General features: G+C 65.8%; 124 protein-coding genes and 1 tRNA gene (1 of these 125 running past the window's edge). 54 read left to right on the top strand and 71 right to left on the bottom strand.

The features are described from left to right. Window positions 1–457: 457 nt before the first annotated feature. Window positions 458–622 carry a hypothetical protein gene (locus ACP16H_RS04125; protein ID WP_425070986.1) on the bottom strand — a complete coding sequence of 55 codons (165 nt, stop codon included), beginning with the start codon at window positions 620–622 and terminating at the stop codon, window positions 458–460. 46 nt (window positions 623–668) lie between these two features. Here ACP16H_RS04125 and ACP16H_RS04130 point away from each other — a divergent pair, with 46 nt between their 5' ends. Further along, complete coding sequence (locus ACP16H_RS04130; protein ID WP_425070987.1) at window positions 669–1562, top strand: GNAT family N-acetyltransferase; 894 nt, start codon at window positions 669–671, stop codon at window positions 1560–1562. 40 nt (window positions 1563–1602) lie between these two features. On the opposite strand, the gene ACP16H_RS04135 is transcribed toward ACP16H_RS04130, so the two are convergent. From ACP16H_RS04135 to ACP16H_RS04145, 3 genes are all read right to left on the bottom strand, one after another. Further along, window positions 1603–2565: a DUF3179 domain-containing protein gene (locus ACP16H_RS04135; protein ID WP_425070988.1), complete on the bottom strand. Its 963-nt coding sequence runs from the start codon at window positions 2563–2565 to the stop codon at window positions 1603–1605. Between the two features lie 166 nt (window positions 2566–2731). Next, window positions 2732–3295, bottom strand: a complete 564-nt coding sequence (locus tag ACP16H_RS04140; RefSeq protein WP_425070989.1) for a peptidylprolyl isomerase — start codon at window positions 3293–3295, stop codon at window positions 2732–2734. Beyond that, window positions 3285–3794 (bottom strand): peptidylprolyl isomerase, encoded by a 510-nt coding sequence (locus tag ACP16H_RS04145; protein WP_425070990.1) that lies wholly within the window; start codon window positions 3792–3794, stop codon window positions 3285–3287. Before ACP16H_RS04145 ends, ACP16H_RS04140 begins: the two co-directional genes overlap by 11 nt. A gap of 124 nt (window positions 3795–3918) precedes the next feature. On the opposite strand from ACP16H_RS04145, the gene ACP16H_RS04150 reads away from it, so the two are divergent. Then, window positions 3919–5133 carry a phosphoglycerate kinase gene (locus tag ACP16H_RS04150; protein WP_425070991.1) on the top strand — a complete coding sequence of 405 codons (1215 nt, stop codon included), beginning with the start codon at window positions 3919–3921 and terminating at the stop codon, window positions 5131–5133. Between the two features lie 350 nt (window positions 5134–5483). Here the strand turns inward: ACP16H_RS04150 and ACP16H_RS04155 are convergent, their stop codons facing one another. Beyond that, window positions 5484–5777 carry a hypothetical protein gene (locus tag ACP16H_RS04155; RefSeq protein ID WP_425070992.1) on the bottom strand — a complete coding sequence of 98 codons (294 nt, stop codon included), beginning with the start codon at window positions 5775–5777 and terminating at the stop codon, window positions 5484–5486. A gap of 76 nt (window positions 5778–5853) precedes the next feature. Next, window positions 5854–6315, bottom strand: a complete 462-nt coding sequence (locus ACP16H_RS04160; protein ID WP_425070993.1) for a LysR family transcriptional regulator — start codon at window positions 6313–6315, stop codon at window positions 5854–5856. Between the two features lie 39 nt (window positions 6316–6354). On the opposite strand from ACP16H_RS04160, the gene ACP16H_RS04165 reads away from it, so the two are divergent. Genes ACP16H_RS04165 through ACP16H_RS04175 form a run of 3 tightly spaced genes read left to right on the top strand, consistent with a single transcriptional unit; the run spans window position 6355 to window position 7672 of the window. Beyond that, window positions 6355–6723, top strand: a complete 369-nt coding sequence (locus ACP16H_RS04165; RefSeq protein ID WP_425070994.1) for a hypothetical protein — start codon at window positions 6355–6357, stop codon at window positions 6721–6723. Then, on the top strand, window positions 6720–7358 hold the full coding sequence (locus tag ACP16H_RS04170; RefSeq protein ID WP_425070995.1) for a hypothetical protein: 639 nt from the start codon (window positions 6720–6722) through the stop codon (window positions 7356–7358). Before ACP16H_RS04165 ends, ACP16H_RS04170 begins: the two co-directional genes overlap by 4 nt. Before the next feature lie 38 nt (window positions 7359–7396). Beyond that, window positions 7397–7672 (top strand): hypothetical protein, encoded by a 276-nt coding sequence (locus ACP16H_RS04175; RefSeq protein ID WP_425070996.1) that lies wholly within the window; start codon window positions 7397–7399, stop codon window positions 7670–7672. 84 nt (window positions 7673–7756) lie between these two features. Here the strand turns inward: ACP16H_RS04175 and ACP16H_RS04180 are convergent, their stop codons facing one another. Genes ACP16H_RS04180 through ACP16H_RS04195 form a run of 4 tightly spaced genes read right to left on the bottom strand, consistent with a single transcriptional unit; the run spans window position 7757 to window position 9471 of the window. Then, the gene (locus ACP16H_RS04180) at window positions 7757–7945 is read right to left on the bottom strand and encodes an anthrone oxygenase family protein (RefSeq protein ID WP_425070997.1); all 189 of its coding nucleotides are present in this window, start codon (window positions 7943–7945) and stop codon (window positions 7757–7759) included. A 33-nt stretch (window positions 7946–7978) separates the two neighbouring features. After that, a complete protein-coding gene (locus tag ACP16H_RS04185; RefSeq protein ID WP_425070998.1) occupies window positions 7979–8119 on the bottom strand; it encodes a hypothetical protein in 141 nt (46 codons plus the stop codon). A 60-nt stretch (window positions 8120–8179) separates the two neighbouring features. Next, window positions 8180–8596 carry a DUF4345 domain-containing protein gene (locus ACP16H_RS04190; RefSeq protein WP_425070999.1) on the bottom strand — a complete coding sequence of 139 codons (417 nt, stop codon included), beginning with the start codon at window positions 8594–8596 and terminating at the stop codon, window positions 8180–8182. A 47-nt stretch (window positions 8597–8643) separates the two neighbouring features. Then, window positions 8644–9471, bottom strand: coding sequence for an NAD(P)H-binding protein (locus ACP16H_RS04195; protein WP_425071000.1), 828 nt, complete (start codon window positions 9469–9471; stop codon window positions 8644–8646). 460 nt (window positions 9472–9931) lie between these two features. Between ACP16H_RS04195 and trpS the strand changes: the two genes are divergently transcribed. Continuing rightward, the gene (gene trpS / locus ACP16H_RS04200) at window positions 9932–10933 is read left to right on the top strand and encodes a tryptophan--tRNA ligase (RefSeq protein WP_425071129.1); all 1002 of its coding nucleotides are present in this window, start codon (window positions 9932–9934) and stop codon (window positions 10931–10933) included. Between the two features lie 94 nt (window positions 10934–11027). On the opposite strand, the gene ACP16H_RS04205 is transcribed toward trpS, so the two are convergent. Then, window positions 11028–12032 (bottom strand): AraC family transcriptional regulator, encoded by a 1005-nt coding sequence (locus ACP16H_RS04205; RefSeq protein WP_425071001.1) that lies wholly within the window; start codon window positions 12030–12032, stop codon window positions 11028–11030. 176 nt (window positions 12033–12208) lie between these two features. On the opposite strand from ACP16H_RS04205, the gene ACP16H_RS04210 reads away from it, so the two are divergent. From ACP16H_RS04210 to ACP16H_RS04245, 8 genes are all read left to right on the top strand, one after another. Further along, complete coding sequence (locus ACP16H_RS04210; RefSeq protein ID WP_425071002.1) at window positions 12209–13252, top strand: GlxA family transcriptional regulator; 1044 nt, start codon at window positions 12209–12211, stop codon at window positions 13250–13252. A gap of 92 nt (window positions 13253–13344) precedes the next feature. Continuing rightward, the gene (locus tag ACP16H_RS04215) at window positions 13345–13707 is read left to right on the top strand and encodes a glycine zipper family protein (RefSeq protein WP_425071003.1); all 363 of its coding nucleotides are present in this window, start codon (window positions 13345–13347) and stop codon (window positions 13705–13707) included. Between the two features lie 12 nt (window positions 13708–13719). Next, window positions 13720–13932 carry a hypothetical protein gene (locus ACP16H_RS04220; RefSeq protein ID WP_425071004.1) on the top strand — a complete coding sequence of 71 codons (213 nt, stop codon included), beginning with the start codon at window positions 13720–13722 and terminating at the stop codon, window positions 13930–13932. 63 nt (window positions 13933–13995) lie between these two features. Further along, on the top strand, window positions 13996–14838 hold the full coding sequence (locus tag ACP16H_RS04225; RefSeq protein ID WP_425071005.1) for an SDR family oxidoreductase: 843 nt from the start codon (window positions 13996–13998) through the stop codon (window positions 14836–14838). A 29-nt stretch (window positions 14839–14867) separates the two neighbouring features. Then, window positions 14868–15554: a hypothetical protein gene (locus ACP16H_RS04230; protein ID WP_425071006.1), complete on the top strand. Its 687-nt coding sequence runs from the start codon at window positions 14868–14870 to the stop codon at window positions 15552–15554. Between the two features lie 60 nt (window positions 15555–15614). Further along, entirely contained in the window at window positions 15615–16136 is a 522-nt protein-coding gene (locus ACP16H_RS04235) for a serine hydrolase domain-containing protein (protein WP_425071007.1), read from the top strand. Window positions 16137–16406: 270 nt separating this feature from the next. Further along, complete coding sequence (locus tag ACP16H_RS04240; RefSeq protein ID WP_425071008.1) at window positions 16407–17600, top strand: alpha/beta fold hydrolase; 1194 nt, start codon at window positions 16407–16409, stop codon at window positions 17598–17600. Between the two features lie 13 nt (window positions 17601–17613). Then, window positions 17614–18660 (top strand): serine hydrolase domain-containing protein, encoded by a 1047-nt coding sequence (locus ACP16H_RS04245; RefSeq protein ID WP_425071009.1) that lies wholly within the window; start codon window positions 17614–17616, stop codon window positions 18658–18660. A 129-nt stretch (window positions 18661–18789) separates the two neighbouring features. Here the strand turns inward: ACP16H_RS04245 and ACP16H_RS04250 are convergent, their stop codons facing one another. From ACP16H_RS04250 to ACP16H_RS04285, 8 genes are all read right to left on the bottom strand, one after another. Further along, window positions 18790–20376, bottom strand: a complete 1587-nt coding sequence (locus ACP16H_RS04250; RefSeq protein ID WP_425071010.1) for an ATP-binding cassette domain-containing protein — start codon at window positions 20374–20376, stop codon at window positions 18790–18792. A gap of 42 nt (window positions 20377–20418) precedes the next feature. Further along, the gene (locus tag ACP16H_RS04255; protein ID WP_425071011.1) at window positions 20419–20886 is read right to left on the bottom strand and encodes a VOC family protein; all 468 of its coding nucleotides are present in this window, start codon (window positions 20884–20886) and stop codon (window positions 20419–20421) included. 51 nt (window positions 20887–20937) lie between these two features. Next, window positions 20938–21615: a DUF4386 domain-containing protein gene (locus ACP16H_RS04260; protein WP_425071012.1), complete on the bottom strand. Its 678-nt coding sequence runs from the start codon at window positions 21613–21615 to the stop codon at window positions 20938–20940. Window positions 21616–21707: 92 nt separating this feature from the next. After that, window positions 21708–22604: an EamA family transporter gene (locus tag ACP16H_RS04265; RefSeq protein WP_425071013.1), complete on the bottom strand. Its 897-nt coding sequence runs from the start codon at window positions 22602–22604 to the stop codon at window positions 21708–21710. Between the two features lie 22 nt (window positions 22605–22626). After that, on the bottom strand, window positions 22627–22776 hold the full coding sequence (locus tag ACP16H_RS04270) for a hypothetical protein (RefSeq protein ID WP_425071014.1): 150 nt from the start codon (window positions 22774–22776) through the stop codon (window positions 22627–22629). Between the two features lie 11 nt (window positions 22777–22787). Next, window positions 22788–23426: a DsbA family oxidoreductase gene (locus tag ACP16H_RS04275; RefSeq protein WP_425071015.1), complete on the bottom strand. Its 639-nt coding sequence runs from the start codon at window positions 23424–23426 to the stop codon at window positions 22788–22790. Beyond that, the gene (gene wrbA / locus ACP16H_RS04280; protein ID WP_425071016.1) at window positions 23426–24049 is read right to left on the bottom strand and encodes an NAD(P)H:quinone oxidoreductase; all 624 of its coding nucleotides are present in this window, start codon (window positions 24047–24049) and stop codon (window positions 23426–23428) included. Before wrbA ends, ACP16H_RS04275 begins: the two co-directional genes overlap by 1 nt. A 106-nt stretch (window positions 24050–24155) precedes the next feature. Then, a complete protein-coding gene (locus ACP16H_RS04285; RefSeq protein WP_425071017.1) occupies window positions 24156–25043 on the bottom strand; it encodes a LysR substrate-binding domain-containing protein in 888 nt (295 codons plus the stop codon). Here ACP16H_RS04285 and ACP16H_RS04290 point away from each other — a divergent pair. Then, a complete protein-coding gene (locus ACP16H_RS04290) occupies window positions 25024–25470 on the top strand; it encodes a helix-turn-helix transcriptional regulator (protein WP_425071018.1) in 447 nt (148 codons plus the stop codon). The genes ACP16H_RS04285 and ACP16H_RS04290 overlap by 20 nt on opposite strands. Window positions 25471–25909: 439 nt before the next feature. On the opposite strand, the gene ACP16H_RS04295 is transcribed toward ACP16H_RS04290, so the two are convergent. From ACP16H_RS04295 to ACP16H_RS04315, 5 genes are all read right to left on the bottom strand, one after another. Further along, a complete protein-coding gene (locus tag ACP16H_RS04295; protein WP_425071019.1) occupies window positions 25910–26149 on the bottom strand; it encodes a hypothetical protein in 240 nt (79 codons plus the stop codon). 39 nt (window positions 26150–26188) lie between these two features. After that, window positions 26189–26578, bottom strand: a complete 390-nt coding sequence (locus tag ACP16H_RS04300; protein WP_425071020.1) for a hypothetical protein — start codon at window positions 26576–26578, stop codon at window positions 26189–26191. A gap of 72 nt (window positions 26579–26650) precedes the next feature. After that, complete coding sequence (locus tag ACP16H_RS04305) at window positions 26651–26815, bottom strand: hypothetical protein (protein WP_425071021.1); 165 nt, start codon at window positions 26813–26815, stop codon at window positions 26651–26653. A gap of 8 nt (window positions 26816–26823) precedes the next feature. Beyond that, window positions 26824–26964: a hypothetical protein gene (locus tag ACP16H_RS04310; protein ID WP_425071022.1), complete on the bottom strand. Its 141-nt coding sequence runs from the start codon at window positions 26962–26964 to the stop codon at window positions 26824–26826. 233 nt (window positions 26965–27197) lie between these two features. Further along, entirely contained in the window at window positions 27198–28217 is a 1020-nt protein-coding gene (locus ACP16H_RS04315; protein ID WP_425071023.1) for an alpha/beta hydrolase, read from the bottom strand. A gap of 182 nt (window positions 28218–28399) precedes the next feature. On the opposite strand from ACP16H_RS04315, the gene ACP16H_RS04320 reads away from it, so the two are divergent. After that, the gene (locus ACP16H_RS04320; RefSeq protein WP_425071024.1) at window positions 28400–28693 is read left to right on the top strand and encodes an FtsB family cell division protein; all 294 of its coding nucleotides are present in this window, start codon (window positions 28400–28402) and stop codon (window positions 28691–28693) included. Window positions 28694–28706: 13 nt separating this feature from the next. Here ACP16H_RS04320 and ACP16H_RS04325 read toward each other — a convergent pair whose 3' ends face one another. Then, on the bottom strand, window positions 28707–29099 hold the full coding sequence (locus ACP16H_RS04325) for a DUF6924 domain-containing protein (RefSeq protein ID WP_425071025.1): 393 nt from the start codon (window positions 29097–29099) through the stop codon (window positions 28707–28709). A 198-nt stretch (window positions 29100–29297) separates the two neighbouring features. Between ACP16H_RS04325 and pdhA the strand changes: the two genes are divergently transcribed. Genes pdhA through ACP16H_RS04355 form a run of 6 tightly spaced genes read left to right on the top strand, consistent with a single transcriptional unit; the run spans window position 29298 to window position 34781 of the window. Then, the gene (pdhA, locus tag ACP16H_RS04330) at window positions 29298–30317 is read left to right on the top strand and encodes a pyruvate dehydrogenase (acetyl-transferring) E1 component subunit alpha (protein ID WP_425071026.1); all 1020 of its coding nucleotides are present in this window, start codon (window positions 29298–29300) and stop codon (window positions 30315–30317) included. Further along, a complete protein-coding gene (locus ACP16H_RS04335) occupies window positions 30314–30898 on the top strand; it encodes a hypothetical protein (protein WP_425071027.1) in 585 nt (194 codons plus the stop codon). The genes pdhA and ACP16H_RS04335 overlap by 4 nt, the downstream gene beginning before the upstream one ends. A gap of 5 nt (window positions 30899–30903) precedes the next feature. Beyond that, window positions 30904–32292, top strand: coding sequence for a pyruvate dehydrogenase complex E1 component subunit beta (locus tag ACP16H_RS04340; protein WP_425071028.1), 1389 nt, complete (start codon window positions 30904–30906; stop codon window positions 32290–32292). A 10-nt stretch (window positions 32293–32302) separates the two neighbouring features. Then, complete coding sequence (locus ACP16H_RS04345; protein ID WP_425071029.1) at window positions 32303–32545, top strand: hypothetical protein; 243 nt, start codon at window positions 32303–32305, stop codon at window positions 32543–32545. A gap of 3 nt (window positions 32546–32548) precedes the next feature. Further along, the gene (locus tag ACP16H_RS04350) at window positions 32549–33874 is read left to right on the top strand and encodes a pyruvate dehydrogenase complex dihydrolipoamide acetyltransferase (RefSeq protein ID WP_425071030.1); all 1326 of its coding nucleotides are present in this window, start codon (window positions 32549–32551) and stop codon (window positions 33872–33874) included. A gap of 31 nt (window positions 33875–33905) precedes the next feature. Next, complete coding sequence (locus tag ACP16H_RS04355; RefSeq protein WP_425071031.1) at window positions 33906–34781, top strand: hypothetical protein; 876 nt, start codon at window positions 33906–33908, stop codon at window positions 34779–34781. An 83-nt stretch (window positions 34782–34864) separates the two neighbouring features. Here the strand turns inward: ACP16H_RS04355 and cysE are convergent, their stop codons facing one another. From cysE to ACP16H_RS04450, 19 genes are all read right to left on the bottom strand, one after another. Continuing rightward, window positions 34865–35683: a serine O-acetyltransferase gene (gene cysE / locus ACP16H_RS04360; protein WP_425071032.1), complete on the bottom strand. Its 819-nt coding sequence runs from the start codon at window positions 35681–35683 to the stop codon at window positions 34865–34867. Between the two features lie 100 nt (window positions 35684–35783). Beyond that, window positions 35784–36128, bottom strand: a complete 345-nt coding sequence (locus tag ACP16H_RS04365; RefSeq protein ID WP_425071033.1) for a hypothetical protein — start codon at window positions 36126–36128, stop codon at window positions 35784–35786. Further along, a complete protein-coding gene (locus ACP16H_RS04370; protein WP_425071034.1) occupies window positions 36125–40105 on the bottom strand; it encodes a baseplate multidomain protein megatron in 3981 nt (1326 codons plus the stop codon). The genes ACP16H_RS04365 and ACP16H_RS04370 overlap by 4 nt, the downstream gene beginning before the upstream one ends. 3 nt (window positions 40106–40108) lie before the next feature. Further along, complete coding sequence (locus ACP16H_RS04375; RefSeq protein WP_425071035.1) at window positions 40109–40540, bottom strand: peptidase; 432 nt, start codon at window positions 40538–40540, stop codon at window positions 40109–40111. Continuing rightward, window positions 40537–41421: a DUF2163 domain-containing protein gene (locus ACP16H_RS04380; protein WP_425071036.1), complete on the bottom strand. Its 885-nt coding sequence runs from the start codon at window positions 41419–41421 to the stop codon at window positions 40537–40539. The genes ACP16H_RS04375 and ACP16H_RS04380 overlap by 4 nt, the downstream gene beginning before the upstream one ends. Beyond that, complete coding sequence (locus ACP16H_RS04385; RefSeq protein ID WP_425071037.1) at window positions 41421–42053, bottom strand: phage distal tail protein, Rcc01695 family; 633 nt, start codon at window positions 42051–42053, stop codon at window positions 41421–41423. The genes ACP16H_RS04380 and ACP16H_RS04385 overlap by 1 nt, the downstream gene beginning before the upstream one ends. A gap of 12 nt (window positions 42054–42065) precedes the next feature. Next, on the bottom strand, window positions 42066–42725 hold the full coding sequence (locus ACP16H_RS04390; RefSeq protein ID WP_425071038.1) for a phage tail tape measure protein: 660 nt from the start codon (window positions 42723–42725) through the stop codon (window positions 42066–42068). Next, a complete protein-coding gene (locus ACP16H_RS04395; RefSeq protein ID WP_425071039.1) occupies window positions 42722–42916 on the bottom strand; it encodes a rcc01693 family protein in 195 nt (64 codons plus the stop codon). The genes ACP16H_RS04390 and ACP16H_RS04395 overlap by 4 nt, the downstream gene beginning before the upstream one ends. After that, on the bottom strand, window positions 42903–43235 hold the full coding sequence (locus ACP16H_RS04400; protein ID WP_425071040.1) for a gene transfer agent family protein: 333 nt from the start codon (window positions 43233–43235) through the stop codon (window positions 42903–42905). Before ACP16H_RS04400 ends, ACP16H_RS04395 begins: the two co-directional genes overlap by 14 nt. Next, window positions 43235–43657 carry a phage major tail protein, TP901-1 family gene (locus ACP16H_RS04405; RefSeq protein ID WP_425071041.1) on the bottom strand — a complete coding sequence of 141 codons (423 nt, stop codon included), beginning with the start codon at window positions 43655–43657 and terminating at the stop codon, window positions 43235–43237. Before ACP16H_RS04405 ends, ACP16H_RS04400 begins: the two co-directional genes overlap by 1 nt. A 48-nt stretch (window positions 43658–43705) precedes the next feature. After that, the gene (locus tag ACP16H_RS04410; protein WP_425071042.1) at window positions 43706–44122 is read right to left on the bottom strand and encodes a DUF3168 domain-containing protein; all 417 of its coding nucleotides are present in this window, start codon (window positions 44120–44122) and stop codon (window positions 43706–43708) included. Beyond that, window positions 44119–44448 carry a head-tail adaptor protein gene (locus ACP16H_RS04415; protein WP_425071043.1) on the bottom strand — a complete coding sequence of 110 codons (330 nt, stop codon included), beginning with the start codon at window positions 44446–44448 and terminating at the stop codon, window positions 44119–44121. The genes ACP16H_RS04410 and ACP16H_RS04415 overlap by 4 nt, the downstream gene beginning before the upstream one ends. 20 nt (window positions 44449–44468) lie before the next feature. Next, on the bottom strand, window positions 44469–45059 hold the full coding sequence (locus tag ACP16H_RS04420) for a head-tail connector protein (RefSeq protein ID WP_425071044.1): 591 nt from the start codon (window positions 45057–45059) through the stop codon (window positions 44469–44471). Window positions 45060–45233: 174 nt separating this feature from the next. After that, complete coding sequence (locus ACP16H_RS04425; protein ID WP_425071045.1) at window positions 45234–46415, bottom strand: phage major capsid protein; 1182 nt, start codon at window positions 46413–46415, stop codon at window positions 45234–45236. An 89-nt stretch (window positions 46416–46504) separates the two neighbouring features. Next, a complete protein-coding gene (locus ACP16H_RS04430) occupies window positions 46505–47056 on the bottom strand; it encodes an HK97 family phage prohead protease (protein ID WP_425071046.1) in 552 nt (183 codons plus the stop codon). 26 nt (window positions 47057–47082) lie between these two features. Next, window positions 47083–47310 (bottom strand): GTA head formation protein, RCAP_rcc01685 family, encoded by a 228-nt coding sequence (locus tag ACP16H_RS04435; protein ID WP_425071047.1) that lies wholly within the window; start codon window positions 47308–47310, stop codon window positions 47083–47085. Continuing rightward, window positions 47303–48499 (bottom strand): phage portal protein, encoded by a 1197-nt coding sequence (locus tag ACP16H_RS04440; RefSeq protein ID WP_425071048.1) that lies wholly within the window; start codon window positions 48497–48499, stop codon window positions 47303–47305. Before ACP16H_RS04440 ends, ACP16H_RS04435 begins: the two co-directional genes overlap by 8 nt. Window positions 48500–48756: 257 nt before the next feature. After that, window positions 48757–50091 carry a DNA-packaging protein gene (locus ACP16H_RS04445; RefSeq protein WP_425071049.1) on the bottom strand — a complete coding sequence of 445 codons (1335 nt, stop codon included), beginning with the start codon at window positions 50089–50091 and terminating at the stop codon, window positions 48757–48759. After that, the gene (locus ACP16H_RS04450) at window positions 50039–50392 is read right to left on the bottom strand and encodes a hypothetical protein (RefSeq protein ID WP_425071050.1); all 354 of its coding nucleotides are present in this window, start codon (window positions 50390–50392) and stop codon (window positions 50039–50041) included. Before ACP16H_RS04450 ends, ACP16H_RS04445 begins: the two co-directional genes overlap by 53 nt. Window positions 50393–50673: 281 nt before the next feature. Here ACP16H_RS04450 and ACP16H_RS04455 point away from each other — a divergent pair, with 281 nt between their 5' ends. The 6 genes from ACP16H_RS04455 to ACP16H_RS04480 all read left to right on the top strand — a co-directional run bounded on the left by ACP16H_RS04455 (window position 50674) and on the right by ACP16H_RS04480 (window position 55945). Continuing rightward, window positions 50674–51858, top strand: a complete 1185-nt coding sequence (locus tag ACP16H_RS04455; RefSeq protein WP_425071051.1) for a pyridoxal phosphate-dependent aminotransferase — start codon at window positions 50674–50676, stop codon at window positions 51856–51858. A 57-nt stretch (window positions 51859–51915) separates the two neighbouring features. Next, window positions 51916–52731: an isocitrate lyase/PEP mutase family protein gene (locus tag ACP16H_RS04460; protein WP_425071052.1), complete on the top strand. Its 816-nt coding sequence runs from the start codon at window positions 51916–51918 to the stop codon at window positions 52729–52731. Beyond that, complete coding sequence (locus ACP16H_RS04465) at window positions 52728–53078, top strand: TfoX/Sxy family protein (RefSeq protein ID WP_425071053.1); 351 nt, start codon at window positions 52728–52730, stop codon at window positions 53076–53078. The genes ACP16H_RS04460 and ACP16H_RS04465 overlap by 4 nt, the downstream gene beginning before the upstream one ends. Before the next feature lie 71 nt (window positions 53079–53149). Next, on the top strand, window positions 53150–55276 hold the full coding sequence (locus tag ACP16H_RS04470) for a methyl-accepting chemotaxis protein (protein ID WP_425071054.1): 2127 nt from the start codon (window positions 53150–53152) through the stop codon (window positions 55274–55276). Window positions 55277–55355: 79 nt separating this feature from the next. After that, complete coding sequence (locus ACP16H_RS04475; RefSeq protein ID WP_425071055.1) at window positions 55356–55526, top strand: YqaE/Pmp3 family membrane protein; 171 nt, start codon at window positions 55356–55358, stop codon at window positions 55524–55526. 11 nt (window positions 55527–55537) lie between these two features. Beyond that, window positions 55538–55945, top strand: a complete 408-nt coding sequence (locus ACP16H_RS04480; protein WP_425071056.1) for a DUF4112 domain-containing protein — start codon at window positions 55538–55540, stop codon at window positions 55943–55945. A 191-nt stretch (window positions 55946–56136) separates the two neighbouring features. On the opposite strand, the gene ndk is transcribed toward ACP16H_RS04480, so the two are convergent. After that, window positions 56137–56559 (bottom strand): nucleoside-diphosphate kinase, encoded by a 423-nt coding sequence (ndk, locus tag ACP16H_RS04485; RefSeq protein ID WP_425071057.1) that lies wholly within the window; start codon window positions 56557–56559, stop codon window positions 56137–56139. Window positions 56560–56772: 213 nt separating this feature from the next. Here ndk and ACP16H_RS04490 point away from each other — a divergent pair, with 213 nt between their 5' ends. From ACP16H_RS04490 to ACP16H_RS04505, 4 genes are all read left to right on the top strand, one after another. Then, window positions 56773–58617: an ABC-F family ATP-binding cassette domain-containing protein gene (locus ACP16H_RS04490; protein ID WP_425071058.1), complete on the top strand. Its 1845-nt coding sequence runs from the start codon at window positions 56773–56775 to the stop codon at window positions 58615–58617. Window positions 58618–58969: 352 nt separating this feature from the next. Continuing rightward, window positions 58970–59548 carry a J domain-containing protein gene (locus ACP16H_RS04495; RefSeq protein WP_425071059.1) on the top strand — a complete coding sequence of 193 codons (579 nt, stop codon included), beginning with the start codon at window positions 58970–58972 and terminating at the stop codon, window positions 59546–59548. 89 nt (window positions 59549–59637) lie between these two features. Then, entirely contained in the window at window positions 59638–60258 is a 621-nt protein-coding gene (locus ACP16H_RS04500; protein WP_425071060.1) for a MarC family protein, read from the top strand. A 57-nt stretch (window positions 60259–60315) separates the two neighbouring features. After that, on the top strand, window positions 60316–60897 hold the full coding sequence (locus ACP16H_RS04505) for a TIGR02281 family clan AA aspartic protease (RefSeq protein ID WP_425071061.1): 582 nt from the start codon (window positions 60316–60318) through the stop codon (window positions 60895–60897). A gap of 88 nt (window positions 60898–60985) precedes the next feature. Here ACP16H_RS04505 and ACP16H_RS04510 read toward each other — a convergent pair whose 3' ends face one another. Both ACP16H_RS04510 and ACP16H_RS04515 read right to left on the bottom strand, forming a co-directional pair. Next, complete coding sequence (locus tag ACP16H_RS04510; protein ID WP_425071062.1) at window positions 60986–61444, bottom strand: DNA polymerase III subunit chi; 459 nt, start codon at window positions 61442–61444, stop codon at window positions 60986–60988. A gap of 93 nt (window positions 61445–61537) precedes the next feature. Further along, window positions 61538–63040: a leucyl aminopeptidase gene (locus tag ACP16H_RS04515; RefSeq protein ID WP_425071063.1), complete on the bottom strand. Its 1503-nt coding sequence runs from the start codon at window positions 63038–63040 to the stop codon at window positions 61538–61540. 153 nt (window positions 63041–63193) lie between these two features. On the opposite strand from ACP16H_RS04515, the gene lptF reads away from it, so the two are divergent. The 6 genes from lptF (at window position 63194) to rsmA (ending at window position 70948) form a co-directional block, all read left to right on the top strand. Further along, window positions 63194–64324 (top strand): LPS export ABC transporter permease LptF, encoded by a 1131-nt coding sequence (lptF, locus tag ACP16H_RS04520; RefSeq protein ID WP_425071064.1) that lies wholly within the window; start codon window positions 63194–63196, stop codon window positions 64322–64324. Further along, entirely contained in the window at window positions 64321–65418 is a 1098-nt protein-coding gene (gene lptG / locus ACP16H_RS04525; RefSeq protein WP_425071065.1) for an LPS export ABC transporter permease LptG, read from the top strand. Before lptF ends, lptG begins: the two co-directional genes overlap by 4 nt. Before the next feature lie 11 nt (window positions 65419–65429). Then, window positions 65430–67640 carry an LPS-assembly protein LptD gene (locus ACP16H_RS04530; RefSeq protein WP_425071066.1) on the top strand — a complete coding sequence of 737 codons (2211 nt, stop codon included), beginning with the start codon at window positions 65430–65432 and terminating at the stop codon, window positions 67638–67640. After that, entirely contained in the window at window positions 67631–68860 is a 1230-nt protein-coding gene (locus tag ACP16H_RS04535) for a peptidylprolyl isomerase (protein ID WP_425071067.1), read from the top strand. The genes ACP16H_RS04530 and ACP16H_RS04535 overlap by 10 nt, the downstream gene beginning before the upstream one ends. After that, window positions 68857–69942 (top strand): 4-hydroxythreonine-4-phosphate dehydrogenase PdxA, encoded by a 1086-nt coding sequence (gene pdxA / locus ACP16H_RS04540; RefSeq protein WP_425071068.1) that lies wholly within the window; start codon window positions 68857–68859, stop codon window positions 69940–69942. Before ACP16H_RS04535 ends, pdxA begins: the two co-directional genes overlap by 4 nt. 166 nt (window positions 69943–70108) lie before the next feature. Continuing rightward, a complete protein-coding gene (gene rsmA / locus ACP16H_RS04545) occupies window positions 70109–70948 on the top strand; it encodes a 16S rRNA (adenine(1518)-N(6)/adenine(1519)-N(6))-dimethyltransferase RsmA (RefSeq protein ID WP_425071069.1) in 840 nt (279 codons plus the stop codon). A gap of 57 nt (window positions 70949–71005) precedes the next feature. Here the strand turns inward: rsmA and ACP16H_RS04550 are convergent, their stop codons facing one another. The 7 genes from ACP16H_RS04550 to ACP16H_RS04580 form a co-directional block, all read right to left on the bottom strand. Continuing rightward, window positions 71006–71827, bottom strand: a complete 822-nt coding sequence (locus ACP16H_RS04550) for a DUF4167 domain-containing protein (protein ID WP_425071070.1) — start codon at window positions 71825–71827, stop codon at window positions 71006–71008. 212 nt (window positions 71828–72039) lie between these two features. Beyond that, window positions 72040–72882, bottom strand: coding sequence for a peptide chain release factor N(5)-glutamine methyltransferase (prmC, locus tag ACP16H_RS04555; RefSeq protein ID WP_425071071.1), 843 nt, complete (start codon window positions 72880–72882; stop codon window positions 72040–72042). Continuing rightward, window positions 72879–73928, bottom strand: a complete 1050-nt coding sequence (gene prfA, locus ACP16H_RS04560; RefSeq protein ID WP_425071072.1) for a peptide chain release factor 1 — start codon at window positions 73926–73928, stop codon at window positions 72879–72881. Before prfA ends, prmC begins: the two co-directional genes overlap by 4 nt. 54 nt (window positions 73929–73982) lie before the next feature. Then, window positions 73983–74390, bottom strand: a complete 408-nt coding sequence (locus ACP16H_RS04565; RefSeq protein WP_425071073.1) for a DUF1499 domain-containing protein — start codon at window positions 74388–74390, stop codon at window positions 73983–73985. 147 nt (window positions 74391–74537) lie between these two features. Next, a complete protein-coding gene (speB, locus tag ACP16H_RS04570) occupies window positions 74538–75512 on the bottom strand; it encodes an agmatinase (protein ID WP_425071074.1) in 975 nt (324 codons plus the stop codon). Between the two features lie 67 nt (window positions 75513–75579). Next, window positions 75580–76743 (bottom strand): M20 aminoacylase family protein, encoded by a 1164-nt coding sequence (locus ACP16H_RS04575; protein ID WP_425071075.1) that lies wholly within the window; start codon window positions 76741–76743, stop codon window positions 75580–75582. Window positions 76744–76878: 135 nt separating this feature from the next. Then, on the bottom strand, window positions 76879–78030 hold the full coding sequence (locus ACP16H_RS04580; RefSeq protein ID WP_425071130.1) for an amidohydrolase: 1152 nt from the start codon (window positions 78028–78030) through the stop codon (window positions 76879–76881). A 59-nt stretch (window positions 78031–78089) separates the two neighbouring features. Here ACP16H_RS04580 and mazG point away from each other — a divergent pair, with 59 nt between their 5' ends. The 4 genes from mazG to ACP16H_RS04600 all read left to right on the top strand — a co-directional run bounded on the left by mazG (window position 78090) and on the right by ACP16H_RS04600 (window position 81351). Then, window positions 78090–78914 carry a nucleoside triphosphate pyrophosphohydrolase gene (mazG, locus tag ACP16H_RS04585; protein WP_425071076.1) on the top strand — a complete coding sequence of 275 codons (825 nt, stop codon included), beginning with the start codon at window positions 78090–78092 and terminating at the stop codon, window positions 78912–78914. A gap of 34 nt (window positions 78915–78948) precedes the next feature. After that, entirely contained in the window at window positions 78949–79485 is a 537-nt protein-coding gene (locus ACP16H_RS04590) for a hypothetical protein (protein WP_425071077.1), read from the top strand. A 130-nt stretch (window positions 79486–79615) separates the two neighbouring features. Beyond that, complete coding sequence (locus ACP16H_RS04595; RefSeq protein WP_425071078.1) at window positions 79616–80620, top strand: Fe(3+) ABC transporter substrate-binding protein; 1005 nt, start codon at window positions 79616–79618, stop codon at window positions 80618–80620. Window positions 80621–80760: 140 nt separating this feature from the next. After that, window positions 80761–81351 (top strand): DJ-1/PfpI family protein, encoded by a 591-nt coding sequence (locus ACP16H_RS04600; RefSeq protein WP_425071079.1) that lies wholly within the window; start codon window positions 80761–80763, stop codon window positions 81349–81351. A 132-nt stretch (window positions 81352–81483) separates the two neighbouring features. Here ACP16H_RS04600 and ACP16H_RS04605 read toward each other — a convergent pair whose 3' ends face one another. The 3 genes from ACP16H_RS04605 to fabD form a co-directional block, all read right to left on the bottom strand. Then, complete coding sequence (locus ACP16H_RS04605; protein ID WP_425071080.1) at window positions 81484–81717, bottom strand: acyl carrier protein; 234 nt, start codon at window positions 81715–81717, stop codon at window positions 81484–81486. A gap of 217 nt (window positions 81718–81934) precedes the next feature. Further along, complete coding sequence (fabG, locus tag ACP16H_RS04610) at window positions 81935–82672, bottom strand: 3-oxoacyl-ACP reductase FabG (RefSeq protein WP_425071081.1); 738 nt, start codon at window positions 82670–82672, stop codon at window positions 81935–81937. Window positions 82673–82742: 70 nt separating this feature from the next. Beyond that, window positions 82743–83684: an ACP S-malonyltransferase gene (gene fabD, locus ACP16H_RS04615; protein ID WP_425071082.1), complete on the bottom strand. Its 942-nt coding sequence runs from the start codon at window positions 83682–83684 to the stop codon at window positions 82743–82745. A gap of 153 nt (window positions 83685–83837) precedes the next feature. On the opposite strand from fabD, the gene ACP16H_RS04620 reads away from it, so the two are divergent. Then, entirely contained in the window at window positions 83838–85031 is a 1194-nt protein-coding gene (locus ACP16H_RS04620) for a cytochrome b/b6 domain-containing protein (protein WP_425071083.1), read from the top strand. A 3-nt stretch (window positions 85032–85034) separates the two neighbouring features. Here the strand turns inward: ACP16H_RS04620 and ACP16H_RS04625 are convergent, their stop codons facing one another. From ACP16H_RS04625 to ACP16H_RS04635, 3 genes are all read right to left on the bottom strand, one after another. Beyond that, window positions 85035–85673, bottom strand: coding sequence for a hypothetical protein (locus ACP16H_RS04625; protein ID WP_425071084.1), 639 nt, complete (start codon window positions 85671–85673; stop codon window positions 85035–85037). 143 nt (window positions 85674–85816) lie between these two features. Then, complete coding sequence (locus ACP16H_RS04630; RefSeq protein WP_425071085.1) at window positions 85817–86386, bottom strand: YceI family protein; 570 nt, start codon at window positions 86384–86386, stop codon at window positions 85817–85819. 108 nt (window positions 86387–86494) lie between these two features. After that, a complete protein-coding gene (locus ACP16H_RS04635; protein WP_425071086.1) occupies window positions 86495–86743 on the bottom strand; it encodes a hypothetical protein in 249 nt (82 codons plus the stop codon). A gap of 250 nt (window positions 86744–86993) precedes the next feature. Here ACP16H_RS04635 and rpsF point away from each other — a divergent pair, with 250 nt between their 5' ends. From rpsF to ACP16H_RS04655, 4 genes are all read left to right on the top strand, one after another. Then, window positions 86994–87356 carry a 30S ribosomal protein S6 gene (rpsF, locus tag ACP16H_RS04640; protein WP_425071087.1) on the top strand — a complete coding sequence of 121 codons (363 nt, stop codon included), beginning with the start codon at window positions 86994–86996 and terminating at the stop codon, window positions 87354–87356. 24 nt (window positions 87357–87380) lie between these two features. After that, window positions 87381–87608 carry a 30S ribosomal protein S18 gene (gene rpsR / locus ACP16H_RS04645; RefSeq protein WP_005982441.1) on the top strand — a complete coding sequence of 76 codons (228 nt, stop codon included), beginning with the start codon at window positions 87381–87383 and terminating at the stop codon, window positions 87606–87608. A gap of 13 nt (window positions 87609–87621) precedes the next feature. Continuing rightward, window positions 87622–88236, top strand: a complete 615-nt coding sequence (gene rplI / locus ACP16H_RS04650) for a 50S ribosomal protein L9 (RefSeq protein WP_425071088.1) — start codon at window positions 87622–87624, stop codon at window positions 88234–88236. 194 nt (window positions 88237–88430) lie between these two features. Further along, a complete protein-coding gene (locus ACP16H_RS04655) occupies window positions 88431–89780 on the top strand; it encodes a methyl-accepting chemotaxis protein (RefSeq protein WP_425071089.1) in 1350 nt (449 codons plus the stop codon). Between the two features lie 106 nt (window positions 89781–89886). Here the strand turns inward: ACP16H_RS04655 and tig are convergent, their stop codons facing one another. The 4 genes from tig to ACP16H_RS04675 all read right to left on the bottom strand — a co-directional run bounded on the left by tig (window position 89887) and on the right by ACP16H_RS04675 (window position 94991). Further along, the gene (gene tig / locus ACP16H_RS04660; RefSeq protein ID WP_425071090.1) at window positions 89887–91212 is read right to left on the bottom strand and encodes a trigger factor; all 1326 of its coding nucleotides are present in this window, start codon (window positions 91210–91212) and stop codon (window positions 89887–89889) included. 111 nt (window positions 91213–91323) lie between these two features. After that, complete coding sequence (locus ACP16H_RS04665; RefSeq protein WP_425071091.1) at window positions 91324–91761, bottom strand: hypothetical protein; 438 nt, start codon at window positions 91759–91761, stop codon at window positions 91324–91326. A 271-nt stretch (window positions 91762–92032) separates the two neighbouring features. Beyond that, window positions 92033–93817, bottom strand: a complete 1785-nt coding sequence (locus ACP16H_RS04670) for an EAL domain-containing protein (protein ID WP_425071092.1) — start codon at window positions 93815–93817, stop codon at window positions 92033–92035. A 277-nt stretch (window positions 93818–94094) separates the two neighbouring features. Beyond that, complete coding sequence (locus ACP16H_RS04675; RefSeq protein ID WP_425071093.1) at window positions 94095–94991, bottom strand: LysR family transcriptional regulator; 897 nt, start codon at window positions 94989–94991, stop codon at window positions 94095–94097. Window positions 94992–95092: 101 nt separating this feature from the next. On the opposite strand from ACP16H_RS04675, the gene ygiD reads away from it, so the two are divergent. Next, window positions 95093–95914 carry a 4,5-DOPA dioxygenase extradiol gene (gene ygiD, locus ACP16H_RS04680; RefSeq protein ID WP_425071094.1) on the top strand — a complete coding sequence of 274 codons (822 nt, stop codon included), beginning with the start codon at window positions 95093–95095 and terminating at the stop codon, window positions 95912–95914. A gap of 33 nt (window positions 95915–95947) precedes the next feature. Then, window positions 95948–96904 carry a glutathione S-transferase family protein gene (locus ACP16H_RS04685; RefSeq protein ID WP_425071095.1) on the top strand — a complete coding sequence of 319 codons (957 nt, stop codon included), beginning with the start codon at window positions 95948–95950 and terminating at the stop codon, window positions 96902–96904. A gap of 45 nt (window positions 96905–96949) precedes the next feature. On the opposite strand, the gene ACP16H_RS04690 is transcribed toward ACP16H_RS04685, so the two are convergent. From ACP16H_RS04690 to ACP16H_RS04705, 4 genes are all read right to left on the bottom strand, one after another. Beyond that, entirely contained in the window at window positions 96950–98485 is a 1536-nt protein-coding gene (locus ACP16H_RS04690) for a PhnE/PtxC family ABC transporter permease (RefSeq protein WP_425071096.1), read from the bottom strand. Further along, a complete protein-coding gene (locus ACP16H_RS04695; protein ID WP_425071097.1) occupies window positions 98475–99146 on the bottom strand; it encodes an ATP-binding cassette domain-containing protein in 672 nt (223 codons plus the stop codon). Before ACP16H_RS04695 ends, ACP16H_RS04690 begins: the two co-directional genes overlap by 11 nt. Further along, window positions 99143–99988 carry a putative selenate ABC transporter substrate-binding protein gene (locus tag ACP16H_RS04700; protein ID WP_425071131.1) on the bottom strand — a complete coding sequence of 282 codons (846 nt, stop codon included), beginning with the start codon at window positions 99986–99988 and terminating at the stop codon, window positions 99143–99145. Before ACP16H_RS04700 ends, ACP16H_RS04695 begins: the two co-directional genes overlap by 4 nt. Window positions 99989–100170: 182 nt before the next feature. Continuing rightward, window positions 100171–100255, bottom strand: a tRNA-Leu gene (locus ACP16H_RS04705). Window positions 100256–100416: 161 nt separating this feature from the next. Between ACP16H_RS04705 and ACP16H_RS04710 the strand changes: the two genes are divergently transcribed. Then, a complete protein-coding gene (locus ACP16H_RS04710; RefSeq protein WP_425071098.1) occupies window positions 100417–100914 on the top strand; it encodes a Hint domain-containing protein in 498 nt (165 codons plus the stop codon). Between the two features lie 162 nt (window positions 100915–101076). On the opposite strand, the gene ACP16H_RS04715 is transcribed toward ACP16H_RS04710, so the two are convergent. Continuing rightward, window positions 101077–101928 carry an NAD(P)H-hydrate dehydratase gene (locus ACP16H_RS04715; protein WP_425071099.1) on the bottom strand — a complete coding sequence of 284 codons (852 nt, stop codon included), beginning with the start codon at window positions 101926–101928 and terminating at the stop codon, window positions 101077–101079. A 20-nt stretch (window positions 101929–101948) separates the two neighbouring features. Then, the gene (locus ACP16H_RS04720; protein WP_425071100.1) at window positions 101949–102635 is read right to left on the bottom strand and encodes an NAD(P)H-hydrate epimerase; all 687 of its coding nucleotides are present in this window, start codon (window positions 102633–102635) and stop codon (window positions 101949–101951) included. 175 nt (window positions 102636–102810) lie between these two features. Between ACP16H_RS04720 and ACP16H_RS04725 the strand changes: the two genes are divergently transcribed. Both ACP16H_RS04725 and glnA read left to right on the top strand, forming a co-directional pair. Further along, a complete protein-coding gene (locus ACP16H_RS04725; protein ID WP_425071101.1) occupies window positions 102811–103149 on the top strand; it encodes a P-II family nitrogen regulator in 339 nt (112 codons plus the stop codon). 111 nt (window positions 103150–103260) lie between these two features. Then, on the top strand, window positions 103261–104670 hold the full coding sequence (gene glnA / locus ACP16H_RS04730; protein WP_425071102.1) for a type I glutamate--ammonia ligase: 1410 nt from the start codon (window positions 103261–103263) through the stop codon (window positions 104668–104670). Between the two features lie 471 nt (window positions 104671–105141). Here the strand turns inward: glnA and ACP16H_RS04735 are convergent, their stop codons facing one another. Continuing rightward, complete coding sequence (locus tag ACP16H_RS04735; protein WP_425071103.1) at window positions 105142–105990, bottom strand: hypothetical protein; 849 nt, start codon at window positions 105988–105990, stop codon at window positions 105142–105144. Window positions 105991–106431: 441 nt separating this feature from the next. On the opposite strand from ACP16H_RS04735, the gene ACP16H_RS04740 reads away from it, so the two are divergent. Then, window positions 106432–107145, top strand: a complete 714-nt coding sequence (locus tag ACP16H_RS04740) for a hypothetical protein (RefSeq protein ID WP_425071104.1) — start codon at window positions 106432–106434, stop codon at window positions 107143–107145. A gap of 102 nt (window positions 107146–107247) precedes the next feature. Continuing rightward, window positions 107248–107539 carry the 5' end (the start) of a lytic murein transglycosylase gene (locus tag ACP16H_RS04745; RefSeq protein WP_425071105.1) on the top strand. It continues 524 nt past the right edge of the window, so 292 of the gene's 816 nt are visible here — the first part of the coding sequence; its start codon is at window positions 107248–107250; its stop codon lies beyond the right edge, outside the window.

The following is a 107539-nucleotide window of genomic DNA, read 5'->3' on the forward strand; positions in this document are numbered from 1 at the left end:
CTCTGTCCGGCCGCGGGGGGGGGTGGGGTTCACCGGGTTTGCCCCCGGGCGGCGGGCGGCCCCCGGCGCGGGCTCCGCCCGCGCCTTTTTTCCTGCCTGAAATTCAAAGGAAAATCGCGGGTCCCGAGCCGTTAAAACCGCATTGTGTCGCTGATCCTCCGATTGGCCCGGTCCGCGCCCGGTGTCGCGTCGGACGCATATCGCCAAAGTCTCAAGATCCCGCGCCTCCGGTGGTCTTGCCTGCGCACCTTCGGTGATCTTGCCTGCGCACCTTCGGTGATCTTGCCTGCGCACCTTCGGTGCGACGGGGGCTCCGCCCCCAAGCCTCGATCCGTCCTGCGGACGGCTCGCCGCGCTCCGCGCGGATCGGCCTCCCCCGCGGTATTTCGGTCAAGATGAAGACGAGAACGCGCGCAGCCCGCGACTCTGGCAGGTCACGAAGCGGGCGCGGCTCGCATCAAAGCAGGGTCTGGATCAATGCAAGGCACAAGAACGGCAGCGACAGGACGCAGGCCAGCAGCAGCGCTGCCGCAGGCGTCGGGCGGGGGCGTGCGAGCGCCCGCGCAGAGGCACGGGACGCAGTGTGGCGGGGCGTGGCAGGACGCGGGAGATGTCTCTTCATGCGGTCATTAAGCCATTCACAAGTTTTCATCCGGTTAATATCCGCCATGACCGAATCCCTCGCCCTCCCCTTGCCCCAAAGCCCGGAGTTCGCCCGGTCCTGCGAGGTGATGGGCGTGCCCCTGCGCCTGTGCAAACGCGAATCCCGACGCAAGGTGACGCTGCTCTGGCAGGTGCAGTCCCGTCAGTTCGGCCCCTTGGGACGGGTCGACCTCGTCTCGCGCGGGCCGGTGGCGGAAGATACGGGAGAGCTGTCGGACTGGGCGCAGCGCTGGCGGCATTGGCACGACGGACGCCCGCTGATCCTGAACGCCGACGGCATCCCGGCAGAGGTTCTACGCGCGGGCGGCTTCTGGCCCCTGATGACTCCGGCGAGCCTCGGGGTGCTCGACCTGAGAGACGATACCGGCATGCGGGCCGCGATGCAGCAGAAGTGGCGCAATCGCCTGAACCGGGTGGAGCGGGAAGACATGACCATCTCGATCCGCCCCTTGAAACCGGACCACTGGCTGCTGGCGGCGGAGGCCGCGCAGGCGCGGGCGAAGGGGTATCGCGGCATGCCGCCGGGGGTGTCTGTGGCCTTTGCGGTGGCCAATCCCGGCGCCGCCCTTGTTTACGAGGCCCGCCACCGCGGCAAACCAGTCGCCGCCGCGCTGATGCTGCGGCACGGGCGCATGGCCACCTGGCAAATCGGACACAGCAACGACAGCGGACGCAGGCTCAACGCCATGAACCTGGTCCTGTGGGCGGCCATGCGCGACCTGCGCGACCGAGGGCACGACATGCTTGACCTCGGTATCCTCAACGCGCAGGACGCGCCCGGCCTCACGCATTTCAAGCTCGGCACCGGCGCCCGCATACACCGGCTGGGCGGCACCTGGCTGCATCTGGGGTGCCTCGCACCCATGGCGCGCTGGCTGCCGCAGCGGCTGTGCGCGTGACGGAGAGGCCCGATGCCCGATCACGGCTCCGGACCGCCGGTCAGCGCGCCAGCATCCACTCCCCTTCAGGCCAGAAGGCGTGAAAGGCAAAGGCGAACATGACGTCATGCGGCTGGTCCCGGCCGGCCGCGTCGCGCACCCGCACGCTACCGACGTCACGCCCCGCCGCGATGGTCTCCGCATCCAGCGCCGAGGCCTGCCCCGGCGTCCACTCCAGCACCACCCCGGCCTCGCGGATCACCCCCTCGGCGGCAAGGCGATCCATCGGCCAGGCCCGATCCCCAACCCGCACCACGCGCATCAAGGGCGGAATGCCATGCGGCGGCACCTCTCCGGAATACAGGAAGGGGCGATGCGACGTATCGTACCCCCGGTAGGGATTGCGGCCATAGGGCCTGTTCCACTCCGGCTCGTCCATGACCAACCCGTCGGGATTCCGCGCCTTGAACCCGGCGAAATCCTCCATCCAGGACGGCAGATGCGCCAGGCGGACGCCCGTCATCTCGCCCACGATGCCCTGCCCCAGGGCCTGCTGCCACCAGCTTTGCGTCTCTCGGTCGTACATCACCATGTCGGAATTGCGCAGCTTGCCCGAGACGCCAAAAGTGAGCATTTGACCCTCGACCCGGCGATCAAAAGCCAGCGCCGAGTTGCACAGCGGGCAGAAGGTCACCGCCACCGGCACGTCCCCCACCACGTCGTTCACGATCTCATGCCATGTGAGATAGCGGATCGGGTAGGCGCGCGGCACCTCGCCCGCGATCTCCAGCGCGATCACCGGCTCGCGATCCTCGATCCGCGTCTCCTGCGCCACCGGGATGAAGCGCGGGTCCGACAGCGCCGGAATCCCGTCCTTCGGCGGCCCGCCCGAGATGATCTCGACCCAGTTCGTCACGCTCGACGTGGAAAAATCCGTCTCCGGCCATTCGTGCTTCCAAAAGGCAGGGTCCGCCCTCGCCGCTCCGCACAACAGCCCAAAACACAGCGCCAAGGTCAGTCGCATGTCGTTCCCCCCACGTTTGGTTGCCACGACTGTGCCAAACAGGACCCGACTTGCCCAGTGCCCACCCCCAAGAGTCTTCGAACGAAGACTCTTGGCGACAGAAGAGCTTTCGTCGAAAGCTCTTCCCCAAAAACGAACCGGGCCCCCGCAAGGGAGCCCGATCAGATCACTCTGTCACGGTGACCTTGACCATGTGGTCGGGCTGTCCCGCCACCGCACCGGAGCGCGGATCGCCACGCTTGATGCTGTCGACCACGTCCATCCCGTCCGTCACCGTGCCCACCACCGTGTATTGCCCGTTCAGGAAATAGCCGGCGTCGAACATGATGAAGAACTGCGAATTGCCGCTGTCCGGCGACTGCGAGCGGGCCATGCCCACCACGCCGCGATCGAACGGCAGGTCCGAGAACTCCGCCGGCAGATCGGGACGGTCCGACCCACCCATGCCCGCACGGCGCATGTCGAATCCGTCCTTCGTCATGTTGCCAAAGGCCACGTCGCCGGTCTGCGCCATGAAGCCGTTGATCACCCGGTGAAAGACGACGCCGTCATAGGCGCCCTCCTTTGCCAGCGTGGTGATCTGCTCCACGTGCTTCGGCGCCACGTCTTCCAGCAGGTCGATGGTGATGGTGCCCTTCGAGCCACCTTCACCAGCGACCTCGATCTGTAGCCCGGTGGCAAAGGCGGGCGAGGCCATCAGCCCCAGCGCCAATACGACATTACGCAACATCGGCGGCCACCTTGACGGAGATCATCCGGTCCGGGTTCGCAGGCGGCTCGCCGCGCGTGATCGCGTCGACATGCTCCATGCCCTCGATGACCTGACCGTAGACCGTGTACTGGCCATTCAGGAAATCGTTGTCCTTGAAGTTGATGAAGAACTGCGAGTTGGCCGAGTTCGGATTCTGCGACCGGGCCGCCCCCAGCGAGCCGCGCGCATGCGGGATGCGCGAGAATTCCGCCGGCAGGTCCGGCAGCTCGGAGCCACCCGTGCCGGCGCGGCGCGGGTTGTAGTCCTTCTCCATGTTGGCGTGCTCCACGTCGCCGGTCTGCGCCATGAAACCGTCGATCACGCGATGAAAGGCCACGTTGTCATAGGCACCGGCGCGCGCCAGTTCCTTCATGCGCTCGCAGTGCTTCGGTGCCACGTCGGGCATCAGCGCGATGGTGACGGTGCCACCCTTCAGTTCCATCAGGATGGTGTTTTCGGGATCCTTGATCTCGGCCATGGGGTCCACTCCTTGTCCACATTGGGCGTTGATGTATCGCGCCACGACGGCAAAGCCAAGCAGGCGTTGACCTCCGGCGCGGTTGAGGGCAACACGGGGACAACTGGGATATGGGAGTGAAGACATGGCCTGGAAGACCCTCGACGACATGGACCTCGACGGCAAACGGGTGCTGACCCGCGTCGACATCAACGTTCCCGTCGAAGACGGCAAGGTGACCGATGCCACCCGGATCGAGCGCATCGCCGCCACCGTGCAGGACATCCTCGCCCGCGGCGGCAAGCCCGTGCTGCTGGCGCATTTCGGTCGCCCCAAGGGCGAGCGCCGCGACGACATGAGCCTCCAGATGCTCATCCCCTGCCTCGAAGAGGTGCTTGGCGTCGACGTCGTCTTTGCCGCCGACTGCATCGGTCCCGTGGCGCAGGCCGTGGTGGACACGCTGGGCGACAACCAGATCGCGCTGCTGGAAAACACCCGCTTTCACAAGGGCGAGGAAAAAAACGACCCCGAACTGGCCGCGCAGATGGCCGAGCTGGGCGACGTCTACTGCAACGACGCGTTTTCCGCCGCCCACCGCGCCCACGCCTCGACCGAGGGCCTCGCCCGCCTGCTGCCCGCCTGCGCCGGTCGCCTCATGCAGGGCGAGCTGATGGCGCTCGAATCCGCGCTCGGCACCCCGGAACGCCCGGTTCTGGCCGTCGTCGGCGGCGCCAAGGTCTCGACCAAGCTCGACCTGCTGGGCAACCTCGTCGAAAAGGTCGACATGCTGGTGATCGGCGGCGGCATGGCCAACACCTTCCTCGCCGCCCAGGGCATCGACGTGGGCAAATCGCTGTGTGAACACGACATGACTGACACCGCCCGCGTGATCCTCGGCAAGGCCGAGACCGAGGGCTGCCGCATCCTGCTGCCCACCGACGTCGTCGTCGCCCGCGAGTTCAAGGAAGGCGCCGAGTCCGAGACCGTCCCCGCCACCGCCTGCCCCGCCGACGCCATGATTCTCGACGCAGGCCCCGAGTCGGTCGCCGCCGTCAAGGCCGCCATCGACGAGGCCAAGACCCTGATCTGGAACGGCCCGCTGGGCGCCTTCGAAATCGCCCCCTTCGACACGGCAACCAACGCCGCCGCGAAACACGCAGCGCTTCGCTCGGAACACGGCCAGCTCGTCTCGGTCGCAGGCGGCGGCGACACCGTGGCCGCCCTGAACAAGGCCGGGGCCGCCAGCGACTTCTCCTACATCTCCACAGCCGGAGGCGCCTTCCTCGAATGGATGGAAGGCAAGACCCTCCCGGGCGTCGCCGCCCTCGACCAAGGCGGCCCGAGCGACGAAGAAGAATGACAAAAGGCCCCCACGCGGGGCCTTTTTCCATCAAACTCGGGCGCGTGGGCTTGCCGAAAGGACCATCGCGCCTCCACACGCCACACCCGAAAGATTTCAAGGGACGCCTTGTCACTGGAGGTCCGCACTGCGGACCTAGCAGAAAAGGAACGACGTCAGCCCTATGGCGGCTCAATTCCGGATAGCGGCCATTTGATTGAGGGGATGGGCCTGACGTCCAACGCTATCCAATCTAAATATCTGAAAATATTATATGTTGACGGGCGCCGCAAACTTCCGGCCGTAGTGCATATCGCCTGCACGGAAGGTCCCATGCCGACACGGAATGGACGTCGATGCTATAGCGGCACTCAGCCGATGACGTCCGCACGCCGTTCCAGCAGGCTCTCGTTGAGAAAATCGACGAAGAGCCGGACGCGCCTCACCCGGCGCAGGTCGCCGTGCATCAATACCCAGGTCGAGCGGCTCTGGTCGAGCTCGGTTCCCGGCACCCGTTGCAACTCGGGAAAGACGCTTTGCACCCAGACCGCCAGAAAGGTCACTCCCGCCCCGGCGCGGGCAAGGTGAATGTGCACTGCCGGATCGGTGATGGCATGACGCACCTTGGCACGGGGAAAAGGCGAGGCTGAGATCAAGGCCTGCAATTCCGGCGCCTCGCGGTATCCGAGCCAAGGTCAGACCCTCGCCGCGCGGCCCGGCATCGTGCAGATGCCTGTCGATTTAGCTGCGCCAGGCGAAGACACCGATCGACAGCGGAAACAGCTTGCGCCCTACGGCATCGCCGGTGAGATCGTGCACATGGCGGATCGAGACATCGGTCTCACGCTTTTTGATCGAGTCGATGGCGTAGGACAGGTTCATGTCGATGTGGATGTCGGGATAGAGCGACAGGAACTCGCCCAGAACCGGCGCCAGCAGGAAGTGCGCCGGCAGGCGGATGCGACCCGCCGCCTCGCCGTCGAGCCCGCGCACGGCGTTGAAACCCTGCCGCAAGCTCGCTTCGGCCTCGAGTGCCTGTGGCAGAAGCATGCGACCCGCCGCCGACAACTCCAGCCCGCCCGCACTGCGCCGGAACAGCCGCACACCGAGCTGGACCTCAAGCCCTTCGACCTGTCGGCGCACGGTCGCGTGGGTGCCGTCAAGCTGCTCGGCAGCACTGAGGAGCGATCCCGTCCGCGTCACAACCTGTCGGGCACCGGGCTCTCGGGCGAGGTGACCGCCGTGGGCAACAATGTCAGCCGGTTTTCCGTGGGCGACGCCGTCTTCGGCGAGGCGGGGCTGAAATTCGGCGGCAATGCCAGCCACATCTGCCTCGGTGAGGCCGGCGTGCTGATGAAGAAGCCCGATGGGCTGTCGCATGAGGACGCCGCCGTGATGTGCGATGGGCCGCTGACCTCGCTGAACGTCCTGCGCGAGGTGGCTGAACTGCGCGCAGGGCAAAAGACCCTGATCCGTGGAGCTTCGGGCAGCTTCGGGCAGCCTCGGGAGCGCGGCAGTCCAGATTGCCGCCGCAATGGGGGCCGAGGTGACGGGCACCTGCAGCGCCCGCAGTGCCAAAAATGGTTATCGCGCTGGGGGCCGGTCGCGTGATCGACTACGCGTCGGAGGATTTCGTCGGCGGAACCGCGCGCTACGACGTGATCTGTCACACGCTTGGTATTTCGTCCTTCGCCGAAGCCAAGGGCAGCCTCGCCCCGTCCGGCCGCTACGTCTGCCAAGTGTTGAGGCTTCGCCTGCTCGCCGCCCATTTCCTCGACGATCCGCGCTTCGCTCATGCCCGGTGTGGCGCGTCTGAGGATGATGTCGGCGTGTCGGACGCCGTCCTCCTCATGGCCGTAAAGGACGGATTGAGCCCGCATGAAGGTCGGTTCAGACCGCCAGTTGCGCCGGCCGAGCCGGTCGATATGGAGCGCGGTCTTCGCGAAATGCTCTTTGCTGCTGGCGGTATCGGTTCGTGCGAACATGATCTCGTCGACGCCCTGTTGTTCGAAGAACTGGCTGATGCTCCGGAAATGGCTGTCGATCCGGCCCCGCGCGTCGATGCAGTAGCCGGTAATCGAGATCTACGACAGATCCTGCGAGATGCGCCACAGCCCCAGGTGCAGAACCCCGTCGACCTCGTATTGATAGGTCCGGAGGCCCTTGAGGAAACGCCCCTGGAGATACCTGGTGATACATCGCCAGAAACGTGTCGGAGACGCGCATCACCCGGTAGACAAGGATGATGAGCAGCCGGAAGAGGCCGACGCTGGTGAGAAAGTTGATGAACCAGCGCAACGCGGGCAAGATCTGGTCCGCCCCGCGCAGCAGGCTGTTGATTGCGATGATGCAGGTGATCGTCGCCAGCAGGATCGCGATGTTGACCTTTTCGCGCGTATTCAGCGGGTATCTCCATTCGTGCGGGCGGAGCCGCTCTTGCGGGGCTCGGGTGCGGACGGGCGGACGGCAGGAACTGTCCCGCCTCGTACGAAGGTCGTCAGACCGGCTGCGCCTGGGCTTGGGTCATCCACAGGAGCCCGAAAAGCAGGCGCGCGGCTGAAAAACTGCTGGCCAAGGTTCAGACCGTGTTCCAGAAGGTCCAGCGCGGCAGGTAAGTGACGGTCCAATAGGTGCGGGTGGTGTCCTATGACAGGTCCATGCCGGCCAGCGCCTCGTTCATCGGCACGTTGAAGACGACCGTGACGCCAAAGCAGCCGATCAGGTAGACGAGGCCCGCAAGCAGGTTCAGCGCCCCCGAGGGGTGGGCGAGATGCGTGGCACCGTAGGCTGCGACGGCGACGGACGCGGCCGCCATGCCGAGTAACAGGGCCATGAAGACCCAGCGGAACACCTCGCGGTTGATGATCTACATGGCCTCCGCGCCACCGACCCCGCCGGTGAGCGACAGCGCGCGCATGATGAAGTCCGAGAAGGCGAGGAAAACTCCGGCGACAAGGGCATAGGCGAGGATGGCGGCTTGCATCAGGATAACGAAGAAGGGGGACATGGGAGGGCTCCTTGGTGTCAAGGGAACCGCGGCAGGGTCAGCCCGCCGCGGTGAAGGGGCTCAGCGCAGGGCGACGCGCCGGTCGGCGCGGGCCCTTGTGGGCCGGAAGGCGAAAAGGCAGAGCGCCGCGACCGTCAGTTCGAAGACGAGCGCCGCCATGATCCCCGCCGAGGGCATCCCGTCGAGGACGAGGCCGACGATGCGTCCCGCGGGAAACGCGAGAAAAACCAGCAGGGCGGCGGCAAGCGCCAGATCGCGGAGGGACGAGCGGACGAGGCCCGCCAGCATGACGGCGCCGAGGACGGCGAGCCCGGCTCCGGGCGCGCGCAGTTCGCTGAGGAGACTCGGGTCGGGACCGAGAGCAATGCCGTAGCCCGCGTAGAAGGCGTGCGGTATCGCGGTGATGGCCACGCCGATGCCGAAGGCGGAGGCGCCTGCGATGCCGAGCGCGATCTTCTGGAGACGTGTGAGGGTCATGTCATGTCCTTTCGGTGAGGATGAGCTTCGGGTCAGGCGGCGACGGGTCAGGCGGCGACGGGCCAGGCGCCCGCGCGGGCCGCGGCCCTGGCAAAGTCCGCGAAGTCGCGCGGCGGACGGCCGAGGGCGCGCATAACGCCGTCGGTGGTTTGCGCGTTGCGTCCGTCCAGCGTTTCGCGGGCGATCGCGGTGAAGACGTCGGCCACGAAGGTGCCGCCCGATTGCGCGATGTTGGCGTGGAAGTCCTCGAAGCTGATGGGGATGTGCCGGATCGGCCGCCCGATTGCGTCTGAGAGCTCCCGCGCCATGTCGGCGAAGGTCAGCAGGCGCGGGCCGGATACTTCGTAGAGTTGGCCCCGGTGGCCCTCTTCGGTCAGCGCCGCGACCGCCACGTCGGCGATGTCGGCGATGTCGATGATCGGCTCGGGCGTCTCGCCGCCGGGCATCGGCAGGACGCCGGCCAGGATCGGATCGCGCAGGTAGCCTTCGGAGAAGTTCTGCGCGAACCACGCGGCGCGGACGATGGTGAAATCGACGCCGGAGTTTCGCACGACATCTTCGCCGAGGCGCGCGTGATGCTCGCCCCGCCCCGACAGCAGGACGAGGTGCTCGACGCCAACGTCTTTCGCCGTCTCGACAAGGGAGTCGAGCTTCTCGACGGCGCCGGGGAAGGCGAGGTCGGGGAAGTAGGTGACATAGGCAGCGCGGGTTCCGCTCAGCGCGGGGGCCCAGGTCTCAGGCGCCTCCCAGTCGAAAGGGGTGCTGGAGTTGCGCGACCCGCGACGGACGCCAAGGCCCTTGGCCTCCAGTTTCGCGGCAACGCGGGCCCCGGTCTTGCCGGTGGCACCGATGACGAGGATGGGTCGATCTGGCATTGGGTTTCTCCCTTGGTTCGAGTTGACGACCAAGGGATAGGCGACGGCCTTGCGCCCGGTATTGACCGGCATCGCCAGCGTTTTGACCGACGCCGCCAGTCGCCGCCCGCGGCCCGCACATGTGACGTGTCAGCGGGTCCGTGACCTTGCAGGTCAACGCGGCGGATGCGGCGAAGGTCTGCGCCGGGCCGTGAGAGAGGCCTGGCGAGCCCGAACCGAAAGGCCCTCGCCGTGCTGCCGCATGATCGCTTCAAGCCCTTTCTGACATCTGATTGACGCGTGACCTCGCGGACGATAGGCAAACTTCCTTGGAAAACACGACGATCATCGCGATGAATTGGTGGCTGGCCTCCTGACAAGGTGGCCGGACGACCAAACGTATTCCGAGGCCGCCGCATGGGCGGTCTTTTTGTTTTCCGAGCTTCCCGATGCGCCGCCTCTCGTTTTTTGGAAGATGAAAATGAACTTACCAACCATTCTGACAGGCGACCGCACCACGGGGCCGCTTCACATCGGGCACTATGCAGGCTCGCTCGCAAACCGGCTGCGCTATCAGGACAGCCATGAATTATTTCTGTTGCTGGCGGATTCCCAAGCCTTGACCGAGAACGCCCATGATCCGGAGAAGGTGCGGCGCAGCGTGATCGAGGTCGCGCTGGATTATCTGGCCGTGGGCGTCGATCCCCGTCGGACGACGATCTGCCTGCAATCGCATCTGCCGGCGCTGGCGGAGCTGTCGATGCTCTACCTGAACTTCGTCACGGTCGCGCGGCTCGAACGGAACCCGACCATCAAGGACGAAATCCGCGCACGTGGATTCCGGCGCGACATACCCGCCGGATTTCTGTGTTATCCGGCGGCACAGGCGGCGGACATCACGGCCTTCAAGGCGACGGTCGTGCCGGTCGGCGAGGATCAGGCCCCGCTGATCGAGCAGACGAACGAGATCGTGCGACGGATCAATGCAACGGCGGATCGTGCCGTGCTGCCGGAGGCCCGGGCGGTGATCCCCAAGGCGGGCCGGTTGCCCGGTGTTGACGGCAAGGCCAAGATGTCGAAATCCGGTGGCAACGCCATTGCGCTCTCGGCGTCGTCCGACGAGATCCGAAATGCTGTCAGGGCGATGTTCACCGATCCGAACCACCTGCGTGTCGAAGATCCGGGCTGCATCGAAGGCAATGTCGTCTTCACCTATCTGGACGCCTTCGACCCCGACCAGGACGGCCTTACCGAGCTCAAGGACCAGTATCAGCGTGGCGGGCTTGGCGACGGCAAGATCAAGGCGCGTCTGGAAGCCATCCTTCAAGAGCTCATTGCCCCAATTCGCGAGCGCAGGGCACAGCTCTCCGAGGACCGCGGATACATTGTCGAGGTGATCAAGGAAGGCACGGAACGGGCGCGCGAGCGCACGGAGGCAACAAGGCGCGACGTGGTGAGTGCCTTGGGTCTGTTTCAGCTATAGCTGAACAGTGGCGGGCGATCGGGATGAGGGTCTGTTTCGTCAGAACGGCCGACACTGGCCCTACCTTCGGTGAACGGTCGCCTGTCGTGGTTCTTCAGAGCATGGCACGCGCCTTGCGGTAGCTCGCCGGTGTCGTGCCGACCCAGCGCTTGAAGGCCCGAGTAAAGGCGCTCTGCTCGGAAAACCCGGTCAAGAAGGCGATCTCGGCCAGGGAATGCCCCTCGTCGCGTAGAAGCCCCTCGGCCAGTTCGCGTCGGGTCTCCTCGGTCAGGGTCTGGAAGCTCATCCCGTGCTCTGAAAGCCTCCGGTGAAACGACCGCGCGCTGAGCCCGAGACCGCGCGCGATGTCGGCCATCTTCGGCGCGCCTTCGCTGAGCGCCTGCGCGATGGCATCCTTCGTCTGGGCGACCAGCGGCGCCTCGTCGGCTATTTCCGAGAGTTCCTTGTCGAGGTGCGAGACGAGGTAGCGCGAGATTCCCACGTCCCCGAGGATATTCGGCTGCGCCAGCGTTTGCCGCGAGAACAGGATCGCGTCGAGATCCGCCCCGAACCGGACGGGGCAGCCAAACCAGTCCTCGTGCGCCGCGATCGATTTCGGTGCGGGATGCCGGGCCATAACTTCGAGCGGCGCCACTGGCACCGGGCTGACCTGCCGGGCGATCGAGACGGCGCTTGCCAGCGTCGCCTCGTTCGACAGGCGCATGCCCAGCCGCCGTTCGCCGGGGCGGTGCAGGATGAACAGCGTTCCCCGCGGATCGGGGCGCAACTCGTACGACACCACACTGGTCCAGAGGCGGGCATACCGTTCGACCCGCGCGTAGGATCCGCCCAGTGTCGTCGCCGCCTTGAACCCCAGTCCCAGCGCGCCGTATTCGTCAAGTCGCATCGCGGCCCCCGTGCGCACGGGCAGATCGGTGACATCGACCTTGGCCGCGATCCGTTCGAGCATGTCGTAATATCTGACGGCCGGGATCATCGCCTTCGGATCCCAGGGGCCCTCAGGGTCGATGCCCGCGCCGCGCAGGAGCGCCGCGCCGTCGACGGCGTCGCCGGCAGCGGCGATAATCTTGCGCGCGAAGAGCGAAGTCACGTAGCCCATGGCACCAGCCTATCCGGAGGGACCGCAGAGACAAAGCTACTTGGTGGCAGCGGCAAACCAGACCTCGGCTGTAGAGCACGCGGCAGGGCGGTGACCCGCAACCGAAACCCGGAGTGGCGGAAATCGAGGGGTCTTTGTCCTAACGGTCAACGGCCAGTTCGGCGTAGTGTCCGACCATGGAACAAAAGACGACACATCGGACAGAAGAACGCGGGCGCAGCGTGGTCATGGTCACCTACCCGGATGCCCATATCCTCGACGTGGTTGGCCCGCTGGAGGTGCTGACCGGCGCGAAATACTTCCTGCCCGAAGGCCCCGCGCCCTACGACGTACGGCTTGCCGCCGCGCAGACCGGACCGGTCCCGACCACCTCGGGCCTGATCCTCACGGCCGATCTCGGCTTTGCCGAGGCGATGAACGACACCGCCCCCATCGACACGCTGATCGTCAGCGGCGGCCACGGGACGATGGCGGCGGTCGAAGACAGGGCTCTTCTGGACTTCGTGCGCAAGGCCGCGACGAGGGCGCGACGTATCGTCTCGATCTGCACCGGCGCGATGATCCTGGCCGAGATCGGCCTGCTCGACGGTCGCCGCGCGAGCACGCATTGGTGGTGGTGTCCGATCCTCAAGAGCCGCTATCCGAAGGTACGCGTCGAGCGCGACGCCATCTTCGTGCGTGACGGCAATATCTGGACCTCGGCCGGCGTGACGGCCGGCATGGACCTGGCGCTTGCGCTGGTCGAGATGGACTGGGGCCATGACGTTGCGCTGCAAGTGGCGCGCTACAACGTGATGTACATGATGCGCCCCGGCGGACAGTCACAGTTCAGCGCGCACCTCGTGGCGCAGGCCGCCGAGGATCCGGCGATCAATGCCACGCTCGAATTCATCCTCGCCAACCCGGGCGACGCGCTCACCGTGACAGCCCTCGCCGCGCGCGCGGGTCTCTCCGAGCGCACCTTCGCCCGCCGCTTCAAGGACGAGACCGGCCTGACGCCGGCCTCCTATGTCGAGACGGCCAGGGTGCAGGCGGCACGGGTCGCACTGGAAACGAGACCGCAGGGCATCGAGCAGATCGCCCGCGACACGGGCTTCCAGAACGCCGAGCGCATGCGCCGCGCCTTCCAGCGTCATCTCGGCGTCTCGGCGTCGGAATATCGCGACCGCTTCGGAGGGGTCCATCAGGCGGCCGACCAGATCCGGGACGGCCCCGGCTAGACCGCGCCTTTTCCCCCTCACCACACGCGGATCCCGCTCGGACACTGTCCGGGCGCGGGTTCTTCTTTTCCAGACCGCAAGGAACCTCTCAAATGAAACCCCTTCTTCTCCTGACGGCTGCGGCCATCGGCCTGACCGCCTGCGCCGACAGCGGCGCCAACTACAGACCCATTCTCGATGGCGCCCCTTCGGCCGCGTTCCAAAGCGACCTCGCCGCCTGCCAGACCCTGGCCCGCGACCAGCGGCAGTTCGATCAGGAAACCGCCGGTGCAGCGGTCATGGGCGCTGGAGCCGGTGCCCTGCTCGGCGAACTCGACGATGACGGAGATGCCCTTGGCGGCGCCGTTGCCGGTGCGCTGGCCGGAGGCATCGCCGGCGCGGTGAATGCGAGCGAACGCCGCGAAGCCATCGTCGTGGAGTGCCTGCGTGGCCGTGGCCACCGGGTCGTTGGCTAGGGGGGACCCGTCATGAATGACATTCTGCATCATCGCCGCCATCGCTTCGACGCGCTCTTTGCGCTTCTGACCGGTCGGGACATCGCTCCAGTGCCGCAGACACCGCAATTGCTCCGCGACATCGGTGTCGCCGAACCCCTCACGCCAGTCATGCCATCGTGCATGACGCCGTTGGTGCTGGCCATCCGTGCAGGCTTCCAGATGACCCGGGAGGACACCCCGTGACAGCCCCCCCATCCCGCCTTCATGCTGCGATCGGCATTTTCCGGCTTTGAAGGAACATTTCCCATGAAAACCGTCTTCATTGCCGGTGCGACCGGTTATCTCGGTCGCCACCTGTGCGCCGAATACGGGCGGCGCGGCTGGCATGTCACCGCCCTCATCCGGGATGCACCGCGCGCAGGCGATCTGGCCGCCGATACCCTTGTCGAGGCCGAAGCCACCCGGGCCGAGACGCTGACCGGTCTCATGGAGGGCGCGGATCTTGTCGTATCCGCCCTCGGCATCACCCGGCAGGCAGACGGGCTGAGCTACCAGGATGTGGATTTCCAGGCCAATCTGAACCTGCTGCGCGAGGCAGAGCGCGCGGGTGTCGAGCGCTTTGCATACGTCCATGTCCTGAACGCCGACGCCATGCGGCAGGTCCCGCTCGTCGCCGCCAAGGCCGAATTCGTGGACGCGCTGCGCGCCTCTGAACTGCCGTCGACCGTGATCGCGCCGTCGGGTTACTTCTCGGACATGGGCGATTTTCTGGCGATGGCCCGGTCGGGGCGCGTCTGGCTCTTTGCGCCCGGCACGCACCGGATCAACCCGATCCACGGGGCGGACATGGCTGCCGCCACGGCAGAGGCGACGGAGGCCAGGACCGACTGGCTGGACGTGGGCGGCCCCGAGACCTTCACCCACTGCGATCTCGCGCGTCTTGCGGCGGCATCGCTGGGCCGCCACGTCTCCATCACCATGCTGCCCGACTGGATGCGCCGCGCGGTTCTGACACTTCTGCCGCGTATGACGCCGCGCCGACTCCATGGTCCCGCGCATTTCTTCCTTGCCGCGATGTCCCGCGACATGGTCGGGACGCCGTTCGGGACACGCCGGCTGGGCGCATATTTCGAGACCCTGTCGACCTAGCTGCAGGCAATTTCCAAAGGAATTTGTGCATGACCCTCTCCCGCATCGGCGGTTTCGCCGCCCTTGTCTGCGCCGCCACGTACCTGATCGGCTTCGCCCTGCTGGTCACGCTGCTGGCGCCGCTCGGGTTCGGCACGTCCCGGATCGACCCCGCCGCCATCGTGACCTTCATAGACGCGCGGCCCGGCGTGATGATCGCGTGGAACACGACGATCTACGTCGTGAACGCGCTTGCCCTCGTGGTCCTTGTGGTCGCGCTGGCGCACCGGCTTTCGCCCGCGCCAGGCTTGGTCGACGTCACGCGCGGGTTCGGCCTGATCTGGGCGGCATTGGTTCTGGGCGCGGGCATGATCGCCAATGTCGCCGTCGAACGCGCGGCGGTCCTGTTCGCGGAGGATCCTGTCGCGGCGGCCGATCTGTGGGCCGTGCTCCACGCTATCGAGCTTGGCCTTGGCGGCGGTAACGAGATCGCGGGGGGCATCTGGATCCTCTGCGTCAGCATCGCCGCCGGGCGGACCCGCCGCCTTCCCCGCAACGTCAACGCGCTTGGGCTGCTCACGGGACTGGGCGGGCTGGTGACGATCTTTCCACCGCTGGGCGACGTGGCGGGCGCGGTTTTCGGGGTGAGCGCCATCGCCTGGTTCATCGCCGTGGGGGTGGCCTTGCTGCGCCGGGGCGGGACCGCCGCAGCGGGTGTCGGGGGGCGCGCGGCATGACGCGATCCGGGCAGGCATTGCAGCAGCTGACGGACGCCGAGCAGAGGCGAAGCGCCGCCCATGGCGTGCGCCTGCATGTCCGCTCGGGCGACGGTCAGGTCGATATCCGCGCGGCCGCGGGGGGCGGCGGACCCCGACATTCGCTTCCCCATCGCCAGCATCTCGAAGATGTTCACGGCGGCGCTGATCGTCCAGTTGTGCGATGAGGGGACACTCTCCCCCGACCAGACGGTTCAAAGCGCCCTGCCCGCGATCGACCTTTCGGGCCTGCATGGTGTGAAGGGCGTCGATCACAGCCCGCGGCTCACCCTCCGCCAGCTTCTGTTCCAGACCTCCGGGCTTGCCGACGACCACGAGGGCGGCGTGGCGGGCGACCTGATACGCTCGAAGGATTACGCCTACGACCTTTCCGACGTGCTGGCGTGGGCCAAGGCGGGACGCCCATTTGCAGCGCCCGACAGCGGCCGCGCGCATTCCTCCCACACCAACTTCCAGCTTCTGGGCGCAGTCATCGAAGGAGCGACGGGCCGCCTGTCCTTCGGCGACGGCTGCAAGAGCAGATCTGCGCGCCCCTCGGCCTGAGCCGAACGGCCCTCTTCGCCCCTGCCGGGGACGATGGCGCAACGCTGCCGGTCTGGCACAAGGACCTCCCGCTCAAGGTCCCCGGCCTCCTGTCCAGCTGGGGGCCGGACGGCGGCATCGTGTCGGACACGGGTGACATGCTGACGTTTCTGCGCGCCTTCAATCAGGGACGCCTGTGCCGTCCTGAGAATACGAGCGTGTTCCGCCAGTGGAAAAAATGCAGTCCCCGCTCCAGTACGGCGGCGGCCTCATGCGCTTCAGGCTTCCGGGGTGGATGACCCTCTGGCAACCATCGCCCGAGTTGATCCGGCATTCCGGCGCCAGCGCCTCCTTCGCCTATCACGCGCCCGAACGGGACATGTATCTGGTCGGGCCCCTCAATCAGACAGATGCACCGAAACGACCTTTCGCTTTCATGCTGAAGGTTCTGAAAGCCGTCGAAGCCCAGGAAGACCGCTCAAGAAGACCGCACATGAAGACGGTCCTGACTTGGGGTCTGACAGGGGCAGCCCTGCTGGTCGCCCCAGTCATCGCGCTCTTCGTCGAGACACGCCGCGACTACGTTGTTGCGGCCCTCGTGACCGAGGACGCGACTCTACCCTCGCGGGAGGTTTCCGGGGTCGCGCTGCACGTACAGATCGTTGTCGCGCGCCCGACACGCCGACCATCGTCGTCCTGCACGGCGGCGCGGGCGGCGATGTCCACTCACTGCTCGGGCTGTCCTCCCTGTCCAACACCCACTGCGTCGTCTTGTACGACCAGCGCGGCGCGGTCCTGTCCGAACGCGTGGCGGCGGATCTCCTGACGCTCGACGGCGATCTCGCGGCGTTGGACGCCGTCATCGCCATGGCGTCGCCCGACCAGACCGTGGTGCTGATCGGTCATTCCTGGGGGGCGATGCTGGCCTCGGCCTATCTCGGGGTGCATCCGGACAGGGTCACACGCGCCTTGCTGATCGAGCCGGGCTATCTGGGCACCGATGGCAAGGCGGCTTGGAAGGCACCCGCGCCCGAGTTCATGTCAGGCGCGCGCTACGCGGTGGCCGCCGTCCAGAACGGCCTTCGCGCCACTCATGTGACCGGACCGGACGACCATCCAAGGGATGACGTCCTGATCGGGCAGATGGTCGGGGTCTTAGCAAACCATCCTGACAACCCATACCATTGCGGCGAGGACTACACCGCGGCCAGCGGGCGGTTCGGAGCCGTGGCACGCGCGCGCTGGCGGGATGCGCCAGACACCGATCTGGATCGGATCGCGCGGGGAACCGGATATCCCGGCCCTGTCCAGTTACTGGCAGGCGGCTACAAAGACTGGACGCGCGCTCTGCTGCAGACGTGGCACACGGCGCTGTTTGCCGACGCGAGACCAGAGGTCATCCCGAACGCTGGCCCCGAGGTCATCTGGGACAATCCAGGCGCAGCCATGCCAGTGATCCGCACCTTTCTGGGGGGCGCCGACTAAAGGACCTCGACGGATGAAACCCAGACGCATCTCCGCCGGTCTTTCGGGCCTCACCGTTGTTCCCGCCGATCAGAACACACCGAATGCGCGTGTCGAGGCCCTGGCCGCCGACCATCTGGGCGCGGCCGTTGCCATCGTGAGCCCGTTCGGAATGGTGTCATCGGCGGCCGGCGATGCCGATCCTGACGGTCGGGTCATGACACCCGGTACGCCAATTCGAATCGCCTCCCACACCAAGAGCTTCACCGCCGCCGCGATCCTGAGGCTTTGGGAAACGGGGCGCTTCGATCTCGATGCGCCGATCGGCGCGCTGATCCCGGCTGCGCAGATCGACATGTTCCGCGCTGGAGGTTATGACCCGAATGCGATCACCGTGCGCCCCATGCTTTTGCACAGCAGCGGACCGGCGGATCATGCTAAGACCGTCTCATATCAGGCAGCCGTCTTCGCGGATCCCGGCCGGATCTGGACCAGAGCCGATCAGCTCGCGGTTCTTCGGGAGGCGACCGAGCCGACAGGGCTCCCGGGCGCCCGTTTTCACTTCTCCGACACCGGCTACGCCATCCTGGGCGGGATCGTCGAGCGCCAAACCGGACTGCCATTGGGCCAAGCCGTGCGCGATCTGCTCAGGTTGGATGAGACAGCAATGCGTTGGAAGGGGGAATTGCCGGCAGACGGGGCCGCGCGGGCGCATCCATGGATCGGCGAGACGAATACCTTTGCCATCCACGGCAGCATCGACGCCCATGGCGGCGGCGGGATCGTTGCGCGCGTGGAGGCGACCGCCCGAGCCTATGCAGCCTTGATCGGTGGATCGGTATTCGATGACCCGCAGACGCTGGAGGTGATGTTGGCGGCCCCCGACCATCCCGAGGGCAGCCCCTACCGGATGGAATTCCATGCCGATCACCTCGACGGCGTCGCGGCCTATCGCCATGCCGGGTTCTGGGGGATCGAGGCTCTTGCCCTTCCGAAACAGCGCCTGGTGATCGTGGCGACAGTCCTGAACCACAGCCTTCGAGAGCTTGTCGATCGGCTTGCGTTGGACTGGATACAATAACAGCGTTGACTGCACAGGCGGGCCAGCGCGCGGTCGCGCGCTTGTGCCGAGGGCGACCGTTCGACGACTTGGCGCTCGTTGCGAACGGCTCTGCGCGTTGGCCCTAGCGCCAGTGCTCGTGGGCTACCGCTACGGGGTCGGCAGTGTCACCTGCGTCTCGACCCCGATACGGCGCAGGAAATCCTCGTCATGGCTGACCACCAGCAAGGCCCCGTCATAGGCGCGGAGTGCGATTTCGAGGGTTTCGATCGCGTCCAGGTCGAGGTGATTGGTCGGCTCGTCGAGAATGAGAAATTCGGGTGCCGGATCGGCGGCGAAGACGCAGGCGAGCGCGGCGCGCAATCGCTCGCCCCCGCTGAGGCTGCCGACGTGACGCTCGGCATCCGTGTTGCGGAAGGCGAAGCGGGCCAGTGCGGCATGGGTCGCGTTGCGCGACAGGCCGGGCTGCAGCCCTTTCAGGTTCGCGAGCAGGGATCGGTTCGGCTGCAGAAATGACAGGTGCTGGTCGAGGAAAGGCGGATCGGGTCGGGCGCACCAGACGCTCCCGTCAAAACCGCCCGACCGACCGGAAACGGCCCGCAGGACCGTTGACTTGCCAGCCCCGTTCGGACCCGAGAGCGCAACCCGCTCCGGTCCGGTCAGCGTCAGACTGACCGGACCGATCACGGGACCGTTCCGGTGGCGGATGATCAGATGGTCCACGACAAGCACCTTGCGGCCGACCGGCAAACCGCAGGGTGGTAGCGTGAACGACATCGGCCGCGCCCGCTCGGTCTCCGACCGGGCGTCAGCCACGGCGAGTGCCGCCTCCTGACCCTGCCGTTCGGCCAGGCGCTGTCCGGCGCCCGACGTGGCCTCGGCGCGCGCCTTCCGCGCGTTCGTCACCAGCTTCGGCTGGCTTCCATCGGCCGCAGCTCGGCGACCGCTCGCCGCCCTGCGCGCCTGCCGGTCCGCCCGGGTGCGCGCGGCCTTCGCGACCTCGGCAGCGTGGGTTTCGGCCCGATCGAGCCGCCGTTCGAGACGATCCAGCCGGGCGGCCCTGTCGGCGGCATGCGCCGACCAGCCGCCCGCCGTGACATGGCAGCCCTGCGGGGTCAGTTCCACGATCCAGTCCACCCGCTCCAGTAGGCCGCGGTCGTGACTGGCCACGACGACCCAGCCTCGCCAATCTTCCAGCAGCCGGTAGACCGCATCGCGCCCGGCAGCGTCCATATTGTTGGTCGGTTCGTCCAGAAGCAGCAGATCGGGCGCATCAAGCAACGCCCGCGCAATCATCAGCCGGATCCGCTCGCCCCCGCTCAGACCCTGCACGGCGCGCCCAAGGTCAAGATCTCGAAGGCCGACACGCGCCAACTCTTCCGAAAGACGCGCCTCCAACGTCCAGTCTGCGTCGGCCGCGTCCTCGGGGCTGCCGCGGCCGGCTTCGAGCCGCGCCAACGTCGCGACGGCCCGGGTTACGCCAAGCGCGTCTGCGATGGTCTCGAGGCCGGTGTCGATCTCCTGCTCCACAAGCCGAACCGAAGCCGGGACCGAGACCTGTCCCGTCGCGAGTACCGGCTCGCCGGCGAGGAGGCGCAGAAGGCTCGACTTGCCACACCCGTTCCGACCCACCAACCCGTAGCGTGCTGGACCGATCGTCAGCGACAGGTCGGAAACGAGCGGCGTGGCGTCGGGACGCAGGAGCGCGAGCGCATCGAGTTTGGCAAGAGCAGACATGCAGACCTCTGATATCCGTTGGGACAAGCGATGGCGTGGCGCTCACGCCGGGCGTTCACCGGGACAGGTCCAGTCAGGATCCTTCGCGACGAGCTCGACGGTGTTGCCGTCGGGATCGAACGTGAAGACACCGCGCCATCCGACCCAGTCGAATGTTTCGACATGATACTCGAGACCGAGCCTCTGATACCAGGCGATGACCGCATCCTGTTCGTCCCAGCGCAGGCTTAGCGCGATGTGGTGCAACGACGAGCCCGGCCCGGTTGCAGGTGGCCGGTCACCGGCCCGGGTACGGCCCGCGCCCGCGATGTCGTGACGAAAGAGCGCCAGCACCGCCGTATGGCCTTCGAAACCGTCGGCGATGCGAAAGAACACGATAGGCGCGTCCTGAGGGTCGCGCATCGGTTCGAGCCCGATGACGTCGCGGTAGAACGCGACCATCGCGCCGTGGTCGACGCATCGGATGGCGATTTCGCCAAGAGCGCGGACGGTAAATCCTCGTTCGGACATCGAAATTCTCCTCGTGGCCGGCACCTTCACCAAACCGGAATGCTGATTTCGTCACCCCGGGCTTCTCTGCAAGAGAAGGCTCAGGCAGAACGCGGTCTCGGCAAGGATCGTCAGCCCGTAGGCCGGCATGAACGCCGATGACAGGTCGGGGGCGAAAAACCGCAGGCCGCTGCCGATGAGGTAGACCAGTCCGGCAAGTGCGAGGCCGGCACCGAAGGCCTTCGCGAAGCGGTCAGAACGCCAGACGAGCAGGCCCATGATCAGGCTGTTCACGCCGAAGAACACCAACCCGAGGTCGTCGCCGTGAGCGTGCAGGTCCAGAAAAACCAGCGCGAGCGTGGGCGCGTCGGCCAGATCCTCGGCTCGGCTCAGCAGCAGCCATGCGGTCAGAAGCGCCATGAGACTTGCGGCGATCAGCACCGTCTGGATCAGCCGGAACACCATTGCCGACAGCGCGAGGCCAGGTGCCAGGGTGCGGAAGATCATGTAGAGCAGGATCGCAAGGCCCGCATGGCTGAGCGCCATTACGATGTCTGCGCCGATGGCCAGACGGAACTGGCCGGGAGAGCCCAGGATCGCGGCAGCGGTGGCTTCTGCATCGCCGAGGTCGATAAGCGGCGCCCGCAGGCCCAGCTCGGCCCCGAGGCCGGTCACGATGATGATCAGGTATAGCAGGCCGGCAAGGCGGGCCTGTCGGGCAAAGTCGGGGGTCAGCTCGGCATCGGCCATCAGGGCCTCCTTTCGGTGCGGTTGGCCAAAAAGGACCGGAACGACTGCGCGCCGAAAATTGCCGGAGGCGAAACGGCGTGGTTCACAATCGTTCATCTCTCCGGATCGGGATCCGCCTCCGGCCTTTCCGGTGCTGAGGTCGCAGCGCGATTCGCCCGCTGCCCCAGCCACACCGATCCAAGGACGACAACCGCGCCGAGGCCCTGCAGGAGCGTCAGGGACTGGCCCAGCACAGCCCAGCCGAGCAGCACGGCCGTCACGGGGCTCATCATGCCGAGCATCGAGACGGCTCCGGGCTCGATCCGGGCGACGCCCCGGAACCACAGCGCATAGCTGGCCGCCGCGCCGATGAGTCCGAGCCACACGAGTCCGGCGAGGTTCATCGTCGTCAAAGGTGGCAGCGCAGGTTCCATGATCAGCGCAAATGGGAGCAGAATCAACCCTCCGGCGGTCAACTGCCAAGCGGTGAAGCTCAGCGCGGACACGGGCGGCTGCCACTTCCGGCTGAGCACCGTGCCCGCCGCCATGGACGCAGCACCTCCCAATCCGGCCGCGACACCTACCGGATCCAGAGCGGCATCACGACCGACAAGCAGCAGCGCCACGCCCAAAACACCCGCCGCGGCCGCAGCGACCGCACGCGCCCGGATCGGCGTGCCAAGCCACCCGCGGGCCATGAAGATCACCATCATCGCCTGCAGCGCGCCAAGCGTCGCCGCCACCCCGCCCGGCAGCCGGTAGGCGGCCACGAACAAGAGCGCCCAGAACACCGCGAAGTTGAAGCTGCCCAGCAGGAAGACGCGCCCGAGCCAGGCAAGGGGCGGCAGGCAGCGCGTGAAGGCGAGCAGCAACAGCCCGGCCGGCAAGGCGCGCAGCGCCGCCATCGTGACGGGGTAGCCTGCGGGCAACGCCTCGGTGGTGACCAGATAGGTGCTGCCCCAGACCGCCGGGGCGAGCGCCGTGAGAAGGATATCGGTGTTGCGGGACATGGGTCATGCCTCCTGTCGGGGCTCACCAGAGCGGATGGAAGGGCAAGAGCGGGCGGTCCGGCCAGGAATCGAGGCCGATGTCGCGCATCAGGTGGGGCGGCAGGTCGCGCGGCACGCCTTGTGGAATGCGGCGGCGGTGCCGAACAACCGTGCGGAGGAAAGAGAAGGTCATGGCATTTCCTTTCAGGCGACGAGGCGCAGGGCGGCGCGCAGTTGCGCGGCGAGATCCTCGCGGGGGCCGTTGACGAGGCGGGCGCCGGTCTCGCGAACGATGAGGGTGGGAACGGACCGGACCTGGAGGGCGCGGGCGTGTTGCCGGTCGGCCTCTACGGCGCGACGGGTGCCCGGATCGTCGAAGACCTCGGCGAAGGCCGCGGCCTCGAAGCCGAGATCCTGCGCTGCGAGAAGCACGACCTCCGGATCCGCAATATTCCGTGCCTCGGTCAGATGCGCGCGCTGCAGGCGGTCGAACATGTCCCAGTGGGCAGGCTGTCCCCGAAGCCGCTCCGCCGCCTTGCATCCCAGTGCGGCAGTCATCCCATGGGGATAGTCGAAGGGCGCGGCCCGCATGGCGTCGATATCGACAAGCTCCGGCCGGTCGCTCACCTGGCGACAGACCGCCCAGTGCCCGAGGATGGTCTCGCGGGCGTCCTCGGGCGTGCCCCAGCGCGCGGCCATCTCGGCACGGTTGGCTTGCAGGACAAAGGTGCGGTGCCGGATGTCGAGGTCGAACTCATCGGCAAGACTGCGCATCCGCGACGAGATGTTGAAGCACCAGCAGCAGACCACGTCGTGGAAAAAGTCGACGGTCAGAGAGGGCATCACGCGGCCTCCTCTGACAGTTTGCCCGCAGCCAGCTGCGCAGCGATCCGCGCCACATGCGCCCCCTGGAACCGCGCGCCGGCAAGGTCGGCCTCGGTGGGCGCGCGCGAGCCATCGGCACCGGCGATGGTGCCCGCGCCATAAGGGGCGCCGCCCACAATCCCGTCGGCAGTGGTCTGGCCGGCGAAGGTATATGGCATGCCCGCGATCAGCATTCCGAAATGCTGGAGCGGGATCTGGCTCGAGAGCAGCGTCGCCTCGTGCCCGCCATGCTGCGAGCCGGTGGAGGCGAAGACGGCGGCGACCTTGCCGACCAGCGCGTTACGCGCCCAAAGGCCGCCCGCCTGGTCGAGGAAGGATTTCATCTGGCCGGCCATCATGCCGAAGAGCGTCGGCGTGCCGAAGATGATGGCGTCGTAGGCTTCCAGATCGGCCGGCGCCGCGACGGGCGTATCGTCGGCCAGAAAGCCTGCCTTCTGCCGGACCGTGGCGGTGACGGTCTCCGGCACGCGCCGCAGGTCGACATGGGCGCCGGGGACGCTGCGTGCGCCTTCGGCTTCGGCCTGCGCGAGGGCACGGACATGGCCGTAGCTGGAGTAGTAGAGGACGAGAACGCGGGTCATGGGATCCTCTCGGGGGCTTTGTTTCGTTGCCTGAGAGGATGGGCGATGCGGCGCAGCGGAATAACCAGCCCGCTGTCACTTCATTCTTTACGCGGGTTGATGAATGTCAGGGCCGGAGCGCGGCACGCAGGTGGTCGAGGAAGGCCGTCACTTTCGCGTCCATGCCCAGCCGCGAGGCCGTCACGGCGAAGATCTCGGGCGCGGGAAGCTCCCAGTCGGGCAGAACCCGCACCAGCATGCCCCGCGCCTCGGCCTCGTTCGAGACGAAATCCGGCAGAGTGCCGATGCCTTGCCCCGCGATCAGGAGGTCGCGCAGGACGAGGCTGTTGCCCACGCGGACGGTCGGGTCGAGATCGACGGTCGTCGTGCCCGCGGGTCCGGTCAGCGTCCAGGATGTCAGGTGGCCCGCCAGCAGGAAGCCGACGATCTTGTGTCCGGCGATCTCGGCCGGTGCCTGCGGAACGCCGGTGGCCTTCAGATAAGCGGGCGATGCGAAGACCCGTTGCCGCATGGTGCCGATCCTGCGTGCCACGAGCGCCGAATCCGGCATGACGGGTCGGATCCGGATCGAGACGTCGAACCCGCCCTCGACCACGTCCACCACCCGGTCGTCCATCGAGAGCGTGAGGCGCAAGTCGGGGTATGCCTCGATAAACTCCGGCAGGATCGGCGCGATGACCGTCTGTCCGAAGGAACTGGAGGCATTGACTTTCAGATGACCCCGCACCGCCCCGGCGCCCTCGCGGATTCGCGTCTCGACCTGTGTCACGGCGTCGATAATGCCGGTCGCCTCGTCGTAGTAGAGCCGCCCGGCATCGGTCAGCGACATCGAGCGCGTCGTACGCGTCAGGAGCGTGGTTCCGAGGCTTTCCTCCAGCAGCTTGATCTCGCGGCTCAGAAGCGCGGGCGAAACGCCCAGATCCTCCGCCGCCCGCGCGAAGCTGCCGCGCTCGACGATGCGGCGGAAGGCTTGCATGACGGAAAGCTTGTCCACGTGTCTCTCGTTCCTTACGGGCGCGATCCCGGCGGGTCGCCTGCGCCTCCACCCTATCACGGGTAGGGCCAGGCGCGAACGGATTGCGTCCGCGTCCGCCGAAGGACCATCACCGCTGCCCAGGCCGCCTGCCGAACCGCAAGCCAGTCCAGCATTGCCTCCGTTCGAGCAGTCGTTTCACGATCGGCTGTGCCTGAAGTTCATCTATCGCGACGCGAAGGGCGCCGACCCGAAGCGGCAGGTGGAACCCCAAGCCGTGCTTATCCTGCCGCCGCTGTGCTACCTCGTAGCCTGGGACCCCACGCGCGAGGATCTCCGGCATTTCCGGATGGACCGGATCAGCCGACCCGAAGTCGTTGAGGGCGCGGCGTTCCGATCGAGGCACGTCCACTTCGATTCTGGCGTGCAGCGCATTCGATACGCCTAGCGGCCATGAAATCGAGGTTGGCAATGATCGGTACGGGCTTGAGGCTCTCGAACGTGCGCGCCATTGGCGCTGCGGCCCACCAATTCAATTCGATTACACTTGATCGCAAACCCGCGCCTGCTCTGGCACCACCGCATAGTCTTCTGGCATCTCCGCGATCGCCGAGCCTTCCGGCAAGAGGGTCAGTTCCTCGGCCACCTGCATCTGGAACTCTCGGCTGTACTCGACGACAGGCGGACATACCTTGAGACAGTCGCCCTAAAAACCGACCGTTGGGCAGCCGCTTGCCCGGCCACCCGCCGTGCTGTGACATGCACCCTGGGATTCCGCTGGCCTGCCAGCGCCCTTACCATCTTGCCCACGCGATGCCCGGGCGACACCGTGACGTCCACCCGGCCAAAGCCCGGCGCTCCGGACCGATCCCGCCCCGCACCACGCGTCAGCGCCAGCGGATCTCGCCGCCTCGGATCGCACCGATGGCGACGAACCAGCCAAGATCGACGACCTCGATGTGTCCAGGCCGGGCCAGCGCGCCGCCCGCATCGACGATCAGCGTGCCCGGCACGATGATAGAGGTCAGCCACCAGCCTTCGAGGAGGAAGACAAGGCAGATGTTCCGGTAGGACCAGAAGCCCACTGCGTCGAGGGCGGGGAGGATCCGGGACGTGAGGCTGGACATGGTCTTGTCTGGTTCATTTTGCTGCAATCGGACAGCGGGTCATTCCTGCGACTTCTGCATCGCGGTCATGTCGGTCACGGTGACGCTGAGAAAGCCGAGCGAGGTCCTGTTCCTGCCGGAGCCCATGCCGCGGCAATCCACCGGCTGGGACAGCAGGTCACCGAAGGACGCGCCCAGCGGGCAGGTCAGGATATAGACCAGCCAAAAGCCGAGGATGGCGACGAGCCCGAGGAAGACATACCCCAGCGCCGGCGAGGCAATCACTGACCCGAACAACACGCCGGATGCGAGGTATCCAATTGCGAAGTGTTCGGCAACAAGCCCCCCTGCGGCGGTGCCGGGCGCAAAGGTGAACAGGATCGCCAGCCAGTAGAACGCATCGCGCAGCGGACCATCCCGGACAGGCCGGGACCGCCACCATGGCGGCAAAGATCGACACCAGCGGGGCCAAGCCGCGATCCCTCGCCAATCCTCTCAGCGCTTGCCTTAAAATGGGACTGCTCATGCGGCGTCTTCCTGCGCGACGCCGACATACAGCTCTTCCAGCGCACGCTCGTCATAGCCCTCCAGCGCCGAAATTCTGTCCTGAAATCCCAGCCGCCCCTGCGCCAGCACACCGATGGAAGTGTACCTGCGCGCCACCTCAGACAGCAGCTGCGTGTTCATGAAGAGAGTCATGCCCCGGTCGCGCAGGCGGTCGATGATTCCACGTAGATGGCGCACGCCCATGGGTCGGGGCCGGAGGTCGGCTCGTCGAGGAACAGCACCTGCGTGTCGTGCAGAATCGCCTGCGTGACGCCGACCCTCTGGCGCATCCCCTTTGAAAACGTGCCGACGCGGGTGCAGCGCGGTGTGGCCGCCCTAGCGCGGCGTCAGGGCCTGCGTGGCGATGGTGTATCTGTCGGTCCTGTGCCGGGCATGGGGCAGCTCCTGCCGGTATCTGTGTTCCCCATATGGCTGGGGCATTTGCGTCTGAGCGTCGCCAAGCGGCCGCGCCGCATCGCCGAACTCTACCGCACCGAGGCCGAGATCCGTAGCCCGGGCCCGGTCAGCGCCTGTCTTCCCGCACGTCCCGCAGCGCGTCCCGCAGCCCCTCCAGCGCACGCGGCACCCGCATGCCCGCGATATGCGAATCCAGACCGAAACCGCTGGCCTCCCCGCTCAGATCGACCACCCGCACCGGCAGCGCCTCCAGCGCATCGACACCCTGCCCCGCCCCCAAAACGCGCCTCCGTGTCACCAGCCCGCCCAGTTGCAACATCTGGTCCCGGTCCGAGACCATCACCGTCACCTCCTCCGGCATGGGCCGTATGGCACGCAGCTGCGTCATGAACTGCTCCGCCGTCAGATCGGGACTGATCAGCACCAACCCGCGCACCCTTGCAACGACAGCCGCCTGCCCGGCGCGCGTCAGCTCCTCCAGGGCCTCCATCGCCACCAGCGCGCCCATGGAATGCGTCACGAGCACGATGGGCCGGTCCGCCCCCGCCAGTTCAGCCAGCAACCCGGACAAGGCCGCCGCCGACCCCTGCGCCCGCCGCCGATCCGCACGGTACGCGGTCGAGCGCATCATCGACGGCCAGGAAAACGCCACCACCGCCCCGCGCGCCCCGGCATCGGTGGCGACCTGCGCGCTGCGCAGCACCGCCTCCGCCCCTGCCACGTTGAACCCGTGCACGAAGACCATCACCGGCGCGCCCTCCGGCGTTGCGCGCTGCACCGCGTCAGTGAACCCCGAGCCGCCCGGATACAGGAACACCTCGCGCGCCGTGAAATGGGTTCGGGGGTTCCATTGGCCCTTTAGCGCCCATTCCATCTTGCCCACGCGATGGCGCGGCGGCACCGTCACATCCACCCGCCCGAAACTCAGCGCCCCGGCACGTCCCCGCCCCGACCCGCGATAGAAAATCGACAGCGGATCATCCGCCTCCGCCGCCCGATCGGTGGCCAGAAACACCGGACGCACCGCCATCCCATCGGCCACCGGACCGGGCACCACGTCCAGTTCCCGCAGCACCGCGCAGCCGGACAGCAGGACCACCATCAAAAGCGCTGAAAGTCGCATCATAATCCTTAACATACAGGGCCTTCGCCCCGCCCTTCCAGCGCATAATCCGCGCGCATGGATGCACATTTGCAACGTTTCAAAACCGTCTGGAACCTTCACGCAAGCGTCGCTTTCACCGATTCGCCGGATATGAGATTCTGCCCTCCAACGGCGCACGTCAGAGGCGCCACACAGGCAGACACATGATCCAGCGACCTTCCCTCGGCGTTCCCGTCTTCTTCGCGGTAACCCTCAGCCTATCGGCCTATTTCACCTTTGCCGCCGTGCAGGGCGATTTCGGCATTTTCCGCCGGGCCGAGATCACCGTCGAGGCCGAGAAACTGCAACAGGAACTCGGCGAAGTCCAAGACGAAGTGACCCGCATGGAGAACCTGACCATGCGCCTGTCGGACGATTTCCTCGATGTCGATCTGCTCGACCAGCAGGCGCGCGATGTTCTGGGCCTCGTGCGCGGCGACGAAATCGTCGTCAAGTAACCGTCACGGCATCTCAGGGTAACGCGGGCGGGCTGAACACGCCCTCCTCGTCCACCTGCTCCAGCATCTCGTCGAAATCCGCGTTGCCCAGCGACAGGTTGTTTTCCACCACCCAGATATCCGCCGCCCGCACCCGGAACTCGGCCCCGCTGTCCGCCTCGACACAGAGGATCTCCCACCGCTGATCGCCCATGGCGTGCTCGTCCGCCACATAGAGCACCGGATCGTCCGGAAAGCGGTCGATCAGCGCCTCGGCATCCGCACCGTCCAACTCTTCGTCCTCGATCACGTCGAACACGGCGGCGAACCCGGTGTCATTGCCCTCGACCGTCGCCTGCACGAGGGCCTCCCACGAGGTATCGTCGCTGAAGTCCGTGCGGATCAGTTTTGCTGCGTCGTCATCCATGGCCTTGCCTTTCGCGGATAGCCTTTCGGCGGTAACGCTGCCCACCCCCGCCCGGTTGCCATAGGCGAAATTTTTCGCATTCTGCATACGGTTGACCGCGAAATAATGTTGCGCGGGCTTGCCGGATCGAAAACGCCGGGCTACGCTTCCATCAGAAAACGTTCAACGTTAAACCACATATCCTGGGGAGGAGAGGCTATGGCCACGCGCAAGCCTGCTGCCAAGACAAACGTCTCGGCAGACGAACTCAAGACCTGGTACCGCGACATGCTGCTGATCCGCCGCTTCGAAGAGAAGGCCGGCCAGCTATACGGCATGGGTCTGATCGGCGGGTTCTGTCACCTCTACATCGGCCAGGAGGCCGTCGTCGTCGGGCTGGAGGCCGCCGCCGAAGAGGGCGACAAGCGCATCACCTCCTATCGCGACCACGGCCACATGCTCGCCTGCGGCATGGACCCGAAGGGCGTGATGGCCGAACTCACCGGGCGCGAGGGCGGCTATTCCAAGGGCAAGGGCGGCTCCATGCACATGTTCAGCCGCGAGAAGCACTTCTACGGCGGTCATGGCATCGTCGGCGCGCAGGTGCCGCTGGGCGCGGGCCTCGCCTTCTCCGACAAGTATCGCGGCAACGACCGTGTCACCTTCACCTACTTCGGCGACGGTGCCGCCAACCAGGGCCAGGTCTACGAGACCTTCAACATGGCCGCGCTCTGGAAGCTCCCCGTGATCTTCGTGATCGAGAACAATCAATACGCCATGGGCACCGCGCAGGTGCGTTCCACCTCCACCCCGGACCTGCACACACGGGGCGAAGCCTTTGGCATCCCCGGTGAAATCGTCGACGGCATGGATGTGACGGCGGTGCGCGACGCCGGTGAAAAGGCGGTGAAACACTGCCGCGCGGGCAAGGGCCCATATATCCTCGAGGTCAAGACCTACCGCTATCGCGGCCACTCCATGTCGGACCCCGCGAAATACCGCACCCGCGAAGAGGTGCAAAAGATGCGCGAGGAACGCGACCCCATCGACCACGTCCGCGAGATGCTGCTGCAAGGCAAGCACGCCACCGAGGAAGACCTGAAAGCCATCGACAAGGAGATCAAGCAGATCGTGACCGAGGCCGCCGACTTCTCCCGCGAAAGCCCGGAACCGGCGCTGGACGAACTCTGGACCGACATCTACGCCGAGGCCGTTCCGCAGAAAGAAGGTGCCGCATGAAGACGCTTCTCGCGGCGCTGCTCGCCGTGCCCCTCGCCCTGCCCGCCGTGGCGCAGACCACCGTGACAAACAACGAGACCGGCGAAACCATCGTGATCGACGGCCCCCCGCCCGAGGCGCCTCTGGCCATCTCGCTCTTCAAGCACCTCAACCGCGCCAGCCCGGACGGCAAATACGCCACCCGGTTCGAGCACACCGGCGACTGCCTCTACCGCATGGTGCTGCAACAGGACCTCGACGGCGGGGCCAAGCGCGAGACGATCACCGATTTCAGCGTCCGCGACCTGACCATGGACGGTTACGAGGAACGCACCTATTCGCCCAGCATCGCCGAACTGGTGCTGCCCTTCGCCGAAGGGACGGGCCAGACCGCAACGATCACCTTGACCGGCGCGGATGACGCGACCCTGGCCAATTATCGCGAAAGCCTCGAGATGACCTGCGAGGGCGACGTCTGTTCGGGTGCCTACCCGACGCCCACGCTGCACCTGACGATCCTGTCCGACACCGCCGAAAGCGACATGGGCTTTGCCAACATGGCCATGGGGGCGCTGATGAACGCCTGCCGCCCGAAGGAGTAAGAGATATGGCAACAGAAATCCTCATGCCTGCGCTGTCTCCGACGATGGAGGAGGGCACGCTGGCGAAATGGTTGGTCAAGGAAGGCGATGCAGTCTCGTCGGGCGACGTGATCGCCGAGATCGAGACCGACAAGGCCACGATGGAATTCGAGGCCGTCGACGACGGCATCATCGGCAAGCTGCTGGTGGCCGAAGGCACGCAGGCAGTGGCCGTGAACACCCCCATCGCCGTATTGGTCGAAGAGGGCGAAAGCGTCGAAGATTCTGCCCCCGCAACCGCATCCTCCAGCGGGAAAAAGGACCCGCAACCGGAATTGTCAGCCGGCAATTTGCCCCCGGCCGCAAAAAATTCTTCAATGAAATCAAAGCCCGTCGAGGTAAAGGCCGTCTCTGATTGGCCTGAGGGCACCAAGGTCAAGTCCCAGACCGTCCGCGAAGCCCTGCGCGACGCCATGGCCGAGGAGATGCGCGCCGACGGCGACGTTTTCCTGATGGGCGAGGAAGTGGGCGAGTATCAGGGCGCCTACAAGATCTCTCAGGGTCTGCTGGACGAGTTCGGCTCGAAGCGGGTCATGGACACACCGATCACCGAGCATGGCTTTGCCGGAATCGGTGTCGGGGCGGCCTTCGGCGGGCTGCGCCCCATCGTCGAGTTCATGACCTTCAACTTCGCCATGCAGGCGATTGACCAGATCATCAACTCGGCGGCCAAGACGCTGTACATGTCGGGCGGCCAGATGGGCTGTCCCATCGTGTTCCGTGGTCCCAACGGGGCTGCGGCCCGCGTCGGTGCGCAGCACTCGCAGGACTACGCCGCGTGGTACGCGCATATCCCGGGGCTGAAGGTCTGCATGCCCTACTCCGCCTCGGACGCGAAGGGCCTGTTGAAATCCGCCATCCGCGATCCCAACCCGGTGATTTTCCTTGAGAATGAAATCCTCTACGGGCGGTCGTTCGATGTGCCGGTGATGGACGATTTCACCGTCCCCTTCGGCAAGGCCCGCGTATGGCGCGAGGGCACGGATGTGACGCTCGTGTCCTTCGGGATCGGCATGACCTACGCGCTGGAGGCGGCCGACAAGCTGGCCGCAGAGGGGATCAGCGCCGAGGTCATCGACCTGCGCACCCTGCGTCCTCTGGACATGGAAACGGTCATCGCTTCCGTGCAGAAGACCAACCGCTGTGTCACCATCGAGGAAGGCTTCCCCGTGGCGAGCATCGGCAACCATATCTCTGCCCGGCTGATGATGGAGGCGTTTGATTATCTCGACGCCCCGGTCATCAACCTGACGGGCAAGGACGTGCCGATGCCCTACGCGGCGAACCTTGAGAAACATGCGCTTGTGACCACCGCAGAGGTGATCGAAGCCGTGAAACAAGTCACCTATCGCTGAGGGGAGCGACATGGCGGAAGAGATCGAGATCCTGGGCGTCGATCATCGCGGGCTGTCCGTGGGGATGGGCCCTCACGTGGCGCTGGTGCCCAAGGCGCTGCTGGCGCGCGAGATGACCGAAGTCACCACCGACGGAGCCGAGGAATGGGCGTCGGCCATGCGCAACGAGCTGGCCGCCGCGATCACCGCGCTGGTTCAGGGTGCCGTGCCGCCCAGTCCGTTCGATGGTGTGACCTTGCAGGGAGAGGGTTGAGCGATGCCGATAGAAATCCAGATGCCCGCCCTGTCCCCCACCATGGAGGAGGGCACGCTGGCCAAGTGGCTGGTGAAGGAAGGCGACACGGTCACCTCGGGCGACGTGCTCGCCGAGATCGAGACCGACAAGGCGACCATGGAGTTCGAGGCGGTCGACGAGGGCGTGATCGGCAAGATCACCGTGGCCGAGGGGACCTCGGACGTGAAGGTCGGCACGGTGATCGCGGTGCTGCTGGAGGACGGCGAGTCGGCGGATGACATCGGCTCGGTCTCTGGCCCGGTCTCTGGATCGGCAGAGGTCTCCGCCCCCAAGGCCGAGGCGGCCGCAGTGCCCACCACCGCCCCGTCGGCCCCCGCTGCACGGGCACGTCAGGATGGGGAACGCATCTTCGCCTCACCCCTCGCGCGGCGCATCGCGGAACAGAAGGGATTGGACCTTTCGCAGATCACGGGCTCCGGCCCGCGTGGTCGTATCGTCAAGGCCGATGTGGAGGCCGCCCAGCCGGGAGACACAACGACGGATGCCGCAGCGCCTGTGGCCGATGCTCCGGCCAAGGCCACCGCAGCCCCTGCGCCTGCCGCTCCTGCCGCCAAGCCGGTCGATCCGGGCAGCGTCGCAGCGATGTACCAGGGTCGGGAGTACACCGAGATCCCGCTCGACGGCATGCGCCGCACCATCGCCGCGCGCCTCACCGAGGCCAAGCAGACCATTCCGCATTTCTACCTGCGCCGCGACATTCAACTGGACGCCCTGATGGCCTTCCGCGCGCAGCTGAATGGCCAGCTCGAAGGCCGGGGCGTGAAGCTTTCGGTCAATGACTTCATCATCAAGGCCTGCGCTCTGGCCTTGCAGCAGGTCCCCGCCGCCAATGCCGTCTGGGCAGGGGATCGGGTGTTGCAGATGAAGGCCTCTGACGTGGCGGTGGCCGTGGCCATCGAAGGCGGGCTCTTCACCCCGGTCCTCAAGGACGCGGAGGTCAAGACCCTCTCGGCCCTGTCGTCCGAGATGAAGGACCTCGCGACCCGCGCCAAGTCCAGGAAACTCGCCCCCCATGAATACCAGGGCGGCAGCTTTGCCATTTCCAACCTCGGGATGTTCGGTATCGACAACTTCGACGCGGTCATCAACCCGCCGCACGGTGCGATCCTTGCCGTGGGTGCCGGGGTGAAGAAACCGGTGGTCGGCAAGGATGGGGCGCTGGCCGTGGCAACGGTCATGTCGGTGACCCTGTCGGTGGATCACCGCGTGATCGACGGCGCGCTGGGGGCGGAGCTTCTGGGCGCGATCAAGGACAACCTCGAAAACCCGATGGCCATGCTGGCGTAAACGCGCAGAGCGGCCTTTCAGAGATACGTTCATGAGTTTCTACTTCACGATTGCGACGGATCGTGCCGTCGAACCCGAAGATGTGCTTGCAGAACTGGGAAGGCCGGAGGTGCGCTTTCACCAGCCCGGGCCGGAGATGACGGTGTTCTACATACCGGGCGAGTCGCTCCGCGGCGTCGTCGTGGGCCTGGCCCCACCGTCAGTCTCGGTCGGGATCAATGCCTTTACACCAATGGCCGATGCGGCGCTCGGGCGGCAGATCGCGGCGGCCATCGGGCGCTTTCTGGGCGTTGCGGTGGAACCGGAGGACAGCGAGACCGCGCTGCCCCCCGAGGATATCGCGCAGTATGGGGGTGATGCCTGGCTGGCGGCCCGCCTTGCCGAGGCGACCATGGTGCTGGGCCCGCTTTCGCGCATGGCGGAGGGCGACACGATGCGGATCGAGGGCTATCTCTACCCCTTCTCGATTACCAAGGACATGTTCGACACGGAGCATGACAAGCGCGATCAGTCCGTCCAGGACGTGATGCAGAAAAACGTCGCCTTGCAGGCTTACGCCGAGCGGGAGGATATCTTTGTCCCCTCGGTGATGACCGTGACCCCGAAGACCGCGCCAAAACGCAGTTGGCTGGACAGGCTGACCGGGAAGCCCGCCGTGCCGGTACAGCCCTTCGACATATTCTTCCTTGGCGTCGGAGTGCACTGCCTGACCCCGCTGCTGGGCACGGGGAAGCCGGGGTACGTGGGGCTGCGCGATGCCCAGAAGGTGTTGTGGCGCTTGCCCATCGCATCCTTCGGGGAGTTTGCGCAGCAGGCGGCGCTGCCGATGCACGGGCCGGGTATCTGGGAGATCACGCTGGACGAGGCGGAGAACGCCACGCTCATGCGGCGCGCAGAGCGGATGTAGCACCCCCGCTGAAACAGCGTGCATGCAAAATGAAAAGCCGGAAACCGAGGTGGTTTCCGGCTCCGTTCACCAGTCAAATCGGATCACAGGCCGAGCGTCTCGCCGCGCAGGAGCTGATCCATCTCCAGCGAGGGCTGGTCGCAGCCTGCTTCGCCGACGATCTTGGCGGGCACGCCCGCGACGGTCGTGCAGGGGGGGACTTCTTTCAGCACCACGGAACCGGCGGCGATGCGCGAGCAATGTCCCACCTTGATGTTGCCCAGGACCTTGGCCCCTGCCCCGATCAGGACGTTGTCGCCGATCTTGGGGTGGCGGTCGGCGTCTTCCTTGCCGGTGCCGCCCAGCGTCACGGAATGCAGCATGGACACGTTATTGCCCACCACGGCGGTTTCGCCGATGACGATGGAATGGGCGTGGTCGATCATGATGCCGCGGCCGATGCGGGCGGCGGGGTGAATGTCGACGCCGAATTCCTCGGACGAGCGCATCTGGAAGAAGTAGGCCAGGTCGCGGCGCCCCTGTTGCCAGAGCCAATGCGCAACGCGGTAGGCCTGAATGGCCTGGAACCCTTTGAAGAACAGCAAGGGCTGCAGGTAGCGATGGCAGGCCGGGTCGCGTTCGTATGTGGCGGTGATGTCGGCGCGGGCCGCCTGAGCCAGATCCGGTTCGGACGCGTAGGCCTCATCGCAGATCTCGCGCAGGATCTGTTCGGACATTTCCTGATTGGCGAGCTTCAGCGACACGCGGTAGCTGAGCGCGCGGTCGAGGCTGGGGTGGTGCAGGATGCTGTAATGCAACATGCCGCCCAGCAGCGGTTCCTTGGCGACGGCCTCTTCGGCCTCGCGGTTGATCCGTGCCCAGACGGGATCGAGTTCGAGCAGCTTCGCGCGTCTCTCAGCCATGTGGCATCCTCCAGTTGGCCTCCTGTCACCGAGGCACGATAGCAGATAGGCTATTTCACGCGAAACGCAAATCCGTGATGGAGGATATGACCAATTCGGATCAGTTCTTCTCTGGATGGTGAACAGGGGGTTCAGGGTCGTGAGGCTCCGCCCCTGCACCCGCGTTCGGGTTTCGCCATTTCAAAAGCGCCTCGAGCACAAGGTATTGGCATTCGAGATAATCGCCTGAAAGAGGCGTTTCCCGCGCAACCGGACGGGCCAGCGCGGCAGCCATCAATGTGCCGTCGCCCCATGTGGCATGCGCCTTGCGGTGGGTGCGGCGGAATGCGTCCGCCGCATCTGCCTCGGCCAGCATCCGGCGTATCAGGACGCGACGCGCCTCGGGCGGCACGGGCATCAAGGCCCGCGCCGCCGCGTTGATGTCCTGGGACAGGACCGGTCTCATGCCGCCAACCCGATCGAGATGAATGGCCCCGGGCCATAGCGAGCAGAGATCTGGGCCACGGCGATCTGGTAGTCTCCGGTCAGGGCGTCCTGTGCGCGCGCGAGCGCGGAATAGGTCCATTGCGGAGTCATTGTCTGTGCCTCCCGCACGATGGTGCCTCCCTGAATGACACGCACAAGGTACGCTTCGCTGTCCTCGCCCAGCGGCACCTCGTAGGTTTCCCAAGTGTCGCCGTCGATGCGGGTGCGTCGGACCCAGGTCAGCGACAGATCCGCCCCGGTATCCGTCGCAGTGAGATGCGCCGGGCGGTAGGGGCGCAGCCCATTGCCGTCGAAGGCTTCGACGCTGTGGGTAAACGTCGGGTCGTCGTAGGGTCGCTTGGCCGGACCGATGCGGTAGTGGCGTGCCACGCGGCGCAGTCCTGACGCCAGACCGATCTGGGACGGTGCGCCGTTCATCAAGACCACGTAGGACCCAACCGGCCAGGCGTCCGGCATGATGCCGTCCGATCCCGACTGGCCACGCAGGCGATGGCTCAGGAGCCATTGGTTCTCGCCAAACAGTGCCGCGTCGCGGAACTGGAACAGTTCCCAGTTGCCCGGGCCGCCGTCGCCGATGGCCATGAGGTTTCCTCCAGACAGGAACGCCCCGTCCGTGATGGACGACAGGGTCCCGGTGGCGAGACGGACCTGCAAGGGCGCGCCGGGGTCGATCATTCCGGGTCGCGCCCGAAGGAGCGGCGTTTCGGTGATCCCGATAACAGAGCGCGCGGCAATCAATCGGTTGATCGTATAATCGGCATCCTCGGGAGCATCGTAGACCGCAACGGACCCCGGCCAGGGCAGCGCCGTGACGGCGAGGTGCGGCGCATGTTCGACTTCGGCCCCGCTCATCAAGGGCAGGTCCATGAACAACGGTGTCACCGGCGTTGCGGGCACGAAGGGACGCAGCCGCGCCGCGTCTTCGTCAAAGGTCGATGGCAGGTAGATGTCGGGCTCGATACGAACGGCGTCGATCAGTTGGTATTCCATCACCTCGACCTTGTCGATGCGCGCCAGCACGGGGCCGGATTTCGACGGCAGGCGGACGATGTCGCCCGCGCCCAGCGCCAGGTGCGAGGGCGGCAGGGCAAAGCGCATCGTGTCACGCGCCACCCGCGCCTCCGCCAGCCAGCGCTCCGCGGTCTGACGGCCCTCGGAGCGGGTCAGCGTCAACGCGATGTCCGTGTCTGAAACGGCATGCGTGGCATCGTCGGGCAGCACGGCCTCTTCGGTCACGGCCTGATGGTCACTGTCAGCCAGCACAAAACCGACCCGTACACGGCCTGCCATCTCGGCTTCTCCGGCGCGGACCTCCTCGATGTCGCCTTCGAGCTCGTCCGAGACCGCAAACTGCGCGAGGCTCAGGTCGGTGGGATTGGCCCCTGTGCGCATGCGGAACACCAGCGTGCCGTCTCGCTCGATGGCGTCGAAGCCATAGGCCAGCATGAGTGGCTGCAGCGCACGGCGGGCGTCTGCCACGTCCGGGACAACGTATCCACGGACAAAGCCATGCAGGCCCGAGGTGTCGATACGGGTCAATCCGACACGACGACAGACCTCGGTTACGACAGAGGCAAGCGTCCGCCCGGACACACGCCCGTTCAGCCAATGCCCGGCGCGATAGTTCGCGCCGTCCGACCACAGTGCCGCATTCCCCGGGAACCAGGGATATGGCCGGGCATCCCATGCCCAGACGAAAGCGCGCGACATGTCGAGCATCGGACCGGCATAGACCTCGGAAACCGGATTGTGCTCTGCTTCGCTCCAGTAACCCAGCATGGCACGCAGGTACTGGCGCTGGATGGCCTCGTCACGCAACCCGTTGGAGTAATACGGCAGGCTCGATTCCGAGCTTTTCGGATCGAGGAACTTGTTGGGCTGGTTGGTCCCCTTGTCCACGGCGGCGCAGCCCAGTTCGGTGAACCAGATCGGTTTGGATTGCGGCTCCCAGTCCGTCGGCAGTTCCTGCCGGGTGCCCCCGATGCGCTCGTGATGACGGTTGAGCCACCAGTTGCGGATGTCCTTGTAACGCCAGACCCAGGGTTCATCGTGTTCACCATCTGTGATCGGCAGGCGGACCTGGGCATCGCGGGCCTCCTGCCCCTCGTAATACCAATCATACCCCTCGCCGCCTTCGATATTGGCACGGAGGTAGTCGAGGTTGCCGATATGACCCCATACACTGTCGGCATGATCTTCGTCGTCGCGCCAGTCGGAGAGCGGCATGTAGTTGTCGATGCCGACGAAGTCGATATTGGCATCCGACCATAGCGGATCGAGGTGAAAATAAAGATCACCCGAACCGTCCTGCGGATGGTAGCCGAAGTATTCGCTCCAGTCGGCGGCATAGCCGATCTTGGTCTGCGGACCGAGTATGGCCCGGCACTCTGCCGCCAGTGCCTTCAACGCCTGAACCACCGGGAAACCGGATGTCCCGCGAATTTGCGTCAGCCCGCGCAGTTCCGATCCGATACAGAACGACTCCACGCCACCAGCGGCCGCACACAGCGCCGCCTGATGCAAAACGAAGCGGTTGTAGCGCCATTCCGCGGGACCGGTGTATCCCGTGGTGCCATTGCCAACGATGAAGTGGCTGGCCTGCGCCGTACCAAAGAAGGCGGCGACCTCGGCATCCGCCGCAGCGGTCTGATCGGGCGTCCCGCTCAGACCCGGCGCCACCGACAAGGTGATCCGCCCGCGCCAAGGCAAGGCAGGCTGCCCCGCCGCTCCGGTCCACGGGTCCGTCAGACCGTTCCCGGCCGTCTGATCCATCAGGATGAAGGGGTAATACATCACCTTCAGCCCCTGCGCCGTCATGCGCTGAATGGCTTGAATGACCGATTGATCGGTCGGAGTGCCGCCATAGACCGGGCGGCCCGCCTCCAGCGGGACAACCTCGGCCTGAGGACGCAACAGACCGCAGACGGTCCAGGGCATGCGCGCCTCATGCGCGGTCTGTTCCACCTTTGGTTTGATCTCGCAGGAACCGCAGCGCAGATCGTTCCCGAACCAGCTGACGATCAGCGAAGCCGCTCCGCAGGCGGGGGCCTCTTCGGTCAGCTGCCGCAGGGATGTATTGAAGTCCGGTTCTTCGGATGGTGAGTTCACATTGGCAACGGCCTGCCCTCCCGGCCCCGTACCGAACAGCGCATCCGTCGCCGCCGCATAAGACCAGTAGACCGGTTCGGTTGCCAGCGCGTATTCCCCCGTGCCGGGGATCATTGCGACCGCCTGCAATTGCGCGGGCACGTCATCGGCCCCGGCCTCGGGACGCGTCACCTCGAAACTGAACTGGGGCACGCGGTTGCCAAAGCGCCCGAGATCCAGATCCTCGATCACCACATAGGCCGTGCCGCGATACGCAGGCACGGCCCCCGCGCCTTCGACGGCCTCGATCTTTGGGTCGGGGAGTTGGTCGCGCGTACCCGTGTAAACGCGCATGTTCAGGTCGCGCAGCGGGATCTCGGCCCCGTCCGCCCAAATGCGCCCGACCGACGTGATTTCACCCTCACACAGTGCCAGCGCAAGGCTGACCGTATAGCTGTATTCCCGAACGATCGGATCGGGACGGGTCGGCGCACGGGGTGCCCCCTTGCCGCCACCGCCGCTGGAGCCGCCGCCCCCGCCACTTTCATGCACATGCTCGACGAACTCGGTCGCCCAGATCACATGCCCGCCGATCCGCATCCGTCCGTAAACTTGGGTGACAGCTTGACCCTCACCCGCGCCGGTGACCCGAAAGCGGTCGATCCGCCCCGTTTCGACCACCTCGGTGCCCTGCCCCATGACCCGCTGGTTCATCAGGCGTGCGTCGATGGACCGGCCGATGGCTGCGCCGACGAACCGTCCCGCCGCCATTGCCGAAATGCCCATGACGGACCCACCGATGGAACTGCCTATTGCCGCGCCCGCGGCGGAAAGAAGGATCGTCGCCATCACTCAATCTCCCAATGGAAAGGCAAACCGCGCCACGACGCGCCGTGCCCATGGCGCGCTGAAGGCGCTTTCGATCACCCCATGCCCCGTGTAGGCATGGATGAAGCTCGCCTGCGCACCGATTTCGCCCTGAAGGCCGATGTGTTTGGCCACCGCGCCCTCGCGCATCCGGAACAGAAGCACGTCGCCGGGTGTGGCATCGCCCAGCGCCTTTGGCACCAGATGCGTCAGCCCCGCCCGCCATAGCCGTTCATCCCCCTCGGGTTCCGACCAATCGCGCGTGTAGGCCGGAACCGCCTCTGGTTCCGGCCCGATCACTTCGCGCCAGACGCCGCGCAAGAGGCCGAGGCAATCGCAGCCCGCGCCCTTGACCGAGGTCTGGTGGATATAGGGCGTGCCGATCCACCCCCGCGCGGCATTGACCACCGTGTTCATCTGCGGCTCCCCCCGGTTTTGGCCTTGGCCGAGGCCGGATGCACCATGACCCAGTCTTCCTCGGGGATGTCCGGAAAGCCCTGAAAATTGACCAGGTTGCCGAATTTGAGGCGGCAGGTGTCAAACCGCTTGTCGCAACCGGCCTCCAGACGCACCAGGTCGCCCGCAACCGGAGAGGCGCGCAACGGCTCCCATATCTCGATGACCCGTGTCCCGTCGGGGCGGAACTGATCGCGTTTGATCGCGGCGGACAGCCCGGCGGCGTCGCCTGACAGCACCGTTAGCCGCCCGCGTTGGAACCACCCCGGCTCGAACCCGGTCAAAGGCCCGCACAGGAAGACACGTGTCTCTTCGACTCCGAACAGTGCATCTTCGTGGACATAGCCGGACGTGTTGAGGTCGAACCCACAGGACGCATCCCCCAGCACGGCGGTGCAGGGTTTCTGGTATACGCGTCCGACGGGGCGGTTCAGCGCCTCGGACAGGCCGCGCAGTTCCGCGTGGAAAGCCCCCTCGCCCCGACGCACCTCGCCGATATGGCCCCGGAACATCACGCGGCGCGCATTTACGTCGGACCAGTTCACCAACCAGGCCACCACCTCGGCCCCGTCGAAACGGCCCGCGGCAATGTCTTCCTCGCGGATCGCCGAATCGGAGAGCGCACCCATGGCCTCTGTATTGTCCACCGAGAGGCCCGTCGACTGCGCCAAGGCGCGTGCCGAAAGGCCGGTCTCGGCCTTGAAGGTCAGCCCGTCGAACGCCAGATCGCGGTCGTGGTCGGTAAACCCGAACACCGTCCCGTCCTTGCGCGTCACGGCCCAGGCGCGACAGACCGTCGTCACACCGGTGGCAAGGTGTTCATGCAGTTCAGCCTGTCCCATCAGATGCGCACCTCCACCACCGGCACGTCAGGCACCTGTCCCGCGCGGAAGCTGGCGACAGAGACATTGATCCGGTCGGTGTCGAACCGCACCGGTACGTCGAATTCGAAGCCCGCGCTGATCTCGACATCCGCCATGGGCGCCTCGACAAAGGTGATGATCCCCGTGGTGGTGTCGATCTCGAAATGCACGCCCTCGCGCATCTCGTCGTCCTGCACGGCGGCAATCACCGTCCCCGCCACCGGCTTGGTAATGGGACGCGCGTATTCCGCTGTGCCAGAACGGTAGGTCTTTATCAGCTGAAAGCTTTTCGTCACGCCGTCGCCCCGCGCGATCACCTGATCGCCGTTGGCCACGGTGCGCGACGGCGTGCAGGATTTGAAATCCGCCCAGTCCTTCCAGCGGAACCCGAACAACTGGCCCTGACGCGCTTCGAAGAAGTCGATCATCGCCGACACATCATCGAGCGAGCGCAGCCCCAGCCCCGCGTCATAACGCCGGCGCGAATGCGCCCAGGGCGTATTGCGCTCTTCAAACCCGCTGGTGAGCGTCACGATATCCGTGCGCCGCTCCGGCCCGCCAACCGAGCCAAAGCTCAGGTCCGCCGGGAATCTCACCTCGTGAAATGCCATGGTTCCCTCCGTTCAACGATTGCGCGCGCCACGGCCCAGCGCGGCGCTCATGCGCGCCGCGATCTGGCTCTGGCTGCGTTCAAAGGACCGCGCGTCCGGCGTGTGGATGTTCATCACGATGGAGACCGGCTGACCGCCCCCCGCCGCGCGCACCCCCAGCTTGCCATCGGCACCGCGCGTCAGCGGCATGATCGCCTCCGGCCCCGCCTCGCCCATCAACCCGGTGCCGCCACGCATGGGAAAGGTGGTCGGACTGCTGACGACACCCCCGGAGGCAAAGGGCATGACGCGGCCTTGGGTGAAACTGCCCCCCTTGGCGAAGGGAGAGAAATCACCAAAGATCGACGACATGCCAGAGGCCAGGAAGCCGCCAACATGGTTCGCCACCGGTTTGACCGCCGATCGCCAGGCCGCGTCGATCATCGACTGTGCGACGCCCTTCATGGCGTCCGACAGCTTCATCCCATCCAGCACCACCCCGTCGATGGCCCGCGCCACGCCACGTGAAAGCGTCCCTTCCAACCTGACGGCACTGCGGCCCGTGTCCGAAAAGGTCGTGTTGATCCGCCGCATCTCGGCGTCGAAGGCCGCGGCCATTCCGGCAGCGCCGCTCAGCGACTGTTCCAGCCGCATGGCCTCGTCGCCCAGGGTCTCGATCTCGAAGTCGCTCATGTCTCGTCACTCCTGTCGGGAAAGGCCGCCATCAGCTCATCGAGCCGTTTGCGTCCCAAGGGGCGCAGGCCGGAACCTTCGCCCAAGAGCAGTTGCAGTTCCGCCGGGGTCAGCTGCCAGAATTCCCAGGGCTTCAGCCCCAGTCCACGCATCCCCGCGCGCATCAGCTCGGGCCAGTCAAACCTTTGCATCGGCCGTCTCCGGCAGCATGAAGGCCCGCGCCAGAAGTTCCGCCGCAGCCCGCGCCGCAGCCATCGGCCCGCCCTCGATCTCGGCGGCCAGCAGGTCAGAGGCCCGACCCTGCCAGCCACCGCCGCGCAGCCCGGCGACGATCAGCGCCAGCACGTCGCGCGTGCTGAAGCCTCCCGCCTCGAACCGCTGCACCAGGTCGATCAGCGAGCCCGTCTCCAGCCCCGCTTCCAGTTCTGCCAACGCGCCCAGCGTCAGCCGCATCACGTGGGGCTGGCCGTCGATGACCAGCGCCACATCCCCCCGCCACGGATTGGCCATCAGACCACCGGCACCGCGGTGAAGGTCAGCTCGCCCGCCGAAGCCAGCGATACCTCGTAGGTGGCCTCGCCATCGTGCGATCCCGCGTATTCGATCGAGGTCACCTGGAACTTGCCTTCCACGGTGCCGAAGTCGGGGATGATGACCTGGAAATCCGGGGTTTCCCCCGCAAAGAAGATCTGCCGCGCGCGTTCATCCGTCGCCGCGTCCTTGAACACGCCCGACCCGCTGATATTGGCAGATTTCACGCCTGCCCCGGCCAGCAGCTCGCGCCAGCCATTTTGGGATTCCAGCGTGGTCACATCCACGCTTTCGGCGTTGAAGCTGATGCGCGTGGCACGCAGCCCCGCGAAAGTCTGGAACGTGCCGGTGCCGGTCATGTCGACCTTCACCAAAAGGTCCTTGCCGTTCTGAGCAGCCATCTGTCTCACTCCATCCAAAGAAAGGTTCAGTCCAAAAGGCGGCGCCGTTTACGGCGCGACCACATCCTCGACACGGGCGCGGAAAGTCAGGTCGATCCTGCGCCGCCCGTCCGCTTCCAGCCCCGCCTTGGCGCGCAGGAACCACAGGCCCACCAGCACACCCCGGCCCAAGGTCAGGTCCGCCCCGTGCAGCGCATCGCTGATCGCGCCCGCCGCCTGCTTGGCGGTCAGGAACCCGGCGTTCTCGGTCACCACCGAGATGTCGAACTCGTGCCAGGCCCCGTTGCCGTCCTTGTCGCCTGCCTCTCGCACCCGCTCCGGGCCCAGCGCCACGTAAAGCGGCGGCAGCGTCCCGGCGGGTGGGCAGTCGAAAATCGCCTCGCCCACCAGCGTCTCCAGCGCAGGGTCGGCCTGAAGCAGTCCGTAGACCGCCGTCTGCAAGGCCCCGGATAATGCATAAGTCATGCCGAGACCTCCTCGTTGCAGCTGCACCGCAGGTACAGCCCGCGCGGCTCTTCCTCGGTGACCGCCTCGATGCGCAGCACACGGCCCTGCATCACGAACCGCTGTCCCGGCGCGGGTCGGTTAGACTGCCCCACGGGCGCGCCACGTACCCAGACGGTGAAGCCGCTCGACGAGATCGCCCCGACCTCCCCCAGCCCCAACCGGGCGGATCGCGGTTCGACTTTGCCCCAGAGCGTGCCCAGCGCACCCCAGCTGCGCAGGCAGCCGCCCGCGCCGTCGGGGATCTCCTGCGGCGCTTCCAGAACCAGCTTGTGGTTCAGCGCCATGCTCCTGTCCGCCGGGCCGCTCATGCGTTCAGCCCCATGCGGATCGGATGATACCGCGCGATCAGGCTGGTGACGCCGAACGGCATGCAACCCTGGCTCAGCGCCGTCTCGTCCCTGTATTCGTAGTAATGCGCCGCCAGCAGCAGAACCGCCTGTTGCAGATCCGCCGGCACCGCGTCGAACGTCGCACCGTAGCCCGCCTGAAAGCGTACCTCGATGGCCCCATCCTTGGGCACGCTGGGAAAGGTCCCGACCGAGCGCAGCTTTGGCGCGAAATTGTCCTTCACCAGCCGATAGGCCGAGGGCGCCACGGTCTGCGCGGCACCGAAGCCGTCCACCAGCGTGATCTCGGTCACCGCCGCAATCGGCGCGATGGGCAGCTTCTGGACGGTGCGTTCCTGCCAGTCTTCGAAGGTCACCACGAACCCGCGCTGGATCAACGCCTTCGAGGTCCGCGCCTCGATCGCCGCCAGAGCCGCCCGCAGAAAGGACGCCAGCACAGCATCTTGCAGGTCGGTCTCGGAAAATCCGCTGCCCAGCCGCAGATGCTCTTTCAGCGCTGCCACCGGGAGGGCCGCCTCCGCCACCTGTGTTTCTTCCACCAACATCATGTCTTTTCTCCGAAATCCTCGACCACGGTTCTCGCCCTCGGCTGTGTCAGCGGGGCCAAACGGCAGGTGGGCGCGCGCCGCCCAGGCTGCACGGGCGGAGGGGAAGCTGGACAACCCGGGACCACGCGCGCCCGTCAGGAGGCGGATTTCACCGCCTCCCGGTCCGCTTTGCGCTTACGACACTGCGCAGCGCATGAACTTGATCGCGGCAAAGTCGCTGACACCGCCGCCCACGCGCTTGGACGCATAGAACAGCACGTGCGGCTTGGCCGAGAACGGGTCGCGCAAGACGCGGATGTCCGGGCGTTCCGCAATGGTGTAGCCCGCACCGAAATCACCGAAGGCGATCGGATGCTCGCCCGCCGCGATGTCCGGCATGTCCTCGGAAATCAGCACGCGCTGACCCAGCAGGCGCGCGGGTTCCGCCGCCGCCAGACCATCGGCCCACAGGTGACGGCCATCGGCATCCTTCAGCTTGCGCAGCGCGCCGGCAGTCTTCGAGTTCATCACGAAGGTCGCGGTCGGGCGGTAGCGCGCATCCAGCGCATAGACCAAGTCGATCAGCGCATCGCCATTGCCGATATCCGCCGCTGAACCGGAGGCCACATATCCCAGAGAGCCCCAGTTCCACACGTCGTTGGCGACGATGGTGTTGGTCAGGATGCCCGTCGGCTTGTCCACGCCGTCGCCATTGATGAAGGCAGATGCCTCGGCGCGGATGAACTTGTCAGCGATGCGCGCGGCCAGCCAGGCCTCCACGTCGAAAGCCGAGTCGTCCAGCAGGCGCTGCGATACCTTCGGCATGGCGTTCAGTTCATACAGCGGGATCGAGATACGCTCGATGGTCGGCGTCGCGGTCTCTGCCGCGGTCGTGGTCTCGGCCGCCCAGCCCGCGCCGGTGTCGTTGCGGTCGATCAGAACGTCGAAGGACGAGGCCTCGACGTTCACCACGTTGGAAATGGCACGGATCGAAACAAGCGACTCCAGCTTCGACTTGATGTTGGCCGAGGTCTCGGGATCGACGAGGTAGCCGCCATCGGCGTTTACCGCCGTCGACATCGCCTTGCCTTCGATCTCGATGCCACGCAGGGCGTCGTCGTCACCGGTGCGCAGGTAGGCGTCGAACGCCTTCTGGTGGGGCGCCTCGACCTCGGTGCGGGTCGACAGCGCCGGGCGTTTTGCGAGTGCGGATTTGTGATCAAGCATGGTCAGTCGCTCTTCCTGTTTTGCAAGCTTCTCTTCCAGTTCAGCCGCGAGGGCCTTGTAGTCCCCGATCAGTCCCGCCATCGCGGCACTCACCCGGGCGACCGGAGACACATCTTCCCCGGTCCGAGACTTGGTCTCGGGTTTGCTCATGGTCATTTCCTCTTGTGGTTGCCCTGCCGCGCTTCAGGCTGGGACGTTCCGCCCCGTCAGCCTTCAGACACGGCCATGAGTGACGCGCGTCAGACGCCCGCCAGGTTGCGGCGCAGGCCCTCGAGGGACTCCGCCAACTCGCGCAGGGCGTCGCTGTCATCGGTGGGGAGTTCTTCCCCCTTCGACGCCACCCGCGCACTGGGCAGCATCGGGAACGTCACCAGCGACACCTCCCAAAGCTCCAGTTCCGCCAAGAGCCGCTGGCCCTTGTCATTCTTTGTGGATTTCACAGTGCGGTAGCCGATGGACAGGCCGTCGATCGCGCCCGCTTCGATCAGCGCGGCGGCCTCACGGCCCTTGGCCACGCTGTCCAGCAGGCGGCCCTTCACGTACAGGCCGCGCTCATCCTCGCGCACCTCATCCCAGACGCCGATGGGCTGCGCCGGGTCATGCTGCCACAGCATCTTTACCGCGCGCCCCTCTTCGACCAGCCGCTTCAGCGAGCGCGCATAAGCGCCCTTCGCCACCACGTCCCCCCCTTGGTCGCACTTGCCGAACAGCGAGGCATAGCCCTCGATCCGCGTGCCCTCGACCACCGTCACCTCTGCGTCGAAGCGGCAGAACTTGTGTTCCAGATCCATCTCGCAAATCCCCTTTCCGACGGCCCTCACGGCGTCAAGTTCATGAATTTCTGAAAGGCCTCGGCCAGGATCACCCCGGCCACGCCGTAAACCGCCAGCCACAGCCGCCGCTCGAGACGTTCCATCAGCATCTCCAGCCGCTGGAACCGGTCGTTGAGCGCATCGAACTGCAGCTTCGCCACCTTCTCGTGGCTCTCCAGCCGCAAGCCCGGCGCGCAGGCGAAGGGTTCGACCCGACTGCGCAACTCAGTCACTTGCCGCCTCCACGTCCAGGGCGGGCAGCCCCAGCAGAGCACGCTTCTCGGCCACCGTCAGGAAATCGGCCCCGGCCACGCGGTTCCACACCGCGTCGCGTTCCACCGACAGCGCAGGGACCTGATCCAGATCCGGGCGCAACTCCACCTCGTCCCCCACGTAGGACGACAGCCAGCGACCGACGGCGTGGGTGACCTTCGACGCCAGCGGCAGCACCGTCTGACGGTAAAATGCCCGATGCGCCTCGGCGTAATTGGCGTATGTCGCCTCGCCCTGGATCCCCAGCAACATCGGAGGCACCCCGAACGCCACGGCGATCTCCCGCGCCGCCGCTTCCTTGGTCTTCTGGAACTCCATGTCGGACGGAGAGAACCCCATCGGTTTCCAGTCCAGCCCGCCTTCCAGCAGCATCGGACGCCCCGCGTTTCGCGCCCCCTGATGGTGCGCCTCCATCTCGGCGGTCAAACGGTCGTATTGTTCGGATGTCAGATGTCCATTGCCATCGGCGCCCTTCCAGACAATCGCGCCCGAGGGCCGCGCCGCGTTGTCCAGCAACCCCTTCGACCAGCGCGATGCGCTGTTATGAACATCCACCGCCTGCGCAGCCGCCTGCAATGGCGACAGACCGTAGTGGTCATCCTGCGGGTGAAACGTCTTCACATGCAGCACAGGCGACACCGGCCCCGTCACGTTGAAGCGATGCTTGCGCCCCGCGACCTCGTAGACATAGGCAACCGGCCAGCCATCCTGCCCCGGCACGACACTCATCCGGTCCGAGCGCAGCACATGCAGTTCAAACGGCAACCCCTGCTCGCCCGCTACCGCTTCGACATATCCGTCACCGGACAGCAGCATCTGACCGTACAACGCCTCGAACAGCTCGGCGCGGCCCTGCCCCGGATTGGGCTGGGTAATCAGCTTCAGGATCGGGTGCTCGGCGTAGCGCGCCGTGGCGTCCTGCAGAACCAGCGGCAGCGCCGCCGCGGCCTCGGCGATCAGCTTGACCGCGCGAAAGCCCACCGGGTTGCCCGCAAAGGCCTGCTTCGTCAGCGAAACCGTGTCCCGCGGGCTCCAGGCCACGCGACCGCCGGACAGATGCGCCACAACGCGCCCCGTGGCCGAGGCCTTCACCTCGGGCACCACCGCCGCCTCTTGCGCCCCGCCACGCCGCAGAAAGTCGAAAACCATGCTCATGCTCCTTTTCCCGCTGCCACCGCGCCGCTCCGCCGCGAGGCTCTACCGGGTCCATGCCCCGCGCTTCGAAAGTCACCCTATGAATGCGAAGTTAATTGGCGGTAGCACCACCGTACGGTGCTCAACCCCGGGGCTTTACCTCGCAAAAACAGATACTTGATGGCCCATCAGGATGCGCAGGTCGGGGCTGTGCCCCGACTCCCCTGAAAGACAAAAGGCCGGGCACATGGCCCGGCCTTCCCTTTGCGATGTCACGCCGATCTGACCCTTGGCGTCACAGGGCCTTTGCCGTGCACCAACTCCGTCACCGCCCAGACCAGCGCATCAACACGGTCCGGGCTGCCGTGCCCCTCGTACCCCATGGGCGTCATCAGGCACATCTGCGCCTCCAGCTCTTCCATGCCATTGTTGTGGCGCACCCGATCCTGTTCATACAGCACCGCCACCGGCTCGGCCCGCGTCGACTTGCCGTCCCGCGCGTGAACCCGGGTGACCCCGATATCCGGGTCGACCTGCCGCAAAACCGTCTCGACCATGGCCCCGCCCTGGTTCACCTCCGCCACCACGCGATGCGCCTTCCAGCGCCGCGCGGCCTCGACCGCCACCTGCGCCCACCCCTGCGGACTGAGCCCCCGCGCACTGGCATCCTCCAGCACATGCACGTGGCGCCGCCCGTCCTCGGCGGTCCAGACACCGGCCACCACGATCCCGCAGGCGTCCGACTTCTTCGAATCCCCCGCCGGGGGATCAACCGCCACCACGATCCTTTGCAGATCCGGCACCGGCCCACCGCGCAGCTTGTCGAGCATGTCCTGCGTCCACATGGCGCCGTCCACCTGCTCCAGCAACATGCCGTCCAGTTCCTGCCGCGCCAGCGAGGAATGCGCGAACCGCTCGCGCACCTCATCGAGGAAGCTCGACGCAAGGTTCGCCCGGTTGGCCTCGGTCGGCGCATGGGTCATCACGGTCGAGGGATAACCCATGATGTCTTTGAGCACCGCAACGTTGCGCGGTGTCGTGGTCACGCAGACCTGCGGATGCGCTCCCAGGCGTAAGCCAAATTGCAGCATGTCCCAGGTGTCTCTCGCCTTCTTCCACTTGGCCAGTTCATCCACCCAGGCGCCGTCGAATTGCGGCCCGCGCAACGCTTCCGGTTCGCTCGCCGAATACAGCATCGCCTCGGCCCCGTTCGGCCAGACAAGGCACTTGCGACCGGCCTGCCACAATGGCCGCCGATCCGGCGGCGAGCACGCCATGATCCCGCTGTCGCCGAACACCATCACCTCTCGCGCCTGGTCAAACGTCTCGCCAATGATGGCCAGCCGCTTGCAGCGCCCCTTGGTCAGCGGCAACCGCCCCTCGACCTGTGACCGCACCCATTCGGCCCCGGCGCGCGTCTTGCCCGCGCCCCGCCCGCCCAGGATCACCCATGTCCGCCAGTCACCTTCGGGAGGCAACTGATGCGGATGCGCCCAGAACTCGAACAGGTAAGGGAGCGCAATGCGCGCTCCCTCGGAAAGTCCACTCAGGAACTCAATCCTCCTGTGACGTGGCCCGGATGCGATCCAGGCGGCAGCTGACCTCATGGTAGGCTGCCTCGAGGTCCAGCCCCCAGTCTCCTTCGATCCCGTTCTGTTTGCGTCTGATGGCATCAAGTTCAGCCTCCGTTTCTCTCGCCGCCTTCAGCCAGTAGCGAAGGTCGGACAACGCCGTTCCGACGTCGGTCTTCTTCACCCTCTCCGATCCCCTGATCCGTTCCTGCAACTCGCGGATATCCGCGGTCAGTTCTTCCAGCGTCTGCGCAATCTCATCACGTTGCGCTTCCAGACGCCCGGCCTCACAAACCGGAATTACCAATGCACAGCTGTTGTTGTTATCGCTGCTCATGCTCGACACCTTTCTTGCCTGTAAGGTTGCCCCTCCTTTGGGCAGGCATGAAAAAGGCCCCTGGCAGGGTTTCCCCCGGGGCCGTCACCACACCTCGTCCAGCATGGTTTGAAAGCTACGCCCGACCGCGCGCCCGGTCAATGCGGGCACCGAACGCAAGCCATTGAAAGCCTTCACACTTAAGCACAAATCGTTAACGCGCCGCCCAACGCATGGCCGCATTGCCTTGCCCCTGCTCCTGCGCTCTGGCACTCCTGTCGCGCAAGACACAGGAGTCCCCCATGCCCCAGCTCAGCCCCCGCATCACCACGCTCAACGGCGACGGCTCCGACGGGTGGGAGGTCTTCTACAAGGCCCGCCAGATGAAGGCGCAGGGCATCCCAATCACCGAACTGACCATCGGTGAACACGACATCGGCACCGACGCCAGCATCCTCGCCGCCATGGATGCAGCCGCCACCGGAGGCCACACCGGCTATGCCATGGTTCCCGGCATCCGCGCCCTGCGCGAGGAAGTTGCCCGCCGCATCACGACCCGCACAGGGGTCGCAACCGCGCCCGGGAACATCCTCATCACCCCCGGCGGACAGGCCGCGCTGTTCGCTGCGCATATGGCTGTGCTGACCCCCGGCAACGCGGCGCTGTACATCGACCCCTACTATGCGACCTACCCCGGCACGATCCGCGCCGCCTCCGGTACGCCCGTTGCCGTGCCCACGAAGGCCGCCGACGACTTCCTGCCGACATTCGAGCAGATCGACAGCGCCGCCCGCGCCACGCAGGCCCGCTCACTGCTGGTCAATACGCCCAACAATCCCACCGGCACCGTCTACCCGCGCGAGACGCTCGACCAGATCGCCCGCGCCTGCATCGCCAACGACCTCTGGCTGATCTCGGACGAGGTCTACGACACGCAGGTCTGGGAAGGAGACCACCTTTCCCCTCGCGCCCTCCCCGGCATGGCCGAGCGCACCCTGACCATCGGTTCCATGTCGAAAAGCCACGCCATGACCGGCTCCCGCATCGGCTGGATAGCCGGCCCCGAAGAGGCCATCACCCGCCTCATCGACCTCGCAACGAACACCACCTACGGCGTTCCCGGCTACATCCAAGACGCGGCGCTCTTCGCCCTGACCGCTGGCCCCGACCTCGAACGTCAGATCGCCGAGCCCTTCCGCCGCCGCCGCACCCTTGCGCTCGACATTCTCGCGCAGCAGAACACCGTCACCGTCATCCCGTCGCGCGGGGCCATGTACCTCATGCTCGACATCCGCGCGACAGGGCTCTCGGGCGAAGCCTTCGCGCACAAGCTGCTCGACACGCATCACATCGCCGTCATGCCCGGCGAGAGCTTCGGCCAATCCGCTGCCGGGCACCTGCGCATTGCGCTCACCACCGCCGACGACCGCCTGTCCGAGGCTGTGCGCACGCTCTGCCGCTTTGCTGCTGATCTTGCCGAGGCCTGACTCACAGGCCATAAAACGCGCAACACGGCCTCGATCGACACGCATGAAGGGAACCCCATGACCGATCGCGCCCAATCCTTCCGCGACCTGCACCGCCCCGGCGATCCCTTCATCCTCGCCAACGCCTGGGACAAGGGATCGGCGATGATGCTCGCGGCGCTCGGTGCCCCGGCCATCGCCACCTCCTCCGCCGCCCATGCCTTCACCTTGGGCCGCCCGGACATGGGCACCGTCTCCCGCGACGAAGCCCTCGCCCACGCACAGGATCTCGTCGCCGCCGTTTCCGTTCCCGTCTCCGGCGATTTCGAAAACGGCTTTGGCGAGGCCCCCGAGACCTGCGCCGAAACCGTGCGCCTCTCTGCCGAAGTCGGCCTTGCGGGCATCTCCATCGAAGACACCGCCCTTCCCGCCGACACGCCCTACGACCGCCCTCTGGCGGTCGACCGCATCCGCGCTGCAGCCTCCGCCGCCCGCGCGCTGTCCAACGACTTCGTTCTGGTGGCCCGCGCCGACGGTGTCATGAACGGCCACTATGACCTTCCCGAGGCCATCGCCCGGATACAGGCCTACGAGGCCGCAGGCGCCGATTGCGTCTACATCCCCCTGCCGCCCTCCTTCGACGACCTCGCCCACATCTGCCGCGCCACTGCTTTGCCGGTCAACGCCTTGGTCGCAGGGTTCACCGACCACCCACGCAGCGCCTTTGCCGCCGCCGGGGTCGCGCGTATCTCCCTTGGCTCCAGCCTCGCCCGCGCCACGCATCGCGTGGTGCTCGACGCTGCCCGCGCCATGTTCGATACGGGCGACTTCTCGCCCCTTGGCCGCACCGTTTCCGGCTCCGTGATCGACGATCTCCTGCAAGACGCGCCATGAGCGGCATGCCGATCTCGTCGATCCGAAACCTCGGCCCCGCGACCGAACAGGCCCTGAACGCCGCCGGCATTCCCGACGCCGAGGCCTTGCGCAAGATCGGCGCACACGAAGCCTATCGCCGCCTTCTGGCAAACGGCGAGCGACCGCATTTCATCGGCTATTACGTTCTGCACATGGCCTTGCAAGGCCGCCCTTGGAACGATTGCAAAGGAAAGGAGCGCGACGAGCTGCGCACCGCCTTCGACCAGTTGAAAGGCCAGAACGCGCCAACCGGCGACAGGGCTTTTTTCGAAAAGCTTACGGAAATCGGCGTCATTGACCGTGTTACGCGCAATTCGAAACGCTAAATTTTTCAGTTCAGCGAAACGTTAAACACCTGCGCCCATTTTCCCGACCAATTCCGGGAAAGGATGGACAAATGACCCTGCGCCAGACCATGCTCCTGATCCTCGTGCCTTTGCTCGGGGTGATCGGTTTCTTTACTTGGGAAGACCTGAAGGAAATGAACGGTCGCATCGCCGTTCTCAACGAAGAGATTCACAGTCTCCGCGAGGCGGAGTTGATCAGCGACCTGGTGCACGAACTACAAAAGGAGCGTGGCTATACGGCGGGTTTCGTCTCTTCAGGAGGCAACAACTTCCGTGACATCCTGCCACAGCAGCAACGCGCTACCGATACCGTCCTCGCCACCTTCGTTGAAAAAAACAGCATTGCCGATCACGGCGACGGTATTCCGGTGGAAGAAATTGGATCGGCAATCGCCGCGCTGGAAGAATGGCGCACCAACGCGGCGGGCATGCAGGTCACGCTTCCCAATGTCGCGGCATTCTATACCAAACTTATCGACGACCTGATGTTTGCCTCCAACCAGATCACCCATGGCACCACGGACGCAAAACTGAGCTTCATGATCGAAGCGCGCTCCCTCGTGTCCATCGCAAAGGAATCGGCCGGTCTAGAAAGAGCAGTCGGAGCGTCGGTCATCGGCACGGGACGCTTCGGGCAAGCGCTCCACGAACGCTATGTCAGCCTCGTGAGTCGCCAGAAAAGCAGTCTGCAGATCGCAGCCATGGCGCTGGATCGCCCCGCATTTTACGAGGCTCTGACGACTTCCCCCGAGGCACTCGCGCTCGATGCGAAACGTGAAACGCTGATCGCCTATGGCTACAAGCCGCAGGATTTCGGCTTCACCGCGCCGGAGTGGTTCGCAACATCCACGGCCTGGATCGACTTGCTGCGCAATCAGGAAGTAGCGCTTGCCGCCGAAATCTCCGATTACGCACGTGATGAACGCGCAGCAGCGGAGAGCTTGATCCAAAAAACCATAGGGACCATCGCGGCCATCGTGGCCATGGCGACCCTTTTCTCCGTCGTCATTTTCGAACGCATGATCCGGCGCGTCGCCGGTCTCATTCAACTGATGGACGAATACAAGAACGGCAATTTCGAACCCGAAGTCCCGCAAGTGTCTCCCAAATCGGAACTGGGCCGCATGGCCAACGTGCTTGCTCAGTTCAAGGACGCCATGCGTGACCAACGTGAGGCTCAGGCTCAGGCCAAGGCCGCGGACGAGGCGCGTCTGAACGCCACCCATCAGCAGGTGGTCGACATGATGACCGACGGCCTGAAAGCACTGGCAGATGCGAACCTGACCCGGCGCTTCGACACACCACTCGATCCGAAATACGATCACATCCGCCAGAATTTCAACACGGCAACCAACCGCCTGCACGATGTCATTTCTTCCCTCGCCAGTTCTGTCGCCGAGATCACCGAACGCGCCAGCCTCATGGAAAGTGACACGGAAAATCTGGCCTCCCGCACATTGCAGCAGGGCGAGACCGTGGCCTCCAGCGCCTCCGGCGTAAAGCGCGTCGCAGACGCCACGCATGCCGACCTGGAAAAAATCGACGATGCCCAGTCCGAAGCCCGCACGGCTTCCGCCACAGCGGCGGAGTCGGATGAGACCGTGACCACCGCCATCCGCGCCATGGATCAGATCAGTTCGCGCTCCGACCAGATCGGCAAGATCGTCACCGTCATCGAGGAACTCGCCTTCCAGACCAATCTGCTGGCGCTCAATGCCCGCGTCGAAGCCGCCCGTGCCGGAGAATCCGGTCGCGGCTTCGCGGTCGTCGCTGAAGAAGTGCGCGACCTCGCTGGCCGTTCCTCAAAGTCGGCCACAGACATCAAAAAACTCATTTCCGAAAGCCACAACGAAGTGAAAACCGGCGTGCAACTGGTGAATTCTGCCGGACAATCGCTGCAAAGCATGGTCGCCAGCATTCAATCCATGGACGCGACCCTTTCGGACATCGCCGCATCCGCCCGAGGCCATGCCGAGCATCTTTCGGACATCGACCACGCCATGAAGGTCTTGCAGGACCTGAACGCAGCCAACACCACGATGGTCCGCAACGGTCGTGCAACATCCTCCGAAATCACGAAAACCGCCCGCCAATTGGCCGATTTGATCGCCGACTTTACCCTCGAGGACGGCGCCCGCACCACGGAAAGGGCCGCAACCAAAGTACGGGCCGCCTGAGCCCCTGTCGCAAGGGGGCGGGAACCTCACGCAGCGTCACGCGTTCTCCCTTCAACGTTACAATGAAGGGAGACTCCTGATGGACATCGTCCGCATCCTGCTCAGCCTTTTCGTACCGCCGCTCGGCGTCCTCCTCGAAGTGGGTTTGGGCAAACATTTCTGGATCAACATCCTCCTCACCCTTCTGGGCTGGCTGCCCGGTGTGGTCCACGCGATCTGGATCATTACCCGCCGCCCCGCGACGGCCTGAGCGAGGCTGACATGATCCCTCCGCAGCACCTTCGCAACATTGAACGCGCCGAAAGCATCGCGCGACGCATGGACGCCGCTCTGCGCATTCCCGGTACGGGCATCCGCGTAGGCTATGACAGCATTCTCGGTCTCGTCCCGGGCATCGGCGATACCCTCGCTCTGGCGCCGTCGGCCTATATTCTGAAGCTCGCCCACGATAGCGGTGCGCCACCGCACCTCTTGGGACGGATGGCCGCGAACCTCGGGGTTGACTGGCTCATTGGCTTGATCCCGCTCGTCGGCGACATCTTCGATGTCGGCTGGAAGGCGAACCTGAAGAACGCAGCGCTGCTACGTCAGCATGTGGAGCGGGCGCACGGAACGGCAACTTCCCGCTCTCCGACGCTGACCGGGCGTCCTGCGACTGCCACGCCATAACAGCCCGAAGTCCATCCGACGGCAACCAAGGGGTCTCCGGGTCACGCAAATCAACGCATGCGCCACGGGAAATCGGCATATTAAACAAAAGCGGGCGACGGTCTATCCGTCGCCCGCTTCTTCAAACTTTGACACCCTTGAATGACTCCGCCCTTGGGCAGACCATTTTCAAACCGGCATCCTGAAAACTGTCAGCCGACCAGCTCGAGGCCGGAGAAGAAGTAAGCGATCTCTTCCTTCGCGGTTTCCGGCGCGTCAGAGCCGTGCACGGAGTTCTCGCCAACCGATTCGGCGAACTCAGCGCGGATGGTGCCCGGTGCCGCGTCGGCCGGGTTGGTCGCGCCCATCACTTCGCGGTTCTTTGCAATCGCGCCTTCACCTTCCAGGACCTGGCACACGATCGGCGCGGACGCCATGAACTCGCACAGTTCGTCGTAGAAGGGACGCTCGGCGTGCACCTTGTAGAACTCGCCCGCCTGCGCCTTGGTCAGGTGGATCCGCTTCTGCGCGATGATGCGCAGGCCGGCTTCCTCGAACTTGGCGTTGATCTTGCCGGTCAGGTTGCGACGGGTGGCATCGGGCTTGATGATCGAGAAGGTGCGTTCCAGGGCCATTGGCTCTCTCCATTGCTGATGGGCCGGAAGACCCGGCCGAATTCTGCGCAGGCGCGTACCACGGGCCATCCGACTTGAAAACCCCACACGACGAAACCTAAGGTAAACTGGCGCGCCGCACGGGTTGGCGGGCGGGCGCCTTTGCCGTCAGGCAAACAGTGCCGCCCACCAACCCACCTTTCGCACGGTCAAACCCTCTGCTACAGCGCCCGCATGCTGCGCATTCAATCCATAAACTTCTCCATCGACGGCCGCCCCCTCTTCGAGGAAGCCTCCGCCACCATCCCCGAAGGTCACAAGGTTGGCCTCGTCGGTCCCAACGGCGCGGGCAAGACCACGCTGTTCCGCATCATCAAGGGCGAACTGACCCTCGACGGCGGTGCCATAGACCTGCCCTCCCGCGCCCGCATCGGCGGCGTCAGCCAGGAAGTCCCGGCCTCCGAAACCTCCATCCTCGACACCGTTCTCGAGGCCGACACCGAGCGTGCCGCCCTGATGCGCGAGGCCGAAACCGCCGAAGGTCACCGGATGGCCGAGGTCCAGACCCGCCTCGCCGACATCGACGCCTGGTCCGCCGAAGCGCGTGCCAGCCAGATCCTGCGTGGCCTTGGCTTCGACCCCGAGGAACATGGCAACCCCTGCTCCGCCTATTCCGGCGGCTGGCGCATGCGCGTGGCCCTCGCGGGCGTGCTCTTTGCCCAGCCCGACCTGCTGCTGCTCGACGAACCGACCAACTACCTCGACCTCGAAGGCGCGCTCTGGCTCGAATCCTACCTGGCGAAATACCCGCACACGGTCATCGTCATCTCCCACGACCGCGGGCTGCTGAACCGCGCCGTCACCTCGATCCTGCACCTCGAGGACCGCAAGCTGACGTACTACGGCACGCCCTACGACGGCTTCGTCAAGCTGCGGGCCGAGAAACGCGCCCAGCTGGCCGCCACTGCCAAGAAACAGCAGGACCGCCGCGCCCACCTGCAATCCTTCGTCGACCGCTTCCGCGCCAAGGCCACCAAGGCCAAACAGGCGCAGGCCCGCCTGAAGATGATCGAACGCATGGACATGGTGACGCCGCCCGAAGAAGCGGCCAAGCGTGTCTTCACCTTCCCGCAGCCCGACGAACTGTCGCCTCCCATCATCAATATCGAGGACGGGGCCACGGGCTACGGCGACACCATCGTCCTGCGCAAACTCAATCTGCGGATCGACCAGGACGACCGCATCGCGCTGCTCGGCAAGAACGGTCAGGGCAAATCCACCCTGTCGAAGCTGCTCGCCGACCGCCTGCCCCTGATCGAGGGTCGCATGGGCCGCTCATCGAAACTGCGCATCGGCTACTTCGCCCAGCATCAGGTGGACGAACTCCATCTCGACGAAACGCCGCTTCAGCACCTTCAGCGGGAACGCCCCGGCACCCAGCCCGCACAATTGCGGGCCAAGCTGGCGGGCTTCGGTCTGCATGCCGCGCAGGCCGAGACCGAGGTCGGGCGCCTGTCCGGTGGCCAGAAGGCCCGCCTCTCGCTGCTGCTCGCGACGCTTGATGCGCCACACCTGCTGATCCTCGACGAACCGACCAACCACCTCGACATCGAATCCCGCGAGGCACTGATGGAGGCACTCACCGCCTACAACGGCGCGGTGATCCTCGTCAGCCACGACATGCACCTTCTGTCCATCGTGGCCGACCGTCTCTGGCTGGTCTCCGGCGGAACCGTGAAACCCTACGACGAAGACCTCGACGCCTACCGCGCCTTCCTCATCGCAAAGGACACGCCCGCCAAACCCGAGAAACCCAAGGAGAAGCCAAAGCGCGCCTCCCGCGACGAACTCCTCGAATTGCGCGCCGACGTGCGCAAATGCGAGGACCGGGTGACCAAGCTCGAAGAGATGCGCGAGAAGCTGGCGGAGAAGCTGGCCGACCGCGCCCTCTACGAGGACGACCGCAAGGGCGACCTCGCGGTCTGGAACAAGAAATATGCCGAAGTCATGGAAGGCCTCGCCCGTGCCGAAGAACTCTGGATGACGGCACAGGAAAAGCTCGACGCCGCTCAAGCTTGACGCTGCCCCAAAATCGCACCTGACGTCACGCCGCCTGCCCCGCAGGCGGCGTTTTTCTTTGCGCGAAGGTCTGACCGCCACCGGATTGCCACATTTCACAATCCAAGACCCGCCACATTTGCGCCTCATTCAAAAGCGCCGGAACGGCAGAAACCTCAGACAAACCCCACAAAAACAACGTCCTAGAAAAATCACGCCCGAATGGCCCGCGTCGAAACCCGGCGCAATCGCGTTAACTTTGTGGCCAATTTTAGACTTCTTCGACTCGTCTGCCCGATTTATGCCTCATTTCAACAAGGCGTCGGGCCGCGGGGGCAGCCGGACGTCCAGCATGAACCAGAGGACGCCCCCGATGACCCGCACCGCCGCCCGGACCGCAAAGCAGACCCCGTTCGAGATCCTCGGCGTTTCCGTTGCCGATGACGCGGCCACGATCCGCGCGGCGTGGAAGCGTCTGGTGAAGGCCAACCACCCCGATCGCTGCCCCGCCGACGCCGCGCGACTGACCGCAAAGCTGGTCGAACTGAATGACGCCTACGACAAACTGAAGAACCACGTCCCCTTCCACGGCGCGCGCCCCGCGGCTCCCGACTTTTCCGCCGCTGCCGCGCAGGCCGAAGCAGCACGCGCAGCGGCCCATGCACAGGCGCATGCACGGGCCCATGCACAGGCGCAGGCAGAAGCGAAGGCCAAAGCCCGCGCCGACGCAGAATCCGCCCGTCGCAAGGCAGAGGCCGACGCCCGCGCTGTTGCGAAAGCCCGTGCAGCCGCTGCCGAAGCGGCCCGCCGCGCCGCCGAAATCGCCGCCCGCAAAGCCAACCCGCTGTCTGCCAAACAGCGTGCCGCACTCGCCACCGCGAACCGCGCCTTTGCCAACGCCCGTGCGGCCCTCGACGCGCAGCAAGGCTACGGCTTCGCCCGCGCCGCATGATCCGGCCCACCTGCCTGATCCGGTCCACTGACACTGGCAGACCCAAGACAAGCCTTTACGCCGCGCCCGCTCTCCCCTACCCCTGAGACATGGACACGACGTTCCTCATCTCCGCCTTCGCGACACTTTTCGTTGTGGTCGATCCCATCGGCCTCACACCGATCTTCATCGCCCTGACCCAAGGCACCCCGGCGCCCCAACGCCGCGCCATCGCCATCCGCGCGACGGTGATCGCGCTCATCCTCCTGACGCTCTTTGCCTTCTTCGGCGAAGCGGTGCTGGGCTTCATCGGCATCACCATGCCCGCCTTCCGCATCGCGGGCGGCATCCTGCTGTTCATCACCGCGCTCGACATGCTGTTCGAACGCCGTACCAAACGGCGCGAGGATCAGGCAGAGGCCGACCACCCGCCCGACCCCTCCGTCTTTCCGCTGGCCATCCCGTTGATCGCCGGCCCCGGTGCCATCGCCACGATGATCCTTCTGGCCGGAGAAACCGACGGCGCCCTCGGCATGGCCGCGATTCTTGGCGTCATGGCTCTGGTGCTGGCGCTGGCCTTTCTGTTGTTCCTCGCTGCCGGGGTGATCGAACGCGCGCTTGGGCAGACCGGCATCACGGTGACGACCCGCCTGCTGGGGATGCTGCTGGCCGCACTGTCCGTGCAGTTCGTTCTGGACGGCCTGCGTGCCTTCGGCATCGGCGCAACCTGACCTTTGCAGAACGCACCCGCGCACCTACATTGACGGTACATCAGGCGAGGGTTCCTCATGACCGAAGACCAGTTCGGCCACGTCTTCTTTCTTGGTCTGCTCGGTCTGGCCGTGCTGACATGGTTCTGGCTGACCTACCGCAGCGCCCCCGGTCGCGGGATGCAAAGCCTCATGGGCTGGGCGCTTTTGTTCACCGGCGCCTTGGCCGCAGGCGGACTGTGGCAGGACATCAAGGGCGGTCTGGAAGAACGGCAGGCGCTGGTGGTCGATGACGGCAGGATCGAGATCCCCCGCGGCCTCGACGGCCACTACTACCTCACACTGGAAATCAACGGGCAGCCGATCCGCTTCGTGGTCGACACCGGAGCCACCGGGATGGTTCTCACCCGGAACGCGGCGGAAGAAGCCGGGCTGGATCCCGATCGGCTGGCCTTCTACGACGTGGCCCATACGGCGAATGGCGAGGTGCGTACCGCGCCGGTGACACTTGATACCGTCAGCATCGGTCCTTTCCTCGACCGCCGGGTGAAGGCCTATGTCAACGACGGCGAGATGTTCACCTCGCTGCTGGGCATGGACTACCTCGACCGCTTCGACCGTCTGGAAATCTCGCGCGGCAAGATGTTCCTCGAACGCTGAAGCGCGCGATCCCGATTTTTCGTGAAAAATCGTCCCCCGCCCGGATCGGCCAAACGCTTCAAGGCCAAACGCTTCGAGGCCCGACGCTTCAGGCCTCGGCCTTCATCTCCCAGCGCCCAGACTCCTCGGACCAGTACTGCGCCTTGCAGCCTGCGCCGGTCAGGGCTTTCCACTGCACCCGGGCGCGCTGGACCGCCTCGCCGTCATGCCCGTCGAACAGGATGCAGACCCGTTCCAGCCGATTGACCTCGTCAGGCGCCACCTCGGCTCCGTCCAGCGCCATGATGCAAGACGGATCATTGGGAAGCTCCCCGCCCCCCGTCAACAACACCGGCTGCGCGGCATCATGCCTTCCGCCGGACAGGCCGTGCGGCAGGAAACCCTCTTCCGGTCCCAGCCACAGCTTCTGGTCCAACCATTCCAGACGCCCCATGTCCGTCCCGCGCACCACGACACGCCAGTCGCGCTGCAGCGATCTGTCCAGCAACATGCCCAGCGTGACCTCCAGCGGCTGCCGCGTCAGGTGGTAGAACAGCGCATTCCCCATGGCTCAGCCCCGTGCACAAGCCGACGAAGGGGGGCGCTGCCCCCCGGCCTGCGGCCTCCCCCCGGAGATATTTGACCCAAGAAGAAGCACAGGTTACGCCGCGCCCTCGTCCGCCTTTGCCTCGGCCACCGGCTTTTCCTCGAAGCGGTCGCGCACCAGCCGGTCCAGCGCCATGACGCCCCAGCCGGTCGCCCCCTTGGGCGCCAGTTCGGTGTCCTTCGTCACCTGCGCCACCCCGGCGATGTCGAGGTGGATCCACGGCATGTCGTCCTTCACGAAGCGCTTGAGGAACTGCGCGGCGGTGATCGACCCGGCCGGGCGGCCACCGGTGTTCTTGATGTCGCCCTTCGTGCCCTTGATCATGTCGTCATAGGCCTTGCCCAGCGGCATCCGCCATGCGCCTTCGCCCTCGGCCTCGGCCGCGCGCAGGAAGTCGTTGGTGAACTTGTCATCGGTGCCATAGACCGCCGCGTTCTCGTAGCCCAGCGCCACGATGCAGGCTCCGGTCAGCGTCGCCAGATCGACGATGGCGCAGGGCTTCTCGGTCTCCTGCGTGTGCCAGAGGACATCAGCCAGAACCAGCCGGCCCTCGGCGTCGGTGTTCAGCACCTCGATGGTATCGCCCTTCATCGACACGACGATATCGCCCGGACGCTGCGCCATGTGCGAGGGCATGTTCTCCACCAGCCCGACGAGGCCCACCACGTTGGCCTTGGCCTTGCGCAGCGCCAGCGTCTTCATCACGCCTGCCACGACGCCCGCGCCGCCCATGTCCATGGTCATGTCTTCCATGCCCGCCGCAGGCTTCAGCGAGATGCCGCCCGTGTCGAACACCACGCCCTTGCCCACCAGCGCCAGCGGCGCGCCCTCGGCCCCCTTCCAGCGCATCGTGACAACCTTGGACGGCATGGCCGATCCCTGCCCGACCGCCAGCAACGCGCGCATGCCCAGCTTTTCGAGGTCCGCCTCTTCGAGCACCTCAACTTCGACGCCCAGATCGCGCAGCGCCTCCAGACGGGTGGCGAATTCGACGGTTCCAAGTACATTGGCAGGTTCCGACACGAGGTCGCGGGTAAAGAACACGCCCTCTGCGACGGCGCGTGCCTTGGCAAGTGCACCCTCGGCCTCGGCGGGGTCCTTCACCATCAGCACCGCCGCTTTCAGCCCCTCACCCGGATCGGCCTTGCGCACGGTAAAGGCGTAGCCGCGCAGCGCGAGGCCCAGAGCCAGCTGCCCAGCACGCCGCGTGCCCTCGACCAGCACCGTCAGCGCCCCCTTGCCGGCGGCCCGCGCCAGCGCACCACCCGCCTTGCGCGCCTCGGCCACCGTCGGGCGGCGCGGCAGCTTTACCAGAACGACGCCATCCGCCGCCATGCCCACCGGGTAGCCCAGCCCCATGACGTCTCCTGCGCCCAGCTTCTCCCAGGCGTCCGACCCCAGGGCCCGTGCCACCGCGCCCTTGGTCAGCTTGTTCAGCCGCCGCGCGCCCGGCCCCATGGTGCCCTCGGCCGGCACGAGCACCGCGACCTTGCCCTCGGCCTCCGCCAAGGCATTCAGGTCGGTCTCGGCAAAGGTGATCTCGCGCAGGTCGGTCATTGAGGGTCTCCCGTTATCAGCCCGTATTTCGGTAAGCGTTTCCTTGCCCAAAGACCTAGCCGGGCGCGCGGCGCTTGACCAGAGCCACCTTTCCCCCCCGGACCACATCCCGTAAAGTACCGCCAATCAACAGACCCGGGGGAGACGACAGGCGTGCAGAGATTCGACAGATATGTCCTGTCGCAACTCATGGTGGTGTTCGGCTTCTTCGCTCTGGTGCTTGTGTCCGTCTACTGGGTCAACCGCGCCGTGGTGCTGTTTGACCGGCTGATCTCGGACGGGCATTCCGCGCTGGTCGTGCTGGAGTTCACCGCGCTGTCCCTGCCCGCAGTGATCGCCCTCGTGCTGCCGCTGGCGACCTTTGCCAGTGCCGTCTACATCACCAACCGCATGTCCGGGGATTCCGAGTTGACCGTGGTCAAGGCGACCGGCTATTCCCCCTGGCGGCTTGCGCGCCCCTACCTCGTCTTCGGCCTGCTCATCGCCGCGATGATGCTGTTCCTGACCAACTACCCGGTGCCGCAATCGCTGCAGAAACTGCGCGACCGCGAACAGGAGCTGACCGGTTCGATCACCGCCGCCCTCCTGCGCGAAGGCACCTTCCTACATCCCTCCCGCGGGATCACCTTCTACATCCGCGACATCACCCCATCCGGCGAGCTCCGCGACGTTCTGCTGTCGGACCGGCGCAATCCCACGCGCGAAGTCACCTACACGGCCGGGCAGGCCTATCTCATTCGCGACACGGATGGTCCGAAGATGGTCATGCTCGACGGGCTGGCACAAACGATGGAACTCATGCGCAACCGACTGTCCACGACGACCTTCACGGACTTCACCTATGATCTATCCGGACTGATCGCCACGGGCGAGGCGCGCAACCGCAAGACCGATGCCATCCCCACGCTGGAACTGCTTTTGACGCCCGAACTGGTGTCTGCCGAGAACAACGACTCGCTGGGCGAGATCGCTGAACGCGCCCACATGCGCCTTCAGGGGCCGCTGCTGTGTATCGTCGCGGCGCTGATCGGCTACGGCGCGCTGATGGTGGGTGGCTTTTCGCGCTTCGGTGTTACAAGGCAGATCGTGTTCGCGATCTTCCTCCTGATCCTCGTCAAGGTCGTCGAGGGCGCGGTCACCCCCCTCGTGATCGCAAACGCCGCGCTCTGGCCGTTGATCTACACGCCCACTCTGGTCGGAGCGGTCTTCTCGGCGGTGCTGCTGTGGTGGGCCGCGCGGCCCTTCCGTCCGCGCCGGGGCATTGCGGCAGGGGCGACGGCATGAAGCTGCACTTTTACTTTGCCCGCCGGTTTCTCTGGGTCTTCCTCGGCATCCTTGCGGTGTTCGGCCTGTTTCAGGGGCTGCTCGACCTCATCGACGAGATGCGCGTCCTCAAGGATGCCGTGACCTTCGGACAGGTTGTCCTGCTGGTCGGGCTGAAAATGCCCGAGGGCCTGTACGAAGTCCTGCCGCTGGTGATGATCCTCGCCACCGTTGCCCTGTTCATCGGTCTGGCGCGCACCTCCGAACTGGTGGCCTCACGCGCTGCGGGCCGGTCCGGTCTGGCCACGCTCATGGCCCCGGTCACGGTGGCCTTTCTGATCGGCCTGCTGATTGTCGCGGTCATGAACCCCATCGTCGCCGCCACGTCCAAACGCTACTCCGATCTCCGCGAAAGCTTTGTCTCCGGCAACACCTCGGCGCTCTCCGTGGGCCCAGAAGGCCTGTGGCTGCGGCAGGGCAGCGAAAACGGCCAATCCGTGATCCGTGCCTCGCGTGCGAACCCCGAGGCAACCGAGCTTTACGATGTGTCCATCGTCAACTACGCGCCCGACGACGGCGGGCCGATCCTGCGCCTTCAGGCCGACCGCGCCGAGCTGAGCGACGGCGCATGGCACTTGACCCAGGCAAAAGCATGGCCGCTGAACGCCGGTCTCAATCCCGAACTCGGGGCAAAGGAGCACGCCACCTATGACCTGCCCTCCAGCCTGACGCGGGAAAGCATCCGTGACCGCTTTGGCCGCCCCTCGGCGGTGGCGATCTGGGATCTGCCCGGATTTATTTCCGGCCTGGAAGAGGCCGGTTTTTCAGCCCGCCGCCACACCGTATGGTATAACATGGAACTGGCCCGCCCACTGTTCCTCGTCGCCATGGTACTGGTCGGCGCGGCCTTCACCATGCAGCCGACCCGGCTTGGTCGCACTGGTGTTGCCGTCCTCTCTGCCGTAATGCTTGGCTTTGGGCTGTACTACGTGCGAAGTTTCGCGCAGATCATGGGTGAGAATGGCCAGCTGGCCCCGGCCATCGCGGCATGGGTGCCGCCCACGGCCTCGGTCCTGCTGGCACTTGGGCTGGTTCTGCACATGGAAGACGGTTGATGAGAGGACGGATGCAACGCGGTTTCACCCGCACCTCCGCGCAGGTGTCCCGGCGGGCCATGGCCTGCCTGCTCGCCGCCGCCCTCGGCACGGCGACGCCTGCCGTTGTGCGCGCGCAGACCACCGACGCCACCCAGCAGGCCGAAGACCCGGCCCTGCTCGTCGCTGACAGCGTCTTTGTCCAGGATCAGGACGTGCTGATCGCCACCGGCAACGTCGAGGCGCTGCAGGGCGATTACCATCTCTCCGCCAGCAAGATCATCTATGACCGCGGCACGGACACCCTCACGCTCGAAGGACCGATCCGCATCACCGATCCCGAACAGGGCATCCTGATCCTCGCCGATCAGGCCGAGGTCGATCAAGGCGTGATGAACGGGCTGATAAAGGGCGCCCGCATGGTGCTCGACGAGCAGCTGCAACTCGCCGCCGTCGAGGCCCGTCGCGTCGACGGTCGCTACACCCAGCTCAGTCGCGTGGCTGCCACCTCCTGCCAGGTTTGCGGCCCGAATGAAACGCCCCTCTGGCAGATCCGTGCCGCCCGCGTGATCCACGATCAGGAAGAACGCCAGCTTTATTTCGACGACGCGCAGGTCCGCCTTCTGGACGTGCCGGTCTTCTGGTTGCCACGCCTGCGTCTGCCCGACCCGACACTGAAACGCGCGCGCGGCTTTCTGGTCCCGACCTTCACCTCCTCGACCCTTCTGGGCTTCGGGGTGCGGTTCCCCTATTTCATCCCGATCGGCGACCATCAGGACCTGACCCTGACGCCGCACCTGACCACCCTCTCGAAATCGCTGGAATACCGCTACCGCCGCGCCTTCCGCTACGGCAATATCCAGGTGGTCGGTGCGCTCTCGGGCGATGACTTCCGCGACGACGGCTTGCGCGGCTACCTCTTCACCTCCGGCAGCTTCGCGCTGCCCCGCAACTACACGCTGTCCTTCTCCACACAGTCGGTCTCGGACTCCGCCTATCTGAACGACTACGGCATCAGCTCCGCCGACCGCCTCGTGAACACCTTGACCGTGGCGCGGGTCCAGCGCGACCGGCGCATCTCCTTTGGTCTCGACAGCTACGAGACCCTGCGCGACTACGAAACCAACGCCACCCAGCCGGGGGCCATCGCCACCTTCCACACCGACCGCCGCTTCCTGTGGTCCCGCGTGCCGGGTGAGTTCCGCCTCTCCGCCGAGGCATCGGGCCTCTACCGCGAATCCACGCTGGATGTGGACGGCAGCGACGCCGACACCGAGGTCGATGGCCGCGACACCTTCCGCCTGAACCTCGAAGGCAGCTGGCAGAACCGCTGGACCTTTGGCCCCGGCCTGCGCGCGGGCCTCTCCGGCCATCTTTTCGTCGATCACTACATCACCGATCAGGACGCCGCCGTGCCGCACCAGATCACCCGCGTGACCCCCGGCGCCGGTGTCGAACTGCGCTGGCCGCTGCAGCGCGCGGGGTCCGATGGTGGGCGCACCCTGATCGAACCCGTACTGCAAGCTGGCTGGGTCGGCGGCTCGCGCGGCCTGAACGCCAACGAGGAAAGCACCCGCGTCGAATTCGACGAGGCCAACCTGCTCTCGCTCTCGCGATTCCCTGCCGCGGACCGCCGCGAGCACGGCATGACCTATGCCGCCGGGATGCGCTGGCTGCACGAGGCACGCTCCGGCTGGACCGCCGCCATGACCCTTGGCCGCATCTGGCAAGACGACATCGACCCGGACCTGACGCATTCCTCCGGCCTCGACAGCCTCGCCAGCGACTGGCTTATCGCCGGGCGCTTCTCCAACCCGATGGGCATCACCGTCTCGGCGCGCGGCCTGCTGGACGACACCAACAACTTCACCAAGGCCGAGGGCCGCGCCGGATGGTCCAACACCCGCATGGACATCGGCGCATCTTATGTCCTGTTGACCAAGGACGCCGACGAGCTGCGCACCAAGGCCAGCTCCGAATGGACCTTCGACAGCCGCTACTCGGTCACGCAGAATTGGCAGACAACCACCGAGGTCCGCTACGACCTTGTGGACCGCCGCCTTGACCGCGTGGCCCTCGGGCTGCAATACCGCAATGAATGCATCGAGGTAGGGCTTGGCGCCACGCGCACCTTCGCATCGTCGACCAACCTCGAACCGTCCACGGACATCGACCTGACCGTCGCACTGAAGGGCTTCGGCGTCGACGGCAGCGACAAGGAGTACCGCCGCACATGCCGCTGAAAACCTCTCTCTCCGCCCTTGCCCTGGCCGCAGTTCTGGCCTGTTCCGGCCTGACCGCCCCCGCCATGGCACAGGGGCTCTTCTCGCCCGCGATCATCGTCAACGACGAGGTCATCACCGGCTATGAACTGGAACAGCGCAAGCAGATGCTCCGCGCCATGCGCGCCCCGGGCGACGTCAACCGCCTGGCCCGCGAACAGCTGATCGACGACCGCCTGCGCCTGCAGGCCGCAAAGGATGCGGGCATCACCCCCACCGAACAGGAAATCCTCGACGGGATGGAGGAATTCGCCTCCCGCGCCTCGCTGACCCGCGAGCAGTTCATTCAGGCCCTCGGCAACGAAGGCGTGGACGAGCAGACCTTCCGCGATTTCGTCCGGGCGGGCCTGTCCTGGCGGACCCTCGCCGGGCAACGCTTTGCCGGCGGTGCGACCGTGACCGACGCCGAGGTCGACCGCGCCATCGCAGGCAACGGCGGATCGTCGGGCGTGCGGGTGCTTGTCTCCGAACTCATCATGCCGATGCCCCCGGGCCAGGAAGAGGCCATCCGCGAGCGCGCCGACCGCATCGCCCAGCTCGATAGCGTCGATGCCTTCTCGGCCCAGGCACGCCGGTTCTCGGCCACCGCCACGCGCGGCGCCGGGGGCAAGCTGCCGTGGAAAGACCTCACCGAATTGCCGCCGCCGCTGCAGCCGATCCTGCTTGGCCTGCGCCCGGGCGAAGTGTCCGATCCGATCCCGCTGCAAGGGGCCATCGCGCTCTTCCAGCTGCGCGCCATCGAGGAAACCGAATACAAGGCCGCCCCGCCCGCCGCAGTGGAATACGCCGCCTACTACATGCCCGGTGGCCGGACCGAGGAAAACCTCGCCAAGGCCGCGCAGATCTCCGCGCGCCTCGACCGCTGCGACGACCTGTACGGCGTGGCCAAGGGACAGCCCGCCGAAGTGCTTGAACGCGGCACCCTGCCCGTGGCCGAGATCCCGACCGACATCGCCTACGAACTGTCCAAGCTCGACCCCGGCGAGACCTCGACCGCGCTGACCCGTGCGAACGGACAGACGCTGGTGCTGCTGATGCTGTGTGGCCGCACGCAACAGGTCACCGAGGAAGACGTGGATCGCGGCGAGATCTTCAACAGCCTGCGTAACCAGCGCATCGGCGGACTCGCCGAAGGCTACCTCTCGCAGCTGCGTTCCGACGCCACGATCATCGACCAATGACCGGCGAACAGGCCGACACCGAGGTCAAGGTACAGACGGCAGAGGCCGAGACCCCCACGCGGGTTTCGGTGGATCCCACGCCCCTGCCCGAACACGAAGTCGCGCCCGGTGACAAGGCGCCGACCCTGCCCGTGGCCGTGTCCTGTGGCGAGCCCGCGGGGATCGCTCCGGAACTGGCCGAGGCCGCCTGGGACATACTGCGCGCGGACCTGCCGTTCTTCTGGATCGGCGAGCCGTCGCACCTGCCCGGAAGCGTGCCACACGACCTGATCACCGACCCGGCGCAGGCCGTCGAGGTCTGCGGTCATGCCCTGCCGGTCCTGTCCCTGCCAATGCCCGGCCCCCGCGTGCCCGGCACGCCACAGGCCGCCCATGCGGCGGGCGTGATCCGCGCCATCGAAGTCGGCGTCGACCTCGTCCATACGGGCCGCGCCTCTGCGCTGTGTACCCTGCCGATCTCGAAGCAGGCGCTGGCCGAGGGGGCGGGCTTTGCCCACCCCGGTCATACGGAATTCCTCGCCGCCCTCGCGGGCGTGGACGAGGTGGTGATGATGCTCGCCTCCGACCGGTTGCGCGTCGTGCCGGTGACCATCCATATCGCGTTGCAGGACGTCCCCGCCGCCCTGACCCCCGAGCTGCTGGAACGCCGCATTCGCATCACGCACCGGGCCCTCGTACAGCAGTTCGGCATCGCCAACCCGGTGCTGGCGGTCTCCGGCCTCAATCCGCACGCTGGCGAAGGCGGGCGCATGGGCCACGAGGAACAGACAGTCATCCTCCCGGTGCTGAACAAGCTGCGCGCCGAGGGCATGCACCTCACCGGCCCCCTGCCGGGCGACACCATGTTCCACGAACGGGCGCGGGCGGGCTATGATGCGGCGGTCTGCATGTACCACGATCAGGCGCTGATCCCGATCAAGACGCTGGATTTCGACGAGGGGGTGAATGTTACCCTCGGCCTGCCCTTCATCCGAACCTCTCCGGATCACGGCACCGCCTTCGACATCGCCGGGGCCGGATTGGCCAATCCGTCATCGACACTGGCAGCGCTGCGCATGGCGGCAAAACTGGCACGCCGATAGTCCGGTTTCCCCCGGGCTTGTGCCCGGGCGACCCGCGCGCAGGCTGCGCCTGCGCGCGCATTGGGGGAAGCTCTGCTTCCCCCAAACCCCCATCGCGGTATTTTCATCAAGATGAAGGCAGGGGCGCGGCGCTTGACCCTTGACGTGGGATGCGCGATGGGAGGCCATGAGCCAGATCGACAACCTTCCCCCCCTGCGCGACGTCATTGCCAGCCACGATCTCGTGGCGAAGAAGGCGCTCGGCCAGAACTTCCTGCTGGACCTGAACCTGACCGCGCGGATCGCGCGGGTGGCGGGCGACCTGTCAGGCATGGATGTGCTGGAGGTTGGGCCGGGACCCGGCGGACTGACGCGCGGATTGCTGTCCGAAGGGGCGCGCCGCGTGCTGGCCATCGAGAAGGATTCGCGCTGCCTGCCCGCCCTGGCTCAGATCGCCGAGGCCTATCCCGGCCGCTTGCAGGTGATCGAAGGCGACGCGCTTCAGGTCGACCCGCTGGCGCATCTGACGCCGCCCATCGCCATCTGCGCGAACCTGCCCTACAACGTGGGAACCGAGCTTCTGGTGCGCTGGCTGACACCCGCCGAATGGCCGCCATTCTGGTCGACCCTGACGCTGATGTTCCAGAAGGAAGTGGCCGAGCGCATCGTCGCCCAGCCGGGATCGAAGGCCTATGGCCGCCTCGCCATCCTGTCGCAGTGGCGCACCGATGCGCGCATCGCGCTGACCCTGCCTCCGGGCGCGTTTTCGCCGCCGCCCAAGGTGCATTCCGCCGTCGTGCACCTCAAGGCCTTGCCTGAACCCCGCTTCCCGGCACAGGCGAAGATCCTTGAACGAGTCGTTGCCACCGCCTTCAACCAGCGGCGCAAGATGCTGCGCGCCTCGCTCAAGGGTCTTGGCCCCGACATCGAGGATAGGCTGAACGCGGTCGGCATCCCACCGACCGAGCGCGCCGAGCAGGTGTCGCTCGAGGCCTTCTGCGCCCTCGCCCGGACCTTCGAAAAGTAACCCCTGAAACCACAAAGGCCCCGCTCATCGGCGGGGCCTTTCCAATCTGTGACGCCGTTATTCCGCGGCGTCCGAAGAAGGCTCAGTTGTAGCCGGAGCCTCTGGGGCAGCCTCTGCCGCCTCGTCCTTCTTCGCGGGCTTCTTGCGCGTCGTGGTCGAGGTGGAGGGTTTGCGCGGTGAGCGCGGCTTCTTTGGTTTGTCTTCGGTTTTCTTTTCCGACGCGGGCTTCTTCGCAGACGGCTCCTCGGCCTGCTGCGCCGCCGCTTCCTCGGCACGGGCCTCCGCCGCGCGGGCAAGGTCCGCCGGGTTCATGGTGTCGGCACGGCTTTCGGGGGTTTCCACCAGACCGCTGTCATCGTCATCTGCGCTGACATCGAAGATATCCGGCTGCGGCGCATCGCCCAGGTCCTGGTTGCGCGGCTTTTCGCGGCGGGGCTGCTGGTGATTGCCACCGCCCTGACCGCCGTTGCCGCCCTGGCCCTGTTGGCCCCCCGAGGACTGCCCACCGGACAGCTGACCGCCATTGCCGCCCTGACCATCGTTCTGATCGTCGCGCGACCGATCGCGATCCCGCTGCGACTGGCGCTCGCGGTTCTCGCGTTCCTGCTGTTCGCGACGCTGGTCCTGTTCCTTCTGCGCTTCCGACAGCATCCGCATGTAATGCTCCGCGTGCTGCTGGAAATTTTCCATGTTCACGCGGTCATTCGCCAGGCTCGCGTCCCGCGCCAGCTGGTTGTACTTGTCGATGATCTGTTGCGGAGTACCGCGCACCTTGCCCTCGGGGCCACTGGAGTCGAACACGCGGTTGACGATGTTGCCCAGCGAGTTGCTGCGGTTGCGGTTGTTCTTGTTCCGCGAACGGGATTTGGAAGAGCGCATAGGTTTTTCTGTTCCAGCCTGTAATTTACGGCTTGGTGACGGTGCGGCGCGTCATGCGCCAAGTCTGTCAAAGTCACCTTCATGTTGGCTTGTCGTCAGCGGGAGCGGCGGGTGCCGCTCAACAGCCGACTGGAGTCGAATAAACACATGCCCCACGCCTGCACAAGCGAAAATCCCGGCAATCTACGCAAAATTGCGTGCATCTGGCGGTTTCAGCGCGGTTTCGTGCCCACAACGACGCGATCGCGACCATCGAGGTCGGGGATAAGCCGCACTCCGCGCAGCCCCGCCGCCGAGAACAGGTCGCAGACCGCCATGCCCTGTCGCATGCCGATCTCCACCACCAGCCGACCGCCCGGTTCCAGCCACTTGGCGTAGCCCGCGAGAATCGCGTGGTAGGCGGTCAGCCCGTTCGCCTCGTCCGTCAGCGCCAGACGCGGCTCGTGGTCGCGCACCTCAGGCGCAAGGAACGGCATCTCGTTCACCGCGATATAGGGCGGGTTGGACACGATCAGGTCGAACCGTTCGGTCACGCCCTTCAGCGCCTCGAACCAGCGGCCCTCCAGCAGCTCGGCACGGCCCTCCAGCCCCAGCGCGTTGCGGTTCCAATAGGCCACGTTCAGCGCCGCCGGGCTGATGTCGCAACCGTAGCCCACGGCCCCCTCACGTTCGCTCAGCAGCGTCAACAGGATGCAGCCGGACCCGGTGCCAAGGTCCAGAACCCGGCCGAAGGGCTCCGTCAGCGCCACCTCGATCAGCGTCTCCGTCTCGGGACGCGGGTCCAGCACCTCGGGCGTGACAAGGAATTCGCGTCCGTAGAACATCCGCCGCCCGACAAGATGCGACACCGGCACCCGGTCCGCACGGCGTTCGACCAAAGTCAGGTAAATCACCTGCAACTCGGGATCGACCGGTTCCGGCAGGAACAACGTCAACCGACCGGGCGGGACCTTCAGCACATGCGCCATCAGGCGACGCGCGTCGCGCCCCGGATCGGGCACTTCGGCCTCGACCAGCCGCTTCGTCGCCTGCGCCAGCAGTTCCGCCGCCCTCATGCGTCCATCTCCGCCAAAAGCGCCGCCTGATGCTCGGCAATCAGCGCGTCGATGATTTCGTCAAGATCGCCGCCAAGGATCGCCTCTAGTCGGTACAGCGTCAGCCCGATCCGGTGATCCGTCATGCGGCCCTGCGGGAAATTGTAGGTCCTGATCCGCTCCGACCGGTCGCCGCTGCCCACCTGCGCCTTGCGGTCCGCAGAGCGTTCCGCATCGGCCTTCGACCGCTCCAGGTCGAACAGCCGCGCGCGCAGCACCTGCATGGCGATCTCGCGGTTGCGGTGCTGGGACTTCTCGGACGAGGTCACCACGATCCCCGAGGGAATATGCGTGATCCGCACCGCCGAATCCGTGGTGTTCACGTGCTGGCCCCCGGCCCCCGAGGACCGCATGGTGTCGATCCGGATGTCGTTCGCATTGATCGCAATATCCACCTCCTGCGCCTCGGGCAGCACCGCCACCGTCGCCGCCGAGGTATGGATGCGCCCGCCCGACTCGGTTTCCGGCACCCGCTGCACGCGGTGCACACCCGATTCGAACTTCATCCGGGCAAAGACCCCCTCGCCCGCGATCCGCACCACCAGTTCCTTGATCCCGCCCAGCTCGGACAGCTGTTCCTCGATCACCTCCCAGCGCCAGCCCTGTGCCTCGGCGTACCGCTGGTACATCCGCGCAAGGTCGCCCGCAAACAGCGCCGCCTCGTCCCCGCCGGTTCCGGGCCGGATTTCCAGCATGGCTGGCCGCGCATCAGCGGCATCCTTGGGCAACAGCGCCAGTTGCACCGCCCGCTCCGCCGCGGGCAAGGCCGCCTTCAGCTCCGGCAGTTCCTCCTCGGCCAGCGCCCGCATCTCGGGGTCCGCCAGCATGGCCTGCGCCTCGGCGATATCGGCCACCAACCGCTCGTACTCGGCGATCTGCCGCACCACCGGCGACAATTCGGAATGCTCGCGCCCAAGGGCGACGATATCGCCCTGGCCTGCCGCCATCTGCGCCTCGACATATTCGAGCCGCGCCTTGATCTGTTGCAATCTGTCAGTCGGGATCATGGCTTCCCATCGCCCAACCCGCGACGCCGGTCAAGCACCGCCGCGCGTCGCGCCCTACTCGGCCCCGGCGCGCAGCTCCTCCAGCCAGCCATCGACGCGCTTGCGGTTCACGCCCATGTCGGACTTGCCGAACCGCAGCCGTGCCCAGATTTCCAGCACGCCGTCCGCCTCCTTCACCGTGGTGTAGTCGGGAAACCCCATCCATTGCGACCGCGTCACATAGGTTGCGAATCCCTCGTCCACGGATCCGGCCAGCACCTCCGTCCGGGGCGTCGCAAGGATGATCGCGTTCAGCCGCGCCATCTCGTCCTCCCCCGCGGGCACACGGCGCCGCACGCCACCGGTCAGGTCCTGATCCGAGGTCACCTTGGGGTCCACATGCCAGACCTCCTGGTCCGAGGGCGCCAGCCTGATCCAGGCCAGACCACCCACGACGATCAAAAGGATGAGATAGAAGACCATGCGCACGCTCTCGCTCCTCTCAAGCAGACCACACCCCGCACTTGCCCCGATCCGCGCCGACAGGAAACCCACGTCGCCGTGATCCGGCGTGTCTTTGCCGATGCCCTCGCGGAACGCCGGCCGTCAAGCCCGCCGCGCACGGCATTTTCAGGAATTCACCTCCGCCCGCCGCCCCGCGCCCCACAGGCACAGGATCTCCGTCGCCACATGCGCCGCCGCGACGGCGGTGATCCCCGCGTGATCGAACGGAGGCGACACCTCGACCACATCGCCCCCCTTCAGATCGAGGCCCGCCAGCCGACGCAGGCAAACCGCCGCCTGATGCGAGGTCATGCCCCCCCAGACCGGCGTCCCTGTCCCCGGCGCATAGGCCGGATCAAGACAATCGATGTCAAAGGTCAGGTAGCAGGGCGCGCGCCCGACGATCTCGTGCACCCGCTGCGCGACCGCCTCGACGCCGATCTCGTGGACCTCCCGCGCGTCGATGATGTTGAAGCCCAGCGTATCCGGGTTGTCGGTGCGAATCCCGATCTGGACCGAGCGTTCGGACACCACGATCCCCTCCTTCGCCGCCGTATACAGGAACGTCCCGTGATCCACCCGCGCCGCGTCGTCATCTGCCCATGTGTCCGTATGCGCATCGAACTGGATCACCGACAGCGGGCCATGCACCTTGGCATGGGCCCTCAGCGCCCCCAGCGTCACCGAATGATCGCCCCCCAGTGCCACGCAGGCCGCCCCCTGCGCGAGGATGCCACCCACATGCGCCTCGATCCGCCCCGGCACCTCCGAAGGCATCGCATAGTCAAACGCCATGTCACCGTAATCCGCGATGGCGTATTCCGACAGCACGTCGAAATCCCAGCCATAAGGCTTGTCCATCGTCTGCAAAGCCGAGGCCTCGCGGATCGCCCTCGGCCCCAGCCGCGTGCCGGGCCGGTTCGTCACAGCCTGATCGAAGGGCAGCCCGGTCACCGCCACGTCCACGCCGCGCAGATCCTTGGTATACTTGCGCCGCAGAAAGGACGTCGCCCCGGCAAAGACATTCTCGAACGAAGGCCCCTTCAGGTCCTCGCGCGTAAAGGCGTGGTCGATCTGTTTCTTGGCATCTTCCAGGCTCATCGCCCAATTCTCCTCAGCCCGAGTGTGCGTAGGTCGGGGCTATTGCCCCGACTCCCACTTCAGAACATCATTTCACCGGCAGCGCGGTCTCCACCAGCCGGGCAAAGAACGACGCCCCCACCGGCGCGATATTGTCGTTGAAGTCATACTCCGGGTGGTGACAGATCGGCGTATCCCCTTGCCCAAGGAACAGATAGGCCCCGGGCCGCGCTTCCAGCATATAGGCGAAATCCTCGCCCGGCATGATCGGCGGCGTGTCCTCGTCCACCATATCGGGCCCCACGACCTCCCGCGCGACCTGCGCCGCAAAGGCCGCCTGCGCCGGGTGGTTGATCGTCGGCGGATAGCCCGGCTGGTAGTCCAGCACAGCCGTCATGCCAAAACTCTTCGCCTGGAACTCCACCAGTTCTTCCATGCGCTTGCGCACCGTCGCCTGAGCGTCCTTGTCATAGTAGCGCACCGTCCCATTCAACATCGCCGTCTCCGGCACGATGTTCATGGCCGACCCGGAATGGATCTGGCAAACCGAGACAACAACGCGGTCCAAGGCGCTGATATTGCGCCCCAAAATGCTCTGGATCGCCATGACCATGCTGGCCGCCGTCACCACCGGGTCAGCGGTCGCCTGAGGCTGCGCCCCATGACCGCCCTTGCCCTTGATGTGGATGGTGAATTCGTCGACCCCGGCCAGCAGCGCGCCATGATTGGTGTTCAGCGACCCCTCCGGCATCCCCGGCGAGTTGTGGACGCCATAAACCTCCTCGATCCCGAAACGGTCCATCACGCCTTCCTCGACCATGATGCGCCCGCCGCCCTCGTTCTCCTCGGCAGGCTGGAACAGCAGCGCCACACGACCGGCGAAATTGCGCGTCTCCGCAAGGTACTTGGCAGCCCCCAGCAGCATGGTGGTATGGCCGTCATGCCCACAGGTATGCGCCATTCCCGGCACCGTGGAGGCATGCTCCGTCTCAGACAGATCCTCCATCGGCAAAGCATCCATATCGGCCCGCAGGCCAATCGTCCGCCCCGGCGCGCGCCCCTCGATGATCGCCACGACGCCCGTGCGCGCGATCCCCTCGTGGATCTCCGTGATCCCGAATTCCTTAAGTCTTTCAACGACAAACGCAGCGGTCTTGAAGCAGTCCAGACCCAGTTCCGGGTGCTGGTGCAGATGCCGCCGCCAGCCGGTCATCTCCTCCTGCATCGCCGCGATGGAATTCACGATGGCCATGGTTCGGATCTCCTTGTCTTGTCCCGCGCACCCTGCGCCCGAAATCCGCCAAAGAAAACCCCAACTGAAACGATCCCTACGGCACCTGACGGGACGGCGGGCGGGGCGATGCGCAAAGCGCGAGCGGCGTCGCCGTCATCCAGACCGATGCCGCCGCTCGATCAGCCGCGCGAAGAAACTCGCGCCATAGACCGCCGCCTCATCGTTGAAATCAAACGCCGGATGATGCACCGACGGGCCCAGACCCTGCCCGAGGAACAGGAAACACCCCGGCCGCGCCTCCAGCATGTAGGAAAAATCCTCCGCCCCCATCTCCGGTGGCAGATCGTCCATCACCCGGCCCGACACCTCCCGCGCCACCTCCACGGCAAAGCGCGTCTGCGCCTCGTGATTCACCGTCGCCGGGTAGTTGCGCTGATAATCCAGCACCGCCTCAACCCCGCCCGCCATGGCGCAGCCCGCCACGATCTCCCCCATCCGCCGCTCTGCCCAGTCGCGGATATCGGCCCGGAAACTGCGTACAGTTCCCCCCAGAACCAACTGATCGGGAACGATATTCGTCGCCGACCCGCTCTGGATATGCGTCACCGCCACCACGAGGCTCTCCAGCTGATCACAGCCCCTCGGCAGCGCCTGCAAGGCCTGCCCGATGGCAAAACCCACCGGCATCGGATCGCGGCATTCCTGCGGATAGGCCGCGTGTCCGCCGACGCCCCTGACCGTCACGCTGTAATCATCCGCCGCCGCCATGATCGGCCCCGGCCGCGTCCGAAACTCCCCCAACGCACCGAACGGATCGCAATGCAGCGCATAGACTTCCTCGACGCCATAGCGGTCGAACACACCCTGCTCCACCATGATGCGCCCGCCGCCGATGGTCTCTTCGGCGGGCTGGAACAGCAGCACGACCTTGCCCCGGAACCCACGCGTCTCGCACAGGTATTTCGCCGCGCCCAGCAGCATCGCCGTATGCCCATCATGCCCGCAGGCATGCATCCGCCCCGGCACGGTCGAGGCCCACACCGCCCCCGTCTTCTCCTGCATCGGCAGCGCGTCCATATCGGCGCGCAAGCCCGTCACCGGCCCCTCGCCGCAGTCGATCACCGCCACCACGCCGCTTTCGGCCACGCCGGTCTCGACATGATCCACGCCGAATTCCCGCAACCGTTCGACGACAAACGCCGCCGTCTCGTGACACTGCAGACACAGCTCCGGGTGCATGTGGATGTGCCGCCGCCAGCCCGCCATCTCCTCGGCAAAGCCCGCAATCCTGTTCACCACCACCATCGTCTGGACTCCCCGCGCCTGTTCCCCCACACCAAAGCCAAAGCCGGAAAGGAAACGCAATGCCCTCATCCTCCGACGACCTCGTCCACGACTCGCACGGCGGCATGCCGCGCCTCATCGAAATCATGCGCCGCCTGCGCGACCCCGACACCGGCTGCCCCTGGGACCTAGAACAGGACTTTGCCACCATCGCGCCCTACACCATCGAAGAGGCCTACGAAGTCGCCGACGCCATCGAGCGCGAGGCCTGGGACGAGCTGAAGGGCGAGTTGGGCGACCTGCTCTTCCAATCCGTCTTTCACGCGCAGATGGCGTCCGAGCGCGGGCTCTTCACCTTCGACGAGGTGGCCGACACCATGTCGGACAAGATGGTCGCGCGGCACCCCCATGTCTTTGGCGACGAGAGCCGCGACAAATCAGCCGAACAGCAGACCGTCGATTGGGAGATCATAAAGGCCCAGGAGCGCGCCTCGAAGGCGCAACAGGGCACGCTCGACGGCGTGGCCATGGGCCTGCCCGCCCTCATGCGCGCGGTGAAACTGCAAAAGCGCGCCGCGCGGGTGGGCTTCGACTGGCCCGACTCGGGTCACGTCATGGACAAGCTGCACGAGGAACTCGAGGAGATCCGGCAAGCCTCGAACCCCGACGAGCAATTCGAGGAATTCGGCGACATGCTCTTTGTCGTCGCCAACCTCGCCCGCCACCTCGACATCGACCCCGAGGCCGCCCTGCGCGCCGCCAATGCCAAGTTCACCCGCCGGTTCCAATACATCGAACAGGCCCTGGCCGATCAGGGCAAACGCCCCGAGGACAGCGATCTTGCGGAAATGGACGGGCTCTGGGACGCGGCGAAGGCGCTGGAAAAGGCCGCTCCGTCAGAATAACCCTATGAGGGAACAGATCAAAAGGTTTTCCTCAATGCGCGTACATCCGGCCATTTTCGCCCTCGTGACCCTTGCCACGTCCCCCGCCGCCGCCGACCCCGTCGCGCAATGCATGGCCGGCGACAGCGAGGCCTGCCTTCAGGCCGCCCGCACCGCGCAGGCCGACGGCGACGAGGCAACGGGCTACGCCGTTGCCGAGAAAGGCTGCGCTCTGGGCAATTCGATCTCCTGCGCTGACAAGGGCCTGATGCTGATGATGGGCCGTGCGGGCGACGGCTCGGATGCGACCCGCGCCGAAGGGGTCGCCCTGATCGAGACCAGCTGCGCGGACGGTTATTTCCGGGCCTGCGCCAACATGGGCTACCTGCATTACACCGGCACCATCCTGCCACAGGACACGGCCCTTGCCGCCGGTTTCTACGAACAGGGCTGTGCCGGGGGCAGCCGCCCGGCCTGCGAGAACCTCGCCCTGATGGTGGCCGCAGAGGAAATCCCCGCCTCCGCCTTGCCCGACGTGCTGTCGACCCTGGCCGGGGCCTGCGCCCTCGGCGTCGACGCCGCCTGCCTCTGAGGCGCGCAAGGATCGGCGGGCGACAAATCACCGATCAAATAACTCGGGTATTGACCCGAGCAAATCAGTCAGGTTTACAGGGCCCGCAAACACGGCGTGCAAACGCCCATCGACGTCCGAGGAGACCCCCATGTTCCTGCGTGCCACAACCGCCCTGACCCTTGCCGCGCTCGCCGCTCCGGCCCTCGCGCAAGAGGTCAACGTCTACTCCTACCGCCAGCCCGAACTGCTGGCCCCGCTGACCGACGCCTTCACCGAGGCGACGGGCATCAAGGTCAACGTCGCCTTCCTCGAGAAGGGCATGGTCGAGCGTCTGCAGGCCGAAGGCCGCCGCTCCCCCGCCGACCTGATGTTCACGGTGGACATCGCCCGCCTCGCCTCGCTGGTCGACGCCGGCGTGACCCAGCCCGTCACCTCCGACGTGCTGTCGGCCAACGTGCCCGCGCAATACCACGATCCCGATGGCAACTGGTGGGGCCTGACCACCCGCGCGCGCATCGTCTATGCCTCCAAGGACCGCGTTGATCCCTCCGAGGTGACCACCTACGAGGACCTCGCCGACCCCAAGTGGAAAGGCCGCATCTGCACCCGCTCCGGCACGCATGACTACACCATCGGTCTGGTGTCGGCGATGATCGCCCACCACGGCGAAGAGTACACCAAGACCTGGATCGAAGGCGTCAAATCCAACCTCGCCCGCAAGCCGCAGGGCAACGACCGCGCGCAGGTCAAGGCGATCTGGGCGGGCGAATGCGACATCTCGCTCGGCAACACCTACTACATGGGCCAGATGCTCAGCGACCCCGAGCAGGTGGAATGGGCCAACTCGGTCAACGTGCTTTTCCCGACATTCGAAGGCTCCGGCACGCATGTGAACATCTCCGGCGTCGCCATGGCTGCCAACGCGCCCAACCACGACAACGCCTTGAAGATGATGGAATTCCTCGTCTCCCCCGAGGCGCAGAAGGTCTATGCCTCCGCCAACTACGAATACCCCATCGCACCGGGCGCCGAGGCCGACGACCTGGTCAAGGGCTGGGGCACCTTCACGGCGGACGAGACCAACCTGATGGAAATCGCAGGCCACCGCAGCGAGGCACTGAAGCTGGTCGAACAGGTCGACTTCGACGGCTGATCCACTGTCCGGTGCGTATCACCGTAATGGCTGCGCACCTCACGTGACCATCGCAAAGGGCGCCCTCGCGGCGCCCTTTTCCTTGCTCGCCGAACTGGCAAAGCGCCTAATGGCCGAATTCAACCAAAAGGTGATTCGCCATGAAACTCTCTGCCCTGATTTATCCCGGCTTCGAATTGCTCGACCTGTACGGGCCCCTCGAAATGTTCGGCATCGGCCCCACGGCCTTCAAGCTGAAGCTGGTCGCCCAGACCCTACACCCCGTTGCGGGAACGGGCGGCCCGCGCACACAGCCAGACGCGGATTTCGATGCGGCCCTCGACTGCGACGTGCTATTGGTCCCCGGCTGCCGCAAACCGGGAGAGGTCGATGACAGCGCCATGCTGCCCTGGATCCGGGAGGCGTCGAAACAGGCGCAATACACGCTTTCGGTTTGCACCGGCGCCTATTTCCTGGCGCAGGCAGGCATCCTGACCGGGCGCAAGGCCACCACGAACAAGATGCTGTTCGACTGGGTTGTGGACCACACCAGGGACCTCGACATCGGCTGGCAAAGACGCGCCCGCTGGGTCGCGGACGGGTCCGTTTTTACCTCTTCCGGCGTCTCCGCCGGAACCGACATGGCGTTGGGCTTCGTCGCACACCTGCACGACCAGAAGACCGCCTGCCACATTGCGCGCATCGCGGAATATGTCTGGGACGACAACCCCGACGACGATCCCTTCGCCTGACGCCCCTGCTTCTCCTTGGTTCAAATATCTCCCGCCGGAGGCCTCAGACCACGCCACCCGCGCGCCGGTCGGACAAAAGAAAACGGCGGCCCCATCGGGACCGCCGCCTGCCTTCCCCTCAGGGAAAACGAATTACTGCGCTTCGGTGATGAACTTCACCGCGTCGCCGAAGGTCTGGATGGTCTCGGCTGCGTCATCCGGGATCTCGATGCCGAACTCTTCTTCGAAGGCCATGACCAGCTCGACGGTGTCCAGCGAGTCCGCGCCGAGGTCGTCGATGAAGGATGCCGACTCGACAACCTTGTCCTCTTCGACGCTCAGGTGCTCGACAACAATCTTCTTCACGCGATCTGCGATGTCGCTCATAGTCTTTTCCTCACAAGTCCAAGGGCTTGCGCCCAGATGTGCCCGACCCGTTGGCGGACGTTTCGTGCCCGGGACGGGCGGCTCGATCACTCGGGGGAAGCCCCCAAACCGGCCCGCGACCCCGCGTTCCGGACTGAAATCTGAGCGGCCTATAACACAGGCGCGAGGGATGGCAAATGCTTTCCCACGCCGCTCTGCAGCAGGCCGCCCAGGCGCGTTACAGCATTGCCATACCGCCGTTGACGTGCAGCGTGGCGCCCGTCACGTAACCGGCCTCGGCGCTGGCCAGGTACAGCACGGCGGCCGCGATTTCCTCCGGGCTTCCCATGCGGCCCGCCGGGATCTGCCCGAGGATCGCGGCCTTCTGGTCGTCGTTCAGCTTGTCGGTCATCGCCGTGGCAATGAATCCCGGTGCCACGGCATTCACCGTGATCCCGCGCGAAGCAACCTCGTAGGCCAGCGATTTGGACATGCCGATCATCCCGGCCTTGGCGGCGGCATAATTGCCCTGCCCCGGGTTGCCGGTCGCACCCACCACCGAGGAGATGTTGACGATGCGGCCCCAACGCGCCTTCATCATGCCGCGCAACACGCCCTTGCACAGGCGGAAGGTCGAGGTGAGGTTCACCTCCAGCACGCTGGCCCACTCTTCTTCGGACATGCGCATGAACAGGTTGTCACGGGTGATGCCCGCGTTGTTCACCAGGATGTCGACCGACCCCATGGCCTCGGCGGCCTGCTTCGGCAGCGCGTTCACGGCCTCGGCGTCGGACAGGTTGCAGGGCAGCACATGAGCGCGGTCGCCCAGTTCGGCAGCCAGAGCCTCCAGCGGCTCCACGCGCGTGCCGGACAGGCCCACGGTGGCCCCCGCCGCATGCAGCGCCTTGGCAATCTCGCCGCCAATGCCACCCGAAGCGCCGGTGACAAGGGCATTCTTTCCCGTCAGATCAAACATGTCTCTCTCCAATCTCGCGTCCGTCCCCACGCGCGGGGGACGATTTTTCGCAGAAAAATCGCGCCGCCCCTCAGGCGTTGAATGCCTCGACAGCTGCTTTTACATCCGCCGCCGTGCCGACGTTGCGCACGCCTGCGTCCTTGTGGATGCGGCGCACCATGCCCGACAGCGCCTTGCCCGCGCCGATTTCCCAGAACTCGGTCACGCCCTTGCCCACCATATATTCCACCGACTCGCGCCAGCGCACCGACCCGCAGACCTGCTCCACCAGCAGCGCGCGGATCAGGGTCACGTCCGTCACGCTCGCGGCGCGCACGTTGGCCACCAACGGCACCTTGGGCGCGCGGATTTCCACGTCGTCCAGCGCCTCCGCCATCACATCGGCAGCGGGCTGCATCAAGTCACAATGGAAGGGGGCGGACACCGGCAGCAACAGCGCGCGCTTGGCACCCGCCGCCTTGGCCACATCCACCGCGCGCTCCACCGCCGCCTTGGCACCGGAGATCACCACCTGCGCCGGGTCATTGTCGTTGGCCGCCGCCAGCACGTCGCCCTGCGCGGCCTCGGCCACCACGGCGCGCACGCCGTCCAGGTCCAGCCCCAGCACCGCCGCCATGGCACCCTGTCCCACCGGGACCGCCGCCTGCATCGCCTGCCCGCGCTTGCGCAGCAGCCGCGCCGCGTCACTCACCGTCAAAGCGCCCGCCGCCGTCAGCGCAGTATATTCGCCCAGCGAATGGCCCGCGACATAGGCCGCCGCCTTAACCGTCACGCCTTCGGCTTCCAGCGCCCGCAGCGCCGCGATCGAGGTCGCCATCAGAGCCGGCTGCGCATTGGCCGTTAGGGTCAGCGTCTCGATGTCGCCTTCCCAGATCAGCCCCGACAGGTTCTCGCCCAGAGCGGCGTCCACCTCGTCAAAGACAGCCTTCGCCGCCGGATAGGCTTCGGCCAGGTCACGCCCCATGCCAATGGTCTGAGCACCCTGCCCCGGGAAGATGAATGCGCGGCTCATGGCCCTCTCCTTCATGTCTTGTCCTTGGGGAACGCCCTTAGCGCGCCAGCCGCGCGCGCGCAACGCATAGCGCACGCCACCTGTGCGCGCGTGAAGATTGGTGCAGCCGCAGCATTCCGCTAGGTCTGGTGCAACAGATCAAAGAGCGACCCCATGCCCCTCACCAACACCGCCCGCCGTTATGGCACCGTGTCCAAGACCTTCCACTGGCTGATCGCCCTCGGCATCCTCGTGATGATCCCCCTCGGTCTGATCGCCTCCGACGCGCCCTATGCCACCGCCGAGGACCTGGCCTACAAGGCCACCCTCTTCTCGATCCACAAGACGCTGGGCGTTGCGATCTTCTTCGTGGCTCTCGCCCGCATCGCCTGGGCGATTTTCCAGCCCAAGCCCGTCGCCCTGCATCCCGACCGCAAGGCCGAAACCTTCGCCGCCGAGCTGGTCCACTGGCTGCTTTACGGCTCCCTCGTGCTTGTCCCCCTCTCGGGCTGGATCGAACACGCCGCCACCGACGGCTTCGCCCCGATCTGGGGACCCTTGGGCCAGAACCTGCCGCTTGTCCCCAAAAGCCCCGCACTGGCCGAGACCTTCGCCACCGCGCACTGGCTGCTGCAATGGGTGCTAACCGGAACAATCGCGCTGCACATCGCGGGCGCGCTGAAGCACCACGTCATCGACCGCGACGCCACCCTGCGCCGCATGTGGTTCGGCGCGACCGAGGCAGGCAACCGCCCGGCCCCACACCACGCCGCTGCGCCCCTCGCCGCGCTCGCCATCTGGCTGGCCGCCTTTGGCACGGCCTATGCGGGCGGCCTCTTCTCGCACGACGAGGCCCCCCAGGCCGCGGCCCTGGAACAGGTCGAAAGCGACTGGCAAGTGACCGAGGGCACGCTCGCCCTGTCCGTCCAGCAGTTCGGCAAGACGGTCGAGGGCAGCTTTGCCGACTGGACCGCCGACATCACCTTTGACGACAGCGAAGGCCTTGGCGAAAAGGGCAATGTCACCGTGCAGATCGCCATCCCCTCGCTGACCCTTGGCAGCGTGACAAAGCAGGCGCTCGGCGCGGATTTCTTTGACGCGGAAACCCATCCCACGGCAACCTTCACCGCGCCCATCACGCGCACGGAAACAGGCTACACCGCCGACGGCACCCTGACCCTCAAGGGCACCGAGGCGGCCGTCACGCTCCCCTTCACGCTCGACGTCGCAGGTGACACGGCCACCATGACCGGACAGGCCACCCTCGACCGCCGGGCCTACGGCATCGGCGACAGCATGTCGGACCCCGCACAGCTGGGCTTTGACGTGACCGTCGATGTGACCCTCACGGCGCAGCGCGCCAACTAGGGGCTACAGCGCCACCCGGCGCCAACCTCCCTGCCACCTCTCGATGCGCGTCCCATACGGGGCGCGCAGCAATGGCATCATGCTGTCATCGATGTTCAGCACCAGCCCGATCGGGCCATAATGCATTGCCATGGCATCGGGGCGCAGGTCGTCATCGCCAAACGCAAACCACCCGGTGTCCGCATAGACCCCGCGCCGCGCCGACTGGCCAACCTCGTCACGACGCTCCAAAGCGCCCAGCAGCACCTCGCCGGTCAGCAAGCGTGGGTCGATATGAGCGCGCGCAAAGTACCGTGCCTCCTCCTCCAGCCCGTCCACACGGCATTCGCGCACCGCAACCACATGCCAGGGGTGGAAACTCACCGCGCTCCCGGCCTCCAGCCCCGGCAAGCTCTCGCGGCCATCCTCGACCGCGCCTTGCCAGATCGGACCAGAGCGGTCCTCTATCCGGACCCACAACCGCTCCGCCTCGCCTTCCAGCGCCTTGTCCGGCGCAAAAGCCAGATGCACGCTGTCGCCCATGCGCAGCGCCTCCAGCTCAGCCTCGGACGGCGTAAAGAATGTATAAGGTGCCATGGCCTTGATGGGGCGCGGGTCGACCAGCCGCCAACCGCCGCCACCCCCGGGAATGATATCGAACATCGTCTGTGCCTTTCGTGGCGCACAGACTCGCCCCGCAATGCGGCGCAAATGGGGGCGACCAAGCCGCGTAATCCCGAGCATTTGTTTCAACGCAAAAGGGCCCGCCAGCGGCGAGCCCTTCATTGGTTGCGAAACCGAAAACCTTATTCGGCCTTCATCGCCTCGACCGAGATCGTCACCTCGACCTCGTCGCTGACGTAGGGGGCAAACATGCCGAGGTTGTAGTCCGAACGCACCAGCGTGGTGGTCGCGTCGAAGCCCGCCCAGGGCTTGCCCGCCATCGGGTGATCGCCCTGCTGGTTCAGCTTGGCGTCCAGAACGACCGACTTGGTCACGCCGTTCAGGGTCAGGTCGCCGGTGATGTTGGCGGTGTTCTCGCCGGTCACTTCGATCGCGGTCGACGTGAAGGTCACCATCTCGTCGTCCGTCGCGCCGAAGAAGTCATCGGACATGAAGTGGTCGAACCGCTCCTGCCAGCCGGTCAGCATCGACTTCACCGGGAAGGACACTTCGACCGACGATGCCGCCGGATCTTCCTTGTCCCAGTCGATGGTGCCCTCGAAGCCCGAGAACATGCCCATGCCCGTGGAGAAGCCCAGGTGGTTGTAGGTGAACAGGATCTGGCTGTGCGACGAGTCCAGAACATAGGCCTCGCCCGCGACGGCGGTCATCGGTGCAAGCGCCAGCGCTGCGGCGAAGAGTGCGGATTTCATTGGTGTCATCCCGTTTGTTTTCTTTGGATGACCCATAGATACTTTGCGCACCAACGCACTCAATTCCGCCTTATCCAACAGGGTCTGTTGGAATGCGAACAGAACCCCTCAGGCCTCGCCGTTCTTGGCGACGGTAATCATGCACATCCCGGTGATGAGCATGAACAGGGACACGCCCAGCTTCATCAGCATCATGTCGGACGCACCATGCGAGCTCCCTACCATCCAGATGCCGAAGGCCGACATGGTCAGCCCGAACCCCACGCACATCAGGAAGAACCGCACCACCAGCGTTTGCATGGGCACCACCGGACGGCTCGCCAGACTGTCCTCGATCCTGCGCGTCGCTGCGGTCATGCTGTCATCCTTTTCAACGTTCTGTTAACCTTGCCCCGACCCTGCGCGCCAAAACCGACCGGAATTGGGCAGCGATGCGGCAATCTCACGCCGTCACGGACAAGGCAGCAAACGCCTTGCGGGCCAGCCGATTCCGTGTATACGGAGCCTTCCTTCCGCAAGATCGATTCATCCGCGCGGAGTCTCGTGGCACGGGCGCGGAAGGTTCAGCCCGGCCTTTGAAACGCGCCTTGATAGAAATGGAGAGCACATGCCGCTGTACGAGCATGTCTTTATCTCGCGTCAGGACCTGTCCAACGCGCAGGCCGAAGGCCTGGTGGAACACTTCAGCACCGTTCTTTCGGACAATGGCGGCAAGGTCGTCGAGTCCGAGTACTGGGGCGTGAAGACCATGGCCTACAAGATCAACAAGAACCGCAAGGGCCACTACGCCTTCCTGAAGTCCGACGCACCGTCGGCGGCTGTTCAGGAAATGGAACGCCTGATGCGCCTGCATGACGACGTGATGCGCGTCCTGACCATCAAGGTCGACGCACACGAGGATGGTCCCTCCGTCCAGATGCAGAAGAAAGACGACCGTGGCGAGCGCCGCGAGCGTCGTCCCCGCGACTGATCCCTGAAGCAAGGAGTATAGACAATGGCTGCAAAACCGTTTTTCCGCCGCCGCAAGGTCTGCCCCTTCTCGGGCGACAACGCACCCAAGATCGACTACAAGGACACCCGTCTCCTGCAGCGCTACATCTCTGAGCGCGGCAAGATCGTTCCGTCCCGCATCACCGCCGTCTCGGCAAAGAAGCAGCGTGAACTGGCCCGCGCCATCAAGCGCGCCCGCTTCCTCGCCCTGCTGCCCTACGCCGTGAAGTAAGGAGAACCTGACAATGCAAGTTATCCTTCTCGAGCGCGTGGCCAAGCTGGGCCAGATGGGCGACGTCGTCGACGTCAAGCCCGGTTACGCACGCAACTACCTGCTGCTGCAGGGCAAGGCTCTGACCGCCTCCAAGGAAAACATCGCCAACTTCGAAGCGCAAAAAGCGCAGCTCGAAGCGCGTAACCTGGAGACCAAGAAAGAAGCAGCGGCCCTGGCCGAGCGTCTGGATGGTCAGCAGTTCGTCGTGATCCGTTCCGCATCGGACGGCGGCAACCTCTACGGTTCCGTGACCACCCGCGACGCCGCCATCGTGGCGACCGAGGGCGGCTTCTCGATCGACCGCAAGCAGGTCGTCATCCGCCAGCCGATCAAGGAACTCGGCCTGCATGAAGTCGAAGTGCACCTGCACCCCGAAGTCATGGCCGTGATCTCCCTGAACGTTGCACGTTCCCCGGAAGAAGCCGAACTCCAGCAGTCCGGCAAGTCGATCCAGGAACTGGCAGCCGAAGAAGAGGCACAGGCCGAATTCGAAGTGTCGCAGCTGTTCGACGACATCGGTGGCGCAGCCAGCGACGACGACGACGATGCACCGGCACCGCGCGCATCCGAGGGCGACGAGGACTGATCCTCCGCCACATCGACATACAAAGGGCCGTCACCTTGCGTGGCGGCCCTTTTCTCATGGCCCCTGAAAACTTTTCGCGCTCAATAAAAGGACAATTCAGAGGACTCTGCCCGGCGGAAATGACCCGGTGGTCATGTACCGTTAAACTTCTGCCTCTAAGCCTGTCGGCAAGACGTGTCACAGGAGCGAGATGGATGAACTTTTTCCGGAAAACCCGCCCGGTCGAGGAAGGGATCGGGCGCCGGTACGAGAAGCTGGATCTTCTGAACGCCATCGAAAACTCCCAAGCGGTCATCCATTTCAAACCCTCGGGCGAAATCCTTTTTGCCAACGAAAACTTTCTGGTCGCTCTCGGCTATTCCCTGGCGGAGATCGAAGGCCAGCATCACAGGATGTTCGTGGACCCGGACTATGCGGAGTCCGATGAATACCACGCCTTCTGGCGCAGGCTTGCCGCGGGCGAAACCTTTACCAGCCAGTACATGCGGATCCGCAAGGACGGCGAACCGATCTACATCCAGGCGACCTATTGCCCGGTTGTGGATGCCGGCGGCGTCATCCGTCGCGTCATCAAGATCGCAACCGACATCACGGAACGCCAGCTGGCCATCAATGGCCTCGCCGAATCGCTGCGTGCCCTCAGCCGGGGAAACCTTACGCAGCAGGTCGCACCTTGCGCCGATCAGGACATCAACCTGTTGGGGGAAGTCTTCAACAGCACCCTCAATCACCTGTCCGAGATGGTCCTGAACGTCAAACAGGTCTCCGGCAGCGTAAAGACCACCGCCTCGCAAATTCTGGACACCACGAATGACCTCTCCCGCCGCACCGAAACGCAGGCGGCCACGCTGGAACAGACCGCCGCCGCCGTCGATCAACTGACCTCCACGGCCCGTACCGCCGCAGCCTCCGCCAATGATGTCTACAGCGTTGCGACCCAGACCCGTTCCGCGGCCGAGGGGGGGCGCGACCTCGTCTCCAGCCTGACCGGCGCCAAGGAAAAGATCGAGGCATCCTCGGGACAGATTTCCCAGATCATCGCCGTGATCGAGGGGATCGCCTTCCAGACGAACCTCCTTGCCCTCAACGCCGGGGTCGAGGCCGCCCGCGCTGGCGATTCCGGTCGCGGCTTTGCGGTCGTCGCCTCAGAGGTCCGCGCCCTCGCCCAGCGCAGTTCCGAATCCGCCAACGAGATCAAGACGCTGATCCAATCCAGTTCCGAAAACGTCAGCGAGGGCTCCGACCTTGTCGGTCGTGCCAACACGGAATTCCAGAAGATCTTCGAAGGTGTCACCACCATCTCCAATCGCGTGCAGGACATCGCCAGCGGCATGAAGGAGCAAAGCCAGACCCTGTCCGAGATCAACTCGTCCGTCTCGCAGCTGGATCAGGTGACGCAACAGAATGCCGCGATGGTCCAGCAGACCGGCGAGTCCGGCCGACAGCTGATGCAAGGCGCACAGGACCTTGTGGCCGAGGTCGATTTCTTCACTGTCGAAACCAGCGGCAGCGGCGGATATGACGATTTCCGCGCCGCCAGCTAGGCCCCGCAATTTTCTCCGTCTCTCTCCAAAAACAAAGGAGCCGCCCCTCGGGGCGGCTCCTGTCACGTTCACGGTCGGGGCGCAGCAGCCTGCGCCCCAGGACCGATTATTCCTCGTCCAACGCCTCGACGGCCTTCTGAAGCTCATCCTTCGAGATTTCCTTCTCGGTGACCTGAGCCTGCGAAGCGATGTGGTCGATGACCTTGTCTTCGAAGATCGGCGCGCGCAGCTGCTGCTGCATCTGCTGGTTCTGACGCACGAAGTCAAAGAAGGCACGCTCCTGACCCGGGTACTGACGCGCCTGCATCATGATCGCCTGGGTCATCTCCTGGTCGGTCACCTGGACCTCGGCCTTCTGACCCAGCTCGGCCAGCAGCAGGCCCAGACGCACGCGGCGCTCGGCCAGCTTGGTGTGTTCTTCCGTCGGCTCGATGGCGTCGTGGTTGTGGTCGTGCACCTCCGGGTGCTCTTCGTGCCACAGCTGATGTGCGATCTGGTTGGCTTCGGCCTCGACCAGGGTCGGCGGCAGGTCGAAGGACACCAGCGCGTCGAGCTTGTCCAGCAGGCCACGCTTCATCACCTGACGCGCCGCGCCGGTGTACTCGGCTTCCAGACGCTCACGAATCTGGCCCTTCAGGGCTTCCAGATCCTCGGCGCCGAACTTCTTCGCCAGCTCGTCGTCGATCTCGGCAGCCTTGGCGGCCTTCACTTCCTTGATCTTGCACTCGAACACGGCGGGCTTGCCGGCCAGGTTCTCTGCACCGTACTCCTCGGGGAAGGTCACCTCGACGTTCTTCTCGTCACCGGCCTTCAGACCGATCAGCTGATCCTCGAAGCCCGGTATGAACGAGCCGGAGCCCAGCACCAGCGGGTAATCCTCGGCGGCGCCGCCGTCGAAGGCCTCGCCGTCGACCTTGCCCAGGAAGTCGAACACCACCTGGTCACCGTCCTCGGCCGCGCCGTCCTTGGTTTCGAAATCCTTGGCGGTCTCGGCCAGGTTGGCCAGCGCCTCGTTCACCGACTCGTCGTCGGCCTTCACCACCAGCTTTTCCAGCTCCACGGAAGACAGGTCGACCTCGGGGATCGCCGGAAGCGCCTCGTAGGACATCTCGACATGCACGTCGTCGCCTTCTTTCCAGTCCTCGTTGGTCATCTTGACCTCGGGCTGGAGCGCCGGGCGATCGCCGGTCTGCTCGAAGTGATCGTTCATGGCACCGTCGATGGCTTCCTGCATGGTTTCACCCATGACACGCGCGCCGAACTGCTTCTTCAGCAGGGCCATCGGGACCTTGCCCTTGCGGAAGCCCTTCATCTCGATGTCCGGCTGCGCTTCCTTCAGCTTGGCAGCAACCTTTTCCTCCAGCTCAGCCGCCGTCACGGTGATGGCGTAGCCGCGCTTGAGGCCTTCGTTCAGCGTCTCGGTGACCTGCATCGTCTCTTCCCTCGAATGAAGACGCGCCCCACAAAGGGGGCGCAATTGAATTTGGCACCTTCTATTGTCCGAAACCCAACAGTGCAAGCCGATTTGGAACGGCTTTCGCGGCTACCGAAGGTACTTTGCCGAAGCCCAGCCCACGCGCCCGTCCGGCAGCCTGACGTTCCACCACAGGACGTTCTGCGCGAGGCAGCTTGCGACCGTATGACGGTCACGCGCCCAGGCCAGCGGAGCATCCCTGCGATAAAGCGCATCATTGTATCCACGGCAGGCCTGCGCACAGACGCGGCGGCGCGACTGTTCACCCACCAGGGCCGCATTTCCGCTAACCACTTCAAGGCTCTGGAACTTCGCCGCCTCGGCCACGACCGGCGCGTCGGGCCCGGCGCTGTCCCGGATACTGACCTTGGCCGTCAGGTCGATGACCCGGACGTTTTCGGCCTGGCGCACGGTGCAGCGGAAGGGCTCGACCGGTTCGACCTCCGTGGCGACAGCAGGCGTGTGCAACGCGGCCTGATACAGCATCTCGGCCCGGCGTAGCCCCACGCCGCCCGTCGCATCGGTCTGCCGGGATATCGCCCGCAGGCAGCCGGGGTGAATCGGTCGGGCTGGGGAAACCGCCCCTCCGCACGACCCGGTTGGTGCGCTCTGCCCCTCTGCCGCCACCGCGCAAACCGCGCTCACCATCCACGCCAAGAGAACTGCAAACTGCCGCATGGTTCCTCCGGTGTCCTGTCCCGCGCGCAGGCTAGACCGATGACGGCAGCCCGGTCCAGCTCCTGCCCCGGAACTGCCGGGGCCTGCGCGCGCCCTGCCCTCATGCGAGGCAATCGTTCGGCGCGCTGCACAGGCTCAGTGCAGGCTGATAGCCCCCCGGTGCCGAGATCAGATCGTCAGGAGCCATCGGCGGTGCAAACAGGTAGCCCTGCGCAAGCACCCCCTCGCGCACGTCAACCATGCCGCGCACCTCCGCCAATTGCGCCTCCGTCTCGATGCCCTCGACCACGGTCGTCATGCCGCATCCCTGCGCGAGCCCGAGGATCGCCCGAACCACCGCCGCGTCCCTCGGGCTGTCTCCGAGTCGGCGGACAAAGTCCCGGTCGATCTTCAGCGTGTCGATGGGCCAGTCCCGCAGATGCTGGAAACTGCCGTACCCGGTGCCGAAATCGTCCATCGCAACCGTCGCCCCCAGGCTGCGCAGCCTGTCCAGCGACCGGAAAATCTGCCCCTTGCGATCCCCGAGGATGACGGTTTCCGTCACCTCCAGCGACAGGTCCGTCCAGCCCAGCCCCACCTCGCGCAAGAGTCCCTCCACGAGACCGACAAACCCGGGACGGGTCAGATCGTAGGCTGTCAGGTTGACCGCAAGACGCGCGCCCTGCGCCGTCCCGACCCGTGCCTTCCATTCGGCAAAGCGTTCCAGGCCTTGCCGCAGCATCAGCTGCGTCAGCGCCTCTGCAGTGCGGTGATCGCGAAAGACTTCCTGGAAATTCTCCGGTGTCAGGGTCGACCCGTCCTCCGCCTCCCAGCGCGCCAGCACCTCGAAGCCCCGGCACGCCCCAGTGGCAAGATCCACCATCGGTTGGAAATACGGGCGTATGCGGTCATGCGACACCGCTTGTCCGAACACGTCCCTGATCTGCCCCTGCCCGAAACGGGCGGAAAGCTCCGGTTCGTAAAACACAGACTGATTGCGCCCCTGCTGATCGCGCCCCGTCGCCCGCGCCGCGCGCAAAGCCGCCCGGCTGCGGTCGAACAGCTCCGGCAAGGTGGCCGCCATGTCCGGCCAGGTGCACACGCCAATGCTCACCCGCCCCAGGTCCGGGCGCCCCATGGCCCTTGCCCCGCTCTGAACCGCCCCCCGGCACAGCGCCAGCGCATGCCGCAGGGCCGCCTTTCCTTCGTGTTCCAAGGGAACCAGCACCGCCAGTTCCCCTTCCCGGATCTGCCCTGCAACCGCCCCCTCCGGCAGGGCCTCGACCAGCGCGACCGACACATGCTTCAGGAATTGCCCGACAAACGTGCGGTCGAAGAGGGCCAGAAGGTTCGTAAGGTGAAAGACGTCCAGCAGAACCAGCGCGTGTTGTCGATCCTTGCCCGCGTCCAGTTCCCGCCCGACACGCTCCCGAAAGGCATTCTCGGTCAGCAGCCCGGTCGTCATATCGGTGTGCAATGCCCGCGTCAGCGAGACACACTGGCGTTCCAGCCGTTCGACATCGCCTTCCTTGGACACGCTCCGCATCAGATGGGATACGGCGTTCTGCATCAGCGGCAGAACACCTGACAGCCGCGCGTCCGTCGACGGCTCCGTCCCGCCATCGTCCCCGCGATACAACAGCGTCACCGCGGCAGAGCGTTGCACGCCCTGACCGCGCAAGTGCAGCCCCTTCATCTGATAGACGTTGCCCTGGGACCGGACGGGGCGGGTTTCGAAGCCCTCCGCGGTGTCCTGATCGCCGCGTCCCAGCATCGCGCAGGCGAACATCCGCAGCCGCACGGCCATCCTCGGGCTGTCGCTGTCCATCTCCGACCACGAACAGGCCGACGCACGGCAGCCATCCATCGTGATGCAGCAGCCCACGGCCCCGGCGGCAAGAACCATCGCATCGCTCAGGTCCTGAAGGGACGTGCACCCGGATGTGCCCTCCGGACAGGAGGCGACCTTGGGTAACGATTTGAGCGCGGCGTACATCACTTCGGCCCCTTCATGGTGGCTTCACGACTACTGGTCCAGTCCGGACAGAGACGCCATTCGTGACGTGAAAAATACCCGTCAGACGTGACCGGTCGAATGCGCCTCGGGCCAAGTCCCCAGATCATTCCGCAAATTTAGTTAAGAACGTGTAAACGGGTCCGGGTCGGCCCCGATCCCCGGCCTGTTACAGCATACCGCTCTGCCGGATGTCCTCGGCGGCAAAGTCGATAAGCGCGCGGATCTTGCGCGGCAAGGCCCGGCCTTCAAGGTAGATGGCACTGATCGGCCCGCTCTCCGCCTCGCTGCCCGGCAGAACGGTGACCAGCCGCCCCGTCTCCAAAGTCTCGCCCAGCGCAAAGCGCGGCACCAGCGCGATGCCCAGCCCGGCCTCGGCCAGCGCCACCACCGCGCGGGCAGAGTTCACCATGAACCGCCCCTGAACATCCATGTCGACGGCAACGCCGTCGCGCACGAACGACCAGCGCCGCGAACGGCGTCGGTTGGTATCGAGGATGCAGGCATGCTCGACCAGATCCTCGATCCGCTGCGGTGTACCATGGGCCGCCAGATACCCCGGCGAAGCCACCAGCACCGACTGGAACGCGCCCAGCCGCTTCTGTTTCAGCGACAACACGTCCGACGTGCCGATGCGAAAGGCCAGGTCGATCCCCTCGCTGGCAAGGTCGGTGAAGGCATCGCTCAGCCGCAGGTCCACCGTGACGCCGGGATGCGCCTGCGCGAACCGCCCCAGCATCGCGCCCACCCAGACCTCGCCAAAGGTCACCGGGGCCGACACCCGCACCATGCCCGACAGCCCCTGAGAGCCCTCGGTCACGCTGCCCAGCACCTCCTCCAGATCCTCCAGCACAGCGGGCACCCGCGCCAGCAGGTCCTCCCCCGCAGGCGTCAGCCCCACCCTGCGGGTCGTGCGCTGCAACAGCCGCACGCCCAGCCGCGTCTCCAGCTCCGCCACGTATTTCGAGGTCAGCCGGTTCGACACCCCCAGCTGCGCCGCCGCCGCCGTGAACGATCCGCTTTGCGCCGTCGCCACGAAGGCCTTCAGTTCATCCACCAGATCCATGCGTCATTCCGAACAAAACGAGGAAAGTCATTCAACAAACTCCCCATATCATTCCCGATACGCAAGCCCTATCTTCGCCTCAACGCAACAGGAGACACGCCATGAGCATCGCCACCGAACTCGCCACCCTGCGCGACCGCTTCGCGCCCACCGACCGGATGCCGCTGGTCTTTCTCGGCCACGGCTCTCCGATGAACGCCATCGAGGACAACGCCTATGCGCAGGCCTGGTCCGAACTGGGCCGCGCCCTGCCGCGCCCCCGTGCCATCCTCGTCGTCTCGGCCCACTGGATGACACGCGGCACCACGCTGGTCGACGTGTCGAAGCTGCCGAAGACGATCCACGACTTCTACGGCTTCCCGCAGGAGCTCTTTGCCCAGCAATACCCCGCACCCGGCGCGCCCGATCTGGCGCGCGAAGTCACCACCCTGCTCGCCTCCCACCACGCCGAGGAGGACGACACATGGGGTCTCGACCACGGCGCATGGTCCGTGCTGCTGCACCTCTACCCCGAGGCCGACGTACCGGTCTTCCAGGTCTCCATCGACATGGGCCGGGGGCTGGATTACCAGCTCGAGGTCGGCAAGGCGCTGTCCGATCTTCGTGACCGGGGCGTGCTGATCCTTGGCTCGGGCAACGTGGTCCACAACCTGCGCGCCATGCGCATGGGAGGCCGCCCGCAGGACTTCGCGGTCGAGTTCGACACGTTTTTTGCCGACCGGCTCGAGGCGCGCGACCTGAAGACCCTCACCGATCCGGCCAAACTGGGGAGCCTCCTGCGCATGGCCCATCCTTCGGTGGACCACTACCTGCCCGCGCTGACCGTGGCCGGGGCCTCCGACGCGAAGGACACCCTGACCTTCATGACCGACGCCATCGACCTTGGCAGCGTGTCCATGCGCTCCTTCGTCTTTCACGCCTGACAACGGGCTCCTTCCCATCTGAAAGGATATAACATGCTCGTAGACGGCAAATGGACCTCCGACTGGCAACCCGTGCAAAAGGCCGACGAAAAGGGCCGCTTCGTGCGCCAAACCTCGTCCTTCCGCAACTGGATCACCCCCGACGGCTCTGCCGGTCCCACCGGGACCGGCGGGTTCAAGGCCGAGGCCGGGCGCTACCGCCTGTACGTGGCGCTGATCTGCCCCTGGGCCTCGCGCACCCTGATCGCCCGCGCGCTCAAAGGTCTGACCGAAGTGATCCCCGTCACCGTGGTCAACCCGACGCTCACCGACCAGGGCTGGCAGTTCGGCGGCTACGACGGTGCCGACAGCGACCCGCTGCACGGTGCCGCCTACATGCACGAACTGTACACCCGTGCCGACCCGTCCTTCACCGGGCGCGCCACCGTTCCCGTGCTTTGGGACACGCACACTGACACGCCGGTGAACAACGAAAGCGCGGATATCGTGCGCATGTTCGACACCGCCTTTGACGGCATCGTACCACCGACCCCGCGCCTCTACCCCGACACGCTGGCGGACAAGATCGACGCCCTGAACCCGCGCATCTACGACCAGCTGAACAACGGCGTCTACAAGGCCGGGTTTGCCTCCTCGCAGCAGGCCTATGACGAGGCGGTCTCGGGCGTCTTCGACATGCTCGACGAACTCGAAGACACCATGGACGGCCCCTTCGTCTTTGGCCCGCAGGTGACCGAGACGGACATCCGCCTGTTCGTCACCCTGATCCGCTTCGACGCGGCCTATCACGGCATCTTCAAGTGCAACCGCGCCCAGATCGCCGACTACCCGCGCCTCACCGCGCAGATGAAGGCGATGCTCGCCCTGCCGGGCGTACGCGAGACGGTGAACATGGACCACATCACGCGCGGCTACTACTCGATCAAGGCGCTGAACCCGACGCGCATCCGCCCCACCGGCCCCGCGCATGTCGAGGCCCTGCTGGCCTGACCTTCCCAGCCCAAATCACGCTGGCCCGGATCAAACTGGCCCCGATCACACCGATCGGGGCTGTCCCACGACCGCGTCGCGGTCCTCCGGCACACAGCCCACCGCCTGCCCGACGCGCAAGGCGCCCGCCCCGAACCGCGCCCGCACCGACCGCGACAGCGCATCGACACAGGCGGTCATCAGGGCGGTGAAGAGCACCAGCACCATGGCCACATCCATCCGCAGCGCCTCCAGCGCGGAATCCAGGTAGAACCCCAGCGTCGCCACGCCCAGCAAACCCATGATCGCCGTCTCGCGCAGGATCATCTCCCATCGGTAGAGGCACAGCGCCACGAAGCGCCCGAACAGCCGCGGCACCAGCTCCCACCCCCAAAGCGTCAGCCCCGAAGGCGCATCCGCCCGCAGGCCCAGCCCCTCGGCCTCGCGCGCCATCAGATGCGCGATGATCGCCCCGTTGTGGATCGCCAAGGCCAGCACCACCGGCAGCATCGACGGCCCCAGCACCTGAAGAAACAGATAAGCCAACATGTATTCCGGGATCGTCCGCGCCACGATCATCGCGCCCCGCGCGGGCCACACGGCCCAGCCCGAGACCCGCCTGATCCCCAACCCGAAAGTAAAGAAGACCAGCACCCCGGTCAGCACCAGCGCCAGTTGCCCGACCACCAGCGTCGTCCACAGGCCCGGCCAGACCTGCCCGCTCAGCAACGCCGCAAGCCACTCCCACAGACCCGCCAGCCCCTCGCCCCGCCGCAGCGGCGCGGGGACGATGTCCTGCGACAGGAACCGCCACAGCGCGCCCGACCCCATCGGCGGCACGGCGATCACCGACAGCGCGGCCAGCGCTGCCACCAGCCAGACCGGCACCAGCGCCAGCCGCAGCCAAACCCGCAGGCTGGCCACCAGCGCCACGTAGAGGATCAGCACCGCCGCCACGCCGCCGTAGTCACCGACGCGAAAGAACGCATCCAGTTGAAACCCCAGCGTCGGAAGCCCGATGAAACCCAGCACCGCGCTCGACCGCAGCCCGCATTCGACGCGGTACAACACGTAACTCCACGCCTCCCGCGCCACCAGCGGCGCGCGGGCAAACAGGAACCGCGACAGCGGATCGACGGGCGGCAAGGCCAACAAAGGGCGCTTGTCCGCCTCCTCGATCAACTCGGCAAAGACCTTGGCGAAGGTCCCGGCATAGGGCAGCGCAATGGCCAGTACCCCGGTCAGCGGCGAAATCCCCGTGACCTGCATCAACAGCAGCGCCCAGAACACCTCGTGCACGGACCGCAGCCCGATCAGCAGCCAGCGCAGCGCCCGCACACCGTAAAACGGCGCCGCCAGCAGCCCGGCCAAAGCACCCACCGCCACGCCCACCAGCGCAAAGGCCACCGTCCAGGCCAGCGCCCAGCCCAGATCGGCCACAGCCGAGAAATCCGGGCGCAACAGCCCCGCGCCCATCCGCGCCAGCACGTCCCACGGATCGTGCGACGCCACCTCCAGATCGGCAAAGACCAGCGCAAACAGCCCCGCCAGCGCCATCAGCGCCACGAACCCGCCGCGCCCCAATCGCCGTTCAGGCCGCATACAGCCGCCCGATCATGTCGTCGGAAACGGCCTCGGGCGCGGCATCGAACTGCACCGTCCCGGCCCGTACGCCCACCAGCCGCGTGGCGAACCCGCGCGCCAAATCCAGATCATGCAACGCCAGAACACAGGTGCCGAACCGCGCGCCCAAAGCCGTCAACAGCGCCTCTGCATGCGCCTCGTCCACCGCAGACACAGGTTCATCCGCCAGCAACACCGTACCCCCGCGATACAAGGCCCGCGCCAGCGCCGTCCGCTGCTTCTGCCCGCCGGAAAGTTCCTCGACCCGCCGCGCCATCAACGCACCAAGGCCAACCTCTTCCAGCACGGCCGAAATCTCGCCCACCGCCGCCCCCGGCAGCTTCACCAAAGCCGCAAGGTTCCGCGCCGCGCTGAAATCGTCCAGCCGCCCCATGTAGACGTTCTTCGCCACCGACAGCTGCGGCACCAGCCCCGCCTCTTGCGGGACCAGCGCCACGCGGCCCTGCAACCGCGCGTACAAAGCTCCCAGCAGCGTCGACTTGCCCGCGCCGCTGGGCCCAAGGAACACCAGCCGCTCTCCGGCGCGCAGGTCCAGCGTCACACCGTCAAAGACGATGCGCGCGCCATACCCCAAACGCGCGCCATCGAGCCGCGCCAAAGGTGTTCCGCCCGCTGTCACTCCAGCAGACCCAGCGCCTTTGCCGTGTCCTCGATCGGCTGGAAATCCGCGCTCGCCGCCGGGATGAAGGCCTCGCGCGGGAAGCTCGCCAGCAGCTCGGGATCGTCCATGCCGATCAGCGCCGCCTGCACCCTGTCCGAGAACCCCTCGCCAAAGCGCGCATCAACGTCGCCGCGGATCGTCCAGTTGTAATCGGGATAGGGCGGCGTCTGCCAGATCACCTTGGCCGTCTCCACCTCGGGCGCGCCCTCGGCCACGGCCTTGTCATAGACCGCGTAGTTCAGCGCCCCCAGCTGCCAAGCACCCGAAGCCACCAGCCGCAGCGTCTGGCTGTGATCGCCCGAGAAACCCACGCGGCTGAACAGCTCTTCCGGCGCCTTGCCCGCCTCTTCACGGATGTAGAACTCGGGCATCAACCGCCCCGAGGTCGAGCTTTTCGACCCGAAGGTAAAGGACATGCCTTCGATCCCCGTCGGGAAATCATCGGACTTCTCCAGCCCGGTATCGGTGTGCGCGATGAAGTAGGACACGAACAGCGGGTCTTCCTTGCCCTGCGCGATGGCCTTCGCGCCCGGCGTCAACACCCGCGCCTGCACGCCGGTCAGCCCGCCGAACCACGCCAGCTGGATCTGGTCATTGCGAAACGCCGTGACCGATGCCCCGTAGTTCTTCACCGGCACGAATTCGACATCGACGCCCAGCTCGGCCTCAAGGTATTCCGCCACCTTGGTGAACCGCTCCACCAGCGCGGTCTGGTCCTCGTCCGGAATGGCCGAGAAATAAAACGTCTCTGCCTGGGCAATCGAAGCGGTGCCGGCCAGAAGCGCAGCGAGCAGTGTCATACGCATGAATGTGTCCTCGTGACCGATCCGAAGGCGCGGATGCCCCCGCATTTCCGGCGCGTGAATAGCGCCGCGCCGCAGCAATGACCAGCCAGCCACACCACATTCCATCGCTCCGATATGACCATCGGACCGCCGAAAACATCAGTCGGAAAAGCGGGAAAACCTCAACCTTTTCAGTGTGGTGCGGGTGGAGGGACTTGAACCCCCACGCCTTGCGGCGCCAGAACCTAAATCTGGTGCGTCTACCAATTTCGCCACACCCGCACAAAGGCCGTGACGCGCCTCTTAGCAAAGCCCTCGCGCCGGTGCGAGTGGAAAATGTCCCCACCCATCGGGATACCTGGGGAAAAATTCCGTGACATTAACCGCGTCTTACCCGAATGTATGGAAAAAACAAAAACAGGCAACCAGAGCAGGACGCCACCATGAAAAACACACAGGCCCCGCGTGATGCGGGTGGCTTGCCCGTGCGCCATCTCGCGCCGGACATGGCCCTCAACGCGCTTCCCCTTGGCACCACGGTGCTGACCCTCGACGGGCAACTGCCCGTGGAATACCTCACCCCCGGCGACCGCGTGATCTCGCGCAACTCCGGAACCGCCCGCCTCGTGGCGCTGCGCCCCTTCCGCCGCACCGTGGCCGCAGTGGGCATCGCCGCCGGAACGCTGGGCAACCAGAAGCCGGAACAGGATGCCGTGCTCTGTGCCGCGCAGGAAATCCTTGTCCGCGACTGGCGCGCAAGTGCGCTGTTCGGCGCAAGCCATGCACTGGTGCCGGTCGCCCGCCTGATCGACGGCAACTTCATCCGCCCCATGGGGCTGCAGGACCTGCATCTGTTCGAACTGGTGTTCGAGACGCCGCAGATCATCTACGCCGACGGACTGGAGCTGGCGGCCAACGCAATGGTTACCGCCAGCGCCTGAGACCGGAGCGGCATCCAAAGGCGGGGAGGCTCTGCCTCCCCGGACCCCTCCGAGGTATTTTCATCAAGATGAAGGAAAGGCGCGATCTGGTCCTGGACCGGGTGTGGTCGGACGCCCGGGCAGCCTAGGTGTGGGGCCTATGTTGCGCGCGACGCGCCTCCCTCAAAGCCCGAGATCGCGAAACACCTGTGGCAGCATCTCCGGCAGGTCCTCGGCGATCAGACCCGGACCAAAGGCGCGTGCCGCCTCCACATGCAGCCAGGCCCCGGCCTCTGCCGCCGCCATGGCCGCCATTCCGCGCGCCAGAAGTCCACAGATGATCCCCGCCAGCACATCGCCCGCCCCACCCGTCGCCAACCACGGCGCCGCGCGCTCACGCACCGCTGCATTCACGGCACAGATCCCTTCCGGCGAGGCGATCACCGTATCGGCCCCCTTGTAGAGCACCACGCACCCGGCCCGCGCCGCCGCCGCGCGGCAGGCGTCGATCTTTGACAGGGTGCCGTCCTTCATCTGCGCGGACAGGTCGGGAAACAGCCGCGCGAACTCGCCGCCATGCGGGGTCAGCACGACGCGGTCATGCAGCATCTCGAACAGCGCCTCGGGCGCGCGCTGGAACCGCGAGAGGGCGTCGGCATCCAGCACCGTCCCCCGCTGCGTCCGAAGCGCGACCTTCACCAGTTCGCCCGTCGCCGGACCAAGGCCCACCCCCGGCCCGAGGCAGAGCGCGTTGATCCGCGTGTCCTCCAGCGCCTCTGCCAGACCATGCGTGCCGTCCAGTCCGCGCACCATGATGGCGTTCAACTGCACCGCGTTTTCCGTCACCGCGCGCATGGGACAGCCCAGCGTCACCAGCCCCGCGCCCACGCGCAGCGCGCCCCGTGCCGCCAGCCGCGCCGCGCCGCCCTGTCCCGGAGGCCCGCCAACGATCAGCGCGTGACCGTGGTCGTACTTGTGATGTTCGGGCCGCTTGCCCAGGTCCGGCAAGGTCTCGCGTGTGATTTCTCTGGCCATATCGCCCTCCAGCCCGCCCCTTAAAGCCCAATATCCTTGACGATCAGTTTCCCGCAATGCGCAGGCCCCTCGCCCGTCAGATGCCCAGGCTTGGCCCGGTGAAAGGTCACGGTCAGCGCGCAGAACGGGCAAGGCGGCGCCCATTCCTCTGCCCCCTTGCCGGGGATTTCGCCGCTATCCGCGTCCATCCCCGAGGGCACGTCAACAGCCACCATCTTTGGCTGGATGAATGCTCTGTCACCGCCGTAGCCCGCCAGATAGCGCAGCATATGGCCAAGCTCCCCAACCACCGGGCGCGTCAGCCCGATGCCAAGGATCGCGTCGATCCAGACATCGGGCATGGCGACGCTTTTCACGTCGCGGTACAGCATCGGTCGCACTTCCCCGATGGCGCGCCACCGGTCGAAATTGGCCCGCGCATCCGGCGGCAGCCGCTCCGCATCGCCGAACAGGAACACCGCGACGTCCCACCCCAGCCCCGCAAGCAGCCGCGCCACGACAAACCCGTCGCCGCCATTGTTGCCCGGCCCGCAGAGCACAACGGCGCGCCGCTCCGGCGCGGTCTCCAGCTCTGGCCAGTGCGCCAAAACCGCCTCGACGACCCCCTGCCCGGCGCGCTCCATCAGCTCCAGCCCGGTCACGTCACCGGCCTGAATCGCTGCCTGCTCCACTGCCCGCATTTGCGCCGCTGCCAAAATTTCAGTCATTCGCAAAACCCTCGCGATTCAATTACGCACATTTTTACGGCACATTGCCCAAAAAACAGCACTCGCCCACACTTTCACCGTTGCGACTCCCACCCCGCTGACCCTATCCGATTGAAGCGGCGGAACCAAAGTGGTCTGCCGTTCACCGACACGGGAAGTGAAGGGGGGAGACCTCATGAAAAAGATCGAAGCGATCATCAAGCCATTCAAGCTCGACGAAGTGAAGGAAGCGTTGCAGGACGCCGGAATTCAGGGCCTCTCCGTGGTCGAAGTCAAAGGCTTCGGTCGCCAGAAGGGTCACACCGAACTGTATCGCGGCGCGGAATACGTCGTCGATTTCCTGCCCAAGGTGAAGATCGAGATCGTGCTGGACGACGATCAGGTTGACGGCGCCATCGAGGCGATCGTCGGCGCGGCCAAGACCGACAAGATCGGCGACGGCAAGATCTTCGTCTCCTCGATCGAGCAGGCGATCCGCATCCGCACCGGCGAAAGCGGCTCCGACGCAATCTGATCGCGCCCGCAACCGGGACGTCATCCAGGACATACCGCGCGGACCGGCGGCAGGAGACCGCCGCCCGCGCCCCAACGAAAATCCATTTCTGACAGAGAAGGACTGAACAGAATGAGCACCAACGCAGACGTTCTGAAGCTTATCAAGGATGAGGGCGCAGAATACGTCGACATCCGCTTCACCGATCCGCGCGGCAAGCTGCAGCACGTGACCGTGATCGCCGACCTCGTCGACGAAGACTTCCTCGAGGAAGGCTTCATGTTCGACGGTTCGTCCATCGCGGGCTGGAAGTCGATCGAAGCCTCCGACATGAAGCTGATGCCCGATCCGGACTCCTGCTATATCGACCCGTTCTACGCCGAGAAGACCCTCTGCATCCATTGCTCGATCGTCGAGCCGGACACCGGCGAAGCCTACGACCGCGACCCGCGCGGCACCGCGCAGAAAGCCGAAGCCTACCTGATCTCTTCCGGGATCGGTGACGTGGCCTACATGGGTCCGGAAGCGGAATTCTTCCTCTTCGACGACGTCAAGATCGCCGTGACCCCGCAGAAAGTGTCCTACGAGGTCGACGCCGACCACGCGGCATGGAACACCGACGCGGAATTCGAGATGGGCAACCTGGGCCACCGTCCGGGCTTCAAGGGCGGCTACTTCCCGGTCAACCCCTCCGACGACGGCCAGGACATCCGTTCCGAGATGCTCTCGACCATGAAGCGCCTCGGTATGAAGGTCGACAAGCACCACCACGAAGTGGCGACCTCGCAGCACGAACTCGGCCTGATCTTCGGCTCGCTGACCAAGCAGGCGGACGAGCTGCAGAAGTACAAGTACGTCATCCACAACGTCGCTCAGGCATACGGCCGCTCGGCCACCTTCATGCCGAAGCCGATCAAGGGTGACAACGGCTCGGGCATGCACGTGAACATGTCGATCTGGAAGGACGGCAAGCCGCTCTTCGCAGGCGACAAGTACGCTGACCTCTCCGACGAAGCCCTGTTCTTCATCGGCGGCATCCTGAAGCACGCCAAGGCCCTGAACGCCTTCACCAACCCCTCGACCAACTCCTACAAGCGTCTGGTCCCGGGTTACGAAGCACCGGTTCTGCGCGCCTACTCCGCACGCAACCGCTCGGGCTGCGTCCGTATTCCGTGGACCGAATCGCCGAAGGCAAAGCGCGTCGAAGCCCGTTTCCCCGATCCGTCGGCGAACCCCTACCTGTGCTTCGCGGCCCTGCTCATGGCCGGCCTGGATGGTATCAAGAACAAGATCCACCCCGGCGAAGCCATGGACAAGAACCTCTACGATCTGCCGCCGGAAGAGCTGGCCGAGATCCCGACCGTCTGCGGTTCGCTGCGCGAAGCGCTGGACGAGCTGAAGGCCGACATGGACTTCCTGCTGGCCGGTGACGTGTTCACCAAGTCGCAGATCGAAGGCTACATCGACCTGAAGATGGAAGAGCTGGAAATGTACGAAATGACGCCGCACCCGGTGGAATTCGCGATGTACTACTCCTGCTGACCGGAGCCGTCGGGCCCGACCGTGTCGGGCCTGACCTTTGGAAGCAACAGATCGGGGCGTCCTTCGGGGCGCCCCTTTTGCTTTCCCCTGACCGCACGCGCACCCGGAAACTTCAAAAGTTTCCGGTCCGAAGTCTTTTCAAGACTTCGCCCCCGCCAGGTCGTCCTCTTCCCGCCCTTCAGGCAGCGCACGGCTGCATCAGCCGGAAGGCGCGTTCGCTCGCCCCCCGCCATCCGCGCTGCGTGACGTGATCGTCAGAGCGGATCTGTGCTCTCTCCCTCGACGGAAGCTTGCCGCGCTGCGCACGGCAAGTGGGGGCTCTGCCCCCACACCCCCGAGGGTATTTGGATCAAGATGAAGGCAAGGCGCGCCGCGACCTTGATCCGGACTGAACAGCCTCGGGGGAGGAACAGGGGCCGGCCCCCTCGTCCGCGAGACACCGTCACCGCCGTTCCGCCGGTATGGCCGGGATCAGCGCCAGGCTTTTTCGAGCGTCGCCGCCAACACGTCTGGTCCGGCGCTTTCGACTCCGTGCCGCGTTCCGTACACATAACCGACAAGATGCAGACGCGCTGGATCGGTCAGCGCAATCTGCGCAAATGTGTCAGGCGGGATCACTTCGCGGCCATAGGCCAGGCGACGGGGCAGCCGCAGCTGCGGCAGAGTCACGTCGATCACTTCGGCACAATAGAAACAGTCCGTCGTCCGCGAGTCGAAATGCCAGTCGAAGGGCTTGCCGTGCAACGCCAGTGCCCTGTCCAGTGCGACCCGCTTGTCCTCGGCGCTCAGCGGAGCCCGGTACACCCCCACGGCGTCCGCGGCAAAGACCGTTTCGGGTTTCGAAAACGTCACCTCCGGCACGATCCCCTCGAAGAACACCGCCCCGCCCCGGATCTCTGCGTGGTAGGGCCGCAGTGCAGGCAGATCCCACAGCCCCTCGGCGCGCAGCTGCGCCTCGGTCCCGATGTAGAGCAACGAGTGCGAGAAATACCCCGGCATCAGCTGGCCGCGCAGGATGCCCTTGTCCGAGGTCGTCAGGATGTCCATCGGCGCGAGGTGGCGCAGGATATAGGCCCAGGCTTCGGGACGGCCCTTCAGGAAGGGAGCGCGGAACCGCTTGTCGTCGGTAAAGGCCTCCTTGGCGTTGGCCTTGGGTTCGATCAGGTCGACGAGCACCTTCGGGTAGCGCTGCAGACCGGTGCAGCAGTCTGCGGTCGTGGTGGCGGGAGCTGCCTGTTCGAAGGGTCCGGTCGCCGGCAGCGCCGTACACCCCGCCGCCAGCACCAACACCAGAACCCGGACCAGCCGTCTCAAGCGCATCCCCCCTTCATCCGGAAAGCGTCTGCCACACTGGTGAACGCCGGACGCGCCCACTTCAAGCGCCGAAAGCGCCACAGCGCGCGCAACTGCACAAAGGGCAGCGAGTCGCGCCCTTTCAGTGCAACCCACCTATTCCAAAGGCCATTCCAGCACAAAAACCACAACCAAAACGAGAAATCGACAGGCCAGCCGGGACGCAGACCATGGGGGTATTCCATACTGCACTGTCACGAAGATCAGAACGCTGCATTTCCCCTTCCAGACCAATCGCCCCGAAACGCCCCTCAAAACGCCCCTTTGCGGCGAGACCGTCACAATTCGCGGGAATTGCGGCGAAAATGGTTAATGACCGCCAAATACCGGGCAGCAGCAGCCGCAATTTCTCCAAATGCCGGGTGTCAAACTGTTTACAGCAAGCACAAAAAATTGGGGAAAAACAACATGACCGCCACCGTCGCATTCATCTTCGAAGGCCAGCCCTCTCTCGCCCTGCCCCGTATGCTCGACCTGATGCGGTCTCACCTGAAGACCGAGGGCGCCGTCACCGACGCCTCCCTCACCGCCCTGACCTTCGAGGCCGCCGACCTGCGCCTGACGCTGACCCTCAGCCTTGCCGGGGACGCCCCCACCGTCACCTTGTCGATGGAGACCGAAAGCGGCGACACCCCGCTGCCCCGCCTCGCCGCGCTGGCCTATGCGTTTGTCCGCGACACCGACGTGGCCGCCGTCATCTGGCACGGCACCGACACCCGCATTCCCCGCGCGCAATTCCTCTCGGGTCTTGCCCGCAGCTTCGATCCCGAGGCGGCCCGCCAGTCGGCCCGGCCGACAGGCCGCATCGCGCCACGCCGCATTGCCGTCCGCGATGCCTCTGCCGCGCCTGTGCCGCAGTTCCGCACGCTGCGTTTCACGGGCCATCGCTACGATGCCCATGTCGCCGCCTTCGAAACCCACCTCGCCGCCGAACTCCGCCGCACCCCCACCGCATCCGAGATGCAGCAGCTCGAGGCCGAGTATGAACCGGTGAAGAACCGCATGAGCGCGCTCACCACCGGGGCCTCCGCCGCCATGCAAAGCGCCGAGCTGCGCGCGGCGTCGCTGGTGATCTGCGTGACCTCTCTGGTGGTGACCTCCGGCGCCTCCAACCTGATCTGATCCATAAGGCACACGGGGGACGGGAAAACCCGCCCTCCCCCTTGCGCAGCCCCCCCCCGGCGCTACTCTGAGTACAAATCGCACGTTTGTCCCGGAGACCCCATGCGCCGTTTCGCACTCGCCCTTTGCACCACCTTGCTGGCCGCAGGCCCCGCCCTCGCCGCCAACTGCATCACCGACAAGGGCTCCTTTGGCGCCTACAAGTCCGCCTTCGCCAAGGACGCCGCCGCAGCCGGTGTCGGCCAGCGCGGCCTTCAGGCGCTCCAGAACGCCCAACTGTCCTCGATCACCTGGAAGTTCGAATCCCGTCCCTCGTCGCAAACCGGCGTGTCCTACAACGACCCGGCCACCTTCCTGGCCAAGCGCACCGGCGGTTCGTCACAGGCCTTCGTCA

Origin of the sequence: Sagittula sp. S175 (genome assembly GCF_049800975.1) — a bacterium.
Lineage (GTDB): Bacteria > Pseudomonadota > Alphaproteobacteria > Rhodobacterales > Rhodobacteraceae > Sagittula.

What these genes read in the sequence shown, in the direction of transcription:
- ACP16H_RS04125 (WP_425070986.1), bottom strand. Translation starts at nt 622, where the DNA reads ATGAAGAGACATCTCCCGCGTCCTGCCACGCCCCGCCACACTGCGTCC.
- ACP16H_RS04130 (WP_425070987.1), top strand. Translation starts at nt 669, where the DNA reads ATGACCGAATCCCTCGCCCTCCCCTTGCCCCAAAGCCCGGAGTTCGCC.
- ACP16H_RS04135 (WP_425070988.1), bottom strand. Translation starts at nt 2,565, where the DNA reads ATGCGACTGACCTTGGCGCTGTGTTTTGGGCTGTTGTGCGGAGCGGCG.
- ACP16H_RS04140 (WP_425070989.1), bottom strand. Translation starts at nt 3,295, where the DNA reads ATGTTGCGTAATGTCGTATTGGCGCTGGGGCTGATGGCCTCGCCCGCC.
- ACP16H_RS04145 (WP_425070990.1), bottom strand. Translation starts at nt 3,794, where the DNA reads ATGGCCGAGATCAAGGATCCCGAAAACACCATCCTGATGGAACTGAAG.
- ACP16H_RS04150 (WP_425070991.1), top strand. Translation starts at nt 3,919, where the DNA reads ATGGCCTGGAAGACCCTCGACGACATGGACCTCGACGGCAAACGGGTG.
- ACP16H_RS04175 (WP_425070996.1), top strand. Translation starts at nt 7,397, where the DNA reads ATGAACCAGCGCAACGCGGGCAAGATCTGGTCCGCCCCGCGCAGCAGG.
- ACP16H_RS04180 (WP_425070997.1), bottom strand. Translation starts at nt 7,945, where the DNA reads ATGGCCCTGTTACTCGGCATGGCGGCCGCGTCCGTCGCCGTCGCAGCC.
- ACP16H_RS04185 (WP_425070998.1), bottom strand. Translation starts at nt 8,119, where the DNA reads ATGTCCCCCTTCTTCGTTATCCTGATGCAAGCCGCCATCCTCGCCTAT.
- ACP16H_RS04190 (WP_425070999.1), bottom strand. Translation starts at nt 8,596, where the DNA reads ATGACCCTCACACGTCTCCAGAAGATCGCGCTCGGCATCGCAGGCGCC.
- ACP16H_RS04195 (WP_425071000.1), bottom strand. Translation starts at nt 9,471, where the DNA reads ATGCCAGATCGACCCATCCTCGTCATCGGTGCCACCGGCAAGACCGGG.
- trpS (WP_425071129.1), top strand. Translation starts at nt 9,932, where the DNA reads ATGAACTTACCAACCATTCTGACAGGCGACCGCACCACGGGGCCGCTT.
- ACP16H_RS04205 (WP_425071001.1), bottom strand. Translation starts at nt 12,032, where the DNA reads ATGGGCTACGTGACTTCGCTCTTCGCGCGCAAGATTATCGCCGCTGCC.
- ACP16H_RS04210 (WP_425071002.1), top strand. Translation starts at nt 12,209, where the DNA reads ATGGAACAAAAGACGACACATCGGACAGAAGAACGCGGGCGCAGCGTG.
- ACP16H_RS04215 (WP_425071003.1), top strand. Translation starts at nt 13,345, where the DNA reads ATGAAACCCCTTCTTCTCCTGACGGCTGCGGCCATCGGCCTGACCGCC.
- ACP16H_RS04220 (WP_425071004.1), top strand. Translation starts at nt 13,720, where the DNA reads ATGAATGACATTCTGCATCATCGCCGCCATCGCTTCGACGCGCTCTTT.
- ACP16H_RS04225 (WP_425071005.1), top strand. Translation starts at nt 13,996, where the DNA reads ATGAAAACCGTCTTCATTGCCGGTGCGACCGGTTATCTCGGTCGCCAC.
- ACP16H_RS04230 (WP_425071006.1), top strand. Translation starts at nt 14,868, where the DNA reads ATGACCCTCTCCCGCATCGGCGGTTTCGCCGCCCTTGTCTGCGCCGCC.
- ACP16H_RS04235 (WP_425071007.1), top strand. Translation starts at nt 15,615, where the DNA reads ATGGCGTGCGCCTGCATGTCCGCTCGGGCGACGGTCAGGTCGATATCC.
- ACP16H_RS04245 (WP_425071009.1), top strand. Translation starts at nt 17,614, where the DNA reads ATGAAACCCAGACGCATCTCCGCCGGTCTTTCGGGCCTCACCGTTGTT.
- ACP16H_RS04250 (WP_425071010.1), bottom strand. Translation starts at nt 20,376, where the DNA reads ATGTCTGCTCTTGCCAAACTCGATGCGCTCGCGCTCCTGCGTCCCGAC.
- ACP16H_RS04255 (WP_425071011.1), bottom strand. Translation starts at nt 20,886, where the DNA reads ATGTCCGAACGAGGATTTACCGTCCGCGCTCTTGGCGAAATCGCCATC.
- ACP16H_RS04260 (WP_425071012.1), bottom strand. Translation starts at nt 21,615, where the DNA reads ATGGCCGATGCCGAGCTGACCCCCGACTTTGCCCGACAGGCCCGCCTT.
- ACP16H_RS04265 (WP_425071013.1), bottom strand. Translation starts at nt 22,604, where the DNA reads ATGTCCCGCAACACCGATATCCTTCTCACGGCGCTCGCCCCGGCGGTC.
- ACP16H_RS04270 (WP_425071014.1), bottom strand. Translation starts at nt 22,776, where the DNA reads ATGACCTTCTCTTTCCTCCGCACGGTTGTTCGGCACCGCCGCCGCATT.
- ACP16H_RS04275 (WP_425071015.1), bottom strand. Translation starts at nt 23,426, where the DNA reads ATGCCCTCTCTGACCGTCGACTTTTTCCACGACGTGGTCTGCTGCTGG.
- wrbA (WP_425071016.1), bottom strand. Translation starts at nt 24,049, where the DNA reads ATGACCCGCGTTCTCGTCCTCTACTACTCCAGCTACGGCCATGTCCGT.
- ACP16H_RS04290 (WP_425071018.1), top strand. Translation starts at nt 25,024, where the DNA reads ATGACGGAAAGCTTGTCCACGTGTCTCTCGTTCCTTACGGGCGCGATC.
- ACP16H_RS04295 (WP_425071019.1), bottom strand. Translation starts at nt 26,149, where the DNA reads ATGTCCAGCCTCACGTCCCGGATCCTCCCCGCCCTCGACGCAGTGGGC.
- ACP16H_RS04305 (WP_425071021.1), bottom strand. Translation starts at nt 26,815, where the DNA reads ATGAACACGCAGCTGCTGTCTGAGGTGGCGCGCAGGTACACTTCCATC.
- ACP16H_RS04310 (WP_425071022.1), bottom strand. Translation starts at nt 26,964, where the DNA reads ATGCGCCAGAGGGTCGGCGTCACGCAGGCGATTCTGCACGACACGCAG.
- ACP16H_RS04315 (WP_425071023.1), bottom strand. Translation starts at nt 28,217, where the DNA reads ATGATGCGACTTTCAGCGCTTTTGATGGTGGTCCTGCTGTCCGGCTGC.
- ACP16H_RS04320 (WP_425071024.1), top strand. Translation starts at nt 28,400, where the DNA reads ATGATCCAGCGACCTTCCCTCGGCGTTCCCGTCTTCTTCGCGGTAACC.
- ACP16H_RS04325 (WP_425071025.1), bottom strand. Translation starts at nt 29,099, where the DNA reads ATGGATGACGACGCAGCAAAACTGATCCGCACGGACTTCAGCGACGAT.
- pdhA (WP_425071026.1), top strand. Translation starts at nt 29,298, where the DNA reads ATGGCCACGCGCAAGCCTGCTGCCAAGACAAACGTCTCGGCAGACGAA.
- ACP16H_RS04335 (WP_425071027.1), top strand. Translation starts at nt 30,314, where the DNA reads ATGAAGACGCTTCTCGCGGCGCTGCTCGCCGTGCCCCTCGCCCTGCCC.
- ACP16H_RS04340 (WP_425071028.1), top strand. Translation starts at nt 30,904, where the DNA reads ATGGCAACAGAAATCCTCATGCCTGCGCTGTCTCCGACGATGGAGGAG.
- ACP16H_RS04345 (WP_425071029.1), top strand. Translation starts at nt 32,303, where the DNA reads ATGGCGGAAGAGATCGAGATCCTGGGCGTCGATCATCGCGGGCTGTCC.
- ACP16H_RS04350 (WP_425071030.1), top strand. Translation starts at nt 32,549, where the DNA reads ATGCCGATAGAAATCCAGATGCCCGCCCTGTCCCCCACCATGGAGGAG.
- ACP16H_RS04355 (WP_425071031.1), top strand. Translation starts at nt 33,906, where the DNA reads ATGAGTTTCTACTTCACGATTGCGACGGATCGTGCCGTCGAACCCGAA.
- cysE (WP_425071032.1), bottom strand. Translation starts at nt 35,683, where the DNA reads ATGGCTGAGAGACGCGCGAAGCTGCTCGAACTCGATCCCGTCTGGGCA.
- ACP16H_RS04365 (WP_425071033.1), bottom strand. Translation starts at nt 36,128, where the DNA reads ATGAGACCGGTCCTGTCCCAGGACATCAACGCGGCGGCGCGGGCCTTG.
- ACP16H_RS04370 (WP_425071034.1), bottom strand. Translation starts at nt 40,105, where the DNA reads ATGGCGACGATCCTTCTTTCCGCCGCGGGCGCGGCAATAGGCAGTTCC.
- ACP16H_RS04375 (WP_425071035.1), bottom strand. Translation starts at nt 40,540, where the DNA reads ATGAACACGGTGGTCAATGCCGCGCGGGGGTGGATCGGCACGCCCTAT.
- ACP16H_RS04380 (WP_425071036.1), bottom strand. Translation starts at nt 41,421, where the DNA reads ATGGGACAGGCTGAACTGCATGAACACCTTGCCACCGGTGTGACGACG.
- ACP16H_RS04385 (WP_425071037.1), bottom strand. Translation starts at nt 42,053, where the DNA reads ATGGCATTTCACGAGGTGAGATTCCCGGCGGACCTGAGCTTTGGCTCG.
- ACP16H_RS04390 (WP_425071038.1), bottom strand. Translation starts at nt 42,725, where the DNA reads ATGAGCGACTTCGAGATCGAGACCCTGGGCGACGAGGCCATGCGGCTG.
- ACP16H_RS04395 (WP_425071039.1), bottom strand. Translation starts at nt 42,916, where the DNA reads ATGCAAAGGTTTGACTGGCCCGAGCTGATGCGCGCGGGGATGCGTGGA.
- ACP16H_RS04400 (WP_425071040.1), bottom strand. Translation starts at nt 43,235, where the DNA reads ATGGCCAATCCGTGGCGGGGGGATGTGGCGCTGGTCATCGACGGCCAG.
- ACP16H_RS04405 (WP_425071041.1), bottom strand. Translation starts at nt 43,657, where the DNA reads ATGGCTGCTCAGAACGGCAAGGACCTTTTGGTGAAGGTCGACATGACC.
- ACP16H_RS04410 (WP_425071042.1), bottom strand. Translation starts at nt 44,122, where the DNA reads ATGACTTATGCATTATCCGGGGCCTTGCAGACGGCGGTCTACGGACTG.
- ACP16H_RS04415 (WP_425071043.1), bottom strand. Translation starts at nt 44,448, where the DNA reads ATGGCGCTGAACCACAAGCTGGTTCTGGAAGCGCCGCAGGAGATCCCC.
- ACP16H_RS04420 (WP_425071044.1), bottom strand. Translation starts at nt 45,059, where the DNA reads ATGATGTTGGTGGAAGAAACACAGGTGGCGGAGGCGGCCCTCCCGGTG.
- ACP16H_RS04425 (WP_425071045.1), bottom strand. Translation starts at nt 46,415, where the DNA reads ATGAGCAAACCCGAGACCAAGTCTCGGACCGGGGAAGATGTGTCTCCG.
- ACP16H_RS04430 (WP_425071046.1), bottom strand. Translation starts at nt 47,056, where the DNA reads ATGGATCTGGAACACAAGTTCTGCCGCTTCGACGCAGAGGTGACGGTG.
- ACP16H_RS04440 (WP_425071048.1), bottom strand. Translation starts at nt 48,499, where the DNA reads ATGGTTTTCGACTTTCTGCGGCGTGGCGGGGCGCAAGAGGCGGCGGTG.
- ACP16H_RS04445 (WP_425071049.1), bottom strand. Translation starts at nt 50,091, where the DNA reads ATGAGGTCAGCTGCCGCCTGGATCGCATCCGGGCCACGTCACAGGAGG.
- ACP16H_RS04450 (WP_425071050.1), bottom strand. Translation starts at nt 50,392, where the DNA reads ATGAGCAGCGATAACAACAACAGCTGTGCATTGGTAATTCCGGTTTGT.
- ACP16H_RS04455 (WP_425071051.1), top strand. Translation starts at nt 50,674, where the DNA reads ATGCCCCAGCTCAGCCCCCGCATCACCACGCTCAACGGCGACGGCTCC.
- ACP16H_RS04460 (WP_425071052.1), top strand. Translation starts at nt 51,916, where the DNA reads ATGACCGATCGCGCCCAATCCTTCCGCGACCTGCACCGCCCCGGCGAT.
- ACP16H_RS04465 (WP_425071053.1), top strand. Translation starts at nt 52,728, where the DNA reads ATGAGCGGCATGCCGATCTCGTCGATCCGAAACCTCGGCCCCGCGACC.
- ACP16H_RS04470 (WP_425071054.1), top strand. Translation starts at nt 53,150, where the DNA reads ATGACCCTGCGCCAGACCATGCTCCTGATCCTCGTGCCTTTGCTCGGG.
- ACP16H_RS04475 (WP_425071055.1), top strand. Translation starts at nt 55,356, where the DNA reads ATGGACATCGTCCGCATCCTGCTCAGCCTTTTCGTACCGCCGCTCGGC.
- ACP16H_RS04480 (WP_425071056.1), top strand. Translation starts at nt 55,538, where the DNA reads ATGATCCCTCCGCAGCACCTTCGCAACATTGAACGCGCCGAAAGCATC.
- ndk (WP_425071057.1), bottom strand. Translation starts at nt 56,559, where the DNA reads ATGGCCCTGGAACGCACCTTCTCGATCATCAAGCCCGATGCCACCCGT.
- ACP16H_RS04490 (WP_425071058.1), top strand. Translation starts at nt 56,773, where the DNA reads ATGCTGCGCATTCAATCCATAAACTTCTCCATCGACGGCCGCCCCCTC.
- ACP16H_RS04495 (WP_425071059.1), top strand. Translation starts at nt 58,970, where the DNA reads ATGACCCGCACCGCCGCCCGGACCGCAAAGCAGACCCCGTTCGAGATC.
- ACP16H_RS04500 (WP_425071060.1), top strand. Translation starts at nt 59,638, where the DNA reads ATGGACACGACGTTCCTCATCTCCGCCTTCGCGACACTTTTCGTTGTG.
- ACP16H_RS04505 (WP_425071061.1), top strand. Translation starts at nt 60,316, where the DNA reads ATGACCGAAGACCAGTTCGGCCACGTCTTCTTTCTTGGTCTGCTCGGT.
- ACP16H_RS04510 (WP_425071062.1), bottom strand. Translation starts at nt 61,444, where the DNA reads ATGGGGAATGCGCTGTTCTACCACCTGACGCGGCAGCCGCTGGAGGTC.
- ACP16H_RS04515 (WP_425071063.1), bottom strand. Translation starts at nt 63,040, where the DNA reads ATGACCGACCTGCGCGAGATCACCTTTGCCGAGACCGACCTGAATGCC.
- lptG (WP_425071065.1), top strand. Translation starts at nt 64,321, where the DNA reads ATGAAGCTGCACTTTTACTTTGCCCGCCGGTTTCTCTGGGTCTTCCTC.
- ACP16H_RS04530 (WP_425071066.1), top strand. Translation starts at nt 65,430, where the DNA reads ATGCAACGCGGTTTCACCCGCACCTCCGCGCAGGTGTCCCGGCGGGCC.
- ACP16H_RS04535 (WP_425071067.1), top strand. Translation starts at nt 67,631, where the DNA reads ATGCCGCTGAAAACCTCTCTCTCCGCCCTTGCCCTGGCCGCAGTTCTG.
- pdxA (WP_425071068.1), top strand. Translation starts at nt 68,857, where the DNA reads ATGACCGGCGAACAGGCCGACACCGAGGTCAAGGTACAGACGGCAGAG.
- rsmA (WP_425071069.1), top strand. Translation starts at nt 70,109, where the DNA reads ATGAGCCAGATCGACAACCTTCCCCCCCTGCGCGACGTCATTGCCAGC.
- ACP16H_RS04550 (WP_425071070.1), bottom strand. Translation starts at nt 71,827, where the DNA reads ATGCGCTCTTCCAAATCCCGTTCGCGGAACAAGAACAACCGCAACCGC.
- prmC (WP_425071071.1), bottom strand. Translation starts at nt 72,882, where the DNA reads ATGAGGGCGGCGGAACTGCTGGCGCAGGCGACGAAGCGGCTGGTCGAG.
- prfA (WP_425071072.1), bottom strand. Translation starts at nt 73,928, where the DNA reads ATGATCCCGACTGACAGATTGCAACAGATCAAGGCGCGGCTCGAATAT.
- ACP16H_RS04565 (WP_425071073.1), bottom strand. Translation starts at nt 74,390, where the DNA reads ATGGTCTTCTATCTCATCCTTTTGATCGTCGTGGGTGGTCTGGCCTGG.
- speB (WP_425071074.1), bottom strand. Translation starts at nt 75,512, where the DNA reads ATGAGCCTGGAAGATGCCAAGAAACAGATCGACCACGCCTTTACGCGC.
- ACP16H_RS04575 (WP_425071075.1), bottom strand. Translation starts at nt 76,743, where the DNA reads ATGGCCATCGTGAATTCCATCGCGGCGATGCAGGAGGAGATGACCGGC.
- ACP16H_RS04580 (WP_425071130.1), bottom strand. Translation starts at nt 78,030, where the DNA reads ATGGTGGTGGTGAACAGGATTGCGGGCTTTGCCGAGGAGATGGCGGGC.
- mazG (WP_425071076.1), top strand. Translation starts at nt 78,090, where the DNA reads ATGCCCTCATCCTCCGACGACCTCGTCCACGACTCGCACGGCGGCATG.
- ACP16H_RS04590 (WP_425071077.1), top strand. Translation starts at nt 78,949, where the DNA reads ATGCGCGTACATCCGGCCATTTTCGCCCTCGTGACCCTTGCCACGTCC.
- ACP16H_RS04595 (WP_425071078.1), top strand. Translation starts at nt 79,616, where the DNA reads ATGTTCCTGCGTGCCACAACCGCCCTGACCCTTGCCGCGCTCGCCGCT.
- ACP16H_RS04600 (WP_425071079.1), top strand. Translation starts at nt 80,761, where the DNA reads ATGAAACTCTCTGCCCTGATTTATCCCGGCTTCGAATTGCTCGACCTG.
- ACP16H_RS04605 (WP_425071080.1), bottom strand. Translation starts at nt 81,717, where the DNA reads ATGAGCGACATCGCAGATCGCGTGAAGAAGATTGTTGTCGAGCACCTG.
- fabG (WP_425071081.1), bottom strand. Translation starts at nt 82,672, where the DNA reads ATGTTTGATCTGACGGGAAAGAATGCCCTTGTCACCGGCGCTTCGGGT.
- fabD (WP_425071082.1), bottom strand. Translation starts at nt 83,684, where the DNA reads ATGAGCCGCGCATTCATCTTCCCGGGGCAGGGTGCTCAGACCATTGGC.
- ACP16H_RS04620 (WP_425071083.1), top strand. Translation starts at nt 83,838, where the DNA reads ATGCCCCTCACCAACACCGCCCGCCGTTATGGCACCGTGTCCAAGACC.
- ACP16H_RS04625 (WP_425071084.1), bottom strand. Translation starts at nt 85,673, where the DNA reads ATGTTCGATATCATTCCCGGGGGTGGCGGCGGTTGGCGGCTGGTCGAC.
- ACP16H_RS04630 (WP_425071085.1), bottom strand. Translation starts at nt 86,386, where the DNA reads ATGAAATCCGCACTCTTCGCCGCAGCGCTGGCGCTTGCACCGATGACC.
- ACP16H_RS04635 (WP_425071086.1), bottom strand. Translation starts at nt 86,743, where the DNA reads ATGACCGCAGCGACGCGCAGGATCGAGGACAGTCTGGCGAGCCGTCCG.
- rpsF (WP_425071087.1), top strand. Translation starts at nt 86,994, where the DNA reads ATGCCGCTGTACGAGCATGTCTTTATCTCGCGTCAGGACCTGTCCAAC.
- rpsR (WP_005982441.1), top strand. Translation starts at nt 87,381, where the DNA reads ATGGCTGCAAAACCGTTTTTCCGCCGCCGCAAGGTCTGCCCCTTCTCG.
- rplI (WP_425071088.1), top strand. Translation starts at nt 87,622, where the DNA reads ATGCAAGTTATCCTTCTCGAGCGCGTGGCCAAGCTGGGCCAGATGGGC.
- ACP16H_RS04655 (WP_425071089.1), top strand. Translation starts at nt 88,431, where the DNA reads ATGAACTTTTTCCGGAAAACCCGCCCGGTCGAGGAAGGGATCGGGCGC.
- tig (WP_425071090.1), bottom strand. Translation starts at nt 91,212, where the DNA reads ATGCAGGTCACCGAGACGCTGAACGAAGGCCTCAAGCGCGGCTACGCC.
- ACP16H_RS04670 (WP_425071092.1), bottom strand. Translation starts at nt 93,817, where the DNA reads ATGGTTCTTGCCGCCGGGGCCGTGGGCTGCTGCATCACGATGGATGGC.
- ACP16H_RS04675 (WP_425071093.1), bottom strand. Translation starts at nt 94,991, where the DNA reads ATGGATCTGGTGGATGAACTGAAGGCCTTCGTGGCGACGGCGCAAAGC.
- ygiD (WP_425071094.1), top strand. Translation starts at nt 95,093, where the DNA reads ATGAGCATCGCCACCGAACTCGCCACCCTGCGCGACCGCTTCGCGCCC.
- ACP16H_RS04685 (WP_425071095.1), top strand. Translation starts at nt 95,948, where the DNA reads ATGCTCGTAGACGGCAAATGGACCTCCGACTGGCAACCCGTGCAAAAG.
- ACP16H_RS04690 (WP_425071096.1), bottom strand. Translation starts at nt 98,485, where the DNA reads ATGCGGCCTGAACGGCGATTGGGGCGCGGCGGGTTCGTGGCGCTGATG.
- ACP16H_RS04700 (WP_425071131.1), bottom strand. Translation starts at nt 99,988, where the DNA reads ATGACACTGCTCGCTGCGCTTCTGGCCGGCACCGCTTCGATTGCCCAG.
- ACP16H_RS04710 (WP_425071098.1), top strand. Translation starts at nt 100,417, where the DNA reads ATGAAAAACACACAGGCCCCGCGTGATGCGGGTGGCTTGCCCGTGCGC.
- ACP16H_RS04715 (WP_425071099.1), bottom strand. Translation starts at nt 101,928, where the DNA reads ATGGCCAGAGAAATCACACGCGAGACCTTGCCGGACCTGGGCAAGCGG.
- ACP16H_RS04720 (WP_425071100.1), bottom strand. Translation starts at nt 102,635, where the DNA reads ATGACTGAAATTTTGGCAGCGGCGCAAATGCGGGCAGTGGAGCAGGCA.
- ACP16H_RS04725 (WP_425071101.1), top strand. Translation starts at nt 102,811, where the DNA reads ATGAAAAAGATCGAAGCGATCATCAAGCCATTCAAGCTCGACGAAGTG.
- glnA (WP_425071102.1), top strand. Translation starts at nt 103,261, where the DNA reads ATGAGCACCAACGCAGACGTTCTGAAGCTTATCAAGGATGAGGGCGCA.
- ACP16H_RS04735 (WP_425071103.1), bottom strand. Translation starts at nt 105,990, where the DNA reads ATGCGCTTGAGACGGCTGGTCCGGGTTCTGGTGTTGGTGCTGGCGGCG.
- ACP16H_RS04740 (WP_425071104.1), top strand. Translation starts at nt 106,432, where the DNA reads ATGACCGCCACCGTCGCATTCATCTTCGAAGGCCAGCCCTCTCTCGCC.